The organism is Pseudomonadota bacterium (assembly GCA_039028155.1).
Classification (GTDB): Bacteria; Pseudomonadota; Alphaproteobacteria; order SP197; family SP197; genus JANQGO01.
Window position 1 is genome coordinate 1 of sequence record JBCCIS010000013.1, and the last position, 104,941, is coordinate 104,941.

Consider the following 104,941-nt stretch of genomic DNA (forward strand, 5'->3'; position numbering starts at 1 on the left):
CGATGACCGGCTATATGGGCCCCACCCTCACCGCCATCGGAGCGATCCTCCTCAGCGCTTTGGCGCTCTTGATGTTGGAGGCCGATCTGCCGCCCGGGGCAAGTCTCGGCGTTGCTTTCCTCGCGGCAATGGCGCTTGGCGCGCTGATCGCCCATATCGCCGGGCCAGGCCGGAAGGCCGGGGTCTGGCCGCCCCTCCTCTTCGGGGCAGGTCTCCTGCTTCTCTGGGAGGTGGTGACCCGGGACTACAACGTCCCCTCGGTGATCCTGCCTCCGGTTTCCGGCATCGCCGTGCGCTTCGCAGAAAGCACCGATGTCCGGTTCGAGTGGCGGTTCCAACGGCGGTTCGAACGGCGGCTCCAGCGGTCACGGTTCAAGCGGCCACGGTTCAAGCGGCCACGGTTCAAGCGGCCACGGTTCAAGCGGTCACGGTTCAAGCGGTCACGGCTCCAGCGGTCACGGCTCCAGCGGTCACGGTTCAAGTGGCTGGGGCGGCGGCGACTGCGGCTGGGACGGCGGCGACTGGGGCGGCGGCGACTGGGGTGGCAGCGACTGGGGCGGCAAGGGTGACAGGAGCGGTGACAACGGCCGCGAAGGCCGGCAGGAGTAAACCCTTGTTCTTAGTCGCGGCCTGATATCAGGTCACGCCCAACGGATTGGTGGCCCATGCGAGTATCTATCGCATGGGCCACCATCGTTTCGGAGGTGTCGAATCAGCCTCTGCCGGCCTTGCCGGTTCTCAACCACTGGCGTCTCGACCTCACAACGCGATCACGATGCCCGGCGGATCATGACAGTCGACCGGTCACATCACGCGTTTTCTGGACCAAATGCATGGTTTTCGGTCAGAAGCGGGTGGCAGCGGCGACCCGGTGGTTTGTTGATGCGGGTCACAGTTTGGGGAACACTGCACCCGTTAGACTGACGTCCGTCACCTGACGGTCTGGCGTGACCGGGCGGGTGTTTGCCATGACCGAAGCGCGACAAACTCAATGAAGACAACCGTCTCCCAGGCCGCCGTTCCGGTCTCGAAATGCCCGAAAAGCGAGATCGACTTCACCACGAACGTCTGTGGCCTGGTGGTGTTCGTCGGCGCGTTGGCGCTGATGGCCTTCAATTTGCAGTCTGTCATCGCGGTGACGTTGTGGCTGCGCCAGTTGACCGGCATGCCGATCGACAACATCACGGTGATGTGTCTGATCGCCATCGCCGGCGGCATCCTCACGGTGGTCGGCATCGATATCTTTGTGTTCCGCCGCCACCGGACCGCACGCGTCAATGGCCGCGCAAATCTGCGCCGGGTCGCGATCAAGTTCCTGGCGCTCTTGGCGATCCTGGGCTTCGGCTCGATCGGTTATTCGACGTTTCCCGAGTACGACGGCTTCTACAGCCGCTTCTTTGACGCCGCGCTCCTGTTTCTGCCGGTCATTCTCGCGCTGACCTTCATCTATTTCTGGTACGTCGATCGCGTGATGGAGGAGCCGGAGGACGGTTACTACCACATGGGCCGGCTGTTGCTGCGCTACATGACCAACGACCGGCGCTTCACCTATGATATGGCGCATGTGAAGGAGCTGGTCCGGGTCTGGCTGATCAAGCTCTTCTTCCTGCCGCTGATGTTCTGTTACCTGGCGCTTGAGGTCGAAAACGTCATCGGTTTCAACTATGCCAGTCTGCTCGATTTGTCGGGCACCTTGAACGAGTCCACGGCGTCCATCTACGACTTCCTATTCTCACTGCTTTACGGCATCGATCTGGTGTTCGCGACCTGCGGCTACATCATGACGCTGAAGCTGACCAATTCGGAGATCCGCTCGGCGGAACCGACGCTGTTCGGCTGGCTGGTATGCCTGGTTTGCTACAAGCCCTTCGTCTTCGTCGTGTTCGATCAGTACCTGCAGTACAACAACGGTTTCTACTGGGGCCATTGGCTGCAGTCCGTGCCGCTGTTCTATATGCTTTGGGCGGCGACGATCATCGGCTTCATCGTCATCTACACCTTGGCGTCGGTGTCGCTGGGCTTCCGCTTTTCCAACCTGACCTATCGCGGCCTGTCGACCTCGGGTGTCTACCGACTGACCAAGCACCCGGCCTACGTCGCAAAGAACATCACATGGTGGATGATTTCGATCCCCTTCATCCCGGCCGGCGACATCGTGTTGGCCGCCAAGCTTTGCGCCATGCTGGTCGGGGTCAACCTGATCTATTACTGGCGCGCGCGCACCGAGGAAAACCACCTTTCCAACTATCCTGAGTATGTCGCCTATGCCAATTGGATGAACGAGCACGGCGCGCTCGCCTGGCTCGGCAGGCTGGTGCCATACCTGCGCTATGACGAAGAGCGGGCGAAACGATCGGGTTCGGTCGCGTGGTGGCGCAAGGTCTAGCCGGCACTTCTTACTCCTTCTAAAGAAGTATATGTATCTCTTTGTGATAGCAGTCACATAACTCTTTCGAGGTATCGATACACTACTCCCAAAGTGTTACTAACTACTTGGTGACCGCGGAGATGAGACTGTATCGATCTGGGACACGGGGCCGGTTTCTTCGTAAGGTTTTGGGGACGGGAATTGCGCTGCTCGCACTGACGGGTAACGCCTTTGCCAGCGACAACAGCCAGCTTGTCGACGTCAGCGTCGGCGAAGCACTGAAGATTCCAGCCTGGAGCCATCTGACCACGCTGATCGACCGGGACGAGGCCACGATCGAGGCCTGTCGCCGCGACGGTTCGTGCGACCGGTCATCCGTTGCGGCGTTTGTCGCTTTTCTTGGTTCGGTTGCCGACTTGCCGCGCGACCAGCAGCTTGAGGCGGTGAACGACCACTTTAACCGTCTGCCCTATATGAACGACGATACGATCTTCGGTATCGAGGATGTCTGGCAGTCACCGCTGTCCTTTGCCGCCGGTTCCGGCGATTGCGAGGACTATGCGATCGCCAAGTACGCGGCGCTGCGCTTGTTGGGTTTCGCCGAGCAGGACATGCGCCTTGTCGTGCTGCTGGATGAAAGCCGGGGTATCCACCACGCGGTGTTGGAAGTGCAGCATGATGGTCACGCCAAGGTGCTCGACAATTTGAGCACCAAGGTCGAGGTCGATATGGATGAAGACTACCGTCCGATTTATGCGCTCAATCAGGTCGACCACTGGATCTACATGCCGGCCGCCGAGCCTGAACCCGATCTCGTCCAGACCGCGCCCGCTTCGGGCGACGACGCGACCGACAAGATCGAGGATTTCCTGATCAGCTTGTTCTAGTCCGCGCGCCAAAAGCGGCCGCGAGGCTAGACCCCTTCCCAACGACACGCGCAGCTTAGCGTCCTGGGGTCCACAAGACCGTTTCGAAATGGCTGATTTCGAAGCGGTCTTGTGCCATCTTGCGCCTCCATTCGCTGACAATGATTCTCTGATGACGAGTGAGGTAACCGTGTCGGTTCGCCAAGGTCGGGATTGCGCGCGATGAGTCATGTTGTTGAACGCCTGCCGCTGCCGGTTTCCTCGCTGGGATCGGATCAGGATCTAATCGTGCATCGTTTCGGTGATACTGGCGCGCGACCCAAGGTCTATATCCAGGCGGCGATCCACGCGGGCGAGATTCCAGCTCTGCTGGTTGCCCACCATATCCTGGCGTTGCTGGAAGACGCCGACGCCAAGGGGGCGATAAAGGGTGAGGTGATCGTGGTTCCGGTCGCCAACCCGATTGGCTTGGCCCAACGGCTTCAGCGCCGTCATCTCGGCCGCTACGACATGGATTCCGGTGTCAACTTCAACCGGAACTATCCCGATCTTGCAGCGCAGATTGATGCGGCCGTCGCAAGCCAGCTGACGGACGACCCCGTACGCAATGTCGACCTGATCCGCCGCGCGGCGCTTGACGCGATCGCGGATTGGCCGGCGATGCAACCTTCGCCGATGTTGAAGAAAACACTCTTCGCCCTGGCGGTTGACGCCGACATCGTGCTCGATCTGCACTGCGCTTATGACGCGCTGCTGCATTTATTTATTGATGCCGCGTCGTGGCCGGATGCCGCCGACTTGCACGCGGACCTGGGCAGCGAGGTCACCTTGTTAGAGGAAGCAACCGCCGGCAACGTCGCCTTCGACTTTTCGGTCGCCAATCCGTGGCGCCATGTTGCCGCGCAACACCCGGACCGGCCGGTTCCGCTCGCCTGCCTGTCCGCCACGGTCGAGTTGCGCGGTTTTCACGATGTCGACGACGACACCGCGGCCGCGGACGCGGCCAACCTGGTGCGCTTCCTTAAGCGACGATCGGTGCTGGCCGGCGATGCCGGACCGCTGCCCGAACCGCGCTGCGATCCCACACCGTTGTCCGGCGTCGGTTTCGCCATGGCGCCCGCGACGGGGGTGATCAGCTTCAAGACCGAGCTGGGCGCTCACGTTGGCAAGGGCGATGTGCTCGCGGAGATCGTCGACCCGATGGCCGAGGTGACAACGGAGGCACGCCACGTGGTGGCCAGTCCGACCGAGGGATTGGTCTATGAACTCGTCGACAGCTACTACGTCACCAAGGACGAGTGCGTCTGCCACGTCGCGGGCGCCGAACCGCTTGCCGAACAGCGCGAGAACCTGCTGCTGGACTGATCACGTCATCGGGTTGGTTCGTGTCTGTTTGTCAAAGCGGCGGACCAGCAAGGCGGCAACAAGGCAGAAAGCGGCCGCCAAGCAGATCCAGATTGCTTCGCTTCCCCGATCAAAGACAAAGACCAGCAGCAGGCTGACCGGCACCGCCAAGCCCCAATAGACGATAACCGTTACCAACATCGGGCCGCGCGTGTCTTTCAGGCCGCGCAGCGCGCCCATCGCGGTAACCTGCATGCCGTCGGCCAGTTGGAACACCGCGGCAATGGCCAGCAGCGAAATCGCCAGGGTAACGGCCTCCGCGTTCTCCGGCAGCGCGGGATCGAGGAAGATGCCGATCACCAGGTCGCCATAGAACCAGAACAGCATGGCGGGAATGACGGCGAAGCAAGCCGCCAGGCCGATGGCGGTCCAGCCGGCGCGCCGGGCGTCGACATGATCGCCGGCGCCCGTGGCGCGGCCGACCCTGACCGTCGCCGCCAGGGTCAAGCCGCCAGATACCATGAAGAAGATGGCGCACGACTGGCCGGCCACCGTGTGCGCCGCCAGGGCTGCCGTGCCCAACAAACCCATCAGCAACGTCATGACGAGGTACATGCCGTCTTCCGACAGGTTGGTCAGCGCGATCGGTGTGCCGATACGCACCATCTCGATCATCTGCTCGACATCGGCGCGCCATAAACGGCCCAGAATGCGGTAGCGGCGCAGACGCCGATCCTGCAGGACAAAGAAGAGCAAGGCGGCGAACATGAAGATATCGACCACCGCCGTCGAGATGCCGGCGCCATCAAGCCCGAATGCCGGAAAGCCGAATGCGCCGAACATCAGCGCGTAGTTGGCGAGCGCGTTCAGACCGATGGCGATCACGGTGACGACGAGGACCGGGCGGGGGCGGGCATGCGCGGCCATAAACTCGGCAAGGACATACATCCACATGGCCGGGATCAGGCCGATAATCATGTAGCGCAGGTAAGATTGGCCGGCCTTTGCCAGTACCGGGTCCTGGCCCAACAGCACCAGGATCGCCTCGGCGTTCCAACTGACGGCGAGGCAGGGCAGCGATGTGATGACGGCGAGCCAGAGACCTTGCCGTGCGGCGCGCCGGACCATGCGAAAGCGTCTTGCGCCCAGATGCTGCGAGATGATCGGCGCGACGGCGCCAAGCACACCGAACGGGATCATGACGAAGAAGAAGTTGAGGCGCAGCGCGAGCGACCCGGCGGCCAGCATATCGGATCCCAACCAGCCCATCATGATGACGTCTGTCGTCATGATCGACATGTAGGCCAGTTCGGTCAGGGCAAACGGGACCGCGAGCGGGACCGTCGCGCCAATCTCGCGTCGCCATGGCGAAAACGAATGTGATCTACGCCCGAACAAGTGCGAAAAGACGTTCATGATCTCGGCCAGCCCGTTTGGTCGTGTGCTGGGGCGATGAATGCGCGGTTGGATCTGTATTGCGCGCACGCTGCCCCGGTTGCGGGGATGCGCGTCCTCTGACGATCAACAAAGTCGGGAAGTTTGAATGCAGACGCGCATGAAGACCTGACCGTTCGGTCAGGCGATGTCGGCCGTGAGGCCGACTGTTTCTAGTGGATGCGCGTTATCATGGCGATTGTATAAGTGATGTCCGCGATGACATCAAGGTAGCGTGTAACCCGGCAGATGCTGTTCGATAATCACGTCGAGCCGGCCGTCCTCATGCAGCGTCTGTACCGCGCGCGCGATGTCTTCGCTAAGCGTGTCGCCGGGGCGCAAGGCGAAGACCAAGCCACCATCAAAGTACGCGTCGTTCTTGATGGCCGGCGGCACGAAGGTGACCGGAAGCCCGCGGCTCGGCCGGACGACATCATGGTAGAGGGCGAGCCCGTCGCCGAACACGACGTCGGCAGCGCCGGCCAAAAGGCCAAAGTACATTTCCTCCTGGTCCGCGTAACGACGAAGGCGGTTCGCGTTGCCGATCGTGTCTTCCAGGTAGCGCGCGTGCGGCGTGCCGGCCAGGACGCCGATGACGATGTCAGGCGCCATGATGTCGACGGTATCCAGACGGCCGCGTTCGGTGACAAAGCGCCCGGCCGTTGAGAAATAGGCGACGCTGGGCACCGCGCCTTCCGCGCTGACGGTCCAGCGCGACATACCGGAATAGAGGATGTCGAAATGGCCCGCCTTCAAGCCGGGATAAAGTTCAGGCCAGGGGACGACCTGAAACCTGCACGGACGTTTCAATGCATCGCAAACGGCGACGGCAATGGCGTGGTCCAGGCCGGCCGGCGCGCCGGTGTGGTCGGTCGTGCTGAAGGGAGTGTAGAGTCCGTCGGTCGCCCAGGTGATCGGTTCGTCGGCACGTGCCTGGGCCGCCAAGGTCAGCAAAAGGACAAGCGGCAGGCCGACTGCCCTGACAACGGGAATCACAGAGGCACCGGCGATTGATCGAAGTCCTCGGTCGCCAGAATGCCTTCTCGTCCGCCCAGTGCTGCGATGCGCTCTGCCTGATCGGCGAACGCCCGGCGGTTGGCGTCGTCGGGGTCGACGACGGTCCTGAGCGCCGCCTCGCACTGGGCGCGTATCGCCTGATGCTCGGGGCTTGTGCCAAGGTCGTTGGCCTCGAACGGATCGGATTCCAGATCGTAGAGCTGCGGCGCATAGCCGGGATAGGCGATGTACTTCCAGCGGCCCATGCGGATCATGAACATGCCGGTGATGGAACCGCCGTCATGATACTCGCTGAGCAGGGTGCGTCCGTGCCGCTCGCCGTTGGCGATGCCGATCAGTGAGCGGCCGGGCAGATTGTGGTCGTCGTCGGACAGGCCGAGGCCGGTGGCGTCCAACACCGTCTGATGAACGTCGACCAGCGAAACCGGATCGTCACAGACCTGACCTTCAGGAATGCCGGGGCCAGTGGCCAGCATGGGGATCGCCGCAGCCTCCTCATACATCACGCACTTCGTCCACAGTCCGTGATTGCCGGCCAGTTCACCGTGGTCGCTGGAATACAAGATGACTGTGTTGTCCGCCTGGCCCGACGCTTCGAGCGCGGCCAACACTTTGCCGATCTGATCGTCGAGAAAGGAGCACAGGCCCAGGTAGCTCGCCTTGGCGACCAGGCGCGTGTGGTCGTCGAAGAAGTCGTCGTAGTTCATGAAACGATGCATCGCCTCAAGGACCGGATGCTTCGGCCGTTCATCCGGCGCGTTAAGGCGCGGCGGATCGATGCGGTCGAGCGGATAGAGATCGTAGAACTCCTGCGGCACGATCAAGGGATAGTGCGGGGTGACGAACGAGGCATAGAGTACCCAGGGTTTGTCACCGATCTTCGGCGCTTCGTCGCGAAGCCAACGGCAGGTCTCCTCGCCGACGCGCATGTCGTAGCGGTTATAGTCGCAAAGGCCCGGGCCGATTTCCTCGGCGAAGTGGGCGGCGTTGTTCCACGCCGAGCCGTCGCGGCCCAACAGGCCGCGCACCCAGCCGATGCCGTTCTTCACATGCAGCGGCATGATTTCTTCGTCGAAGCCGTTATCGTCGTCGGCACTGCGGTAATGCAGCTTGCCGATCGAGACCACCCGGTGGCCCTCGTCGATCAGGCGGTGGCCCCAGCCCTTGACGCTGCCATCATAGGGCTGCGCGTTCGACCAGAAGCCGATGTCGTGGACGTAGCGGCCGGTAGCGATTGACGCACGGGCGGGCACGCAGATCGGCGAAGGCGTCACCGCCTGGGTGAAGCGCGTCCCCTTGGCCGCCAGCTTATCCAGATTGGGTGTGTGGACCTGGCCGCCGTAACATCCGGCGCCTTCGCGCAGATGTTCGTCGGATATCAAGATCAAGACATTACGGCCGGCCATCACGTGTTCTCCAGTAAACTCGGATCTCTTCCGTTAACACGAAAAGTCCACCGCTGGTCAATTGTCCAACTGATACCAAAGAGCAGTGTTTAGAAGACTTGTAAGTCTCAAACGCAAAACAATCCAAGGTACTTGCCATTCCCGCCTATTCGTGGTTTGACTGCGACCAACAAGAAGAACGGTCGACCACACCGGCGACCAAAAAAAGGTGAGTTTGGGAGGAACGCATGGCCGAGGCGGCGCTCGTCGTCAACGACCTTCATAAGAGTTTTGGTGCATTGGAAGTCCTCAAGGGTGTGTCGATGACGGCGCACGAAGGGGATGTCATTGCGATGATCGGCTCAAGCGGCTCGGGCAAGAGCACGTTTTTGCGCTGCATCAATCTGCTTGAGGTGCCCAATGCCGGCGAGGTCTTTGTCGCCGGTGAGCTCATTCGCATGACGACAAACCGGCACGGCGCGCCGATGCCGGAGGATTCGCGCCAGGTCGACCGCATCCGCTCGAAGCTCGGCATGGTGTTTCAGCAGTTCAATCTGTGGTCTCACATGACGGTGTTGCAAAACGTTATGGAAGCGCCGGTGCATGTCTTGAAACGGCCCAAGAAGGAGGCCGAGGAACAGGCCAAGGCAATCCTGGCCAAGGTCGGCTTGGCCGACAAGTTCGATGATTATCCAGCCCACCTTTCCGGCGGCCAGCAGCAGCGTGCGGCGATCGCCCGCGCACTCGCCGTCGATCCCGATGTTCTTCTGTTCGACGAACCGACGTCCGCTCTCGACCCCGAGCTGGTCGGCGAGGTGCTGCGCGTCATGCGGCAACTGGCGGAAGAGGGACGCACTATGGTCGTGGTGACCCATGAAATGGGTTTCGCGCGCGAGGTCTCGTCGGAGGTTATCTTCTTGCACGAAGGCCGCGTCGAAGAGCACGGCCCGCCGAAGGACATCTTCGAGGGTCAAAAATCAGAACGGTTCCGGCAGTTCTTGGCGAGCAATCTCTAAGCCGGTTCTTCTGGGGGCAGTTAAATTGGCATCATGTTTGAGAGCAAAAGGAGGATATCCATGAAATCTCTCTTCAAGGCGGCCGCATTCGCCGCCGCATTCGGGTTCGCGGCCAGTGCCGCGCAGGCGCAGGATGTCGTGCGCATCGGTACGGAAGGCGCTTACCCTCCATTCAACTATATCGATGAAAACGGCGACCTCGTCGGATTCGATATCGATATCGCCAACGCGCTGTGCGACGCCGCAGGCTATGAGTGCGTTTTTGTCGTGCAGGATTGGGACGGTATCATCCCGGGTCTTCTTGCCGAGAAGTACGACGCCATCATCGCGTCCATGTCGATCACGGCCGAGCGTGCCGAGGTCGTCGACTTCACGAACAAGTACTATTCGACGCCCGCCAAATTCATCAAGGAAAAGGGCGTGGATCTGACGATTCCCGAAGACGTCGCCGCGGCGAACGATATCCTGTCGGGCATGAAGGTCGGCGTGCAGCGCGCGACCATCCACGAGAACTTCATCCGCGACAATTTCCCGGACGTCGAAGTTGTGGTCTATGCCACTCAGGATGAAGCCAATCTTGACCTGGCCAACGGCCGCGTCGATCTGGTGATGGCTGACTCGGTTGCGCTGAAGGAAGGTTTCCTGGTGACGGACGAGGGCGCGGGTTTTGAGTTTGTCGGCCCCGACTATGACGATCCGCGCTGGCATGGCGATGGCGCCGGTATCGCCATCCGCCAGGGCGAGCAGGATCTGGTCGACGGCTTCAACGCCGCGATCGTACAGATCCGTTCCGACGGTACCTATCAGGCGATCCAGGACGAGTACTTCGACTTCAACGTCTATGGTGCGGAGTAAGGCGTAGGGTTCTCGCCGATCAGTGGCGCGTCCCTTCACACGGTCTGTGAAACACGAGACTGGTGAGGGGACGCCGCCCTTTCTGTCCTGATCGTCATCGAACCCATAGCCGGAGTTTCGCGTGGGCGGGCTGTTCGATCTGAAAGGTTATGGCTGGATGTTGTGGGAGGGTCTGCAAATGACCCTTCTGATCGGCGTCTGTGCGTTGGTCCTGGCCATTATCATGGGTCTTTTGGGTGCGTGGGGTAAACTGGCCAAGAACCGCGTCGCCAACACTGTCGCCAACATCTACACCACAGTCATCCGCGGCATTCCCGAACTGATCCTTCTGCTGGTGATCTTTTACGGTACGCCGACTTTGGTGCAGAATCTGGCCGACCGTATCGGCTATGACATCATCATCGACTTCAATCCGTTCGTCGCCGGTGTCCTGACGCTGGGCTTCATCTATGGCGCCTTCGCGACCGAGGTGTTTCGCGGCGCGTTCCTGGCCATCGACAAGGGCCAGGCGGAGGCGGCGCATGCCATGGGCATGCACAAGATGCTGACCTTCCGGCGCATCCTGCTGCCGCAGATCTGGCGCTTCGCGCTGCCTGGTCTGGGCAATGTCTGGATGGTGCTGATCAAGGCGACGGCGCTGGTCTCGGTCATCCAACTCGACGAACTCATGCGCATGACGTTCATCGCCGTCGGCGCGACCAGGCTGCCGTTCTCGTTCTATTTTGCGGCCTCGCTGATGTATCTGGGCATCACGGTCTTCTCCATGCTCGGCCAGCAGCGGATCGAGGCCTGGGCCAACCGCGGCGTCAGGCGGGCCTGAGGTCATGGATTATCAGATCATCATCGACAGCATCCCCGCGCTCTTCGGCGGGCTCGGCCTGACGGTCCAGATCACGGCGATCGCGCTCTTCCTGGGTTTCGTGCTCGCCATACCGCTCGGTATGCTGCGCGTGTCCCACAACCCACTGATGTGGACGCCGGTCTACGGCTATATCTTCTTCTTCCGTGGCACGCCGCTTTTGGTGCAGATCTTCCTGATCTATTACGGCAGCGGCCAGTTCCGCCCGTTCTTTCAGGACATGGGGCTGTGGACCCTGTTCCGCGAAGCCTATTTCTGCGCGCTGCTGACCTTGACGCTGAACACCGCGGCCTACACGGCGGAGATCTTCCGCGGCGCAATCCGCGCGGTGCCCCATGGCGAGGTCGAGGCCGCTAGGGCATGCGGCATGTCAGGCTGGCTGCTCTATCGGCGCATCATCCTGCCCAAGGCGCTGCGTCTGGCGCTGCCGGCCTATTCGAACGAGGTCGTGTTTCTGTTCCAGTCGACGTCGCTGGTCTCGATCATCACGCTGATGGATCTGACCGGTGTCGCCCGCGTGATCGTGGCACGCACCTTCGATGTCTACGAGATCTATATCACCGCCGGCATCATGTACCTGGTGGTGACCTACGGCATCCTTTGGGTCTTCAAGACCGTCGAGCACAAGCTCTCCGGCCACCTGCGCGGCCGCCAGGAAGACAAACAATCCATGACCGAGGCGCTGGATATCAGGGTCTAACGGCGTTCCTGGCGGCAGGTTACGCGGAAAACGAGTTGGCGACGGGGCCTCGGCGCTCTAGGCTCAAGGCTGCTCTCTTGAATGGGGCCAACGTGATGTTGATTGAGGAGGAGCAAGGATGGCGTTCACGCAGACGCACGATATTCAAGGCACATTGGATGAATGTCTTCGAGAGATGATCTCGGCGCTTGGGCACCGCGATTTCGAGGTCAAAGGCGACGAAATCACCGTGCGCGACGGCGACAAGACATTCGTCATCTCGCTTGCCTATGAAGGCGACCGCAAGCTCGGTTCGCTCAACCTGCCGATGACCCATGTGGAGTGCGTGTGCTCCGGTTGTTCGGAAGACGAAGCCGCCGCGTTCCAGGCCGAAATTGCCAAACACATGATGCGCGCCGGCGGCGGCTAGCCGCGGCGCAGGACGGTTGCACAAGGCGCTATGCCGACGAGGTCGGTGTAGCGCCGGCCGCTCCATAAAGCGACCCGAAGAACTCCTTTGTAAGCGCTGATCGTGTGCGGCCGACCCGGCTCAAGGGTCGGGCGCCGCAGCGCGTTACTAGCCAGGAACACTCTACCATCACCCTGGATCCGGTGAGGCGCATGACGCGCGTCCGGGCCGGGCCGGTGAAGCGCGCCACCACGAGAAGGGGCAGCCGTGACAGTCGGCCGAAGTCAAATTGTGATAAATAAATTTGACTTTTGTGCTTAAAGTTTGATCTAGTTGTTGTCCCAGATATCGTGGGGAATCGCGCACGCCGTGACGTGCTGTCAGCGAGGGAGGCTGATCATGGGAGCAACAATGGACCCGAAGACGTTTCGCGAAAGGCTGTCGGAGGGCCGCATGGACCGCCGCGACCTTCACCGCACATTGGCCGCGGTCGGGCTGAGTATGGTCGCCGTGCCAATGATGTCAGGCGCCGCCCGCGCGGAAGACAAGGACAACCTCTTGGCCATGACATGGGCCGGTTATGAGATACCGGAGTTCGTCGGCGAGTATGTCGAGGAACACGGTGCCCAGCCCGAGTACAGCATCTTCGCGACGCAGGATGAGGCGCTGGCCAAGATCCGCGCCGGCTTTGCCCCGGATACGGTGCATCTGTGCACCACCAAGACGCAGAAGTTCGCCGACGCCGAGGTCATCAAACCGATCGATCTGGAGCGGGTGCCGCGCTGGAACGACTTGTGGCCGCGCCTGCGCGAGATGAAGGGCGTCAAGCTCGATGACGGCGAGGTCTACATGGTGCCCGTGGATTGGGGCAGCTCGTCCTTCTGCTATCGCACGGACGTGTTCGAAGGCGAGGGTGAGGAGACTTGGGCATGGTTGTTCGACGATCGCTATGCCGGGCGGGTGGCCATGCAGGACGCGATCATGAGCATCGTCGCCGCCGGGCTCGTCGCTGGCTACGACAACCCCTATGTCATGCCGGTCGACGACCTGCCGGAGCTTAAAGACAAACTGGTCGATCAACGCGAGAGCGGCATCGTTCGGTTCTATTGGGAGTCGCCGACCGAGTACGTCAATGCGCTCGCCAACGGCGAAGTCGACATCGCGATGTGTTGGGCCAACGGTGCGATCGAACTGCAGAACCAGGGTATCCCCGTCAAGTACGCCAATCCGAAGGAAGGTGTCGTGACATGGGTGTGCGGCGTCAGCATCTCGGCCAACGGCGAAGCGGACGACGAACTGGTCTATGACTTCATCGACGCGATGCTGGCGCCGGAATCAGGCGTCTACATGATCGAGGGCTATGGCCAAGGCCACAGCAACACGAAGGCCTTCGACATGGTGGCGCCGGAGCGGCTCGCCGAACTCGGTTTCGCCAACCCGTCGGAAATGATGGACACATCCGTTTTCTCGACCGCCAGTCCGGCACGCGAGGCCTTTGAATCCGTATGGGAAGAGGTCAAGCTGGGTATGTAACCGGCGACGCGAAGCGCTCTAGCCGGCCGCTACATGGATTGGCGGCCGGCGGTTCGCCCATGGCATGGCCTGTTCGATGTCGCGGGCGATGCGGACCAGCGTCGCCTCATCGCCGAAGCGCCCGACAATCTGAACGCCGATCGGCAGGTCGCCGCTGCTTTGCGCGACGGGCAGGGATACCGAAGGCTGACCGGTCACGTTAAAGACACCGACGTATTGATAGAAGGCGGCGTCCGCATCCATCCATTCCTTGGCAGAGAAGGTGTCGTTGGTCGTTGAATAGACGCCACCGTTGGGTGGTGCCGTGGTCGGCATGGTCGGCGTCAGCAGAATATCGAACGGCGCAACCGCTTCGCCAACGTCGGCACGCATCTTACGCACGGCCTCGTGCACACGGGCGGATACGGCGAGCGGCAGGTCTTTGCTGTGTTCGTAGAGTTTCAAGTTGATCGGCTCCAGCGTGTCGGGGCCGATCTCACGACCCATCGCCTTGGCGGCATCGCCGAGGGTACTGGCGCCGAGCGCCGACATGTCCAGAAGGATGTTGCCATAGTCTGCAGCGTCGAAAGGCGGATCGATGTCGTCAACATGATGACCCATCGTCTCGAGAGTGTTCGCAGTCCTTTCGATGGCGGCGACCACATCGGTTTCGCATTCGACAGCACCCCACTTTGTCAGGGCGACGCCGACGCGCAGCCGGGCCGTTGGTTGATCAAGCTCGGCGCTATAGGGGCGGTCCGGCTGAACAATGATGAAGGGGTCGCCGGGGCTGGGACCGGACAGGATGTCGAGCGCCGCCGCCATGTCGCGAACGGTACGGCACAGAACGAAGTTGCGGGCCAGGCCGAACTTGGTGTCCTGGCGGTCGGGTCCGCCGGAGATCCGCCCCCTTGACGGGTTGAGTCCGACAAGACCGCACCACGATGCCGGTGTGCGGATCGAGCCGCCGCCGTCTCCGCCATGGGCCAACGGCACGATGCCCGCCGCGACAGCCGCGGCCGACCCCGCGGAGGAACCACCCGAGGTCAAGGCGGTGTTCCAGGGGTTACCGGTCACGCCATGAAGGATGGAATCGCTGAAGCCGGACGTGCCGAACTCCGGTGCCGTGGTTCGTCCGAGCGTGCGCAAGCCACCCTGACGGGCGCGCTGGAAGAAGTAGCTGTCGACGGCTGCCCGCTGGCCTTCGAACAACCGGCTTCCGCGCTCCTGAAGACGCCCGGCTTCGGCGGGGCCAAGGTCTTTGCGCAGGAACGGTACGCCTTGCAGCAGGCCCGTATCGGACCCGCCGGACCCGCCGGACGCAATGGTCTCGGCATCGTCGTAGAACTCGATGATCGCGTTGATCTGCGGGTTGACACGGTCATGGGCGTCACGCGCCAGAGTGGCCAGTTCGACCGCCGTCACGTCGCCCGCCCGCACCAAGCGCGCCAAGCCGACGGCGTCGTGGCTCGCGTATTCCTCCAGTTTCAACGGTCAGCGTCCCCTGTTGGGCATCCAACGTGGAGAGATCATGATGCGGATCAATAAGTCGCCTTGTCGAGGACGCCGACGCGCCCGGTGCTTCGAACCTGATCGACGACGATCGCCAAATCGTCGAGGTACTCACCGATAATCTCAGCGTGCACGGGGTTGAACATCAGCTGGATCGACGGTGGCTCGACGCATCGACCAACAAACCAGCCGCGTTCGGTCATGCCATCGGCGACCGCATCGATGTTGAGATCGGGATCGTTCGATCGATAGAGCAGGAAGGAGAGTTCGTTGGGCTCCAACACCTCCAAGCCTGGAATGGCGGCAAGGCCCTGGGCAAACCTGGCCTTGGTCGTCATCGTCGTGCGCGCGATGTCGAGGTAACCTTCTTCACCCAGGTAGTTCATGACCGCCCAGGCCGAGGCAACCGGGCTGGCGGGACGCGTGCCCAGGAACGTATCCGTCGCGTAGATGCCGCGCGGCCATTCGTCGAACGTGAAACGCAGATGTTCCTGCAGGCTCTTGTCGTGGAACATAAGCACGGATGCGCCTTTGGCGGTAAAGCCATACTTGTGCAGATCAGCCGACATGCTTGTCACGCCGTCAACCGCGAAGTCGAACGGCGGAATGTCGTAGCCGAGCCGCCGGACAAAGGGCGAGAGAAGGCCACCGACGCAAGCGTCCACATGCAGCCAAAGATCGTGGGCGCGCGCCAGGTCGGCGAGCGCCTCGATGGGGTCGAAGACCCCGTGCGGATAGGCAGGCGCGGAGCCGACGATCAAAACGGTGTTGTCGTCGAGCGCATTGGCCATGGCGTCGACATCGGCCCGGAAGTCGTCGCGCAGCGGCACACGGATAACATCCATGTCGAGGTAATGAGCAGCCTTGTTGAAGGCCGGATGCGCCGAGCGTGCCAGGACGATCCTGGGTTTCCCGATATCCGGTCGCCTGGCTCGCGCGAAGTCGCGGGCGGTCTTTACCGCTAGAAAGATGCTCTCCGTGCCGCCTGAGGTAAAGTTGCCGGCTGCCGCGGGACCGGCCTGCATCAAGCCGAGCACCATGGTGATGACGTCTTGTTCGAGTTTCTGAACGCTGGGAAAGGCGCGTTTGCCCATACCGTTCTCGACAAAGAACAAAGACGACGCCTCGCGCGCCACCTGACCGAGCTCTTCGTCGCGCCAATAGACATAGAGCGGCAACCGGCCGCGTTCCCACGCGTAGTCGTCGGCCTTCGCGCCGACCATTTGCTCTTTGAGTTCCGGCCAGGCGCGACCCTTTTCGGGAAGGCTCATTGTCATGATGAAGACTCCGACGTGACATCCGTGAAATTGACCCGAAACAGGCCCATGCCGTTCCAATTAGGCACCGGCAAACAAAAAAATATCACAGATTAATTATTCTTAAAGCACAAATTGATATTGTTTGGTTACAAAATTGACGGGTTATGGGAATGTCCGACGCTACTGCAAGGTCATCGCGGCGCAGAAATCGAAACGACACGGGGTCGCATGAAACAGAGCTTATCAACCGTGCCGCCGGCCTCCCGAGAAGGTCCAATCCTGCGCGATCATGTCTATGACCGGATCCGCACCGCGCTCATGCTCGGACATTTCATGGCGGGGCAGAAACTGGTCATTCGCCAACTCGCATCGGAGTACGAAACGAGTCTGACGCCTGTGCGCGAGAGCCTGCGCCGGCTTGTCGCCGAAGGCGTGCTGGAGGGTGAACCCAACCGCTCGGTCCGCGTACCGCCGATGACCGGCGCCAAGATCCGAGAGCTGCGCGACATCCGCATCGCCGTCGAAGGTCTCGCCGTGGCGCGCGCGGCGGAACGGATCACCCCGGAAGAGGTTGCCGAACTTCGGCGACGGGCCGACGCGGTGGTAGTAGCCAGAGACCAGGGAGACCTTGAGGCTGATGTGACCAAGCTCGGTGAGTTCCAGCTTGGCGTTTATCGGGCGTCGGCAATGCCGCATCTGATCAGGATCATCGAAAGCCTATGGCTCCAAACCGGGCCCTATCTCAAACTGCTTTATCCCAAGTACATCGATACGGTGATGGAACGCCGCGGCGATTGGCGGGGCCGGATACTGGACGCGCTCGAAGCCCATGACGCGGCAACGGCGCGTCATGAAATCGAGATCGATCTCGACGACGCCCTCGGTTACCTGATCACGCTCGTCGACGCAGCAGAGGCCATTCGATCGTAGGACGAGGCTTTGTGTTCGACGGTGTCGGGTGGCCGCAGGAGAAAAGTGCCGGATGATCCGCAGCGACATCAAGGTTGCATGCGAGCATGTCAGCATACTCGGTGAGTGTCCGGTCTGGGATGTCGAGGCCGGCGAGCTCTATTGGATCGATTCGCTTTCCGGAACCCTGTTTCGCCAGCAAGCCGATGGAACGCTGACACACTGGACGGCCGACCAGGAGATCGGATCGTTTGCGCTTCGCCGTTCGTCGGGCGCGGTGTGTGCCCTGAGGGATGGCATCTACACGCTCTCGTTTCAATCCGGCGCCTTTGAACGGCTGGCCCAGACACCCAACGATCCAACATGCACGCGCTTGAACGACGGCAAGTGTGACCGGCAGGGCCGTTTCTGGGTCGGCAGCCTGACCGAACGCGGAGGACATGCCGACGGTGTTCTCTACCGCATCGGGCCTGACGGATCCGTTACAACGGTGCTGCGCGACATCGTCGTGTCGAACGGCCTGGCCTTTCCCGTCAACGGGGACTTCTTCTATCACTCCGACAGCCGGATCGGACGGATTTACCGCGTCGAGGCAGGCGCCGACGCCGACGGTCCATACAAAAGATCGCTGTTCTTTCAGACGCCGGTCGATGTCGAACGCCCGGATGGCGCCGCGCTGGACGAACATGGTTGCTATTGGTCGGCCCTTTATGGCGGCGCGGCCATCGCGCGGCTCTCACCGAAAGGCGAGGAGGTGTTTCGCATCGACCTGCCGACCGCCTATCCGACAATGGTCGCTTTTGGCGGTGAGGGGCTTCGCACCTTGTTTATCACCACGGCTCGCGATGCGGGCATGTCAGCCTCGACCGAGAATGACCCTTATGCGGGCAAGCTTCTGTCTCTCGACGTTGACGTCGCGGGTCTGCCGGAACCGCGGTTCGCTGGGGCCTGAAGACGATTGTGTTCCCGCTTCACCTTGCGGTCAGTAACGCACCACCAGCACGTTGGTTTCGGCGTGCCGGACCACGCGGGCGGCGTTGGGGCCGACCAAGTAGTCTTTCATGGCCGGACGATGGCTGCCGATGACAATCAGGTCGACCTCCAACCGATCGGCGGCATCCAGGATTTCCTGATAGATGCTGCCGTTGCCAACGACGCAGGAGTCGCGCAGCTCGGCATCAATGTGTTCCTCGGCAAAGGCGTGGAGCTGCTGATGGGTCTCTTCCACGGCTTTCTTTTCGGCATCCGCCGCGAAGTACTGGCCGACCACGGACTCGCCAAAGCCCGGTACGACCGAGATCAGGTGAATGCGTCCATCGAACTTGCGCGCCATGTCCAGCGCCGCATTCAATGCCAGATGCGGGCTCGTCGTGTCGGCCAGATCGACGGCAACCAGGATAGACTTGAACATCAGGTTTCTCCCGTCTGGGTGCGCCGCATGCTCATCTTCTGCCAGGCATAGAAGGCCGCGAAGACCAGCATGACGACGATCTGGATGACTTCGTGCGGCACGCCGATCGGTTCGGAAATGATGCGCGGCAGGAAGAGCACGATGCACATGGCGAACATGAGGAGGCGGCCCAAGATGTTGAGCCTCTTGGCGAACCAGCCTTGCACGCCGGCGGCGAACGCGAACATGGCGATCAACGCGGCGACGAAGACGAAGGCGAGTTTCAAGACGTCGTTGATCCAGATGACCTCGCCTTCGGCATCCAGGCCAGCGATCATCAAGAGCTCGGTGTTGAAGATGAAGACGAAGGGCAGGATCGCCGTGCGCATATCATAGGTGAAGCCCTGGATGCCCGTTTTTATCGGGTCGGTGCGCGCGATGGCTGCCGCCGCGTAGGCGGCTAGACCCACCGGTGGCGTATCGTCTGCCAGAATGCCGAAGTAAAAGACGAAGAGATGGACCGCGATCAACGGGAAGATCAGTCCGGCGTCGCCGCCCAGAGTGACAATGACCGGCGCCGTGAGCGAGGCCATCAAGATGTAGTTCGCCGTTGTTGGCAGGCCCATGCCCAGGATCATGCAGATGATCGCAGTCAGAACGAGTACCAGATAGATATTGCCGAAGCTGATGACCTCGATCAGGCCGACAAAGCGGCCGACCAGGCCGGTCGACTGCACGACGCCGACGATGATGCCGGCCGCCGCGGTCGCGATGGCGATCGAGATCATGTTACGCGCGCCGGCAATCAGGCCTTCCCAGATATCGACGAAACCCTCGATGAAGGCTTGTTTGTAGAGCGCACCCGAATCGATTGCCTCACCGTGCTTGCGCGCGATACCGACGGCTATCGACGCGATGATCGGCCGTTGGATCACCATGATGACGGCCATCGCCTCGATCGCGTAGAGCGCGGACAGAATCGGCGAGCGGCGCAGAACGAGAAGGAAGAAGAAGAGGACGGCGATCGGGATCAGGTAATGCATGCCACGCAGGAAGGTCTTCAGAAACTTCGGCAGCTCGTCCTTCGAGAGCGCGCGGATGTCCAGTTTGAGTGCTTCCAGATGCACGACATAAAAGAGCGCGAGATAGGAAATGATGGCCGGTATGAAGGCCGCGCGCACCACGTCCAGATAGGGAATGCCGATGATCTCGGCCATGATGAAGGCGGCGGCACCCATGACCGGCGGCATCAGCTGGCCGTTGGTCGATGACGCGACCTCGACCGCGCCCGCCTTGTGCGGTGGCAGGCCGACCTTCTTCATCAGCGGTATGGTGAAGGTGCCGGTGGTCACCGTGTTGGCCACCGAGGAACCCGAATAAAGCCCGGTCATGCCCGAGGCGACGATGGCCGCCTTGGCCGCGCCGCCGCGGAAACGCCCGAAGGCGGCGAACGCCACGTCGATGAAGAACTGGCCCGCGCCCGCGCGCTCCAACAGCGCACCGAACAGCACGAACAGGAAGATGATGCTGGTCGACACGCCCAGCGGCACGCCGAAGATGCCCGACGTCGAGAGGTAGATATCGTTGACCGCGAAGTCGAGCGGCAGCCCACGATGGCGGATCACCTCTGGCATATAGGGCCCGACGAAGAGGTAAACCAGGAAGATGATGGCGAGCACAGCAAGCGCCGGACCCAGGGCGCGGCGCGCAGCCTCCAGCAACAAAATGACGCAGGTGACACCGACCCAGACATCGAACGGCAGGGGCAGGCCCTGGCGCATGATCAGGCCCTGATAGTCGAACACGATGAAGAGCGCGGACAGCGCCGCCAGCACCGCCAGGATGATGTCGTAGACGGGGATGACATTGCGGTTGGAAACGGTCTCGTCGTGGCCGCAGATGATGCGGTCCGCCATGCCTTTGGGCACCACGGGCACGAAGCGATTGAGGATGGCGATGACACGGCGCGCGCCTTCGATCAGCACAACGATGGCGCCCACGAGCGGAATGAAGGCATAGGCCGAGCCGCCCATCATCTCGAGGTCGCCATCCAAGACTTCCAACCAGTCCAGCGTCCAGATACCGAAGGCGATCAGGATGGCACCGAACAAGAGGTCATAGAGCAGCACGAAGCCGCGGCGTTCCTTCGCGCGTGATGGGATGGCCGAGCCCAGCGCCCGGAACAGACGCGACGGCGCGTTCTGTTTGAACGCAGGATAGGCCAGGAAGGCGAGCGCTAGCGCGAACGCCAGATGGATCGAGCGCGCCTGCCAGGAATCAAACGGATTGTCGGCGATATAGAGTTGGAAGCCAGACCAGGCAAGGCACAGAACGACGATGACGATGCGCCAGAAGAGGCTGTCTGGATGACGCGGACCGCTCTCTACTTCGGTGACGATGTCCTCGGCGACTTGGTGTCCAGACACCGCGCTTTCCGCGGCGTCACCCTTGTTCTCCGCCATCCACGTTCCCCCAACTAACGTCTTCGCGTTGCCGCGTTATTCTTGACGAGAAATGCGTGCGGGGACGGCACAAGTGCCGCCCCCAACACGGATCACCAACAGAGGGCCGGACTTACATCCAGCCTTGTTCCGTATAGTACTTCACCGCACCGGGATGCATGGGCGCGGAAAGCCCCTGCAGCATTTCTTCCGGTGTCAGGTTGGCGAAGGCGGCGTGCGATGCCTTCAGCTCGTCCAGGTTCTCGAAGACGATTCTGACGACTTCATAGACGACGTCTTCACCCAGCATGTCGCTGGCAACGACCGTGGCCTTGACCGCATAGGTCTCGGCCGGTTCGTCCATGCCCTTGTAGGTGCCGGCCGGCAGTGTGGCCATGACGTAATAGGGCTTGTCGGAGATGAACTCGCGAATGGCATCGGAGTTGATCGACACGACCTCGATGTCGACGGAGTTCGCCGGCTCTTCAATCGCCGCGGCGGGATTGCCGACAGTGTAGAAGAACGCGTCGATCTTCTTGTCGATCAGCGCACGCGAGGCTTCGCTCTGCTGCAGGCCCTGCGCGTCGATGTCGTTGTTCATGTCGATACCGTAGATGCGCAGCACATCTTCGGCATTACCGCGCTGACCGGAACCGGGGTTGCCGATGTTGACTGGATGGCCGACCAGGTCGTCGACCGACGAGATGCCGGCGTCGTCACGCGTCACCAGAAGCACGGTCTCGGGGTGCACCGAGAAGACGCTCCTTAGCGCCTCAACCGGCGCGCCATCCCAGTCGGCGGAGCCATTGGCGGCTTGCCAGTTGCGGTCGGACTGCGCGACACCAAAGTCGAGCAGGCCGCGGTTGACGGCATTAATGTTGAAGACCGAACCCAGCGCTGGACGGCCAACGCAGTTGTAATTGCCGTCGCTGTGCTTGTTGACCAGGTTACAGACCTGCAGCGCTACCTGATAATAGACACCGGTTACCGAACCGCCGCCGATCAGAAGATCCTGCTGCGCCTTGGCCGGTGTCGCCAGGGTGCCCACCGCAAGCACGGCAGCTGCACCCAACGTCGTCAGGCATTTGAACCTCATAACACTTCTCCTCCCAGTTTTCTCGGACGACAACGATCCGGCAAACCCGCAGGATCGTTGTCGGGTGGTGATTCGACCAGCCTGTCGCAAGACCCGTCCGTGACAGGCTGTCACACGCTCGACGTTTACCCTGCCAAAACTATGCAGTTCCGATCAGGTGCGGTCAAATTTGATTGCCGTAAGAACAAATGGCATGACACCGGCTCAACAACCGGCATGGCAATGCGCCGCGGTTTGTTTATGCTGCGCTGCAAACAAGGATGACCAGGCGAGCTGGCATCATAGGAGAAGGGGACGACACACATGTTGAAGGCGGAAGCGCCCTATCTACTCTTTTTGGGCGACGCACAGGATCTGCTCTCGATCAAGGGGTGCACCGGGGTCAAGATCTGGCGTCCGGAAAAAGCGGTCGCGCAGTTGCGCCTGGAAGGCTGCAACCAGGACCTGGATATCCCCGACATGACGCCGGCCCAAGCGGTTGAAGCCGGCTGCAAGACCATGGTGATTGGTGTCGCCAATGCCGGCGGTTTCATTCCCGATGGCTGGACCGGCACCATCGTCGAGGCGCTGGAAGCAGGTCTTGATGTCATGGCCGGCATGCACAGCCGTATGTCCGATATCCCGACAATCGCGGAGGCGGCGCGCGCCAACGGGCGCCACCTGTTCGACGTGCGCCAGCCGTCCCAGGACTTCAAGGTCGGCAAGGGCTACAAACGCGAGGGCAAGCGGGTCCTGACAGTCGGCACCGACTGCTCGCTGGGTAAGATGTTCACGTCACTGGCGCTGGAAAAAGAGATGCTGGCGCGCGGCATGAACGCGACGTTCCGGGCGACCGGCCAGTCCGGCATCTTCATTGTCGGCGAAGGCGTGGCGGTTGACGCGGTGGTCGCCGATTTTATCGCCGGCGCCACCGAATGGCTGACGCCGGAGAACGAGCCGGACCACTGGGACGTGGTCGAAGGCCAGGGCTCGCTGTTTCATCCGTCTTTCGCGGGCGTCAGCCTGGGGCTGCTGCATGGTGCGCAGCCGGATGCGCTTGTGATGTGTCACGAACCCGTCCGCGAGCACATGCGCGGCATCCCCGGGCGTGCGCTGCCATCGCTTGAGGAGTGCATCGAGGCCAACGAACGCGCGGCGCATCTGACCAACCCGGCGGCCAAGGTCATCGGTATCGCCATCAACAGCTTCGACATGAAGCAGGACGAGGCGATGGCGTACATGGAAGAAACCGGCAAACGTTTGGGCATGCCGTGCGCCGATCCCATGCGCACCGGCGTCGGCGCGATCGTCGACGAACTGCAGAAGATGTGACCATGCGCAAGGTCGAGGTGCGGTCGGAATCCTGGCCGCTTGCCCAGGTCTTTCGCATCTCTCGCGGTGCAAAGACCGAAGCCCAGGTTATCGTCGTCGCGGTCGAGGAAGATGGCGCGCGCGGCTGGGGCGAGGCGGTGCCTTACGCGCGCTACGACCAGACCATCGAATCGAGCCTGGCCGACCTGGAACGGGTGCGCGGCGAGGTTGAGGCAGGCGCGTCACGGACCACGGTTCAGACCATGCTGCCGCCGGGCGCTGCCCGCAACGCGCTGGACTGCGCGCTGTGGGACCTGGAAGCCAAGATGACCGGCGAACCGGTGTGGCAACGTGCCGGTCTTGAGCGGCCGAGCGACTTGACCACCGCCTATACGCTGAGCATCGACACGCCAGAGGCCATGGGCGCGGCGGCCGCCGAGGCTGCCCACCGGCCGCTGTTGAAGGTGAAACTGGACGGCGAGGATGTGCTCGCCAGGCTTCAGGCCGTGCGCCAGGGCGCGCCGCAAAGCCGTCTGGTGGTCGATGCTAACGAGGCGTGGTCGGTCGACCTGCTGAAGGCGATCGGTGATGACCTGAAGGCGCTGGGTGTCGAGATGATCGAGCAGCCGCTGCCCGCGGGTGATGACGCCGGTTTGGCCGGGCTGGATTGTCCGATCGTTCTATGCGCCGACGAGTCCTGCCATGGTGCCGACACCGTGGGCGAGCTGACGGACCGATACGGCATGGTCAACATCAAGCTCGACAAGACCGGCGGCTTGACGGGCGCGCTCGCGCTGCGCCGCGCCGCCCAGGACGCCGGCATGGCCATCATGGTCGGCTGCATGGTCGCGACATCGCTGGCCATGGCGCCCGCCATGCTGGTCGCCCAAGGTGCCGCCGTGGTCGACCTGGACGGGCCATTGTTGATGAAGAAGGACCGCGAACCGGGCATCCACTTCGACGGCAACACCATGCACCCGGCGCCATCGGCGCTGTGGGGCTAAGAGGCGACGTCGGACACACCGGCCTCACGCATGCCGGATTTGACCCGGGACGCATGAACGCGGGCGATGCCTGCATGGGCCTTGGCGTGCGCGGGCATTGGTGTTTCCGTTTGTTGGCCCGCGTCAACAGCCATAGGCTTGCGCGCCCTCATCGGACGGGAGTTCTCCATGGTGACGTTTCAAAGCTCGACGCCGGTTCTGCGCTCGGCCGACTATGACCGAAGCCGTACTTTCTATAGGGATACACTGGGCTTCCGCGTGATCGAGGAGGGCGGCGATCCCCCGCGTTTCGGCATCTTTGCCCGTGATCGCGCGACCGTCTTTGTGAACGCCTGGGATGGCGGGCCGCCGCCGTCGCCGGGCGGCTGGGACGCCTACATCCATGTCGACGACGTCGATGCCCTGCATGAGGCGGTGAGCGCGGCCGGCGCGAACGTTACCCGAACGCCAGAAGTAACGGTCTACGGCATGCGCGAGTTCGAAATTCAGGATCCCGACGGCAACGTGCTTTGCTTCGGCGTTGACGCCGAAGGCGCGTGAACAACCCGGGCTTGCCAAGGCGGTAGAACCGATCCATAATTGCGAATGCATGTCATTCGCATAAACGAATCCTCGGATCCCATACGCTTCGATCGTGACGCGAAGGCCGGGCCCGTTGCGTCGCACGCCGCCTGTCCGGCGAACAAGCGATCCGGACCGACCGGCGAGCGCGAGAGCACGGTTCGCCCCGACGGCAGGCGCAGAAACGGTGGACCGCCGCGCGACCGCCGAGCGCCGCTTAGGCCAAGCGATTTCGCCACGCTCGCGGTCCTGGGTGTGGTGCAGGAGGGTTTCGCCGCCTTTGACGACATCATGGCCGCTGCCAAGGCGCTGGCCGAACCGGACTGGCAGCCGACCGTCGATGTGCTGGCCGCCACCCTGACCCGTGCCCTTGACGACGCGCTGGTGCAGGAGACCAATGCCGGCTTCGCCCTTACACCGGGCGGCGCCGACCGATTGCAGGATCTGTTGGAGGCGCCGCCGGCCTCCTCGCGAGGTGCCGCGGCGCGCACGGCCGCCGCGCTCAAGGTCTGCTTCCTGGGCGTGCTCGACGAATCGACCCGCCAGGACGTGCTGGACGAACTTATCGGCCTTCACCGCCGCGATCTCGACGCGCTCATCGAAGGATGCGCGGGATGCCCGGCCGCAGGTGTCTGCCCGAGACTATGGATCGCCCGCGAAATCGCGCGTATTAAGAGTGAGATTGCGTGGCTGTGCGATCTAAAGGAGACGTTTCCCGCGCTCTGACCGTGGCCACGCCACCGGAAACAAACAGTATGCCGGCCGGCCTCGCGCTGGCGGAGGAGTGCTCCAATGAACGATATGTCGAACGGCCGCTTCAGCGACGTGGTCACCGATGCCGAGGAGTTGCGGGGCATCGTCGGCGAGATCTATCCCGCCGCGGTGACCAAGGTGATCGATCACTTGGATGAGTTCTGCGTCGATTTCATTCAGCACGCGCCGTTCTTTGTCATCGGCTCAGGCGGCGGCGAGCGCGATGTCGACGTGTCGCCAAAGGGTGACCCCGCCGGTTTCGTGAAGGTCTTGGACGACAAGACGCTGGCCATTCCCGACCGGCCTGGTAACGCCCGCATGGATACGTTCCTGAACGTGCTGGACAACCCCCGGGTCTCGATGATCTTTCTGGTGCCAGGCCGCAAGGACACGCTGCGCGTGATCGGCAAGGCGCAGATCGTGCGTGACGAAGCGCTGCGCCGGAGCATGATCGAGCAAGGCAAGGTGCCGGAGCTCGCCATGGTCGTCCATGTCGAGCGCGCGTTTTTCCACTGCGCCAAGTGCATGGTGCGTTCGAGCCTGTGGGATCCCAAGGGCTGGCCGGACAAATCCGGTATGCAAAGCCTGGGTGCGGCCCTGGTCGCGCACTCCAAGCTGAAGGAAACGGCCCAGAAGGTCGACGAGGTGTTGGAGGAAGACGAGCGCGAGGGTCTCTACTAGCCGCGCCACGTTTCCGCAAAGATCAGGTCGTCCAAGGGCGTGCGCTTCGCCCAGCCTTTAACCTCCAGCTCAGGCTGGGTATAGAGTGCATCGACATAACCCAGACATAGATACGCGACGATCTCGATGTCGTCGGGGATTTCCAGAATCGCCTTCAGGTCCGCGTCGTTGAAAATGCTGACCCAACCCATGCCGATGTTCTCCGCCCGGGCCGCCAGCCACAGGTTCTGGACCGCGCAGACCGTACTGTAGAGATCCATGCTGGCGTTGTGGGTTCGCCCCAGGACAACATCGCCGCCCCTCGATCGGTCGCACGTCACGCAGATGTTGACGGGCGCCTGGCGAATGCCCTCAAGCTTCAACGACCGGTAGTGTGACTGACGGTCGCCGGCGAACATGGTGGCGGCTTCTTCGTTTGCTTTCGAAAAGGCGCGCCACAGACGTTCGCGTTGGGCGCGGTCACGAATGACGATGAAGTTCCACGGCTGCATGAAACCAACCGACGGCGCGTGGTGCGCCGCGTCCAGCAGCCTCAGAAGAACCTCGTCGGAAATCGGGTCGGCCAGGAACTCGTTGCGCACGTCGCGGCGCGCATAGATGGCCTTGTAGACGGCGTCTCGTTCGCGATCACTGAACGGTTCCACGGGAGCAAGCACGGGCGTTTTCTGCATTGTCTGGTCCCCAACAACACATGAATGCGCCTGCTCTGCCGTCCACGCGGAACGAGGCTATGATGTCTGGCCGGTCTTCTGACTGAGGTTCATCTGATCAGCGCGCCTTCCCGGAAATCTCCAGTGGCATCTCGCGCGGACCATCACCTTCACAGCGGTGGGCACGTGCCGGAGTTTCACCGGCTTCCCGATTCTCCCGCCCGGTCACAAGATGATCAGGGCAGGCACCAGACGCGGAAATGTGCACACGGAACCGCGCCGAGAGCAAGACCCAATGGTGCCGTTTAGACCCCAGCCGGCGCCACCGGACGCTCCGGTGCCAAGGGTTCGTGCCCGCGGATCAGATCGGCGGCGCGTTCGGCGATCATGACGACGGCGGCGTTGATGTTGCCGCTGGTCAGCCGCGGCATGACCGAGGCATCGACCACGCGCAGGCCCTCGGTGCCGAAGACCCTGAGGTCCTGGCCGACGACGGCGCCGGGATCGCCGTCGACACCCATGCGGCAGGTGCCGAGCGGGTGATGCACGGTGATCGCGGTGTTGCGGATGTGGTCGTCAATCTCCTCGGCCGAGGTCTTGCCGGCGCCCGGCAACACCTCGGCTTCAACGAAAGGCCGCATGGCGGCTGTCGCGGCGAGGCTACGCGCGATGTCCATGCTGGTGCGCGCGACGTGCCAGTCCTTGTCGGTGCCCAGGAAATTGGAGTGGATCAGCGCCAGCGCCGTCGGGTCGTCGCTTGCGAGTGCGACGCGGCCACGGCTTTCCGGTTGCAGCGAGACCGCGCGGAACACGAAACCGTCGTTGAACGGCTGCTTGAAGGGTTTCAGATAGGGCCAGGCCGGCAGCGGCGCGGCGGTGAACAGCATCTGGATATCGGGCACCGGCACGCCCGGGTCCGACTTCAAGAACGCGGTGATGCCGCCCGGCACGTCTGCGGCAAAGCCGGTGCCGCTTAGATAGGCACGCGCCATGTTGAGGGCGGCGCGGTCGTATCGCATGGCTTGAAAGAATGGGCTGGGCGGTGCCTTGCGCCGATACATCACCATGACCGATACGTGGTCCTGCAGGTTCTGCCCGACGCCCTTGAGATCGGCCCGCGTGGCGATACCGTGTTGGGCCAGATGGTCGGCGTCGCCAATGCCTGACAGCATCAGAAGCTGGGGCGCATTGATGACGCCGGCGGTGATGATCACCTCGCGCTCGGCGAGAATCTCATAGGGCCAGCCGTTGCGCCGGACCTCGATGCCGGTGGCGCGCGGACCGTCGAACAGGATCTTGGTCGTCAGCGTCTGGACCTCGACGGTCAGGTTGGGGCGCTTGAGCGCGGGTCTCAGGTAACCCGTCGCGCCGCTGCAGCGCCGCCCGTCCTTGATCGTCATCTGCAGACGGCCGAAGCCTTCCGGCTGGGCGCCGTTGTAGTCCTCGGTCCAGGCATAACCGGCATCCGCGCCGGCGCCGGCGAACGCGTCGACCAGCGGATCCTGGTACTTGCAGGTCTGAACGCCGAGCGGGCCGTCGCCGCCGCGCCAGGCGTTTTCGCCACCTTCCCAAGTCTCCTGCTTCTTGAAATAGGGCAGCGCGTGGGCAAAGGACCATTGGTCCAGGCCGGCGGCTGACCAGCCGTCGTAGTTGCCGGGGTGGCCACGCACATAGGCCATCGCGTTGGTCGAGGACGAGCCGCCGACGACCTTGCCACGGGCGCATTCGACGCGGCGCCCGGCGACGTTGTCTTCCGGCTCGGAGAAGTACATCCAGTCGTGCAGGCGCTTCTGCAGGATCTGGCCCCAGCCGAGCGGGACATGGATCAACGGATCGCGGTCCCAATCGCCGGCTTCGATCAACAGCACGCGCGCCGCGGGGTCTTCCGACAGCCGGTTGGCAAGCGTGCAGCCCGCCGATCCGGCGCCGACAATGATGTAATCGTAAGCTTCCTTTTTGGCCATGGCGCGCAGACTAGTTCAGCCGCCCGGCAATGAGAAATACCATGGCACCGGTCACGGCAACTTCGGCTGTGATGTCGAGTCCTGATAGAGCGCCGTCTCCTGTTCCAACGCGTGTGCGACACGAAAGACGCGGGCGTCGTCAAAGGTACGCGCGACGAGCTGAACGCCGGTCGGCACGCCATCTGTGGCAAAGCCGGACGGGACGGCGAGCGTCGGGCAGCGCCCGAACGCGTCGAAGTAGAAGGTCATGACGACATCGTGGGGCTCCAGCTGCTGGCCGTTGACCGTCACGCAAGGCTCCAGGTCGGACCCGTCGGCCGGGATCGCCGTTGTGGCGACCGTCGGGCAGATGAAGACGTCATAGGCGTCGAGCATCGGTCCGACATCGAGCCAGGCGTGGCCGATCGCTTTCATGCATTCGTGGAACATGCGCGGCGTGACGCTGGCATTCATTTCGGCGAAGGCACGGGTGTAGTCGCAGACCAGGTCGGGATGGCGCTCGACCGCGTCCAGAAAATCATCGGCGTAGATCAGCCCGCCCCAACTGCCGGCCTTGGCGAAGACCTCCGGCGCCCAGTCGGTCTCGACCTCCTCGACGTCCGCGCCCAGGCCGCGTAGCCGGTCGACCAGGGTCAGCGTGTTCGCGATGACGTCGTCGGCAACCTCGTGAACACCCAGGGTCAGGGAGTACGCGATCTTGGTACCGGCTATCGATTCCGGTTCCAGCGGCAGGGTGACACGTCCTCGGACACTCGCGTGGTCGAGCGGGTGGTGGCCGGACATGACGTTCTGCATCAGGGCGGCGTCGGCGACCGCGCGTGTCATCGGGCCCAGGTGCATGAACATGTCGAGGTTGAGGTCAGGGCTCTGCGGGTTGCGTCCGTAAGGCGGCTTGTAGCCGATGACGCCACACATCGACGCGGGCATGCGTATCGAACCGGCGCTGTCGGTGCCGGTCGCGATGGTCGTCGTGCCCGCCGCCAGCGCGGCCGCCGAACCGCCGGACGATGCGCCCGATGTGATCGCCGGGTTCCAGGGATTGCGCGTGGTGCCGTGCAGCCGCGATGTGCAGATCCACGGCCAGACAAACTCCGGACATGTCGTTTGGGCATGAACGATCGCGCCCGCGCCGAGCAGGCGTTCGATCGAGGGCGCGGTGTGGTCGGCGATCCGGTCCTTGAAGATCAGCGAGCCCAGGGTCTGCGGCTTGCCCTTGATGGCGGTGTCTTCCTTGACCGCGAGCGGCAGACCCTCGAGCCGGCGAAAGCCGCCGCTGCGCGTCATGTAACGGGCCTCGGCCTTCTTCGCCTTCGCCATGGCCTCGTCGAAATGGCGATGGGATAGCGCGTTGACTGTCGGCTCCGTCGCGTCGGCCCGGTCGATCAAGGCCCGCAGCAGTTCGACCGGCGACAGGCTGCGATCTTTGAATCGCGCTAGCGCTTCGGTCGCGGAGAGATAGCAGAGCTCTTGATCGGACATAAACGGACATCCCTTGAGAAGAGGCCGAACGGCGCGCGAGAAGATGAGTGCGCCGTTCTAATACGCCTGCGGCCGAAGGCCAAATGGCCGGTGCCCCGTTCGCTCAGCGCTCCAGAATGGTGTCGATCTCCGCCATCTGTGCCGGCGTCAGCGGGCCTAGCGCCATGGCGCCCGCATTCTCCGTGACTTGCGCCTCGGTGCGCGCGCCGGGGATCGGCACGATCGTCTGGTCGCGTCCCCAGATCCAGGCGAGCGCCCCTTGCGCGGCCGTCCGTCCACCACTGGTCAGGATCTCCTTGATGGCGTCGAGCTTCGCGATCCAGGCCGCCGACGCGTGTCCGCCGTCATCGAAGTAGCGAAGCCATGTCGGCGGGTTGCTGCGAATATCGTTGGCGGGCAGCTTGCTGCCGACGGTGAACTTGCCGCTTAAGAAACCCATGGCGAGCGGGACACGCGCCAAGGCGACAAAGCCGCTGCCGCGGCAGGTCTCGACCATGGCCTGTGCATCCTCAAAGACATTCATGTCGAACTGCGCGGCGGCGGCATGGGGTCGGCCGGCGAAGCTTCGCGCGCGTTCGGGATCGTCGGTGCTCCAGCCATAAGCGCGGATCAGCCCGTCCTGGCTCAAGCGCTCCAGCGTGTCGGCGACACCGACGGCATCATCGGGCGCGAGGTCGCCGAGATGAAGCTGGTAGAGATCGATCCGGTCGGTGCCGAGTCGCTGAAGCGACGCCTCGCACGCATGCCGGATGTAGGTTGGACTGATATCGGTGCCGGTCAGTTCCTTCGTTGCGTCGTCATAGGTGTTGCCGAACTTGGTCGCGATCAAGACGTCATCGCGTTTGCCGGCAAGTGCCGCGCCGAGCACCCGTTCGCTATGGCCGGTGCCGTAGACGTCGGACGTGTCGAACAGGCTAATGCCCAGATCGACGGCGGCATGAATGGCGCGGGTCGATTGGCGATCGTCGACATCGCCGTAACCGAGCGGCGCGCCGGTCGGGTAGTGACAGCCTTCGCCGCTGAAGAATGGCCCGCCGATCGCCCAGGTGCCGAGCCCCATCATGCTGAGCGGTGGACCTTCTCCCCCGAAACGTCGTGGTTCCCGATGCGCCGTCATCTGCAGCCTTTCCCAAGGTGTGGCGTAAGCCGTGAAGGATATGTTTGCATTTCAAGTGTGGAATGTTCCTATTGCCAAGGAGGCCGATTATTGTGGGGTTTCGGTGAAGAGGGAAGAGTCAGAAACGAAGGCTGACTTTCATGAATGAAACCATGAATTGGAATGATCTGCGCCTGTTCGTGGCGGTCGCCCGGTCCGGCGGACTGGCCGGTGCGACGGCGGCTTCCGGCGTCAGCGCACCAACGCTCGGCCGGCGCATGACGGCGTTGGAACAGGCCCTGGGGGTTACCCTGTTTGCGCGGCATCGCGACGGCTACGACCTGACCGCCGACGGCCAGACGCTTTTGGAACTGACCGCGACAGTCGAGCAGGGCGCCCATGCGGTCGAACGATGGCGCGCGGGCTTTCACGACGCGCCGACGGTCCGGATCGCCGCGGGACCGTGGACCAGTCTGTTCATCGCCCGGTCGCTCGCCGCCTTGACGTCGCGGGCCGATGCGCCGCCCGTGGCCGTGATGGCCGCCGGCGGTACGGTCGATCTGCACCGGCGAGAAGCACAGATCGGCATTCGCAACCGGCGGCCGGATAGTGACGGCCTGGCGGCGCGACGTCTGGGGCCCGTTGCTTTTGCCGTCTATCAGACGCCGGAACCGGTCGATAACAGTCATGTTGGATGGATCGCGTTGACGCCACCCGGACCGCCACTGCCATCCGCCAGCTGGTTGGAACAACGATTGGAGGGACCGGCGACCGTGCAGTGCTCAAGTGCCGATTGTCTGCTTGCGGCGGCGAAGGCGGGTGCGGGACGTTGCGTGTTGCCGTGTTTCATTGGAGATGTGGAACCGGATCTCGAACGCGCCACGCCAGTGATCGCAGAATTGACCCATGACCAATGGCTGGTCGTGCACGACGACGATCGGCACACCAAGCCGGTAAGGCGCGTGGTCGACTGGCTGGCGTCGCTGATCCGCGAACACCGGCCGCTCTTCGCCGGCAACCAACCCCAAGACACCTAGAGGCTGGGCGCGCGCTGCTTGTCGCGGTGTTCCGCCAGGAAGTCGATAAACAGGCGTAGCAACTCCAGACGCCGGTTCTGCTCGGGGTAATAGAGATAGAACGGCGGTAGGGTGGTGACGTAGTCATCGAGCACCGTCTCCAGCGCTCCCGCCTCAAGATCGTCTTCGATGACCGAACGCAGCGACCAGCCGATGCCGTTGCCGTCGCGCACCGCCTGCATGACCGACTGCATGCTGTCGAAGACGAGCCGCGTCGGCGGGTCGACGGTCTTGACCTGGCCGTCTTCGACGAACTGCCAGTCCCAGATACGGTTGGCGGTGACGAAGCGGTAGCGCACACATTTGTGGTTCAAGAGGTCGCGCGGATGGGCCGGCCGTCCGTGAGTGTCGAGATAGGGCGGCGCCGCCGAATAGCTGGGGGTGAGGGGACCGGTCTGGCGCACGGCGACCATGCCGGTGGTCAGCCGGTCGCCCAGGCGAAAGCCCGCGTGGAAGCCATCCTTGACGACATCGACCAGGCCTTCGTTGATGGAGAGGTCCAGACACACGTCGGGATAGCGCGCCTGGAAGTCCGCGAGGACCGGCGCAATGATCATCTTGTAGGCGCTGCGCGGCAGGGTCAGACGCAAGGTGCCGGTGTTCGATTTGCCGATCACCCGCGTGCCCTCGACCGCGTCGATGATCTCCTGGAACGCGGGTGCCGCCCCGGTCAGCAACGTGCGGCCGGCTTCCGTCAGCTCGATCGAGCGGGTCGTGCGCACCAGAAGATCGACGCCGATCTTGCGTTCCAGCGCCTTTAGTTGGTGGCTGACCGCAGGCGCGCCGACACCCAGGGAACGCGCGGCCGCGCGCAGAGAGCCCTCGCGCACGATGGCCAGGAAGACTTCGATGCCGCTGATGGGTGTGCGTGACATTGTTCAAATTTTTTCAGTAGTCTGATGCTGGATCAATAGCTGTTTCAACAATGTGGATTTGCCTATGGTGGCCGCATGGTGAAGCCGCAATCCGTCATGACGGGCGCGAGAGAGCACGGCCAGCGCGATCGCATCGCGCTGGGTATCGTGCTGGTGCTGTTGTCGACGCTCTTCACATCGTCAACGGATGTCGTCTTCAAGTTCGCCAGCGACAGCGGTTCGATCTGGCAGTACTTCGTACTGCGTTCCGCGCTTGCCATTCCCGTCCTGCTCGCGATTGCCTTCGTGTGGGGTGAGGGAGCGCCGACCTGTTCACGCGCGCTCAGGCCGTGGCCGATGACGCGTTCGTTGCTGTTCGTGTTGATGTTTGTCGCGACGTATACCGCCCTGCCGTTCATCCCGTTGGCGACGCTCGCGGCCGGCCTTTACACAGCGCCACTGTTCGTCGCGGCGCTGTCGGCATTGCTGATTGGCGAACCCGTGCGGTTGCGCGGCTGGTTCGCCATCGCCATCGGTTTCGCCGGTGTGTTGCTGATCTTGAAACCGGGTACCGACTCGTTCAGCTGGTTTACCGTGCTGCCGGTTCTGGGTGGCCTCTTCTATGCGCTTCAGGCTCTCGTCACACGCACCAAGTGCCGCGCGGTGCCGCCGGCGACACTCGCGGTCTCGGTTAACGTCGCGCTGGTCGCGATGGGCGCCGTGGTGAGCGTCCTTCTGATTCTGGCGCCACCCGCGCCGGAGAGCGCGGCGGCGTTGCCGTTCGTACTGGGACCCTGGCAGGTCCTTGGCCCGCTTGAATGGGGGTTCGTCGTCATTGTGGCGGGCCTGATGGTCGCCAACAGTCTGGTCGTGTCAGCGGCCTATCAATCCGCGCCGCCCTTCATCATCGCGACGTTCGACTACAACTACCTGGTCTTCATGACCGTCTTCGGCCTGCTTTTCTTTGCCGAGCTCCCCGATCCGCCGACCGTGGCCGGCATGCTGATGATTGTCGGCGCCGGCATGCTGGTCGTCCGCCGCTCCTGACGCGCCACTAGAGACAATCACACGACGGCGGATCATGGTTAGGTTGATCCGCTTAAGGGTTCCTCCTCGCCATGTGAACCCGCTGTTGATCTACAGGTCGAGCAGATGCACCTGGCTTGACGGAATCGCGAATCGATTCCACCAAATCGGGATCTACTCTAAGCATTTGGGGTGATTGGCGTGCGGCCCATTTGCCCCCATATCTGTTGCCGGACAAACACGCTTCGATCCCATGGCCGGCATAACGACATGAAACGACCGAATTTGAGACATCGAGCGCTAGCCGGCCTGACAGCCGTTCTTCTGACCGCGATGGCGTCCGCGCCGGCCTCGGCGCTTTTCCTGACGACCTATGGCGATTTCGCCCGCATGTCGCAGGCTGAGCAAGCGCAGATTGTGGAAAGCGCGATCTATGAGATGATCCAGTACCTCCACAACACCAAGCGCGAGGACAGCAATTCCATCTGCGTCGCCCGCTATTTTTCCGGCTCTTATGGCAGCGACGAAGGCGGTTATGGCGACCTGAACGACGTCCTCGACGACATGCGCGAACGCTACGACGCCGGCACGCTGGGCGACGGCGAGGACTCCCATGTCGAGCGCGCCGTGCTGAAACTGATCAAGGACAAGTGCGGCGTCTAGAGCAGACGCTTGAACAAGAACACCCCGACCTCATCGATGTAGCCGAGGTCTTCGGCTGCGATCGTTCCGATCGTTTCGCATCCGATCTTTTCTAACGATGCCTGGCGCCATGGCGCGGCGAGCATGAGCGCCATCTTGGCGCCCAGCTCCTTGGCGAGCTCACTGCGGCGCGCGTCCAGTCGGTGGGCGAAGCCGTGGTGCCGGTCATGCGGCTCAACGACGAGGCGGCCAAAGAAGGCATAGGGCAGGTCAGGCTGCCAATCTGGAAAATTCTTCGGGATAGACGGTTCGGGAATGTCCTCGAGAGAGTCGTGAAGACTAAGGCGGGCCGCTCCCGCAATCTTGGTCGGGTCGTCCAGATCCATGATGGTCAGGTGATAGGCCTTGTGGTCAACGGCATCGATCCAGTCCTCTAAGGTGCGCCTGTGCGCGTTGCTCGACTTATCGACATAGGGTTGCCATACGCGCAACCGCAATGCCGCGATCTCATGCAGCATGTCCTCCGTTACGTCGCCGGGGCGGTAGACATGAACGTCAGTTGACTCAGCGCCGTCGTGCGGTTTGATGTCGTGTATGTGCATGCGCGCGTGGCAATCCTTTAGGATGGAAAGCTTGAGATGCCGCGACCGGGGCGCGGTTCGTTCAGCCTTATCCATTGGGCCGTCATCATGCCTGACGGTACATGCAATGCAACGTTGGGGGCGACACAAGATTGCTGAGAAGATCCAAGACATGATCGGCGTGGATTGATCGGGTGCCAGACCGGCTATGAAGAGGGGTGAGCGCCATAACATGACGCCGGCGCGCGACGACGCGCCGGTTGCGGGCGCCTTATGGGTCCTGGCCGGCACGACGATCATGGCATGTCTGTCCCTTTTGGTTCATGTCGTCGGCCGCGACGTCAACAACGCCATGATTCTGTTCGCGACCTACATCGTCGGCAGCGTGTTGCTCTTGCCGTTCGCTTTGTGGAAACGGGTGTTGTTCGTCCAGCAAGCGCCGATCGGCCTGCAGCTTGCGCGCGCGATTGCCAGCATTGCGCAGATCGCCCTTTTCTTCATCGCGCTCAGAACGGTGCCTCTCGTCGATGCCGTGTTGTTGCGTGCGTCCGCGCCCATCTGGGTGCCGATCCTGATGCTGGTGTTCTGGCGCCAGGCGATGCCGCCGCGCATGTGGCTGTTTATCGCCGCCGGTTTCATCGGTGTCGCATTGGTCCTGCAGCCTTTCCTGGTCCCCATGACGGTCGGCTATGCGTTGGCGCTTGGCGCCGGCATCGTCTACGGGCTGCAAAGCGTGTTGAACCGCAAGCTCGACGAGGCCGGTGAGCCGTTGCTGCGCACGATGACGTTGATCTTCGTCGTCGGTGCGTGCCTGACCGTCGTGCCCGCCGCGGTCGATTGGCAGACGCCGTCGCCGACATCGCTGGTCATGCTGGCCGTGATCGGGCTCAGCGCGATCGCATCGACGACCGCGATCGTCATGGGGTTCAACTACGCGCCGGCGTACGTCCTGGCGCCTTTCCTCTACTTTTCCGTCGTCGTCTCGGCGCTACTGGATTGGCTCGTTGTCGACCGCGCGCCCAACCTCATGACGATCGCGGGCTGCGTCGTCGTTGTCGCGGCCTGTGTCGCGATGACGCGCACGGCCAGACATGTGACCGAGAAGGCGTCGGAGTCCTAGAACACCAGCGCCGCCGCGCGGACCGGACAGCCGGTGCCGTCGCGCATGTTGAGTGGCAGGCAGACGAACAGGAAGTCCTTGCCGGCGAGCTGGTCGAGATTGCACAGCTGCTGGACCATGCATACGCCCTTGGTCAGCCACGCCGCATGGGTTGGCCACCACCATTCGCCGGGATCGTCCATGCCGATCAGATCCGTGCAGAAGATGGTGATGCCGCGGCCGACCAGCCATTCGGCGACCTCGGTCGGCACATAGGGACGGTTCATGGCGAAGCCCGGCTTGCCCCAGTCCTTGTCGGCGCCGGTCCAGCACACCGTTGCCTTGCCGGGACCGAGTTCCTGGCCGGATGCTTTCTCGGCTGCCTCGAAATCGGCGACGGTGATGGCCTCGCCGTTTTTCTTGTGCGTGAGGTCAAGCAGGTGGCCGGGCAGGATGAGTTGCTCCAGCGGCACCTTGTCGACACCGGCGCCATCGGGATCGGAGTGCAGCGGGACATCCAGATGGGTACCGCAGTGTTCGGGCATCAGGATCATGCGCGCTTCCATCGACATCTTGCCGCCGGTAATCTCCGAGAGATAGGCGTGGTCCTCGGTAGTGAAGAAACTCACCTGGCCGCCGATGTTCGGCATGTTGGAATACATCTCGTGGCTGAGATCGACGATCTCGCGAATGGCCGGCACCATGGTCTTGCCCCCTCTTTCATGCGTGCTGAACAGGCAGTCAGCTTACACCGCGTCACGCCGGGACCGAAGCCGCAGGCGCTCAATTCGCAGGGATGATCGGCTTGTGGTACCGTCCAATGGTTGCCGGATGTCTCACCGAGAGCCGGCAAGATTGTATGATCTGTCGAGCCCATGAGCGAAAGCGCCGCCCAACCGTCAACGTCGTCTCCCGTCAACTACCGCGTCATCGTCACCGTCATCTTCGGCAACACGATCGCGTGGGCCGATTTCGCGCTTTATGCCTATTTCTCACCGGTTCTCTCGCGCGTCTTCTTTCCGTTCAGCAGTTACGAGACGTCGCTGCTGCTCTACTTCGCGATCTTTGCCGTCAGTTTCGTCTTCCGGCCGCTGGGCGCGATCATCTCAGGTGCCTTCGCCGACCGGCACGGCCGCAAGAATACGCTGCTCGCCACAGTCATTCTCTCGACACTCTTCACGACGGCGATCGGTTGCATGCCCGGTTACGACACGCTCGGCGTCGTCTCCATCATCCTGCTGTTTCTGATCCGCATCGGGCAGACCATGGCGATCTCGGCGGAGCCGACCAACTCGACGGCGCTGCTGCTGGAGTTTCATCCCAACCTGAAGAGCCGCGGATTGATTTCCAGCAGCGTCATGAGCGGGGTTTTCTTGGGCTTTCTTCTGGGCATCATGTCGTTCTTCATCATCACGACACAGCTGAGCGACGCGCAGATCGCGAGCTGGGGCTGGCGCATACCGTTTGTCTCGTTCCTGCTGATCGGCGGCGCGGTGTCGTGGTTGTTATCGTCGGTCGAGGAATCGCCGGTGTTCCTGGAGCACAAGAAGAACGACACGCTGAACACCAACCCGATCAGGTCGTCCTTGTTCTCCCAGGTCAATCTGCTGTTCATCTCCTTCGGCTACGGCATCTTGATGGCGATGGGTAACTATTTCGCCCTCGGTTTCCTGCCGTCGTTCCTGACCCACAACATCGGGTTGAGTCTGGAGAAGGCCAACCTGGCGATCGTCTTTTGCCTGGCGGTCGCGACGGTGTTGATACCGATCTGCGGGTTCATATCCGACCAAACAGGACGCCGCCCGGTCATGGCTGTCGGCGCCGTGCTCTTCATTGTCCTGAGCTATCCGATTTTCGCGCTGATCAGCACCGGCAACCTGACCTACATCATCATTGCCTGCGTGATCTACGGCATCGCGCTGGCGCCGACCGCATCGATCCTGACGACGGCGATCGCGGAGATGTTCCCGTTTGCGACGCGGTGCACAGGCGGCGCGATCGGCTACAACGCGGCGCTGACGATCGCTGGCGGATTGACACCAATCATCTGCCAGTATCTCTACGCCTGGACCGACGACATCTTCTCCTTGGCCTACTACATCACCTTGCTGGCGGTGGTGCATCTGATGTTCATCATCTTCTCGAAGGAAACGAAGGACAATGCGGTCAGCTAACGCGCGCCCCGTGGCTCCCGCCCTCAGCACGATGCGTTTGACGTCATGCCGTTAAGCGGACCGCGTCTTGAGCGCCCGGTCGATCTGCCGCGTATCCTGGAACGCGGGCTGGCGGAAAGACCGGACGAACTGGCGCTCGTGTCGCTGCGCATGCGTTGGACATGGCGTGAACTTGACGAGGCAAGCACGCGTCTGGCGCTCAACTATATGGCGCGTGGTTTGGAGCCGGGCGACCGCGTGGCATCGCTGCTGCCGAACCGGACCGTTCTGATGGTCCACTATATCGCCTGCTTCAAGGCGGGCTTCGTGGCGATGCCGCTGAACTATCGCTATACGCCGCCGGAGATGGACCACGCCATGTCCGTCGGCGGCGCGTCGATGCTGGTCGTCCATAGCGAGCGCGAGGACGATGTCGCCGCGAGCAGCGAGGCGGCGAAGCTGCGCTGTGGCACTATCGTGGCGGCTGGTACTGTTGGTGACAGTCTCGCCGTCGAGGCGCTGCTCGCGGAAGCGCCGCCGGAGAGAGATCTACCATACCCGGATCCCGATACGCCGGCTTTCGTGCTTTTCACGTCCGGCAGCACGGGCAAACCGAAAGGCGCAACGCACACTTTAAAATCATTCGGTTACCTCGTTGCCAGCATAGCGCGGGGCATGGAGTTGAGTGCGGACGACGTCTTCATGGCAGGTTCATCCATATCCCACATGGGTTCGCTGAAGATGGCGCTTGGCATTCTGTCGGTTGGCGGCCAGCTGGCCATCGCACGCAACTTCGATCCCGATGAATTTCTGCCGGTCCTGCGTGAGTTCAGGCCAACAGCAGCGTTTGTCCTGCCGGCCGCGCTATCGGCGCTTATTCGCGATCACGGCGCACGGCCTGATGACTTTGCGTCTCTGCGTCTATTGTTGTCCGGCGGCGATACGATTCCCTCGGACCTGGAAGATGAGGTCGCCCAAGTGGCGGGTTTGCCGATCGACGAGCTGTTCGGCATGACCGAGGCAGGGACGGCCTTTTTGAACCCGCCGTCTGGCCTCATTAAAAGAGGGTCGGTCGGCCTCCTCAATCCCGGTTACGTGGCGTCGCTGCGTGACGAAGAAGGGCACGAGGTGCCGAACGGATCCGACGGTCGCTTGTTCCGGAAGGGCCCAGCCGTCATGACGGGTTACTGGAACAACCCCGACGCCACTGCGGAAGCACTGCAGGACGGGTGGTACGATACCGGCGACATCCTGGCGGTCGACGAAGACGTCTACTTTTGGTTCCGCGGCCGCAAGAAACAGATCATCGTCCACGACAGCTCCAACATTTCGCCCCTGGAGGTCGAGATGGCGGTGCTGACCCATCCGGCTGTCGATCTGGCCGGTGTCGTCGGCGTTCGCGATGCCATCCATGGCGAGAATGTCTGGGTCTACGTCACCATACGCGATGGCTTTGACCGGCCGTTAAGCCAGGAGATCATCGAGGCCGCGCGCCAGCAGGTCGGGTATAAGGCGCCGGAAGTTGTCGTCGTCATCGACGAGATGCCGCTTAACCCAACCGGCAAGGTCGATCGCGAGGCGCTGAAGAGAATGGCGGCTGAACGCGTGTCGGCGGCGCATGTCCACGGTGACGCGGAGAATGCGCCGGGGTAACGGTGTCGCGTCAGTCCTGTCCTTGCGTCAGATCGCTGCCGTAGCTGAACAGGGCTGGTGTCCCGCCGGTGTGCCAGAACAGCAGCGACTGGCCGGACGCGGCCCGTGACGCGTGGTCCAGGAAAGCCGCCATGACCTTGCCGGTGTAAACGGGATCCAGGATCAGGGCTTCCTCACGCGCGGCCCGTTCGATGGCATCCTTTGTCGCGTCGTTCAGCAGGCCGTAACCCGGTGCCAGGAAACGGTCGTCGAGTTGGATGTCGGTTTCCGCCACCGGCGATGATACGCCCAAGAGGCCGGCGATCTCGCCGCACCGCGCGGCGATCCGGCCGTGTTGCGCATGGGCGTCACGGCGCACGCAGACACCATGAACCCCAATTGTTGAGCCTATCGCGCGCAGGCCGAACAAGAGGCCCGCATGGGTACTGCCGCTGCCTGATCCGACGACAAGTGTGTCGACGGACTGCTTGGCATCGCGAAGCTGTTGGAGCAGTTCGCGCGCGGCGACTACATAACCCAACGCGCCGAGCGGTTTGTGACCGGGCGCCAGATGGATGACATAGGGCCGTCGTCCTTTGTTTGCGAGATCCGTCGCGAGAACCTCGAGTTGCCGGTCGGCACCTGATTCGTCTTCGCCCTTGGGGTAGGCGTGGAGCGTCGCGCCGAGCAAACGATCGAGCAGCACGTTGCCGGACTCACGATAGAGCGGATCATCGCGCACCACCCGTTCTTCCAGTTGGATGTGGCACTCCATGCCCAGACTGCGCGCCGCCGCGGCGGCGAGGCGCACGAAGTTCGACTGGCGCGCGCCGGTGATCAGAATCGTGTCGGCGCGCCGTGCCTGCGCCTCGCCCATGTAGAACTCGAGCTGGCGGACCTTGTTGCCGCCGAAGGCAAGGCCGGTGCAGTCGTCGCGCTTGACCTGGAGCGTCAAGCCGTCAAGCCCGCGCGCCAGGTTCGCCATCTGATCGATGGGCGTTGGTGCGTGGCCAAGGTGCACGCGGGGCAGGGCATCCAGGCAACCGAGTTCGGTAGACATGCAGGTGAGTTTAGGGGTGGCCGACCCCGTCGTCGAATGGACAGCGCCATGCAAGCCACCCAACCTCAATGCAGTTCGACGAGGATCTCCGTCGGGCCGTCGGGTGAATTGATGTTCCATCCCGGGCCGGTGAGGTCATAGGGACAGGACGAGATGGCGCACAGAAGATCCATCCGCGCCTCCAGCACGACATAGGCGCCGGGCTTCGCGACCGGCGTCGCCGGTGTCTCGAAGATGAATCCGTCGGTGACCGTGGTTGTCGTGAAGAAGTTGACGGCGGGCGGCGGGATCGGGACCTGGTGACCAAGCTCCTGCATCGCCTCCATGAGATTCCCGATGCAGCTTCGGTGGTCCTTATCGCCGAACTGCGCATAGCGGATGGGATCGCACGGCGCGATCAGCAGGTCGTGGATCCCCTCGGCGCCATCCTCGATGAAGTCGAGCATGGGCTCGCGCATACGGCTCAAGAAGGTGTCGCCGACTCTGGGGTGCAGCGCGCGTGTTGGCATCCACGTGTGCAGCGGCGACAGCCAGTCGGTCATGTCGCCGTCGCGGAAGGCGAAGAAGTCAGCGGACTGCTGGCCCTTCGGTGTTGTAACGCGAAGGCGCTGGCCCTCGGAAAGCTTGAACGCGCGGCCATGCCCGGCCGGCACCGTGATCGACTCCATCACCATCTCCCTAGATCGGTTCGGGGCGGTTAGACGAGACACCGGCTAGACCGCCCAGGCTAGCGATACTGCACGGGGCAGCCCCGCGCCGCCAGGGGCAGTTTATCGGCGACCCTCGCTCGTTTGCCGGCGCGTGTTGGCATGATGTCCGAAGCTGACCATAATGCGAGTTCGCGAGGAACCTCAGATGGCCAGAATGGGCGGCATCACGGCATCGCGATGCAACGCCCGTGGTCGCTGGCTTCGTGTGACCTGACGCAAATCGGTGGCGAAAGCCGATCGCTTTGCTGCCGGTCACACAATGGATGCAATGTTGTCATAGGTTCTGCTTTCGGGAGCACGGCGACGCTTCTCGGATTCATCGCGTACCGAACGGAGCAGGGGAAGAACGAGAGTATGAACAAGCCGAGGGAACAGAGTTGGGTCGAGGCGGAGCTGCAAGATAGCTTTGATGAAGAGCTCGAGATGGAGATTGATGACGAGCGTATCGCCCGAGAGCTCAAACAGATCACCGATCTCAAGCACAAGTCGACACTTGACCGGCGCACCTATTTCCACGAGCTGCTGCGTCTGCAGGCCGAACTGGTGAAGATGCAGGATTGGATCGTCGAGACCGGCTACAAGATGGTCGTGATCTTCGAGGGCCGTGATGCCGCCGGCAAGGGTGGCGTTATCAAACGCATCACCCAGCGCCTGAACCCGCGCGTCTGCCGCACGGTCGCGCTGCCGGCGCCAAGCGAACGCGAAAAGTCGCAATGGTACTTCCAGCGATATGTGCCGCACCTGCCCGGGGCGGGCGAGATCGTGCTGTTCGACCGTTCCTGGTACAACCGCGCCGGCGTCGAGAGGGTCATGGACTTCGCATCGTCGGACGAGGTCGACCAGTTCTTCCACGACGTGCCGGAGTTTGAGCGCATGCTGGCGCGCTCCGGCATCAAGCTTATCAAATACTGGTTCTCGATTACCGACCAGGAACAGCAACTGCGCTTCTTGATGCGCATCCACGACCCCTTGAAACAGTGGAAGCTGAGCCCGATGGACCTGCAGTCGCGGGTGCGCTGGGAGCAGTACACCAAGGTCAAGGAGGAGATGTTCGAAAGAACCAACATACCGGAGGCGCCGTGGTTCATCGTCGAGGGCGACGACAAGAAGCGGGCGCGGTTGAACTGCATCAACCACCTGTTGCGCCAGATACCCTATGCCGACGTTCCGCACGATCCCGTCGTCTTGCCCGACCGGGTCTCCAATCCCGACTACGAGCGTAAGGTCCTGCCGGATAATCTCTACGTCGAACAGACCTACTGAGGGAGCACGCCCGGCGCGCGAATCGCGTCCGGGCGTCATCGTCCTATCACCGGATGGACAGTCGGACGGGCGGTCGATTTACACGCGGTGAACGGGAAATCACGGGCGTGCAACTTCCGTTCACGCCTGCGCATTTTTTTGGCGTAAAACGTCGGTGTTCACGGCCTTGTTATGACTGGCTGTGATCCGCGGTGATGTTTCCGACCTACGCTCGTTCTGGGGAAGGTCATTTCCACTCAGGGAGTGCCTTGATGAGCAACACGATTGGGGACATTGTCCTCGCCAATTCCGGTGGCAACGGTCTGCAGGCTTTCGACATCCTTCTGGCCGCTCTGCAAACCGCCGATCCGGATAGTACGGGCTTGGTGAACGCGGCGTTCGATCCAACCCAAAACCTGACCGTTTTCGCGCCGACCGATGAGGCTTTCATCGGCCTGGCCCGGGTCTTCGACCCATCGGTCAACACCGAGGCCGAGGCGACATCGGCCCTGGTCGCGGCATCCGCCGCACTGTCGCCGGCGGATGATCCCGCCGCTTTCTTGCGTGGCGTTCTGGAGTTTCACATCTCCGTCGGCCAAAAGTCGGTCAGCGAGATCCAGGCGCTTGATTCGGTCCAGACACTGGCCGGCACCGATCTGGTTCCAGACGGCAATACCCTTGGCGATCAGGAGCCCGGTCTTGCCGATCCCGCCTACGTGCCGGGCCTGACCGATCTGCCGGCCGATAACGGTACGGTGCAGGTCATCGACGGGGTGTTGAGCCCGGTCGACTTCACCTTTGCCGACGGCGGTTTCGTGTGGACCGGCCGAGGTTCCGACGCGGTCATCGGCAGCGATGCCAGGGAGAAGATCTTCCTGGGCAGCGGTGACGACTTCGCCTTTGCCGGCGGCGGCAACGACAAGGTCTTCGGCGGCCGTGGCGAGGATCTGATCAATGGCGGCGACGGCCGCGACTGGCTCTCAGGCGGTCGCGACAATGACTATGTCAACGGCGGCGATGACCGTGACTACGTTTTCGGTGGCCGCGGCGACGACACCGTGCTTGGCGGTGACGGCAACGATTACGTCAGCGGCGGGCGCGGCGAGGACATTGTCATTGGCGGGTCCGGCAACGACTATCTGAAGGGCGGACGCGATGCCGACATGTTTGTCTTTAACCCGTTCAACCCGGATGAGGGCCATGATGTCGTCAAGGATTTCAGCCTGAAGCAGGGTGACAAGCTGGTGCTGGATCTTCGCGGCGGCGATCCCGACGTCCTGGCCGATATCCAGGCGCTCAACGATCCCGGCAAGGTCGAGGTCAAGGATCTGGTCGACGCCGGAGTTGTGACCTTGGGCGAGACCCGGTTCCACAGCCTGGAGATCGAGCATCCCGGCGGCACCATCGAGCTGCGCGGCGTCTCCGCCGACATCGACGTTGCGACGCTGGAGACCGCGGTCGAGTTCTGGCTGGCCTGATCCGGCGAGCGAGCCAACCAAGGGGCCCGGGACGGCGTTGTCGTCCCGGGCCTTTTTTCGTTCGTTGATAACGTTTGATCCCGCAGTGTCGGCAGTCGGCTCGCTGAGGTCGCGGTCAACGGTGGGGCACGACGCCCGGTGCTGCCGAGTATTGTGGAACATCTGTTGTCTTGCGTTTTGTTGCGGTGGCGGTTGCGCGGCGACAACAAGACGGAAACAGGGTCACAAGCTGAACGTGGTGGCTTAGGTGGCTGCGGCAATCAACCAGTCCTGAAACACCTGGGCATGGGTTGACGGGATGCGCTCCTTTCTGACCAGCAGGTAATAGCCATCCCGTGTCGTTAGCGTGTCAGCAAGGGGGCGGACCAGATCGCCGCTGTCGACCGCGGCGTCAATCAGGTGTCTCCAGCCAAGCGCCACACCCAGCCCATCGCGCGCCGCCTGGATGGCCAGGGGATAGGTATTGACCTGGAGATGGCGCTGCTCCGGTAGGGGACCGATGCCTGCTTCGGTCAGCCAGATGCGCCAGTTGACCCATTCATCGTGACCGGCGGCGACGTCGATCAAACGGTGGTTCAGCAGATCAGCGGGCGAGGTCAGCGCCGGCGCCGTGGCCAAATAGCCTGGGCTGCAGACCGGGAAGATCTCCTCGTCCAACAGCCGGTGCGCATGGTAGCCGCTCCAATTGCCGTCGCCGCGCAGGATGATCATGTCGACATCCTCCGACAGACAATCGTCGTCGATATCGGATGAGAACAAGACGACGTCGCAGGTCGCATCGACGTCGGCATAGGACTTGATGCGCGGCAACAGCCACAGGGTCGAGATGGAGTGGGTCGCCGCGACCGACACCCTTTCCTTGTGTGGGGTTTCGCGGATGTTGCGAGCGGCGTTGGCGATATGGTTGAGCGCGATCGTGACCTCTTCGAGGAACATCCGCCCTTCCGCGCTCAGCTGGACGGAGCGGTGGCCGCGCATGAAAAGTTGCTGCCCGAGGCTTTCCTCCAACAGGCGGATCTGGCGGCTGACGGCGGCCTGCGTCAGGCTGATCTCGTCGGCAGCGGCTGTGAAGCTGCCGTGACGTGCCGCCGCCTCGAAGGCGACCAGAAGATCCAGCGGCGGCAGGTCTTTGCGCAGGCCTCGCATAACGTCCGTTAACCCCTTGCCCCAGCATTCATCGTTTCACCGCGCCGCCTGTCCGGTGCCAGGCTGGCCGGGTCACGTGAACTCTAGTGACAGGCCCGGCCGGGGGCAATTCGACGGGGTGTCGCGCCGCCGCCGGGCCGCTTCTGATCAAAGAAGGAGGACGGACCCGTGGCACCGCGCTTCGTTTTCACCGATACCGCATCGACACCGTGGCAACCAAGCCCGAATGCCGACGGTGTCGAGGTTATGGCCCTGGGCACGGTCAATGGCCAGACCATGGAGCTCTACCGGTTCGCACCTTTCACCCCCTATCCCGACCACGTGCATGAAGCCCCGGAGTTCGTCTACATGATCGAGGGCGAGGCGACCCAGAACGGCAAGCTGCTGCGGCCGGGCTGGGCGAGCGCTGCCGAAACCGGCACGATGGACAAGGATTTTTGCAGCGGTCAGGACGGCTGCACGTTTCTGACGGTGTACGGCGCATCGAACTTCGTGAAGGCGTAAGCGTCTGGTCAAGGCGCTGCGCGGTGTTCCTGCAACCTCGCTGTCAGCACTCCTGGCATAACGCTGTCAGGAGAGGGAGCCTAGACTGCCTGCCACGATCGAGAGGGAGTGGCGGCAATGGGTCAGACTGTTGATACGTTCCGCGCGCTGCACGAAGCGCCGGGAGCCTTCATCATACCCAACCCCTGGGATGCTGGCTCGGCACGGCTGCTGGCCGCCATCGGCTTCAAGGCGCTGGCGACGACCAGCGCCGGCATGGCGCATGCCCATGGGCTGCGCGACGGCGCGATGACCCGCGATCTCGTGCTGGACCACTGCCGCACCATCGTCGCGGCGACGCCGCTGCCGGTGTCGGCCGATCTGGAAAAGGGGTTCGGCGACAGTCCCGAAGCCGTTCACGAGACCATTCTGGCCGCTGCCGAGATTGGTTTGGCCGGCTGTTCCATCGAAGACCACACCGGCGATCCCGCTGAACCTATCTTCGATCACGATCTCGCGGTCGAGCGGATCGCCGCGGCGTCGCAGGCCTGCCGCTCGCTTGCCGACGACTTCGTGCTTACCGCGCGCTGCGACAGTTTCCTTTGGGGCGGCGATGATCTGGATGCCGTCATCGCACGTTTGCAGGACTTTCAGGCTCCCGGGGCGGACGTGCTCTATGCGCCCGGCATCAACGATATCGCGATGATCCGCACCGTGTGCGATGCGCTCGACAAACCGGTCAACGTCACCGTTGAAGCGATGGACGCGGCAGTCGACATGGAACGGCTGGCCGAAGCCGGCGTACGGCGCATCAGCATGGGTTCGGCCCTGGCGCTGCTGTCCTATGGCGCTCTGCTAGCGGCCGCGCGGGAGATGGCCGAGCACGAAACGTTCGGATTTCTGCGCGACATCCCCGATTTCGCGGAGGTCGACGCGTACTTCCGCTGATCGTCCGCCGCGTCAGGCGAAGCCGTAGAGCCGCGCCGGATTATCGACCAGGATCGCCTGTTTCAGTTCCGGCTCCGGCGCGTAGTCGTCGAGTGCGTCGAGCAGATCGCCGTCATTGGGCATGTAGTCGGCCTGTGTGACATGGGGCCAGTCGGTGCCCCAGACCATGTGTTGTGGTGCCGCCTCGATCAGCGCGCGCGCGAACGGAATGGCATCGCGATAGTACGGACGTTCTGAGGATATGCGGTAGTTGCCGGAGAGCTTGGCCCAGCAGATGCCGTCGCGCACGAGGTCGAGGAAACGTTGGAAGCCCGGGTTGTCGATGCCTTCCGTCGTCTGCATGAAACCCATGTGGTCAACGACGACCGGCATGCCGCAAGTGCGGACGACCGGTTCGATCTCCTCGAGGTTCTTGTGGACGTCAAGAAACAACTGGATATGCCAGCCCAGCTCGCGCAGGCGCGGCGCCAGCAATTCGACGGCATGGAGGCCGACACCGCCGCCCATTACGATATTGAACCGCGCACCGCGGAAGCCGCCGGCGTCGAGCTTGGCGAGTTCATCGTCGCTGACGTTTTCGTCGACCACCGCGATGCCGCGCGCGCGATCCCTGCCGTAACCGGCGATGGCGTCCAGCGCGACCGTGTTGTTGGTGCCGTAGACCGAGAGCGTCACCAGCACCGCGCGTTCGATGCCGAGCACCTTGTGCAGTGCCTGGTAAGCCTCAAGCGGGGCAGGCGGCGGATCGAAGAAACGTTCGTCCACATAGGGCAGGCGCGACGGCGGGTCGATGACGTGGGCGTGGCTGTCGGTGGCGCCCGCCGGCATGGCAAAGCGCGGCGGCCGCGGATTGGGATCGGGTGGGATGCAGGGCATCATCATGGCGCACGTCCCCAGATGGTTTCGCCGTATCTCAGGAAATCCCAGTCTACACCGATCCGGGTCGCTTAGAGGAAGCGCGAGAAATTGGCGAGCAGCCATGCGCTTGCCGGTAATCTAGCCATGCATCTTGAGAGCGAGGTTGCTGCCGCGACGGCGTAACACTAGCCGACAAACACAAAATGGTTTGGGTGAGGGTAGGTTCCTGACATGCTGGGTCGGCCAAGACTGGCCAGCCTCGCAGCGGATTTGATGTCATGTTCACCCCACACCATCCCAGCGGTCTTAACAGCCGCGTTGTCGCCAAGGTCGTCGAACGGCGCGGCCGCCTGCATGCGTTCGAGAGCCTTAATCCGGCAACAACGGCGCTGGTGGTTCTTGATCTCATGGCCGCCTCCATGGAGCGCGATAATGCGACAGTGAGGATCGTGCCCACCGTCAACAAGCTGGCCGGCCGCGTGCGCGCCGCCGGCGGTGTCGTCGCCTGGGTTACGGTCCAGCCGGGTGACAAGATCGACCCGATCATGGTGGCGATCGTTGGTCACGAGCGTGCCAGAGCGTTTCACGAGCAGGCACAACCCGATAACCCGTTGTCGAAGTTATGGCCGGAGCTGGACGTTGCCGAAGGCGACATTCATGCTGTCAAGCTAGGCGCCAGCGCCTTCTTTCCGGGCAAGAGCGATCTGCACGAGCAGCTGTACCCGCGGTCGATCGACACAATCTTGATCGCGGGAACCGTGACGAACGTGTGTTGTGAATCGTCGGCGCGGGACGCCGTCGAGCTAGGCTATCGCGTTGTCATGGTATCCGATGCCATGGCTGGTCACGCCTTTGGTCTTCATGAGGCCACCTTGACGACTTTCTATCGGATCTTTGGGGATGTTCGTCCATCCGACGAGATCATGCGCTTGATCGGCGGGTCGCAGTGATCGCCGCGTTACTTACGGTGGTCGAAGCGTTTTTCTGACCCCGTTCTGCCAGAAAGACTGACAAATTTGGCCAATTCCCGGGTTGGAAGCGGCGATAACGCAGCCTATGGTGCGGCCTTCAGATACGCAGATCGGGGGATATGCGATGTCGATGGCACAACGGCTTGGTGCCGAGTTTCTGGGAACATTCTGGCTGGTTTTCGGGGGATGCGGTTCGGCAGTCTTGGCCGCGGCCTTTCCGGAAGTCGGCATTGGCCTTCTGGGCGTTTCGCTCGCCTTTGGTCTTACCGTGCTGACCATGGCTTACGCGGTCGGTCACATTTCAGGCGGCCACTTCAATCCGGCGGTGACGCTGGGCCTTTGGGCCGGCGGCCGTTTTGGCGCGGGCCAGGTGATCCCATACTGGGTCGCCCAGGTCGTCGGCGCGATCGCCGCAGCGGCGGTGCTTTACGTCATCGCCAGCGGTAACGCGGAATTTGGTCTGGAGACCGGTTTCGCCGCCAACGGCTTCGGCGAAAACTCGCCGGGCGGTTACACGATCGTCGCGGCCCTGGCGGCCGAGATCGTGCTGACGTTCTTCTTCATCTTGATCATCATGGGCGTCACCGATAAACGCGCGCCGGCCGGCTTCGCGCCGCTCGCGATCGGCCTGGCGCTGACGTTGATCCACCTGATCTCGATCCCTGTCACCAACACGTCGGTTAATCCGGCGCGTTCGACCGGTCAGGCGATCTTTGTCGGTGACTGGGCGCTGGCGCAGCTCTGGCTGTTCTGGGTTGCCCCGCTGATCGGCGGCGCACTCGGCGGTATCGTCTATCGCTGGCTCGGCAAGTCGGACGACAGCTAGAGCGGATCGCGACTAATCAGAGCCACTTAGTGGCACTGATTAATCGCGTGAATCCGCTCTCGATCAGATGGTTAGAGCAGATTCACGTCTTCTATCTGGATCGCAGGCGATTCAGATAGAAGACGATCTGCTTTAAGGCGCGATCGGCCCGCCATCCCAGGCGAACACCTTGCCGGTGTCGGCAGGGTTCAGCCGGTCGAGCACGGTGAGCAGGTTGCCTGCGGCGGTGGCGGGCGTGACAAGTGTGCCCGCCGGTACACCGCCTTGAAAGGGCTCCGACAACGCCGTGTCGACCGTGCCCGGATGCAAGCCGACACACAGTGCTGAGGGGTTACGACGCGTCAGTTCGATCGAGAGCGTCCTGATGATCATGTTGAGCGCGGCCTTGGACGCGCGGTAACTGTGCCAGCCGCCGAGCTGGTTGTCGCCGATGCTGCCGACGCGCGCCGACAGAACGGCGAAGGCCGCCTTTCGGTCCTCGGCCAGTAGCGGCAGCATGTGTTTGGCGATCAGCGCCGGCCCGATCGTGTTGATTTGAAAGGCTTGCGCCATGGTCGCGCCATCCAGCGCGCGCCATGACTTCTCCGGCTTCAGCGTGTCGCCGTCGTGCAGGATGCCGGTCGCGACAATGATCAGGTCAAGCGGAGCGGCTTCGGCCGCTAGCCGTGCGGCGGCCGCCGCGATCGACGCTTCGTCCGTCAGATCCAGTCTCAGCTCAGTCCCGTGCTTGCACTGGCTGTCCGGTAAGCTGCGCGCCAGGCCGTGAACAGTGCCGAAGCGGGGGCATGAGCGCAGCGCATCGGTTAACGCGCCGCCGATACCGCCACTGGCGCCGATCACCACAGCGCTTGCATCCGTGCCGAACGATGTCAGGAGAGGGGCCTTTTGTGCTTGGTCATGCATAACGTGCGACGTTCATCCGGTTCGCTCGCTGATACGTAACAAGATCCGACACAGATTGACCGGTGACACCACCATGTTTGTCCGATGCCTGATGGTCTTTGCTGCTCTCTTGGGCGGTGCGTCGACTGCGGCTGCTGACGGATCGCAGTCGGCCCACGATTTTTTCTTTACCGCCATTGAGGGCGGGCCGCTGCCGCTCTCCCAGTACGAGGGGAGTGTCGTCCTGGTCGTGAACACGGCCTCGCGCTGCGGTTTCACACGCCAATACGACGACCTGCAGGCAGTCTGGGACCGCTACCGCGACCAGGGCCTGGTCGTGCTGGGCGTGCCGTCCAATGATTTCGGCGGCCAGGAGCCGGGCACGGAAGCGGAGATCAAGGAGTTTTGCGAGGTGAACTTCAGCATCGACTTTCCGATGACCACCAAGGAACACGTCAAGGGTCAGGCCGCGCATCCATTCTATGCCTGGGCGGTAAGTGAGATGGGGTCGATGGCCAAGCCGATGTGGAACTTCCACAAGTACCTGATCGACGGCGATGGCCGCCTGGTCGACTGGTTCTCAAGCCCAACTGCGCCGACATCCGATCGTATGACACGGGCTATCGAGGAGCAGCTGGCGCGCCTCGATACGGCCGGCGGATGATGAGGCGGCTTACGCCGTGACGGCTCGTGCGACGGAAACGGTCATGGAGAGCGCATCCTCGACAGTGCCGATACCGGCGCCGGCGCTTTGGCTTGGCGCGTCGGGCGCGGTCCCCTTCGTCACGCTGGCGGTGGCGAGCCTGACGGTTGATAGCGCGTCGCAGGCGCCCGTCATCGTCGCGCTCGGGTTCTACGGCGCGGTGATCCTTTCCTTTCTGGGCGGTGTGCAGTGGGGGTTGGCCATAAAGGATCACGAAGCGGCGGGCGCGAGCTTCAACCGTCTTGGGCTGAGTGTCGTACCGTCGCTGATTGCTTGGCTCGCTCTCCTCCTGCCTGCGCTGGCCGGATTGCCGCTACTGGCCGTTGCCTTCATCGCGGCATACGTCGGCGACCGGCGAGCCGGGCAACGTGGCCTTGCACCGGCGTGGTATCCCAGGCTGCGCCTGCCGCTCACTGTGGTGGTCGTCGCGTCGCTGCTGGCCGCCAGCGTGTCGCTCGCGTGGGCTATCTGAGACCACGTGGTTGCGAACCGGGAAAGGATAACCGCTCGCCATGATCCGCCCCACACCCATCGCACCCGGCCCGGGCCAGGAATCGGTCTGGGACTATCCGCGCCCGCCGCGCCTGGAGCGGGTCGAGGCGGACCTGCGTGTCGTCTTCGCCGATGAGACGGTCGCCGACAGCCGGGACGGTTATCGTGTCTTGGAGACGAGCCATCCGCCGGTCTATTACATCCCGCCCCAGGACGTGCGGCTTGACCTGTTGCGCGAAAGCAAGATGCGTTCGTTCTGTGAGTTCAAAGGTGTTGCCGCCTATTGGACGCTTGCTGTCGGCGACCGCCGTTCAGAACACGCCGCCTGGGGATATCCCGAGCCCACCGCGCGCTTTGCGGCGATCGCTGGTTATGTTGCCTTCTATGCCTCGCGCGTAGACGCCTGCTGGGTCGGCGATGAGCGGGTCGATGCGCAAGTGGGTGACTTCTACGGTGGTTGGATTACTTCCGCCATCGTCGGACCGTTCAAGGGCGGCGAGGGCACGTTCGGCTGGTAGTCGACGCCGTCGATCTGAACATCCCGCCCCGGCGATTCTCTTGCGGGGCAATTGGCTGCATGATAGAGAACATTTGATGAACAAGGGGATCGGGATGAAGATCGATTACGTGGAATTGCCGGCGATCGATTTCGCGGCGACCAAGGCGTTTTATGGCGCGGCATTCGGCTGGACGTTCGAGGAATGGGGCGATGCCTATATGGCCTTTTCCAAAGCCGGCCTTGAAGGCGGTTTCCGCAAAGTGAGCGAGCGTCCGCCCCGTGGCGGCGCGTTGGTAATTCTCTATGCCGACGACTTGGCCACCGCCGAGAAAGCGGTGATGAGCGTCGGCGGCGAAATCGCCGAACGGCACGACTTCCCCGGCGGCCGGCGGATACACTTTCACGACCCCTCCGGCAACGAACTGGCGATCTGGACGAAGGCCTAAGGTCTGGCCTAGTTGTCTGCTTGTGAAGCCTCATCGAACGCGGACGCCAGTCCTTCGTCCTCGTCGCCGCGCAGAAGCGGGATCGCCTTGTCGAACTGCGGCCAGGCGAGTTTGCTTTCGACACAGAAGTGATAGGCCGGTTCGAACGCCGTGGGATCGTCGAGGCTGCCCAACCCCACTTCCATGCCCGGTTCGTACTCTGGCCAGGGTGCCTTGATGTATCGCAGGCCGATCGAGCTGCCGCAATCCGTGCAGAAGTAGCGTTCCAGAAGCGGGGTCGCCCTATGGCTGGACGGTGCACCTGCGATAAAGCGCAAGGCGCCTTCGGGAAACTTCGCACCGGCCCAAAACGCGCTGCCGGTATAGCGTTGGCAGTAGCGGCAATGACAGGCGTAGACCTCATTGGGCGGTTGATCGGCTTCGTAGCGCACAGCGCCGCACAGACAGCCGCCGGTAATCGGTTTGGGCATGCGTCTCTCCCAGTGTGTCGACGGTGCCGCTCGCACCGTTGCCATGCCATCAGCTTGCAGCAAGATCGGGTGTTGGGCAAAGCGACCAGTCGGGCGTTTCGCCATTGGTCCGGCCCGTCGGTTCTTGTAACGTCAAGACGTTGTCGGCGATCGCGCCGCAAGAGCTGAGAGGCCCCATGTCGCAACCGTCGCCGGAACTCCTTGGCGAAGTCTTCTCCGATGCCAGGCCGGCGGAGGATCCGGTCCTGTTCGGCTATGCCGACCTGGAGCCGAAGGGCGCGTTCGAGGCGCGTAGCTTCCAGACCTTCCGGCTGACCTATGTGACCGGCCGCTATGGCCTGGACGACACCGGTTCGATCCGCATCGTCTTCCGCTTTACCGCCGACGGCGGCGCGCTACAGATGACCGATCCCGCCGGCCTGAACTATGTCACCGCGACCAGCTCCAACGGCGTTCCGCTCAACCTTTCGTTCAACGCGAACGGTCATCAACGGCCCTGGTATCAGGCGCTGACCGTGACGGTTTCCAAGGGCTTTCTGCGCGAGGGCGACCGTATCGAGGTCGTCATCGGCGATCAGACGGGCGGCTCACCCGGCTTCCGCCTGCAGTCGTTCTGCGAATCGGAGTTTGCCTTCAAGGTGCTGGCGGATGTCTGCGCCACCGGCCACTTCATTCCGGTACCGCAAAGCCCCACCATCGCGATCGTGCCGGGGCCGCCGGCGGTGTGGAAAGCGGTGCTGCCGACCCTGCGCCGTCCCGGCGAAACGTTCCGGTTGAGCCTTAAGGCTGAAGACAGTTTTGGCAATCCCTCCGACCAGGTGGATACCGCACTCGTGCTTGCCAGCGACCATCCGATCGACGGTCTGCCCAAGACGGTGCGGTTCGAGCCGGGCCAGCGCGCACTGGTCATCGACGGTTTGTCGTGCGCCGACAATACGACGCTCGACATCGCGGTCCGCACGCCCGACGGCGAGTTGCTGGCGGTCACCAACCCGCTTGTGATCCGGGACGGGTATGACGCCGGCTACTGGGGCGATATGCACGGGCAGAGCGGTGAATCCGTCGGCATCAACACGGCGCGTGAGTACTTCACCTTCGCGCGCGATCTCGCGTTTCTGGATGCGACAAGCCACCAGGCAAACGACTTCCAGGTCAACGGCGCGTTCTGGGATCACATCAACGAATTGACGGCGGAGTTTCACCAGGACGGTCGCTTCCTGACGCTGCCCGGATACGAGTGGTCGGGCAACACGGGTGTCGGCGGCGACCGCAATGTTTACTTCCGCAACGAGGGCCGCGCCATCCGTCGTTCCTCCCACGCATTGATCAGCGACCGCCGCGACATTGCGAGCGACGCGCCGACGGCGCGCGATCTGTTCGCCGCGCTGCAGGCTGAGGACTGCTTGGTATATGCCCACATCGGCGGCCGACCGGCGGACATCGCCTACGCTCACGACACGCGGCTGGAAACGGCGATGGAGATTCATTCGGCCTGGGGCACGTTCGAGTGGCTGATGGAAGACTGCTTCAAGCTCGGCCACCGGGTCGGTGTCGTCGCCAACAGCGACGGACATAAGGGCCGTCCGGGTGCCAGTTATCCCGGCGCCTCGGAGTTTGGCGCCTATGGCGGCTTGACCTGTTTTCTGATGTCGGATCTGACGCGCGACAACTGGTTCGATTGTCTGAAGCGCCGCCGCCACTACGCAACGACAGGCGATCGCCTGCATATCGATCTGACCGTGGCGGCTTCGCGGCCATTCGCCTTCTTTGACTTGGACCCGAAGGTCGTCCCCGGTGAAGGCGAACCGACCATGTTTTTATCGATGGGCGATATCGCTGCGACGACCGGTGATTCGGTAACGCTCGAGTTCAGTGTCCAGGCCCGCGCGCCGATCGAACGTATCGATGTCCTGAACGGCATGGAGACGGTAACGACCATCCGCAATCCAGCCGACGCTTCGGGGAGCAACCGTCTGCGCGTGCTTTGGCGCGGTGCCCAGGTGAAGGGCCGCGGCGCCAAGGCGCGATGGACCGGGCGCGCGTCGTTTGAGAACGCCGCCATCAAGGCGACTCGCGAGATCAACGCCTGGAACCCCGACCGGCCACTGCGCCAGGACGACAATCAAACGCTCAGTTGGGATTCGGTCACCGCCGGCAACTTCGGCGCGTTCGATGTTTGGCTTGACGAAGGCGAGGGCGCGCGCGTGGCGCTGGAAACCAACTTCGTCTCGGCGGTCGTCGACCTATCGTCAGTCGGCCGTGATGACACGATCATCGATGCCGGCGGTCTGGACCTGGCGGTTCATCTGTTCCGCTTGGCGCCCGAACTCGACCCAGATCCGATCACGGCGTCGGTTGAGGTGCCGCTGCATGACGATGGCGACAATCCGTTATGGATCCGCGTCACCACCGAAGACGGATTTCAGGCCTGGACAAGCCCTGTCTACCTGTTCCGCGACAAGATCAACATTTGAGCGGGTAGGCTGCAGACATGCTCCCGATTCCCAACACGCCCGACGATGTCAGTGCCGCCTGGCTGTCTGCGGTGATGCAGGACAGCGGTGCGATTGCGTGTACGATCACCGAGATCGATGTTTCACCTCTGGGCGTTGGTTTGGGCACATTGAGCTCGATGCTGCGGTGCCGGCCAACCTACGACAAACCGCGCGGTGACGAACCGGAGACGGTGGTCGTCAAGCTGGAACCGGCGACCGATGCGTATCGTGAGAGCGTCAACACCTCCCACGGCTTCGAGCGCGAGATCAACTTCTACCGGGAGATCGCGCCGGACGCGCCGATCCGGATCCCGACCTTCTATTTCGGCGCCTTCGACGGCAGGGCAGGCGCCATCGTCCTGGAGGATCTGGGGCATCTTGAGACGCGCAACCAGGTTCATGGTCTGGGCAATGACGAAGTCATCGGCGCGGCCGGTCATATCGCGCGGCTGCACGCCAAGTACTTAGGCCGGGATCTGAGCAGCGCGCATCGCTGGATGCCGACCCATGACGACCGTTACCTCGGCAGTTTCACAAAAGGATGGGACCTGTTCGAAGAGGTCTATGGCCTGCGCATCGGCGCCGACGCGGTGGCGCTGGGCCGGCGCCTGAACGACAACATCGATTGGCTGGCAGCAGAAATGGCCAGCCGCCCGCAGACCATTTGTCACGGCGACTTCCGGGCCGACAATCTTCTCTTTGGCGAAGGCCCGCATGACGTCACCGTCATCGACTGGCAGTTGACGCAACAATCGCTCGCGACGTTGGACCTCACGCGTTTGTTGGGCGGCAGCGAACCCTCGCCCGAGCGTCGCTCGCACCCCATGGAAGCGTTCGACGCCTGGCATGCGGCGTTGCTGCAGGAAGGTGTCGCCGGTTATCCGCGCGACGACGCGTTGGGCGATTTCCGGCTTGGCATGCTGGCCGCCGTTTGCGTGCCCGTCCGCCTCATCAAGGCCTGGGGCGTCGATCCCGGCGGTCGCCAGGGTCAGCTCTTGGATGCGATCGCCACGCGCATGTTCGCCGCCGCCGTTGACATCGACGCTGGCGCGCGATTACCGCGATAGTCAGGCTTGGCGCAAGCTACCTGCACCGGCCATCCGCGTCCTCGACGGCAATTCGCCGAACTGATCACGATAGTAAGCAGAGAAGCGGCTGGTATGCCAAAACCCAGCTTCCGCTGCCAAATCACCAATCGATCGGTCTGCGTTTTCCGGTGTCATAAGGGCGCGCCGCACCCGATGGAGCTTGAGCGATCGCATGTACGCCACAGGCGAAAGACCAACTTCGTCGCGAAAGCAGTATTCGACGGTGCGCCTGCTGACGCCAAGATCCCGGCACAGACTACCGATCGAGACGTCGGTATCGCGGGCGTCCTCCATGAGTTCACGGGCCCGAGCGACCAAGCGATAGGGTCGCGACCAAGAGAGCAGGTGTGCATCAGGTGTGGGCGGCACCATGGATCGGAGGTGATGTGCTAGAAACTCCGTCGTTCTGGCACGAATACTGGGTGCGGCACGTTCATCGACGCGTCGCGCCCTGCGAACGTCGCCAAGCAAACGCGACACGCCGCGTCGAAGCGTGCGAACCCGGTTCCCGCCCGTCAGCCAAAGTCCGGCCCCGTTGAGCATGTGTGCTGGATCGCAAGTTGGATCAGCTGCCATAATTTCGGCCTCGAAGTATGAACGCTGAACACTAATGGCGACGAAATGCGGTCCTGATAGACCCTCGTCCAGCCCCCACTGGTCGTGATGGCCGACCGTATCAAACGTCGATTGCGGCCCGCAGATGTATAGGTCTTCATGAGAGAACGTCCTGCCGTTCAGCCGGGACGGAACGCCCTCGTTCAGGAGGAAGATGATCGTGTATTGGTCATTGGGCGTTACGCCGTTTTGTTCGAGCACGCGGTTGTTCTGTTCAAAATGAAACGTCAGCTCGGGACCCATATGGATCGCTTGGTAGACGCCTCGAAACCTACCCTTGGAGAGTTGCCGGTACTCCTGATCATAGGCGGCCATGCACTTCGATTCCTGATCGAAGTCGTCAAACGACCGGATCACATAATCAATCTGCATGAATGCGCGGCTCCATGGCGTTTGCGCAAACTGGATAACACCCTACCGTCGTTTCGTTCCAGGGTGCGCCTCGGAAGCTGCCAGCATAGGTCTGTACCTGTTGGCAGTGCAATCGAGGATGGAGGGTCACGTCATGTTCAAGTTTCGAAAAACGTTTGTCCTGATGGCGGCCGCCTTGAGCTTTGCGTGGGCAATGTCGAATGTCGCTCGGGCAGACTATGTGGAGCTTAGCAGCGATCTCACGGTTCACTATGAGACGGCGGGCACCGGCGACATCACCATCATCTTCATACCCGGCTGGCTCATGTCGACAGATGTGTTCGAACACCAGCTTGACCATTTCAAGGACTCAACGGCGTTCACCGCCTTGGCTTATGACCCACGTGGGCAGGGTCGATCGTCGAAAACGTTGGAGGGGCATACCTATCAACAGCATGGGCGCGATCTTGCCGCGCTTATCGACGCGCTTGATCTCGACAAGGTCATTCTTGCCGGCTGGTCCTATGGTGTGACCGAACAACTCGCCTATCTCGATCAGTTCGGGTCCGACAAGCTGGTGGGCATGGTTCTGATCGATACGGGTCCGGATGTCGCCGGAGAAAGCTATGACGAGTGGGTTTGGTACCTGAGGGACGATTCCGACGAGTATTCGCGCTGGTTTACCGAGGGGATTGTCGAGGACCGGCAAGCGGTTATCGCCAGTTTCGCCGAGTGGATGCTTGAAGACCCGTCGCCCGAGAACATCGCGTGGGTTTCGGATATCGCCAACATGACGCCAGGCACGGTTGCCTCATCCCTTAACGCTACAGGCTTCTATCTCGATTACACGGAGGATCTCGTTGCGTTGGAGGGGCAGATACCGTTGCTCTACGTGACGCGCGAAGAGTGGCAGCCAGTCGCCGATCCTTGGATCAAGGCGAATACGCCGAGCGCCCAGGCAGAGTATCTTGGCAAACACATGATGTTCTGGGAACGGCCTGATGAGTTCAACCAGATCCTTGACGCCTATCTCGCCCAGTTCTAGGGCGGATCACGGTTAGGTGGAACCGTTAGACGGTTCCGTCAAAGCACGATCTGCTCTAGCCGCTTGACCGTATGGTCGGCCCTAAGCCGTCAGAGCGTGCCGGCTTCCTTGGCGTCGGCGGGGTTGGGGAAGGGAAAGTGGCAACTGGTCCATCGGCCGGGCTCGATCTCGCTATAGGGCGGCGCTTCCGTGCGGCACTTTGCCTGGACGAAGGGGCAGCGCGTGTTGAACTCGCAACCTGACGGGCGCCGCCGCAAGGACGGGACCTCGCCCTTCAGCTCGACCTCCGCGCGCTTCTGGTCCGGATCGGGTTCGGGAACAGCAGACAACAAACCCAGCGTATAGGGATGCGCCGGGCGTTCGAAGATGGCGTCGGTCGGTCCGGTCTCGACAAAGCGGCCGAGATACATGATGGCCAGCCGGTCGGAGATATGGCGCACGACCGGCAGATTGTGGGTGATGACCAGATAGCTCAGACCCAATTCGTCCTGCAGCCGGTTCATCAGATTCAGAATCTCGCCCTGCACGGAGACGTCAAGGCCGGCTGTCGGTTCATCGGCGATGATCATTTTCGGGTTCAGCGCCAGCGCGCGGGCGACGCCGACACGGCGCGCCTGGCCGCCGGAAAGCTGATGCGGGTAAGCGCCCAGGAAGCCCTCGTGCAGGCCGACGAGCTTCAGGAGGCGCCGCGCTTCCTGATCCAGATTGTTTTCCGACACACCATGGATCTTGAAGGGTTCCTTCAATTGGCTGCGCACCTTTTTGCGCGGGCTGAGCGAGGCGATGGGGTCCTGAAACATCATCGCGATGTTGCGCCGGACGCCTTTGTAGGCGCCACCTGAGAGGCCGACGAGTTCCTTGTCCTCAAACCGGATGCTGCCCTCTTGGGCCTCGACCAGGCCGATGATGGCGCGGCCCAGCGTCGTCTTGCCGGAACCGGATTCGCCAACCAGGCCAAACGTTTCGCCGCGCTTCAGATGGAAGCTGACTTGCATAACCGCGTCGATATAGGGGTCGCTGACTTGACCGATAAGGCTCTTCACGAAGCCGACGACACGGAACCTGACGCGCAGGTCATCGATCTCCAACAATTCAGGCATCGCGCACCAGGAAGCAGCGAGCGGCATGGTCCGTGCGCACGTCAAAGGTCGCCGGCGGTTCTTTCAAGCAGGGGTCATATGCCTTTGGACAGCGGGGCGCGAAAATGCAGCCTGGCGGCAGGTCGATCATGTCGGGCACGCTGCCGGAAATGGTCGGCAGGTTGCGCATGCGCTCTTCGATGCGGGCGGGGTCGCACTCCAACAGCATCTGGGTATAGGGATGCTGGGCATTGTGGAAGAGGTCGCGCACCTCGCCCTGTTCAACGACCTCGCCGGCATACATGACGACGACTTCGTCACACAATTCGGCGATCAGGCCCAGATTGTGACTGACGAACATCATGGAGCATTCAAAGTCGTGCTGCAGTTCGCGCATCAGATGGATGATCTGGGCTTCCAGCGTCACGTCGAGAGCGGTGGTCGGCTCGTCGGCGATCAGCAGCGGCGGATTCATCATTAGCGCCATGGCGATGCAGATGCGTTGACGCATGCCGCCGGAAAACTGATGGGGATACTCGTTCAGCCGCTCCTTCGGATCGGGAATGCCGACGCTGGCCAGCATATCGGCGGCGCGCTTGCGCTTTTCCGACATCGACGACTTCGAACGGTACTGGATGTCCGTCATCTGCGTGCCGATCGAGATGACGGGGTTCAACGCTGTCATCGGGTCCTGGAAGATGGTCGAGATGCGCTGGCCGCGAATGTTGGTGAGCTCGGATTCAGGCTTCGTGAGCAGATCCTCGCCTTCGAACAGGACCTGGCCCGAATCGACCATGGCGTTGGGCGCCAGCAGTTGCAGCACGGTCCAGATCAGCGTCGACTTGCCGCAGCCGGACTCGCCGACAATGCCGACGACCTTGTTCCGGGGCACCTGCAGGTTGATGTGGCGCAGCGCGCGCACGGTGCCGCGCGCAGTGCGGAAGCTGATCGAAAGGTCCTTGATATCAAGGACGTTGTCGCCGCGGCCGTTGGCCGATGTGCCCCCTTGGTCGCTCATCGATCTTTCTTGAGCTTGGGATCGAAGACGTCGCGCAACGCTTCGCCCAGGAAGGTGAAGCCCAGTGTCGTCAGGATCAGCGGAATACCGCCGGCGATAACCAGCCAGGGCGTATTGCGGATGAACCCGAAGCCGTCGTTCAGGATTGAACCCCAGCTTGGCGTCGGCGGCTTAACGCCAAGGCCAAGGAAAGAGAGGCCAGCCTCGAACGTGATGACGACGGGGATATCCATGCTTCCCAGGATCAAAAGCGGCGCGACGACATTGGGCAATACGTGCTGGCCGAGCACGCGCGCGGTACCGGCGCCGAGCGAGCGTTCGGCCAGGATGAACTCCGTGTTGCGAATCGAAAGCGTTGCCGAGCGCACGATGCGCCCATAGCCCGGCACGGACGTCACGACGACAACGAAGATGATCGTATAGAGGCTGGGCCCGACCACGGTGATAACCGCCAGCGCGAACATGATGTAGGGGAACGAACGGACGGCATCGAAGACCAGCAGGACGAGGTTATCGAGCCAGCGCGGACCGTAGCCGGCGAGCATGCCGAGGATAAGGCCTAGGATAAGCGAGCCGCCGACGGCGACGAAGGCGACGACCAGCGCGATGCGGCCGCCGTAAAGAATGCGACTGAAGGTATCGCGGCCCAGGTTGTCGGTGCCCATCAGGTGCGTCCAACTGGGCGCCTCGAGCCGGGCCTGTACGTTGAGCGCCTTGTAGTCGTAAGGCGCCAGGATGTCAGCGCCGATGGCGCTTAGCACGATCAGCAAGACCAGGATGAGGCCGAAGCAACCGAGCGGTTCGCGCAAAAGCTGCCACAGCCAAGCGAAACGCGGGTCGCGCCGGATGGGCGCATCCGCGTCGGCCGATGGCTCGGCGGTGGTTATGCTAGAGGCTTTGACGGACACGGGGATCCAGGGTTGCTGTGATGAGGTCGGCGATCAGTGTCGCCATGGCGAACAGAACAGTCGTGACCAAGACACCGCCCATGACGATCGGATAATTGCGGGTCTGCACGGCGTCATAGACCATCTTGCCGATGCCGGGCCGGGCGAAGATGATCTCGGCGAAGACGGCGCCGGACAAGAGCGCGCCGATGCCGACGCCCAGAAGCGCTACCGTCGGCAAGATGCCGAGCTTCAATGCGTAGACATAGGTGATGCGGGCTTTCGGCAGGCCGTAGGCGCGCGCCATGCGGATGAAGTTCTCGCCCAAGATCTCCAGCATCGATGCGCGCACGATACGCGCCAAATAGCCGACCCAACCCAGCCCGACTGCAATCGACGGTAGTATCAAGTGGCGGAACTGATCCCAGAGATCACCGGGTTCGCCGGCGCCGATCGCCGGCAGCCATCTGAGTTCGACGGCAAACAGCAGCAGCGCATAAAGCGCGACGACGAATGAGGGTATCGCAATGACCGCGACCGACAAGACGCCGGTCAGTTTGTCGAGCCAGCTGTTGCGGTTGACGGCAGAGAAGCAACCCATCGGGATGCCGATCAGCACCGCCCAGCCCAGGCCCATGAACGTCAGCGCCAGGGTATGCGGCAGCTGTTCGCCGATGATCCGGCTGACCGGCCGGTTCGACCAGACGTCCGAACCCAGGTCGCCGGTGACGACGTTGCCCAGGAAGGTCACGTATTGAATCACGAAGGGCTTGTCCAAGCCCATCTTGGCCTTGAACGCCTCGCGCATTTCTGGCGTCGCGCGGGGCCCCAAGGCTATGCCGGCCGGATCGCCAGGCACCATGTGGATGGCGCTCAACAGGATCAGCAAGGCCAAGCATACGATGAGTACAGCGAGCCCCAGACGCTGTAACGTGTAAAGCCACATAACCGCCCCATCGGGCGATGGATCGCCGCCTATGTCAACCCTTTTGACCGGTTGTCCAGGTTGTGGTGACCGGCGATGCCGGTGATGGCAACGTCCTTTACGTCACCGATCGCTCAGTCCGTCGCCAGCGCGGCCTCGACGGCAAGTCCAATGGACAACAGGTCGGCGTCGCCATCGGGAACGCCATCCAGTTCCAATCCGACGGGCAGGGCGTTGCCGTTTGTCGCCAAGGGAAGGGACAGTCCGGGAGCGCCATAGATGACGGTCGGCGCGAGGTTGCGGATATAGGCCGGCGTGGTCGGGATCGCCTGGCCGTTCAGCATGACGGTCTCCGCCAACCCTTCGATCGGTTGTGCTTCGAGGGGTGCTGCCGGGAAGACAAGGGCCTCGATGCCGTGACCATCGAGATGTCTCAGGTAGTCCGCTTTGACGTCGCCGATCCGGGCGATGGCTTGCCGGTAAGCGGCTTCGTCCGGTGCGTCATCGCCAAGCACCGCATTAACGTAGACCGCCTTCACATCATCGCTCGCGATCTCATCGACGATCGCCTGCAGGTCCGTCATGGCCTGGTGCGGCGCCAGAAAGGCGCTGAGCGCGCGTTTCATTTCGAAGAAGCCGACCGGATAGCCGATCTCGAAGCTGGCGGTCGAGACCGATGTAAGGTCGATGTCGACAAGCGTCGCGCCGGCTTTGCGCAGTGTGGCCAAGGCATCGTCGAACGCGGTCGCGACAGCGGGTGAAAGATTGTCGATGTAAGGTCTGGCGACACCCAGACGGAGCGTGTCGATGGCGCGGCGATCGGGCATCGGCGCACCGGTCGTGACGGCGTTCATGAGCGCGGCGTCTTGCACGTTGCGTGCGAGCGGACCAACGACGTCGAAGGTCGGCACCGACGGCACCACGCCAGCCTGGTCGACCCGCCATGTCGTCGGCCTGAGACCGACGACGCCGCACAGGGCGGCGGGTAGACGAACGGACCCCGCGGTGTCGCTGCCCAGACCGGCGGGAACGATGCCAGCGGCGACGGCGGCGGCGGTGCCGCCGGACGATCCACCGGGGATACGCGATGGATCGACCGGGTTGTGAACGGTGCCATAGGTCGCGTTGTCTGATGTCACGCCGAAGGCAAGCTCATGCATGTTGGTCTTGCCGATAATGACCGCACCGGCGGCCTCCAGCCTCGCCGCGACCGGCGCCGAGACGTCGGCCACGTAGTCGATCGCCGGCGTCCCTGCCGTTGTCCGCATGCCGGCGACGTTGATGTTGTCCTTGATCACGATCGGAACGCCGGCCAGATCGCCCGGGTTGTCGCCGTTGGCGATCATGGTGTCGACATGGCGAGCGGCCGCGAGCGCCCTGTCGTCATCGAGCGTGATGAAGGCATTGAGCGCGGCCTTGGTATGCGCCGCTTCAAGCGCCGCTTTGGCCAACGACACCGCGGTAACGTCTTTGGCGCGCACCGCGCGTGCCATGTCAGACGCTGTTTGCTCCATCCAGCGACATTAGCAGACTAGTTGAGGTCGCGCTTGACCTCCGTGTTCCATGTCTTCGCCTGGACGCGCTTGTCGCCTTCGAACGCTTCCTGGTCGGCGGAGAAAATGAAGCTGTCCTTGGTGCAGGTAATCGTGGAGTTCGTCTTGGCGCTGACATCGAAACCGGTATCGGGCCGGCGGAAGCGCACGGTCCAGGCGATGTCGATGCGCGCCGATGTCGGATCGCCGTCGCGTACCGAGAAACGGTGATCGACGGACGAGCCGAACTCCCAGCCGAGTTTGTTGAGTCGCGCCATGCCGCCGCCCATGGAAACGCTCTGCACGAGTTCGCCGGTAACGTCGTCGCGTTCGACCCGCCGGGAATATGGCCGATCCGGTTCGACCTCGGTGAGATCCCAGGGCTCGGCCGCTTCGGGCGGACCGAAGGGTGCGAGGCTCGCGTCCTCGTCACGCGGTGGACGAACCGGCAGGTCGAGCGTGCTGGCACCGGCCGTCAGCGTGACGGTGACCGGCTCCGGTGACGGCCAGAACAGCGGCCACATCGTGTTCGACAGTGCGACGCGGATGCGATGGCCTTTCTCGAAGCGCTGCGCGGTGTCGTTGAGCTGCAGACGGACCTGGTAGGTCTTGCCGGGCTCCAGCGCTTCAGGGTGTTCGTGGCTGTCGCGGTGGGTCAGGTTCAAGACACCGTAGGTGACACGTGTCGCCGCGCCGTCGGGCGCGACGTCGGAGAGGCGCGCGGCGATGAACGCGTTCGGTTTATCGGCGCTGACGGTCAGGTTCAGCACCGGCGCGCCCATGATCTCGATCGCTTCGTCCAGGGGTTCGGTCTGGAACACGACGGCGCAGCCATCGTCGAATCGCTGATCGACCGGCGCATCGGGCACCAGGCCGTAGCCGCACCACTCGCCCTGGCCGGCACCCATGGTGAGCGGCGTGTTGATGGCAACAGGTGTGCTGTCGCCGGCGCTCTCAGCAAGGCCACCGGTGTTCAAGTGGAAGGTGTGGTTCTTGATGTTGTCGGAGGGCCAGTTGGGTTCGGCGACCCAGCGGCCAGGCCGCTCGTCATAATAGGTCTGCGGCGGGACGGGATCGGACATCCAGACGCGGTAGGCCGGCTCGTCCATGATGCCGGTCTCCTGATCCTTCAGCCAATAGTCCCACCAGCGCAGCGTATCCTGCAGAAAGCCGATGCGCGGGCCGGGTGCCGCGAAGTGGGGGTACTTGTGCGCCCACGGACCGACGATGCCCTTGGCCGGTGCCTTCAGGTTCGCCAGCAAGCGCGGCACCGCGTTCGAATAGCCGTCTGCCCAGCCGCCGACCGCATAGACGGCGCATTCGATGTCGTCATAGTTCTGGCACACCGAGCCGTGCTGCCACTGTTCGTCGCGGCGCTGGTGGTCGAGCCATTTGATCAGCCAGGGGTCGTTCGCCTCCAGGCGCTGCATCCAGAGGTCACGCCATTTGTCGCCGACCAGTTCGGGATCGGGCGGCCGCGAGTTGAACGCGAACATGGTGGCGCCCCACGACATGTTGTCGTTCAGCATGACGCCGCCCATGTAGTGGATGTCGTCGGCATAGCGGTCGTCGGTCGAGGCGATGGTGACGATGGCTTTCAGAGACGGCGGCCGGCGCGCGGCGATCTGCAACCCGTTGAATCCACCCCAGGAGATACCGATCATGCCGGTCTTGCCGGTGCACCAGGGCTGCGCGGCGATCCATTCCAGGATCTCCAGGCCGTCGTCCTGCTCCTGCTTCAGGTACTCGTCTTCCAGGATGCCGTCGGATTCGCCGGAGCCGCGCATATCGACACGCACGCAGGCATAGCCGTTGCCGGCGTAGTATGGGTGGGTCAGCTCGTCGCGCTCGGCGGTGCCGTCGCGCTTGCAATAGGGCAGAAACTCCAGGATTGCCGGGACGGGATCCTGTTCGGCATCTTTCGGCATCCAGATGCGTGCAGCCAGGCGCGTACCGTCCGCGAGGGTGATCCACTCGTTGGGCAGCTCCACGACCTCACGTGGAAACTGTGTCACGATCTCGATGTCATCGGCGGCCATGGCGTTCGCGTCCTCTTGTTGGTTGTGCGGTGCGACGCTAGCCGGGGGAGTGTTAGGCGGTCAACGCGATTGACGGATGGTTTGGGGGTGCCGGACACTCGGGCCTGAGGACGTATGGGACACAGGGGAAGATCCATGAGGCTTGAGAACAAGATCGCCGTGGTGACCGGCGGTACCACCGGCATTGGCTGTCGGGTCGTCGAACGGTTCATCGATGAAGGCGCCCAGGTCGTCTTCACCGGACGGCGGGCCGAACGCGGCAGGGCGGTCGCCGCGGCGACCGGCGCGACCTATATCGAGGCCGACGCAGGCAACGTGGCGGATGCCGAGAAGACGATCAAACAGACGCTCGATGCCCATGGCCGCCTGGACATCCTGATGAACAACGCGGGCGCCCCGGCGCCGGCGGCGCCACTGGAAGACATCCCGCTTGACGCGTTCGACAAGGCGATCCAGGTCCATGTGCGCGGCGCCATCGCACATACCAAGTTCGCCGCGCCCGCCATGAGCGCGCAAGGGTCGGGCAGCGTCATCAATGTGGGTTCGGTCGCCGGCCACCGGGCGGGCTATAGTGGTTCGATGATCTATGGCATTGCCAAAGCTGCGGTCATCCACTTCACGCGCTGTGCGGCCATGGAGTTGGGGGAAGCCGGCGTGCGTGTCAACTCGATCTCGCCCGGCGGCATCGCCACCGGCATCTTCGGCAAGTCCATGGGTATGGAGGTTGAGGACGCCGAACAGACGGTCGAGAAGGTCAAGACGGTGTTGGCCAACATCCAGGCGATCCCGCGCGCCGGCGTCACCGACGACATCGCCTCGGCGGCGCTGTTCCTGGCCAGCGACGAAGCTGGCTTCATCAACGGCGAGGATATCGTTGTCGATGGCGGTCTGATCTGGGGCAGGCGTTACTCGGAAACGCAAAAGGGCGGCGGCACGTGGAGCCAGCTTTTCGACTAAACTGGTCTGGCAGGTGCTGGACCTTAGGGAGACTCATTGACGAAAGACCGAAAGGCGCCGCCGGGACATGTCCCGACGTCGTCGCATCTCACATCGCTGCTTGATGAAGCGGATGACACGACGGTATCGGTCGGTTGGTTGATTGAGCACCTGGGACCACGTTCGTTCGGCTTGATCCTCTTCATCATGGCCGTGATCGCCTTCGTGCCCGGCGCGTCGATCTTCGTCGGCGTACTGATTGCCTGGCCTGCGGTCCAGATGATTCTGGGTCACGATGTCGCCGTCCTGCCGCGCGTCATCGCACGGCGCCAGATCGCCGTCGACCGATTGGCGCGCGCCATCGCCTTCGTCGCGCCCAAGCTGCGCTGGGTCGAGCGCTTCGTCAGACCGCGCTGGCCGACACCGTTTCAGACAACCAAGCGCGTGACCGGCTTGATCATGCTGCTGCTGGGCCTAACGCTCATCTCGCCGGTGCCGTTTAGCCAGTACCTGCCCGCGATTGCCGTCATGCTGCTGGCACTGGCGTATCTGGAAGAAGATGGCGTCGCGTTGCTGGTCGCGTTACTCACCGCGCTTGTTTCGCTGGCCGTCACGGCGGCCACGGTCTGGGGTGTCGTGGAAACCGCCGACTGGCTCGACCCCGTGCGCGAGCACATCAAATTGCAGAACTGACGGAAGGGTACGACCAAGACAACGGGCCCGCCTGGCGCCAGCAGCGTGGATTATTCCGTATGTGATGGTTACTCTGGCGCTTAAGGAGGCGCCGCGTGGAGCGAGGATTTGCCGCAATTCTTGCTGCTGATGCCGTTGGCTACAGCAAGCAGATGGGCATTGATGAGGACGCCGCGCTGTCCGCTCTGGCGGCGCGCCGGGAGATCATCGATGCGGTGATCGAACGTCACGGCGGGCGTATCTTCAGCACCGCAGGCGATAGCGTTGTTGCCGAGTACCAGAGTTCCGTCGAGGCCGTCCGTTCCGCGGTAGAGATCCAGGAAGAGCTCGGGAAACTCAACGCTGGTCTCGGTGAGGCCGCGGCGATGCGCTTTCGCATCGGCGTCAACTTCGGCGATGTCATGCACCAGGATGGTGACGTTCTGGGCGATGGCGTGAACGTCGCCGCGCGGTTGGAGACCTTGTGTCCGCCGGGCGCCGTCTGCGTGTCGCGCCAGGTGATGGACCAGGTCACCGGCAAGGTGGAATCCAGGTTCGCGCAGGCCGGACGCCATCGCCTGAAGAACATCGCGCAACCGGTCGAGGTCTGGTGCTGGCCGGAAAGCCAGGCCGGTAAGCTGCGGCGCGCGGCGCGCGGCTGGCGTCCCGTTGCGGCGCTGTGCGCGCTGTTGGCAGTCGTGGTGTTGATTGGCGCCTATGTGATGTTCGAGGCTTCAGGCGAGCGGGCGTTGCCTACGGGGCCGCGCATCGCCGTCATTCCGTTCACGAACCTGGGCGACGATCCCGACAATGCCTACTTCAGCGATGGCTTGACGCGCAATATCAACACCTATCTCTCGCAGTTCTCGAATCTCTTCGTGATCGCGCCGGATGCGGGCTTCCGCTATCGCGACAACGCCGACTGCGAGACGATCCGAAACGATTTGGAGCCCGACTACATATTGACCGGGACCGTACGCTTGTCGCCTGAACGCATTCGCGTCACGACCGACTTCATCGATGCCGAGACATGCCGGCAATTGGATGCGCCGGGACCGTTCGACATGGATCTCAGCATCGGCAATGTCCTGGATATTGAACTGGACATTGCAAAACGGGTGGCGGCCGAGATCGGCTCGGCCGACGCGCCCCTGTTCAATGCCGAGATCCAACGCGCCATCTCTCACAAGGCGCCCGACAGTCTCCTGGCCTATGAATGTGTCCTCTTGTCATTCTGGTTCTACGAGACCTTCGCGCCGGATCGCCACCGCCGCGCGCGGGCCTGTCTGGAAGACGCGGTCAGAGACGATCCCGATTATTCGCTCGGCTGGTCGCGGCTTGCGTTCAGCTATATCGAGTCGAAAAAGTACGCCATCGACACGCCGCCCGACTGGGCGGCGCTGAGCGAGGACGCGGCCTATCGCGCGATCGACCTGGATCCCGACAACCCCGACGCCTATTACGCCCTGGCGATCTTAAGCCAGATGCGCGGTGAGGACGCGGCGGTTTTCCGCAACTTCGCAGAGCGCGCCATCGAGTTTAATCCTAACGACGCTTTTGTTCTGGCCGACCTCGGCACCTGGATCGCTTATGCCGGCGATTGGGAGCGGGGCAAGGAACTGGTATCGCGCGCCAAGCTTCTCAACCCCAACCACCAGAGCTGGTGGGATTGGATCTGGCTGCTGCACCAATACCGCGAAGGCGAATACGACGACGCACGCGATGTCGCGCTGAAGATCAACCTGCCAAACAACTACATCATTCAGGCCGCGCTGACGGCGACCTACGGCATGCTCGGCGAGACGGAGAAGGCCGATGAAGCGCTGAAGAAGGTCTTGGCAAATCGTCCCGACTTCGCCGACGACCCGCGCGGGCCCTACCGGGTGCGCGGCATCGAACCGGCATTGATCGAGGGCCTGATGGAAGGTCTGCGCCGCGCCGGCCTCGACGTGCCGGAACCGGCAGCGGACGGGTAGGGCACCAGAACCTAGTACGTCCACGTCTCCGTGTAGGGCCTGAGTTCGACCTCGTTGGTCCAGGCGGACTTCGGCTGCTGGTGGACCCACCAGTAGGTCTCTGCGACATCGTCGGTGTTGGCGAGGTTCTCGGGGTCGTACTTGTCGCCATAGGCTTCGCGCATTAGCGGCATGTCGAGATCGCAGTCGAGGCGGACGTGGACGATGTGGACGCCGTCCTTGGCGTAGGCCTTGGCCAGGCTCTGGGCGAGGCCGCGTAGCCCAAACTTGCCGATGGCGTAAAGCGGGTGGGTCGCCGAGCCGCGATAGGCCGCGGTCGCGCTGGAGAAGAAGACGCTGCCGCGCCCGCGCTCGCGCATCGCGGGCATGACCGCCTTGGCAGCGGCGAAGGCGCCGATGACCTCGGTGCGGAAGGTCGCTTCGAGGTCGCCATAGGTCATGGCGAGCGGCTCGCATCGCGTGAACGTGTCGCGGACGTTATAGATCAGCACGTCGATTTCGCCCATGTCGGCGGCGATTGCGGTCAGCGCGTTGTCGATGCTCTCCGGCTGCGTTGCGTCAGCCGCCTGAAACTCGACGCGGGCGTCGGGCCGCGCCATCGCGGCGGCTTCGGCGGCGGCGTTGCTGCCGGTCTCGGTACGCGAGACAAGGGCGATATCGTGCCCCTCGCGCGCGAACTTCGCGGCAAGCGCGCGGCCCAGACCCTCACCGGCGCCAACGAGTGCACAGATGGGTGGGGGCATGGCGGTCTCCTGGGGATGTGGACGGGCCGGCCGGACCGGCCCGGAGACCTTAACCCTTATAGTCCTCTGCCGTCAGCACGACATAGAGCTTGCGCACCGGCGCTTTGACGTCCCAGGTGCATTTGCAGCCACGTGGCATCATGAAGCTGTCGCCGGCCTTATAGGTCTCGATCCCGCCGGCCTCGTCGATGACGTCGATATGGCCTTCCAGCAGATAGACGAACTCGTCATAGGGTGCGGCCTCGATGACGTGTTTGTTCGGCTCGCACTCCCACACGCCGGCGTCGAGCTGGCCGGTCTGATCGGCATAGAAGCTCAGGCCGCGCTCGTTGGGCTCGCCCGACTTGAGGCCTTCGGCGGGGATGTAGTCGGTCGGCTCCAGGCCCGGCACGGCGCCGGTGGGAATACGCAGGCATTTTGCGGTGCTCATCATCTGTCTCCTTCAGGGGTTGCGGTTCAATGCCATTGGTCGGGTTCGGCGGCCTTCTTGCGCGCCATGAAATCCTGCAGCGCCTCGTCGACCGCGGGGTCGATGGGCGGCGCCTGGTAATCCGCCAACATCTGCTTCCAGCGATCGTGGGCGCGTTGTTCCAGATCGCGCCGGCCGTCGTCGTCCCACTGCTCATAGGACGTCGTGTCGGCGAGGTCGGAGAGATAGTTCGCGGTCTCGAAATGGGCGAGCGTGTGGGCGGTGCCCAGGAAGTTGGTACCCGGCCCGGCCTCTCGGAAGGCATCGGCGGCGAGCTCGTCCGGGCCGATGGTGAGGCCCCTCAGCATCCGCCACATCATGCCGCAGTGATCGAGGTCCATGGCGAACTTCTCGTAACCGAATGTAAGACCGCTTTCGAGCCAGCCGGCGGCGTGGAAGACAAAGTTCGACCCGGCCATGATGCCCGCCATCATGCTGGCGGCCGATTCCTGCATCGCCTGACCGTCCGCCACCTTGGACGCGGTCAGGTGGCCGCCGCAGCGCAGCGGCAGACCGAGCCGGCGGCATAGCTGTCCGATGGCGAAGGTCGAGAGGTTGGCCTCCGGCGTCCCGAAGGTCGGCGCGCCGGATTTGAGATCCATGGTGGTCAGGAAGTTGCCATAGACGACCGGCGCGCCCGGTCGCACCAACTGGCTGAGCGCGATGCCGGCCATGGCCTCCGCATGGGCCTGGGCGAGCAGGGCGGGCTGGGTGACTGGCCCCATGGCGCCGCCCAGGATGAAGGGTGAGACAACGACGCTCTGGTTGGCGCGGGCGTATGCCTTCAGTGCGCCGGACATGATGTGGTCGTAGACGAGTGGCGAATTGACGTTGATGTTGCCCTGGATGACACAGTGGTCCTCCAGATATCGATCGCCGAAGACCAGCCGTGCCATGGCGACAGAGTCCTCCGCGCGCTCCGGCGCCGTGACCGCGCCCATGAACGGTTTTGTCGACCAGCGCAGGTGCGCATAGACCATGTCCAGGTGGCGCTTGTTGACCGGCAGATCGACCGGCTCGCACACAGTGCCGCCGGAATGGTTCAGCCACGGCGTGGCGTAGGTCAGCTTCACGATGTTGCGGAAGTCCTCGATCGTCGCGTAGCGGCGACCGTTGTCGAGATCGCTGACGAATGGCGGACCATAGGCGGGCATGAAGACCGTGTCATCGCCACCGAGCGTGATCGACGAGGCGCGATCGCGGCCTTCCATGCGAAACGTCGCCGGCGCCGTCGCGCAGAGAGCGCGGGCGTGGCCGGCATCGAAGCTGACGCGCTCGCCGGTGACGGTGGCGCCGGCGTCGCGGAAGAGTGTCAGGGCTTCCTCATCGCCGCGGAACTCGATGCCGATCTCCTTAAGGATCCAATCGGCGTGGAGTTCGAGCGTCTGGAGCGCCTCTTCGTCGAGCAGGTTGTACGTCGGTACCGCCCGCGTAACGGTCGCCGGCTTGGCCGCCGCGTCGTTCTGCCGACGCGCGACGCGCGCTGAACGCCCGCCGGCGCGTCGCCGGCCAACGGCGTTCGATAGAGCTTGGCGTGTGTCGTCGGAGCCCAGCATATGGTCCAACCGCGATCAAACAGACTGCGCGCCGCCTCACATCACGGCGGCCGAAGATGTCCAGGAAACGACAGTCGTACCGCGCTCACAATCGAAAAGATTTGCACAGAGTGTTCAAGAATATTAAACGCTAGTCATGGCCTTTCGAAGCTATGACAGCCTTCATGTCTTCGACGTCGTTGCGCGCCGACTGAACTTCACGGCGGCGGCCGATGAGCTTCATCTGACCAAAGGTGCGATCAGCTATCAGATTAAACGGTTGGAAACCGAACTGGGGTTTCTGGTTTTCACGCGCCGTCATCGCGGTGTCGCGTTGACCGAGAAGGGGCGGGTGCTGGCGCAGACCTGCCAGAGACTTTTCAGCGATCTCGACCGCACCATCGACGGGCTGCGTGACAACGCGGCCGAGCGTATCACCATCGGCATGTCGACCTATTTCGCGTCGCGCTGGTTGTCGCCGCGGCTGATGACGTTTATGGCCGATCATCCGAGGTTTGCGTTACGCCTGCAGCCGCTGATCGATCTGACCGATCTCGGCGCCCACGATATTGACATGGCGATACGTTGGGGCCGTGGCGACTGGACGGATCTGGAAATTGAACCGTTGCTGCCTTGCCCCGCCTTTGTCACCGCAGGCGCGGCCATCGCCAAGCAGGTCGACAAAGACGGTCTTGAGGCGGTGCTGGCGGGGACCCCCTTGTTGCACGACCGCGATGGCAGCGATGCCTGGCGTGACTGGTTCAAAGCCGCGGGGCTCGCCTATCCGGCGACGCGCAACGATCTTGTGATCCCCGATCCCAACGTTCGGGTACAGGCGGTCATCGATGGCCAGGGGCTGGCGCTGAATGACGCTCTGGTTGGCGACGATCTTGCCGCCGGACGTCTGGCACGCATTTCGCCGGTCGCGCTGGACGACTACGGCTACTTCCTCGCCTATCCAAAGGGCGCCTTGAACGCCGCTGGCTGCGGCGCATTTCGCGACTGGGTCTTGGCGGAAGCGGCATCCCGCTAGGGCATTTTCCGTTCAGCCATGACCTGCACCAGCCCGCTCCCCCTCCCGGCCACCCATGGCAGTATCCTCGGGGTGGCCGGGAGGGGGAGCGGGCTGGTGTTGCCGCTTGAACGGAAAAAGCGCTAGGGCACCGCCTCCGACAGTTCAGCCAAAGCCGCGTGTCTACTCGATAAGGTCGTAGGTGAACGAGGAGGCATTGCGGACATCGAGCTCGACGAAGCCGTAGGAATAGTAACCGCGCGCCTTGCAGTTCTCCCATCCATAAATCTCGAAGGCGTCGTAGTCGATGCACATGCTGTATTCGCCCGACCATTCGCCGTCGCCCAGCTGGCTTTCGGCGTAAACATAGACGTATTCCTCGGGGCCAAACTCGTGCAGGACAAAGAGCGTGTCGCACTTGCCGGCTCTGACCTCATACCAGCCGGCGGACACCCACTCGTCGAAATCGTGATCGTAATAGCCGATGGCAACGTCGACCGGGCCGCGCGAATAGTTGCAAATCGTCATATCGGCCCGCGCCGCCTCTGTGCCCCAGACGCTCGCGGCAAGGACGACGGTCAGGGCAAGTCCGAACCGACGGATCTGGTGCCAAGTAGTCATCGTTAGGTACCCCCGGAATCATGTCGCATGCCGCGACGGTCATGAACAAACATCGGCGCCCGTTTGCCGTGGCAAACGAAGACACTGGCATGAATTGTTACGCAATTTCTTGAAATCGGCAAATCATCAACCGTTAACCTTTAGAGTCATTTCAAAAAAGGAAGGAGGGGCCGTTTTCACGGCCCCTCCAAGCGTGCAGGCGGGGTTCTAAATCGCCGGGAGGCGATCATGACGGCGCCGGCTCTGGGTGTAGGTCCGGAATTGCGCCGTCAGGGGTTTTCTAGCTGGTGAGTGTGACGGGTTGGGCTCTGCGCCGTGACGGTTTTGTTACGCGACCCAGCGTTTGTGGACGAAATCGGGCGTCGACCGAACGTTCGTGGCCCTTGGTTTCTCAGGTGCCGCGTTCGCCAAACAGCAGAGTCACGTTCATGCGCCGCTGGTCGAAACCTTCCTTGAACGTCAGGCGGTCGGACTTGTGCAAGAGGTTGGAGTGGAACAGGATCGCCCGGTTCTCGCCGTATGGCAGGCGCACTTCCGGCGCTTCCGCCAGAAACGCCGTGTACTTGGCTTTCACGTCCGGATCGTTCTTGCGCAGGTTCATGTCGACCCAATCCCAGTCGAGCGGCTGTTCGCGCTGATAGAGGATCAGGCCGCCGTGCTCGGGTTCCAGGTTGGCGTCGGCCTCGGTGATCCAAAAGTTGAAGGTGACGGAAGCGTCATCGGTATGGGCATCGACGCCGCCGCTGTGGTTGGCGTGCCGGTAGACCCACATGTTGTGAAGCGGTCGGCTGCCCAAGACGCGCGGCATGGCCGCCTGCAATTCCTCGGCGACGGTATAGAGCAGCGAACAGCCGAAGCCATCGGCCATGTAGGAGGTCACGTAGCCCGTCGCGTTGTGACCAAAGAAGATGGTCGACTGGCGGCAGTAGTTGCGCAGCGCGTTCAGGGCTTCAGGGCTCAGGAAACCGTCGATGGTGGTGATCGACGTGGCGGCGGCAAGGTAAGCATCCTCGATCGCCGCGTAGTCGTTCTTCTGACCGATGGCGGGACCGGCCAGCGGCGCGGTGTCGGCGACACGGATGGCGTGGTCGTGAAGATCCGCCAGCGCGTTGGCCTCCGGGCCCTCCAGCACGACCGGCTTGTCGGCGGGATGCTCGCGGTCGATGGCCGCGATGGCATCGCGATAGCGTTGTGCCGCCGCCGCCCAGCTGGGGTCGAGCAGATCCTTCGCCAGCAGATAGTCGATCTGGTCGGCGCCGTCGCTCAGTCTGTAGCGGCAGGTACGAAGCCGCGTGTTGGCGCGCGCCGGGAAACGTTGGTCGGAAAACACGCCGGCATCGGCGCCGGCATCGCCGCGCTTGGCGACGAAGATGGCGTTGAAGATCTGACGCGCCTCGCCGTAGCGCTGCGCGCCAAGCAAGGCGGTGCCCAGATTGTTGCGCGCCTTCTCGAAGTCCGGCGCGATCTTGAGTGCGCGTCGGTAGGCCGCGATAGCGTCGTCATAGCGCTCTGCGTCCTCGGCCAGTGTGCCGGTCAAAAACCAGGCCTCGGCCGGCGCATTGGCCGAGGACGTCAGGTGTTTGAGATGGGGCGCCGCATCATCGGAGCGCTTCAGGGCGATCAGCATGCGGGCCAGGTTGACGCGCGCTTTCATATGCCCGGGATCAGCGGCCAGCGCGGCCTCGAACGCGGCGAGCGCGGCGTCCGGATTGCCGTCGCTTTCCTCCAGAAGACCGAGATTGCTGTGGGCGTCTGCGTCGCCTGGTTTCAAATCGATGGCCGCGCGATAGGCGTCGCGCGCGCGGTCCACCAGTCCGGCTTCGCTCAGGACACGGGCCAGGTTGAAGCGAAAAAGTCCGCTTGCGGGTTTGAGAGCAACCGCCTGCTCGATGGCGTCGATCGCGGCGTCGTGCTCACCTTTTTGGTCGAGTGCCAGGCCGATCAGATGGTGCGCATCCGCCGAATCGGGTTTGTCGTCGAGTACCGCGCGGTAACCGGCCAGGGCCTGATCCAATTGCCCAGCGCGGTGGTGTGCCAGGGCATCGGCCAGGCGCCGGCCGGGGTCAGCCATCGGGCTCTTCTACTCGGCCGCGTTGGCCGGCGGTGCCAGCAGCAGGGCCTGATTGGCGATGACACCGAACAGGTGCTCTAAATCCGCCTTCAGCGCCGCCATGCCGCTGCCGCGGGTCATACGCGCCTCATTCATGTAGAGGCTGCGGTTCATTTCGATCTGCAGCGCGTGAACGTCCATGTCCGGACGGCCGTAGTGTTCGGTGATGAAACCGCCGGGATAGGGGTCGTTGCGGCGCACCTGATAGCCGCGCGCGCGCAAGGTTTCGGCGGCGAGCCGCATGATCTCGGCATCACAGGCGTGACCGAAACGGTCGCCCAAGACAATGTCGGCGCGCGACTTGGCGGCCGGACCGCCGCGCTCGCCCGATGGCATCGAGTGGCAGTCCAACAAGACGGCAATACCGAAATTGGCCCGGGTTTCGTCCAACAGCGCGACGATCGCGTCGTGATAGGGCATGTAGTAGCGCTTGATCCGCTCCTCGGCGACGCCGGGCTCCAGTTTGCCCGCATAGATCTCAGCACCTCCGGCGACGACCCTGGGCACGGTGCCGAGGCCCGCCCGTACCCGCGGACTGCGGCTGTTGACCCAGCCCGGCAAGGGCGAATCGAACATGCGGGGATCAAGCTCATAGGGTTCGCGGTTGGGGTCCAGGAAGGCGCGCGGGAAGGTCGCCGCCACCAACGGCGCGCCCATCGCCACGGCGCCGGCCGCCAACTCGTCCACAAAGGCGTCTTCGGACCGGCGGATCGCCAACCGGTCGAGCCTGGAAAGCGCCAGAAACTCTGAGGGATAGTCGCGTCCGCTGTGTGGCGACGAGATGACCAGCGGCAGCGTTTGTCGGCGCGGTCGGCGGATTCGGACCGGTTCCGGCACGTTGGCCTCGTCCTTGTCGTTTACAGCGGTCACGGCAGCGATTTAGACTATGGTCATGGTTATGTCACCAGTTCCATCAACAGGGGTCACAAAGTTGACCCCGGCACGACCAGCGGCGCCGGCAAGGGGTCGGCGGGCTCCGGGCGTTTAAGGCAAGTCATGGCGCGTATCCTGCTAGCAGCGCATGACGATGTCATGCGCTGTTATCTTGTGCGCGCCTTGTCACGCCAGGGCCACGCCGTCATGGCGGTGGCCGATGCGCACGAAGCACTGGGCGACCTTCTGCCCGGGGCCTTTGATATCCTTATTGCCGATACGGATTTGCCGGGTATCGGTGGGCCGGAACTGGCGCGCCGCGCGGGCGCGGCGATTCCCGGTCTCAGAATCCTGTTCCGGCATGGATTCTCCGCAGCGCCCTTGAAAGAAGGCGCGTTGCCACGGCTTGAGGACGACGCGCTGGAGCCGCCGTTCCATCTGAGCCGCCTGGCTGTTGAAATCGACAACCTGCTTGCCGCCTGAGTATCGCGATCGTTAGGGGGCGCGATCGTTAGGGGCGCGCGATCGTTAGGGGGCAATCGTTGGGGCCGTTCACGGTCTGGCCGGGCAAGCCGGGTTACCGCGCACGAAGACCAGCAGGATCAGAAGCGCCGTTGCACCCAGACAGGCGTCGAATACGAAGGCGGTGGTGATGCCGCCGTCCAGTGTCGATCCCGCCAGCACGATCGCGGTATTGATACCCAGCCCTAGCGAGCCAGCCGCGACCTGGCACATGTAGACAATGCCGCCGGCCAGACTGGCGTGTGCCACGCCCGCCGCCGTGGTCGCGGCCGTCACGACGGCGGGATAGAAAAGCCCCATGCCAATGCCGGTCACGATCATGCCCGGCAACACGCTCATGTAGCCTTCGGTCGTGCTCAGGAATGACATCATGACCATGCCGGCGATCATGAAGAGTGCGCCGGCGGTCAAGACGAGCCGGCCACCCAGCCGGTCGTAGAGCGGACCAGCGACCAGCGAGATGCAGGCCTGTGTCGCCAACAGCGGAAGCAGTCCCAACCCCGCCGCGAAGGCGGACCAGCCTAGTCCCTTCTGCGTGAACTGCGGGACATAGACCAACGCGGCGAAGAACACCGAAGACATCAAGACAACGCAGACAATTGTCGCGGCGAACGTCGGCATGCGCATGACGTCGCGCGGTATCAATGCCGCGTCGCCCTGCCCGCGCTCGACCATTAGAAAGACGATCAGAACCAGCAGGCCGGCGCCGATCAGGGCGAACGTGACCGCGCGCGGAATACCGACGTCCGAACCGATGTCGAGCCCGACCAGGATCAGCACGATACCGGCTGACAGCAGCGCGATGCCGCGATAGTCGATCCGCTGGCGACCCGTGCCGGGCATGGCGGGGATGCGTCCCTGCGCCAGCCACATCGCACCTAGCGCCAGCGGGATGTTGAGGTAGAGCACCCAGCGCCAATCGATCGCGTCGGTCAAGAAGCCGCCCAGCAGGGCGCCGGTGGCGTTGCCGAAGGCGATCACGCCCAGGATGAGTCCGCCGGCGAGACCGGCCCGCTCCTTGGGCAGCACCGCATAGGTCATGCCCATGACCGCGGGCCAAACCAGCGCGCCGCCGATGCCGGTCAGCGCGCGCGCTGCGATCAGCGTGTTGATGTCAGGCGCCAAGCCGCCGACCAGCGAGAACACGGTGAACAGGCCGCAGCCGATCATGAAGATCCTTTTGCGCCCAAACATGTCGGCGAGCCGCCCGCCGGTAACGATGGTGACGCCGAAGGCGACGGTGTAGGCGTTGATCACCCACTGCGCGCGGTTGAGCGTGGTGCCGAGGTCCTGCTCAATCGCAACGATCACGACGCTGAGCGACGAGAAGTCGATCGCCACCAGAAACAAGCCCAGCGACATCGCTATCAGTGCGAGCGTGCGGTCACGCCCCTGGGGTTGCTCTGCGTCGATGGTCGTCACGGTTCATTCCGGTTGCAGGCCGGCAAGACAACCACTTACCGATCACAGCCGCAAGACCCCGGCGGCCGCCGGACCTGTGCGTCATGCAGGCGACACAGGGTTGATCCGCGGCGCGCCGTCCGGGATAGTGGCCGGCGCAACGGACCGATCAGCCGGGGGCGCGCTGACGTATGGACGACGACTATTACGATCTCGGCACCTATTCACGGCCGATCACGACGAACTCGGCCGAGGCCCAACTCTGGTTCGATCGCGGCCTGATCTGGACCTACGGCTACAACCACGAAGAAGCCATCGTCTGTTTCGAGACGGCGCTGGAACATGACCCCGAATGCGCGATGGCGCACTGGGGCATCGCCTATGCGGTCGGCCCGAACTACAACAAGGAATGGGACAAGTTCGATCCGGACGACCTTCAGAACTCGCTGAACCGTGCCGCCGACGCCACCGCCGCGGCGCAGGCGTTGGCGCCGAAGGTGTCGCTGGTCGAACAGGCGCTGATCGAGGCGCTGCCGGCGCGTTATCCCTCGCGCGAGCCGGTCGATGACTATCAGCCGTGGAACGATGCCTTCGCCGACGCCATGCGTTCGGTGTTCCGCGCGTTCCCCGACGACCTGGATGTCTGCACGGTGTTTGTTGAGGCGATCTTGAACCGCACGCCATGGCGGCTATGGGATCTGCCGACCGGCGCCATCGCGGAGAACGCCGGCACCGAAGAGGCGATGGAGGTGATGGAAAAGGCGTTCAAGGAGCTCGATTATCTCGGCGCCAACCGGCATCCCGGCCTTTTGCATCTTTATGTGCATTTGATGGAGATGTCGCCGTTCCCCGAGCGCGCCCTGAAGGCCGGCGACAACCTGCGCGACCTGGTGCCCGACTCCGGTCACTTGAGACACATGCCGACCCATATCGACGTGCTGTGCGGCCACTATCACGCGGTGGTCGACGGCAATCACAAGGCGATCGTGGCCGATCGCAAGTATCTCGAGCAGCGCGGATTCATGAACTTCTATTCCGGCTACCGGATCCACGACTATCACTTCAAGATCTACGGCGCGATGTTCCTGGGCCAGTACCAGCCGGCGATCGAGGCGGCCGACGAACTGATCGCGACGACGCCGGAGGAATTGCTGCGCATGGAATCGCCGCCCATGGGCGACTTCCTGGAAGGCTACATTCCCATGAAGCAGCACGCGCTCGTGCGCTTCGGCAAGTGGCAGGAGATCATCGATCAGGAGCTGCCGGCCGATCAGGAGCTCTACTGTTCGACGACCGCGATGATCCACTACGCCAAATCCGTGGCGCATGCGGCCTCGGAAGATATCCCGGGCGCGGAAGCCGAACGTGAACTTTTTCAGGCCGCCTACGCCCGTGTTCCGGAGAACCGTTGGGTGCACAACAACACGTGCCGCGACATTCTGAGCGTGGCCGAGGCGATGCTGGAAGGTGAGCTTGAGTACCGTCGCGAGAACTATGACATCGCGTTCGAGCATTTGCGCGAGGCGGTCAGGCGCGACGACGCGCTGCCCTATGACGAACCATGGGGCTGGATGCAGCCACCACGCCATGCCTTGGGTGCGTTGATGCTGGAACAGGGCCGGGTCGAGGAGGCCGAGGCGGTCTATCGCGCGGACCTGGGCCTGGACAACTCCTTGAGCCGCGCCAGCCAGCATCCCGACAACGTCTGGAGCCTGCACGGCTTTCATGAGTGCCTGGTGCGCCGTGGCCAAGCGGCGGAGGCGGTAATGATCAAACAGCGCCTGGATCTGGCCAGCGCCCGCGCCGACGTGCCGATCAAGGCGTCATGCTATTGCCGCCTGCAGCACGCCGCCTAGTGTACATTCCGCGCACCGCGAACTATTCGAAACATGATCCGGTGATGCGGTGGGGTTTGCCCGATCGGGTCTTCTTCGCCTGCGGCGCCTGCCACATCCTGGCCTATGCGTTTCTGGAGCGTTATGGCGCGGTCGGCCGGCAGGTACTTTGGTTGAAACCCGCGGAGGATTTCATCGGCAACCAGGTCTTCATCGCAACCGATGACTGGGTCTTCGACTATCACGGCTTTGCGGATAGGGAACGTTTTCTCACGCATACTTTCAAACGTGCGCGACACTTCTGGCCTGGATGGGATGCATCGTTGATCGCGTTGCCGCAGGACGTGTTGGTTTCGGAGGCCAAGTCGAAGACCTATGACGGTTTATGGCTGCGCGAACCCAGGCAGTTCCTGCATGACGCCCTGCCGCGCGCGCGGGCGTTTCTTGATCGCTTCCCACCGCCGCGAGCCGAGCGTCGCGCTGACGTGGCGATCAAGGTGCATGCGTGAAGGTCTGGGCCCGTGCGGCAGGAATGCACCAGGCGTTCGATCGACAGCAGTCTTCACAGGAGCGGATGCCATGAGGATCTATGTGACGAGTGTCTTTGTTGATGACCAGGAAAAGGCGCGTTCGTTCTATACGGACGTCCTTGGTTTCGTCGTCAAGGATGACATCCCGATTGGTGAATACAGTTGGTTGACCGTCGTCGCAAAGGACGAACCCGACGGCACCGCATTGCTACTCGAGCCCAGCGTGCACCCTGCCGTCAAACCCTACAGGGATGCGTTGGTGACGGACGGGATCCCAGCGGCGTCGTTCCAGGTCGATGACATCGACGCCGAGTTCGTCAGGCTTCGCGACCGCGGGGTATCGTTTAGCGTAGAGCCCATTGATCAGGGTCCCGTCCGGATGGCTGTTCTCGACGACACCTGCGGTAACCTGATCCAGATCATTGAGATGCATGACAACGCGTAAGAGCGCGGCTTGTGATCAAGGCAGGCGGTATCAGCCTGCAGAGTCGAGAGTCTCGGACGGTCTTCTAGCGGTGCAGCAAGGCATCCCATGCCGTCTTTTGTCGGCTCGAAACCCGCGGAGCGCTCGGGTTGATCGCCCGGGCGGTGTTTAACGCGCCTTCGCTGTCGGCAGCCGCCGTCTGAAGAGCAGATTGATACCTGAACCGCGTACGCGAAAGCCTGTCGCCTCTCCGTCAGCGCGCCTTTCGAACGTCACGATGCCCGGCCACATGCCGTCTTGTGCGAAGGCGCCGTCGAATGTGTCGCCAGCGGCTGGTTTGATCGGCTGGAGAAGCCAATCGTGGCAGCGTTTGTGGCGCGCGGTCAGACCACCACGTTCCGCGACGATCTCATAGACGGATTCGACCGCGTCGTTTTCATAGCGGCCTTCGAAACCGGTCAACGTCGCATCGTCGACGATGGCCGTCTCGTACTTTGTGGCGGTGCTGATCGGGCTGTGCATATGCACACAAGCGCCGTCAGATGTCGCCATTGAAAAGTGCGTCACGGCGTTATCGCTGTTGCGATGGAACGTCGCGGTGTCGCCAGAGTGCGGTTCGCGATAAACGTCATCGCCGCAAGCTTCAAAGCGCCGGCCCCAGAGCCAGATGTCGACATAGAGGTCAGGACCAGAGCATGCGACAAAAGCCGACAAGCCGGTGACCGTGACGTAGCGACCGGCCAGGTCCTGATGGTCGTGGTCTTCTGTCGGATGCGGGACGGCTCTCTCACCGACGGGCTGACGGGTCGACGTGTCGCCGAGCAAAGCATCGATCGCCCGGGTCGCCAGGCGCCAAGGCTGATAGGGCCGGACATTGCCCAGCACGACGACGCCGACTTTCTCGTCGGGCAGCCAGATGACAAAGGACTGAAATCCTTCGGCCAAACCACCGTGCTGGAACGCACGAAGGCCGCGATAGCGTTGGATCATCCAGCCGCCGGCATAACGCAGTTCCTGGCCGTCATCGAGGTGGCCGGCGCTGAAGAACTGGTCATGGAGCGCGGCAATCCCGACGTCCCTGGTGGCGAGATTGCACAGCCAACCGGTCATATCGTCGACGTTGGCCAGCATACCGCCGTCGCCCCAGACATCGCTGACGCATGTTGCCCGATAGAGCCGGCCATCATCGCCGTCGAGATAACCCTGTGCCTGGTTTGGAAAGAACGCGAAGGGATCCATGGGGAATGACGCCCCCTTCATGCCAAGCGGATCGAAGACCCGTTCCGCCAAGAACGCAGGCAATGATGTGCCGGTCACCTTTTGGATGATCCAGGCGAGCAGCACGTAGCCGGTGTTGCTGTAGCTGTGCATGGTCCCGGCCGGGAACATCGTTTCGTCGAGTGCGGCGAGCGTGCGAAACACGCGTTTGTCGGGCGTGTAGTCGCATGTCGGCCCGGCAAGCCCCAACACGGCCATGCGATCCGAAAGGCCAGTCGTGTGATAGAGGCAATGACGGATACGAACAGGCGTATCGTAGGCGGGTAAGCCGGTGATGTACGAACGCACATCGTCGTTCAGATCCAGCCGCCCTTCCTGAACCAGCATCAGCGTTGCAAACGCCGTGAACTGTTTGGTGATCGAGCCGATCTCGAACCGCGTCGATGGCGTTATTGGAAGATTGTGTTCGACATTGGCGAGGCCGAACGTGCGCGCATAAACGGTTTGGCTTCCGCACACCAGACCGGCGGCGATACCGGGCCTGCACGGCGTATCCCAGTCGGCAAAGACGTCATCAAGGGCGGCGATGGTTTGTGGTCGCAAGGGCATCGCAAATGCTCCGAAGTCCGGGCGGTTGGCCGGCAAGCCAACCACGTCCAAGGGAACTCAGTCGCCAGGCGATTGACGGATTGGGGTCTGAACGACCCCGGCATTCAGCGATTCTTGATCATTGGCCTCACTGCCATTTTTGGGCGCGCGCATCCGGGTCGCGAGCCGCGGCATCTTACGCCTGCGCGATCGAAGGTAAAGACCTGGCCGACGCCTAAGGCGATGCTGGAGCGAGCTCGCGAGTGTTGACCGCCAGGCCCATACCAGGAGCGTCAATTGGGAGCACCTGATCGATGTAGAGTATGCCACCGGTGCCAAACATCAGGCTTGGCGTGGTGAGGTCACGCTTTAAGAGATACGTGCCGAAGGCGCCTTCGCTGGCGACGAGATTGGCGCGGTGAGCGTTCATCACGGTGAGCGCGGCGCGGGTCAGGATGCTGGTTTCGCCGACCTGGGCGCCGACGATGATGCCAATGCCTTTCGCGTCGGCCATCCGCGCCACATCGAGCGAGCGGATGATGCCGCCCATCTTCGAAACACGAAGGTTGATGAGCCAAGGGCTGCCGTCGAGCGAGGCGATCTGGTCGGGCCGGGAGAGACTCTCGTCGAGGATGATCTTGGCGCCACAGGCGTGACCGACGCGTTCGAACCCCTCGAGGTCACCCTGTTGCAACGGTTCTTCGATGGCGAAGACACTGTGGTCGAGCGCCTCGAGATGGCGGATGCAGGCGTCAGCGGATGTCCAGAGATTGTTGGCGTCGAGGCGAAGACGCAACGAGGGGTCGGATTTGTGATGGAACGCGCGGAGCTTCCGTTTGTCGCGGTGGAGATCGCCGGAGACCTTGATCTTGAAGTCGCGGAGACCTTTCAACCAATAACGATAGAGTTGCCAGCGATAGGCGAGGTAGGGCGCGTCGCCTAGAATGGCCGAATACTGGAAGGTTCCGTTCAAGCGTGGTGCATCGACGAGGACTTCAACCGGCTGTTGTTTGACCTTGCCGATCAAATCCAGGATCGCGGTTTCTGCGGCGCAGAACGCGGCGGGGTTGTCGTCGATCATGTCGCAGTGGGTGCCGATCCAGGTCTTGAGGTTCTGTTCGTCGTGTACGCCCTCCTTAATCGCTGGCGCGATCGTGTCCAGAAAAGAGGTGGCGCCGGCGACGGTTTCGCCGGTGACATAGTCGCGCGGACAACCCTCGCCAAAGCCCGTATGACCACAATCGGACGTCGCCTTGACGATAATGTTCTCTGCCCGGGCGCGGCTTGCCGAGGCATGGCGGAAGACGACCTTGAACGGGACGGGGAAGCTGAAGACGTCGAGACGTTCGATGCGCATCGGCGTCAGGTGGCGACTGCATAGGCGCTGAAATCGAACGTACAGTCGTGGGCGAATTGCAAGTGCAGATACTTGAACTGCGCGTCGCGCTGGCCGCCGGCGACGCGGTCCGCCCGATAGGCGGCACCGGTGCCGTCGCGCAGCCAGCTGAGCTTGAGGGGCGCGAGCCGTTCGCTGGCCCGCTTGGCGTCGTACTCAATGTTGATAGCGCGAAGGCGCGTTTCGATGTCGGCCGCCAACGCTGGATCGGCGTCGGTGGAAGCGCCTTCAATATAGAGCGTGTAGCCGGCCGTTTCCTGATCGGCGAGCATGATGAAGAAGTCCGCCTGGATACCGCGATCAGCGAGCGCCGTCGTGACCGCGTCCAGCACCTGCGCCTCATAGAGCTTTTCGCCGGTGATGCTGGTGACCCCCTTGCCCTTCTGCAGGAACTCCAGGATCGGCGTCTGGTTGAGCCGATCGGTCACGCGCACGATGTCGTGCATGGCGTATCGGTAGAGACCGTCCGTCGTCGTGACGAAGACGTGGTAGTCCGCGCCATCTTCCAGTTCGTGCAGCGATAGGAAGTCCGCCGCGCCATCTTCCCATGCCTCGCGCTCGGCAAACTCGAAGAACGTATCGACCAAGGTCGGCAGGCAGGTGTTCCGTGTCGCGTCGATGTTAATGGTGCCCTGGACCTCGCTGGCGACATAACCGAGCTCGACCGTTCTGACGCCTGCCGGCATCGCCGGCGCGAGACTGCGAAGCGAGACGCCGCAACTGCCGCCCGTCCACGTCATGACCGCTTCGAGATCAGGCCAGATGTCGGCATAGGTCAGCTTGCCCGCCACACTCAGCTTTTGCGTCAGCGCGTCAGCGCGTGAGCGGTTGGGCCTGATCGTCGTCTGCGGCGGCATGTGATCGGTCACCACGTCCGGCAAGCGGCCGTCGGCTATGGCGCGCAGGATCGTTTCCGGCTGCTCGTTGATAACGCCGAGCAGCCTGACCAGAGTCGATGGGTTGGCCGTCGCGGCGCCGGTGACTGAGGCTTCGGCCACACCGAAGGCCGCCATCGCGAGGTAGCGTGCGTTGTAGTCGGGGATATCGGAGCAGGCCGGCGGCAGAACGTAGCGCGAGCGCACCAGCCCGGACTGGCTTTGGTAGAGCAGGCCGGATGCGGAACCATAAGGCGTGCCGCCGGGAAGCGTGCCTTCAACTGCCTGGCCGCTGACCGTGAACATCTTGCCGCGCAGCGCGTTCGATCCGCGCGAGACCGCGTAGGCGAAGATCTTTTGGTGCTGTTTGATCTGGTCCAGCCCGGGTTGGGTGATGGGGATGTCCTTCGGCACGCCTGTGGTGCCGCTGGTGCGGTGAAAGAAAACGGGCTGGGCCTGGGTCAGGCATCGCTCGCCGGTCAGTTCCTGGCGCGCGATAAGGGGCCTCAAGTCCTCGTAACTTTGCACCGGTACCGCGCTGCGAAAGGCGTCGACGTCGCCGATCGTGGCGAAGTCATGCTGGCGGCCAAATGTCGTTTCGGCGTTGGCGGTCAGGATGCGGCTGAGCGCGGACCACTGGGCCTCGCGCGGCGACGTCGACGCATCGAGCAGGGCGCGGTGGTTGCGCGCCTGCGTCGCCGCCAGCATCGCCTTCAGCGCGGCATGCGTCAGGGTTTGGGAGAACGGAAGCACGGCCAAACCTAGAGCGGATCTTCGTTGGATGAAACCGCTTGGCGGTTCCGACGAACCATGTGAGATCGCTCTCTGTCCATAGGTAGAGCAGATTCACCAGATTTGATGCTATCGCGCAGCGATTCCATAAAATCAGGATCTGCTCTAGCCGTTTTCGAGGTCCCGTTGAAATGGCGTCGTCATCTGGGCGACGAAACCGGTTGGGTAGTTCCGGTTGGTCAGACCGAGTGGGCCGACCTCGCGTTCGCGCGGCAGGAAGCGCGTGCCGAAAAGGAGATCCCAGACGATCAGGTTGTTGCCGAAGTTGTTGTCGGACTCCTTCTGCCGCACCGAGTGGTGCCACCGGTGCAGTTCGGGACCGGCGACGATGTAGTTGAGCGGACCCAGGTTCACGCGACAGTTGGAGTGCTGGAAGATGCCGTTGATTGCGAAGAACACGAAATAGGCGGCCAACACCTCCGGCGACACACCGAGCAGCGCGAAGGGCAGCGCGTCGACGGCGTACTGGATGGCCTTCTCGATCGGGTGAAAGCGCCCGACATTGAGCCAGTAGAGTCGCTTCGGCGAATGGTGGACCGCGTGGAAGCGCCACATCGGGACGAATCTGTGGAACGCCCGGTGCAGCCAGTAGCGGAAGAAGTCGGCAACCAACAGCATCACGATCACCTGCACGATGACCGGCCAATCGTGGGGCCAGATGTCGTGTACGTAGAAGCCACTCGCGTCGAGGTAGTCGGCGATGACGACGACGGCGGTGATCGCCAGCAGCAAGGGCAGGGCGATCTGCACCAGCACCATGAAGACGGCGTCGGTGCCCAGCTCGCCGCGCGCGGGCTTCCACTCCTGGCGATAGGGGAGGACGATTTCATGCACGGTAATCAGCGCCGCGCACACGAGAACCGCGCCATACGAGGCAAGCGTCACGGATACACCGAAGCCCGCCGCGACGCCGTAGAGCACGAATCCCAGCACCATAATGGCAGGATAGGACGCGGCCGCGACGATCCGTGCGCCCAAACCGCCGATCCTCTCCTCGCCCATGGGCTGGGGCATGTTGAGTTGCCCTGTGCTCACCTCGATACCCTCGTAACGCCAAGCTGATGACCTGGGTTCAGAACGGGGACATATCAAGGGAGAAGAGGTTAACGGTTACCGTCTTGAAACAGAGCGGACGCGGATCATGTCGTGGCCGGTCAAGGCTAGAGCCGTCGGAGAGCTCGCCTAAGACAAAGAAACGGCGGCACCGTCTTTTGAAGGTGCCGCCGCTTTATTGTGAGCCTTTTGAGAGCGCTCAGCCCTTCCAGATGCCTTCCTTGGTCAGGTCGTCCTGGGTCGCTTCGATCGAGGCGCGCAGTGTCGAGACCAGGAAGTCGATCTCGTCGGTAGTCATGATGAGCGGCGGCGAGAGGACGTTCAGGTGGCCGATCGGGCGGACCAGGGCGCCGCGTTCCTGGGCGTGCTTGGCGATACGGTCGCCGACACGCGCTTCGGGCGGCAAGACCTCCTTGGTCTCCTTGTTGCCGACGTTCTCGACGCACATCATAAAACACTTGCCGCGAACGTCGCCGACCAGCGGCAGATCCATGAGCGTCTTGAGCTGTTCCTCGAAATAGGGCCCGACCTTCAGCACGTGACCGCAGATATCCTCGTCCTCGATGATCTCCAGGTTCTTGAGGCCGGCGGCGCAGCACACGGGGTGGCCGGCATAGGTGAAGCCGGTCGAATAGATGCCGCCGTCGTCGCGCGGGGCGGAGATGGTGTCATAGATCTCGTCGGTGACGATGGTCGCGGCCAGCGGCAGGTAACCGGACGAGATACCCTTGGCCGAGGTGATGATGTCGGGCGTCAGACCAAACACTGGCTCCGACGCGAAGATGTGACCCAGACGGCCGAAGCCGGTGACCACTTCGTCGGAGATCGTGAGCACGCCATACTTGCGGCACACGTCCTGGGTGCGCTTGTGATAGCCGTCGGGCGGCACCAGCACGCCGCCGGCGCCCATGATCGGCTCGGCGATGAAGGCCGCGACGTTCTCCGGCCCCAGTTCCTGGATCTTGTCGTCGAGTTCCTGAACCAGGAAGTCGCAGAGTTCATCCGGGCTCATGCCGTCGCGCGGACGGTAGACATTGGGCACGGAGACGTGATGGATGATCTCGTCTTCCTGGTCGAAGCCGATGCGGTCGAACTCGATACCCGTCAGGCCCGCGGCCAGATAGGTCATGCCGTGATAGGCATCGACCCGGCTGATGATCTTCTTGCGGTTGGGCTGGCCCTTGGCGTTCCAATAGTAATGGACCATGCGGATGGCGGTGTCGTTCGCCATCGATCCGCCGGTGCTGTACATGATGTGATTGAGCGAACCCGGCGCGTACTCGGCGAGCTTGGCGGCGAACTTCGCGGTCGGCGGCGTCGTCAGCTGGCCGAAGGTCGAATAATAGGCGAGGTCGACGACCTGTTCGGCGATCGCCGCGGCCATCTCCTTGCGGCCGTAGCCGATGTTGACGCACCAAAGGCCCGCGCAGCCGTCCAGGAGCTTGTTGCCGTAAGCATCGAAGATGTGGGAGCCCTCGCTCTTCGACATGATGTCGGAGCCGGTTTCCTTGAAGCTCTCGAAGTCCTGGAAGGGATGGATCACGTGATCCAGGTCCATCTGCCAGATTTCCTGGATGTCCTGGGGTACGTTGGTTGCCATGGATGCCTCCTGGTTGGCGCGGCGGCGCGCGTTGGTCGGCGATCATAGCACTATCCCGGCAAAACCCCAGACCCGGTCTGGCGTCTGGCAGACCGCCCGGGATCAGGGTTTCTTGGGTTTGTGGACGAGCATCATGCGGTCGGCGCGGCCGGCGCCATCGGTCGTGACGACGCGGTCGATGCGGTCGCTGCGAAACGCGGCATCCATGATCTCGGACTCCGTCATGCCGAGATTGGCCGCCAGGTGCATCAGTGTACGCTGGCCCTGGTCGCGGCGGGCGTCGTATTCGCCCTCCAGGTACTCCTCCAGGCGGCGGCGTTTCGCGCGCCGTTGCCGGATATAAAAAGCAGACGCCAGGACCGCGACGACCGCCGTCAAAATCGCCGCCAGATGCGACAGGAACTCCAGAATGCCGTGAAAGGTCATGGATCGTGATCCACGAAGCTTAAGCCCGAGCAACTATAGAGCAGATTGACGCGTTTGGGTGTCTTCGGCCGGGAATCCACGAATCCCATGGGAGTCTTGCCGCGATCAGCCTTCCGGACCATATTGGCCGTCATGACCGAGAAACCGATATTTGCCTCCATTGACGAGGCGATCCGCGCGATTGCCGACGGCAAGATGGTCGTCGTGGTCGACGACGAGACGCGGGAAAACGAGGGTGACCTGATCATGGCGGCCGACCGGGCGTCGCCCGAGGCGATCGCCTTCATGGTGCGTCATACCTCCGGCGTCATCTGCGTGCCGATGAACGCCCAGCGCGTCGGCGAGCTGGAGCTGCCGCAGATGGTGCAGCACAACACCGAAAGCCACGGCACTGCGTTCACCGTGTCGGTCGACTACAAGTACGGCACGACCACCGGCATCTCCGCCGCCGACCGGGCGAAGACGATCCGCGCATTGGCCGACCAGGGCGACAACCGCGAGGTCAACGCGGCCGACTTCGCCAAGCCCGGCCACATCTTTCCGCTACTGGCGCGCGACGGCGGCGTCCTGACCCGCGCCGGTCATACCGAAGCGGCGGTCGACTTGGCGCGGCTGGCCGGTTGTTATCCGGCGGGCGCGATCTGCGAGATCGTCAACGACGACGGCACCATGCAGCGCCTGCCCGAGCTGATCGAATTCGCCAAGCAGCATGATCTGCTGTTGATCTCGATCGAGGACCTGATCGCCTATCGTCGGCGCAACGAAAAGCTGGTCGAGCTGGTCGAGACCAAGCCCTTCGATACCCGCCACGGTCCGTTCGAGACACGCATCTATCGTTCCCTGGTCGACGACACCGAGCATCTGGCGATTGTACACGGCGACTTGAAACGCCACGACGACGTTTTGGTGCGCGTGCATTCGGCCTCGGTCATCGACGACGTGTTCGGTTCGGTGCGCGGCAACGGGCGCAGCCTGGTCGACTTAGCGCTGGAGCGCCTGGCGGGCGAACCGGCGGGTGTCTTGATCTATCTGCGCGGTTCCGAAGGCTGGGGCCTCGGCCTTAACCGCAAGCGCATCTATGCCCAGGGCGACGAGAGCGCGGCCGACAAGCTGGACGCCGGCGACTGGCGCCAATACGGCACGGGTGCGCAGATCCTCTATGATCTCGGCCTGCGCAGTATCCGCATCCTGACCAACAACCCGGCGAAGTACCGCCACATCGACGGCTACGGCCTCACCATCTCCGACAAGGTGCCGTTCACCTTCGCCGGCGAACCGGTCGAGGTGGTCGCCGGCGGCGTCGACTGAGCGGGTCCGCGCGGGTCCCAGCGAACCTGTTGCAAATTCACGCCAGCGGCGGTAAGACCGTCGCCCCTTGGTGTGGGCGCATAGCTCAGCGGGAGAGCACTACGTTGACATCGTAGGGGTCCCTGGTTCAATCCCAGGTGCGCCCACCACCAACTCCTTGAATTTTTTAGTCAATTTCGATCGCGGTGTACGCCCGCGTGCGATCTCTACCAGTTCTCAACTGGCAATATCTGGCAACGCATCCGACTTCGTTGCGCTAAGGCGGGTTTGTTTCAGGCAGTTAGCGGAAAGCGCCCTACGATTACACCGTAGGGCGCGTGGACTTAGTCAGCGTTTGGTGCGTGTCGTCCTAATCGACAGATTTTGGACCGCAGTTTACTAGATCGAACGGGAGAGCATCCTGTCCATCAGTCTCAGTCTGAGGCTGCCTTACTTCTACAAGTAGACATGTTGCGTGTATCTCGACCATGTCCGCTAGTGACCAAAAGCGGAACGAGGAACGATCTCAAGTGTGGAGCGTGGTTTGTCAGTCACATTTATCAATATCTGAACGCGCAAACGGTCGCGAGATCTCGTTTAACGCACGCCGCACCGGAAGCCCCATTCTGCAAAGCCCGTTGTCGGAAGACGTGTCCGCGCCGGCCGCGGTTTACGACCATGACGATCGTCCAACCGTCACGCACAGGCGACGTCGCAAGTCGCTTCCCAGCTGAACATTTGCGATTGCACGCCGCGCGTGTGCGACTTATCGTTTCGGCGATGTCGGTCCCCTCTTCGGAGGGGCGTGAAAGGGAACAGAGGCCGGGTTGGACGACCCGGAAGCTCTGGCTGCCCCCGCAACTGTAAGCGGAGAGTCATCGCTCCTCGTGTGCCACTGGGAAACCGGGAAGGCCGGGCGACGACGAAGACCCGCGAGCCAGGAGACCTGCCGACGTTAGCATCGCCCATCCGCACGTTCGGGGTGTGACGGCGGGACGGTCCTCCGTTGCGGTGATGCGCGCAGGTCGCATTGCAACGGGGGGCTCCGCCATGGGCCTTTTGTCAACTTCGTCAAATAGGACCGGCCAACTTGCCGGCGGTGACGGTTCGTCGTGCTTCGCGATCCGCGTTCCCACCGGCGTGGTCGGCCGCTTCGGCCATCGACCCCGCCATGTCAGCGAACGTTTCAGACACGGGGTACCGTCATCATGCGCATCACCAACACCACGTTTCCGACTTCCCTCATTGCCTCACTCGCCATGGCGGTCGTGACGCAAACCGCCGCCAATGCCCAGGAGGTCGTCGACGACACGGTCGTCGTCTTGCCCGACATCGTCGTATCGGCAAGCCGGGTGCCGCTGCTGGCCGAGCAGGTCGGCAGCGCCGTCACCGTCATTACCGAAGAGGAACTTGAGGACCGCCAGATCCGCATCGTTTCCGATGTCCTGCGCGACGTGCCCGGGCTGGCCGTCAGCCGTACCGGACCGCAGGGCGCCTTCACACAAGTCAGGATACGCGGCGCGGAGGGCAATCAGACACTTGTTCTGATCGACGGCATCGAAGCCAACAACCCCGCCGGCGGCTCGGAGTTCGACTTCGCCAACCTGCTGAACCTTGAGATCGAGCGCATCGAGGTCCTGCGCGGTCCCCAAAGCGCCCTTTACGGCAGCGATGCGATCGGCGGCGTCATCAACATCATCACCAAGAAACCCGATGATGGGCTGAGCGTCGTGACGCGCGGCGAACTCGGCTCGTTCGACACGCGCAACGGCATGGTGTCGTTCAACTATGGCGCCGAGCAATTCTATGTCGGCGGCGCCTTCGAGCGCCTGATGGTTGACGAGCAGCACGTCGCCGACGAACGCAACGGCAATCCGGAGCAGGACCCGTATCGCAACAACACCGGACGCTTCACGTTCGGCGTGCAGCCGACCCAAGAATTCTCAATCGACGCCACCGGTTGGATCATCGACAGTCACCGCCACGGCGACGCCTCGGCGGTCGTCGTCGGCGCGGTCGATGACTTTTCGACCAGCAAGTCGATCCAGCGTTACGGCCGGGCCAGCGCGTCGCTCGACCTGTTTGATGGTCTATGGGCTAACGAGGTCGGCATCGCGCGGACCGACGTCGACACGGATTTCCTTAACGCTGCTGGCATTGAGACATTCACCTCCGAAGGCACGATCAACAAGATCGACTACCAGAGCGATGTAACCTTCGGCGAAGAAGGTGTAGCCGAGCACGGCCTGTCGTTCCTGGCTGAGCGGACCACCGAGAGCCAGTTCACCAGCAGCGCTTTCTCCGGTCCCAACGACAAATCAATCACAAACTACAGTTATGCGGGCGAGTACCGCGGCGCCTACCAGGACCAGTTCTTCGTGTCCGCCGGTCTGCGCTATGACGACAACGATCCATTGTTCGACAACGAGGTGACATGGCGACTGACGGGCGCCTGGCTCAGCCCCGAATGGGGCACGCGGCCCCACGCCAGCGTCGGCACCGGCGTCAAGAACCCCACTCTGTTCGAACTGTTCGGATCGACGCCGACGTTCACCGGCAATCCCAACCTGCAGCCCGAAAGCAGCATCGGCTGGGACGTCGGCATCGAGCAGCCGTTCTGGGATGACCGTCTCGTCGTCGACGTGACTTACTTCAACAACCGGATCGAGGATCTGATCCAGGGCGGCGGCAATACCGCGGTCAATTTGCCGGGCACCAGCAAGATCCAAGGCGTCGAGGTGTCGGCGACGGCTGTCGTCATGGAGGGCCTGTCGGTGACCGGCGCCTACACCTATACCGACGGTAAGGATGCCAACGGCGCCGAGCTGGTGCGCCGGCCCATGCACATCGCCAGTGTGGTGACGAACTACAACTTCGACGTCGCGGACATGCCGGCCAATCTGAACCTGGCGGTCCGCTATACCGGGGCGCAGGACGATATCGTCTTTCTGTCCTTCTTTCCCAGTCAGACGCGGATTGAACGCCTGGGTTCCTTTACCCTGGTCAACCTGGGCGGCTCGCTTGAGGTCGCGGACGGCGTTGAGATCTATGCCCGCGGCGAAAACCTATTGGATGAGCAGTATCAGGAGGTCTTCGGCTTTGGCACACCAGGCATCGCAGGCTATGCCGGCCTGCGTCTGGCCTTCTGACCATGCGCCGACGGCCGCGGCATCGATCGGATCAAGGCAGCGGGATGACCATCATCCCGCTGCTGCTGTTCGCCGTCTGCGTGTTTCTCAAAACCGGTGCGTATGCGAACGAGGCGCCTCAGCGCATCGTCTCGATGAACGTCTGTACCGATCAGCTGGTGATGATGCTGGCCGAGCGCGATCGGATCGCCTCGGTGAGTTATCTGGCGACCAATCCCTCGGTCTCGTCCATGGTTCACGAAGCGGCCGGCCTGCACCAGAACCATGGACTGGCCGAGGAAATCTTCCTGCTCGATCCCGACCTTGTCATCGCCGGCACCTTCACGACACGGCCGACGGTTGCCCTGCTGCAACGGCTGGGGCGGCCGGTTCTCGACGTACCGCCGGCCAACAGTGTCGAGGACATCATCGCCAACATCCGCCTTATCGCGGGCGCGATTGGCGCGGAGGAAAAGGGCGAGGCGCTGATCGCCGATTTCGAGGACGGTTTGGCGGCGCTCGACGGCGGCCCGGGCGACGGCATGCCGGCGGTCGCCTATTGGTCGAACGGCTTCACCAGCGGCGGCGGCACGCTGGCCGCCGATATCATGACGCGGGCCGGCCTGACCAACCTGGCCGCCGAACGCGGCCTGACCGGCACTGGCCAGATGCCGCTTGAGGCCCTGGTCTCCAGCGACCCGCGACTGCTTGTGCTGGGTCCACGCTATGAGGGCGACGCGCTGGCCCACCAGATACTGGACCACCCGGCGCTTCAGGCCTGGGCGACCTCCAGGCACGTCGTCACCATCGAAGATGCCGCGTGGGTGTGCGGCACGCCGCTGGTGCTGAAGGCCGTCGCGGGCCTCGTCCAGGCGCGCCGGTCGCTTGCCCCATGACCGCGCGCGCCGGTCTCACCGAACTCGCTCTGCTGATCCTGGTCGCGGCGCTTTTTGTTGTCTCGCTTTTGGTCGGGCCGGCGGCTATCGGTCTGGGCGCGACCCTTGACGCGCTGATCGGCGGCGACGTTGAAACGACCGGCCTCATCGTCCGCGAGATCCGTCTACCGCGCGCGATCCTGGCGACCATGCTGGGGGCGACACTGGGCCTTTCCGGCGCGGTACTGCAGGGTTATCTGCGCAACCCGCTGGCCGAGCCCGGCGTGGTCGGCGTGACCGCGTCGGCGGCGCTCGGCGCCGTCGTAGCCTTCTACTTCGGGCTCTCCGCGATGTTCGCCCTGGCCCTGCCGTTGGGCGGCATTGCCGGCGCGCTGATCGGCGTCATCATCATTCAGGGACTGACCGGGCGCCATGCCGGCACGCTGACCGTGATCCTGGCCGGCGTCGCCATTACCAGCCTGGCCGGCGCGCTGACCGCGCTGGCGCTTAACCTGGCGCCCAATCCCTTCGCGGCCATGGAGATCATGTTCTGGCTGATGGGCTCGCTGGCCGACCGCAGCATGGATCACGTCTGGCTTATCCTGCCGTTCCTGGTTCTCGGCTGGATCATGCTGCTGATCCTCGCCAAGCCGCTCGACGCGCTTACCCTGGGCGAAGAGACGGCGGCGAGCCTGGGCGTCAACCTGATCAACCTGCGCCGCCTGGCTATCGTCGGGACCGCGCGTTCGGTTGGCGCGGTCACGGCGGTCGCCGGCGCCGTCGGTTTTGTCGGCCTGGTCGTGCCGCATCTTCTGCGCCCGCTCGTCGGTCACCGGCCCGGCCGTCTGCTTTTAGCCAGCATGCTCGGCGGCGCGGCGCTGGTGAACGCCGCCGACATTGCGGTCCGCGTCATCGTGCCCGAACGGGATCTGAAGCTTGGCGTCGTCACGGCCCTGATCGGCGCGCCGTTCTTCTTCTGGCTGCTGCTGAAAAGCCGGCGGGCCGGCACATGACGCGCCTCACTGCCGACAAGGTCTCCATCACGCTGGGCGGACAGCTCATCGTCGACCGGGCGGATGCGGTCGTTGGGCCATCCTGTGTCACCGGCATCATCGGTCCCAACGGCGCCGGCAAGACGACCCTGTTGCGCGCCCTGTGCGGCCTTCAAACGGTCGACAGCGGCGCGATCGCCGTCGACGGCGCGCCATTGGGCGGCATCAGCGCGGGCGAACGGGCGCGCCGCATCGCCTATCTGGCGCAGGACCGTGTGGTCGTCTGGGCCATGCCCGTCGCCGCCGTGGTCGCGTTGGGCCGCCTGCCCCACGGCGAGACAGGCCTGCTGACACCACAAGGCCGCGACGTCGTCGACGACGTCATGGAACGCTGCGACCTCGCGGACCTCGCCGACCGGCGGGTCACGACGCTATCCGGCGGCGAACGCGCCCGTGTCGTCATCGCCCGGGCGCTCGCGGTTCAGGCACCGGTGCTGCTGACCGATGAGCCGATCGCCGGTCTTGATCCCGCCCACGCCCTGGACGTCATGGCGTTGCTGCGCCGCGAGGCGGCGCGCGGTGTCGCGGTGGCGGTGGTACTGCATGACCTTACGCTCGCGGCGCGCTTCTGCGATCGCCTGGTGTTGATGGCCGGCGGCAGCGTGGTCGGCGACGGCCCGCCGGCGGCGACGCTGACCGATGCCGCGCTGCGCGAGCACTACGGGATCGTGGCGCATCGCGACCATGTCGGCGACGCGCCCGTCATCGTCCCGATGGCGCGGGTGCCTCAGGACCCATGACCACGCTTGACATGACCTTCGCACCGTTACGGCCCGCGCATCTGCGCGCGCCGTGGCCTGGCACCGGCATGGTGCTGGCGGCTGCCTTGCACTTGGCCGTGCTCGGTGCCGTACTGGCCGAACTTCGCGCGCCACCGATACCGGAGTTTCCGATCACCGTCGACATTGTGGCCGACGGCGCGTTACCGGCGACCGGCGGTCCGGACACACAGGCGAACGATGAGACGCCATCGTTGACCCCGACCCATCGTCTTGCCGGGATGGCGACAGACGGGGCGCAAGCCAACGATCTCCCGCTAACGGCTGTCGACGCGCCGTCAGCCGACACCGCCGAACCGGAGATACACGAAAGCCTGGTCACGACACGCGATCCCGTCCCAGAAGATACGTTGGTCCCGACGGATGCGGCTTCATTGCCGGTGACGGCCTTTCTGCCGGATCTCGTCCCACAGACCAAGGCTGCTGCCATCAGCGACGCCGCGCCGGTCCCGCCCCTTCCGGTGTCCAAGCCTTATACGGCTGAAAGCGCGTTTGACGACGTGGTGCCGGCGCCGACGCAGATCTCGGCGCCCGCCGCCATCGGCCGTACAGCCACAGCCGCCACGAACGCGACCGTGCCGGCGTCGGCGGTCACGGGAAGCATTGAGGATGGCCCAGGCGGATCAGGCGCCGCCACCGCACCGGACTTTTCGGACGGCACGCTCGGCAACAAGGCGCCCGACTATCCCTATCAGGCGAGACGCCTGGGTCAGGAGGGGCGCGTTGTCCTTCTCGTTGCGGTCAGCGCCTACGGAGAGGTACAAGCCATCGAGATCAGCTCTTCGAGCGGCCACCGTCTGCTGGACGAGGCCGCGCACGATGCGGTCGCCGAGTGGCGCTTTCATCCGGCGCATATCGACGGCCATCCAATGACCGGATCCGTGATGGTGCCGATCCACTTCGACCTCGACGACTAGGAGACGTATCGATGACGCAGTTGGACGTGTTCGATGTTGTGCAGCGTCGTTTGCAAGACCCGATGACTGGCTTCAGCGTCGGGTCCTTTGGCGCCATCGCCGAGTTTCATCGCCGCCCCGACGAACCGGCCGAGATCGACGGGCTGACCGCCGTGACCGAACGCGGCGCGATCCGCGTGGAACCCGATCAACCGGCGCGCGCGCTCGCCTATGAAACACTGTCCGGTCGCCCCGGCCGGTGGAGCCACGGTGTCGTCGTCTGTTTGCCGACGGATAAGGCACGCTGCCACAAACGCGCTGTCATCACCGAACTCGGCCCCGACCGCGGCGCCATCCGTCCGCGCGACCGCGACGCCGTGCTGTTCGACATGGGCCTTGCCGGCGACAACGTCGACTTCTGCGTGCGCACCGACGATCCGTCGCTTATCCAAGTCCTGCGCGACGAAACCGGCCGGTCCGTTCTGGATCAGAGTTCGCCCGCGATGGCCGCGATCCTCGACGCCAATCCCCACCGCGTTGCCATCGGCCGGCTTGGCCGTGCCGAGGTCTATCAGCCGATCGGCCGCGATGTGACGCCTGAAGGCCCGCATACCCACGTTCTGCCGCGCTTGCTCGCCAGCGGTCGCACCCATTCGGCCAACGTCCCGGTACCGGAAGGGTGGATGCCCTGCGTTGCCATGTATCCGCCGAGTCCGATCGCTACGCCACTGGGTGAGCCAAAGCCGTGGGACGGCGCGGCGGCGGAGGACTTCAACGCACTGCTGGATGCGTGGGGCGACCCCGATGTTGTCGCCGAAAAGGCTCGGTTGATGGCCGCCGTCTCCGGTAGCGCCAGCCCCGCGTGCTACGAACCCGCGCCTTCACGGTCGACGCGCGCGGCAACGCGCGTTGCGTTGCGCCAGATGCAGCATCGCAGCCCCTTGCCGGCCGGCCTCGACGCGTGGCTCGCCCGGTTCGACCACGCGCCTGTCGACGACGCGGACGAGGGTTAGCCCGCCGAACTCAATCCACGCGCAATCCGGGGATAGAGCAGCGTCACTTGCTTTAGTGCTTGCCCGTCAGCAGGATGTCGGTAGCGTCACGCGTGGCGACGTTTGAGCGCGCATGTCTTCGGGCTCAAGGTTGTGCAGTTTGGTCTGGCCGGTACAGAGCGCCATCGACGAGACCTCGCCGCAACTCGCTTTGACGATGTCGGCCACAGCGTCCTCTCGTTCCTCGACGCTACGGTCTGGCGGTAGACGCAGGTCCTGGCTGTTGAACAATGTACCGCCAATGGCGGGTACAGTCGGCAAGCCTAGCACGCGGCCTTTCGGCCCGGCGCGACGATCTTGGACGTGTCAAAGCTCGAACGGACGTTGCCGAAGTAGACGATATCGACTTTCTCTTCCCGGTTCAGGCGGCGCCGAGCGCCGATAGCGCGGTCCAGAACCGCCATTTTCGGTGCACCAGCCAGCTCGGCTCAGTACTGGCCGAGACGGCTGGTGCGATCCGACAAGAGTATCCAAACATCGTTATCAAGGACGCTGGGTATGGCCGCTTGTATTCTCCATGTTGCAGATTGGGCAGCGATCCTAGATTTCGCAAAGCCATGGAGAACAGACATTGTGTTCCACGATGTCTTATGTCCGCTTTTGGTATTTGGTGGACATATCGATCGACATTGCCGATTTCCGTACTCTAGCGTTGAGTGGATTTTAAACCATCACGGATGGCCCTTCAGTTGGGCATGGAACGAGAAAGAGGTGCCAGTGTCGCGAGACTTTTACAGCGCTCGACAGCTCGTCCTCACTGTTGCCAGATATTGCCAGATTGAACCCCAAACCACCCACAAACCAACCACATACGAAGAAAGATCCGGTTGATGCACGGAAGCCAAGTAGTTGAATTGTAGAAGGTTTTGGGAGAGGGGGCGGAACGCCCCTTTACGTTGACATCGTAGGGGTCCCTGGTTCAATCCCAGGTGCGCCCACCACCCAAGGCCTTTCCAAACATTGATGGTGACAAAGGGGTCCCTGGCTCGGCCCACCCTTTCATGCGCACTGCCATCCCACGAGGCGCTAGACAGCACTTAGAAAACCGATCGCAAAGAGGTTGACCCATCATCTTGTTGAATCAGGCGTTTTTTCAGCGAGTGCCTCAACCGCCTGAAGTTTCTGAACGATGAAATCCGTGAACGCGCGTACTCGCGCTGGTGGCGTGCGTGAGGGTGAGCGGACTGCGTAGATTCCCCATTCTGGTAGAACAGTGTAGTTGGGGAGAATGGCAATTAGCTCGCCAGATTCGAGATGCTCCGCGATCTCCCATCTGCACTTACGACCAATCCCAACACCTGACAGCGCGGCCTCTGTCACGGCTTCGGCAAGATTTGTAGCAAAGTTCCCGGTCACCTTGACGTCTTCGACCACGCCACTAGGGCCGCGCATTGTCCAAGTGCGTACATCAGAGCGAATCAGGCAGTTATGTGTCTTCAAGTCGGCAATCGTTCTTGGAGTGCCGAATTGCTCGATGTAGGAGGGTGCCGCAACGACGATACGGGCGCTATCTCCGATACGCCGGGCCTTTAGCGTCGATGGTGATAAATCGCCAAGCCGTATGGCTAGATCGAAGCCATTCTGGACGATGTCAAAGGCTGTATCGCTTAGATGCAGCTGAATCGACAGTCTTGGATACAGCTCTAAAAACTCGGCGACGTATGGGGCTAGGAACTTGCGTCCGAACGACGCTGAGCTAGCAACGCGCAGGTCGCCGCTAACGGCGGCCGGATCGCTTTGCAAATCCGAGAACACCTCGTCGATATCTTCCAAGATGCGTTTTGCGTGGGCGAGGAACACCTCGCCATCGACCGAAAGAGATACTGACCTAGTTGTTCTGTGAAGGAGTTGGGAGCCGACCGCGGTCTCAAGCTCCTGGATCCGCTGGGTTGCAGCGGTCCGCGACAGACCCAGCTCAGCGCCTGCCTTGCCGATCGCTCCGAGCGTAGCGACACGAACAAACAACTCCAAGGATTTCGGGTCCAGACTCATTGTCCTCTGATAGCGGATAGTGTTTCCGGAATGAAGCCGATTGTATCGAAACTCTGGTGCCTAAATGTGGTTAACAGCACAAGCATCAATCGACGCACTCAGATGGGCACAGTCGACACTATGATAACTCGAATACTGTCAGCAGCTCTCGTCTTTGGAATGTTGATTGGGGAGAGTCTGGCTAACGACGACCCTATGGTTGAGGTGGTCAAGCGCTCGGATGTCGAGTTCATTCCGCTGAACCCGGCCCGTGGCGATGAGAGCCCGCAGGCCGGCGTGCTCTGGGGCGATATCCGTGAAGATGTCCCGAGCGGAGCATTAATTACGTTCGCCGATGGATTCATGTCGCCCCCGCATATTCACAACATTACCTACCGGGCGGTCGTCATCGAGGGCACGGTCCACAACGATGATCCCGACGCCGAGAACATGTGGATGGGCCCAGGATCGTTCTGGACGCAACCCGCAGGTGAAGTTCACATTACGGCCGTTGGTCCAGGTGGCGGAACGGCGTTTCTAGAAATTCTATCTGGCCCATACCTGGTGCAAAATCCGCTACTCGCCTTTGATAATGGTGAACGGCCAGTCAACATCGACGAAACTAATGTGGTTTGGCTCGACGCAGCTGACATCAAATGGGTCAGCCACGGCCCTGGCACAGCGGGCCCCGAGATGGCCTTTCTTTGGGAGGCATCCAAAGAGGGCCAACTGAGCGGAACCTTCGTGAAACTACCGGCGGAGTACACTGGAGAACTCAGAGCTGGTGGTGTTGAGCTGAAGGCCGTGGTGGTGCAAGGGCAGCTAACCCATTCGGCGGGTAACCTGTCGAAGCCCAACATCTTGGACGCAGGCAGCTACTTCGGATCTAAGGGCAACGTCTCTCACAATCTGTCTTGCTTGGTCGACTCTGACTGCATTTTGTACGTCCGTGCAGCGGGCCCCTACGAGGTTGTTGACACCGAGTGATTGGGCGAGTTCGTCGGGTTGGACAAGATCTTGGCTAAAGCCGGGTTTTGAGAGCTGATGTCCGATCAACAGAGGACCGACTTCGCCCAGGAGGAGCGCGCCAGCCTTAGCTACATGTTCCGGGGCCGCGCAATCGTTCTCGCGCTGCTTGCGATTTGGGTCATGGTGACGCTTCCGTTGGAGCGCTCGGCAGTCTATCTGTGCGTCGTTCTGTTGTTTCTGATGTTCGGAGCGATTCCGTACTATCTGGTAAGGGGCGGCTACGGCGGCACGCTGGTCATAGCCTTTTTCCTCCTCCTGGATGCGGCGGTCCTGTGTTACCTGCTCATCGTTCCCAATCCCTATGGACTTGAGGGATGGTCGCCGCAAATGAATCTGCGTGCGCCCGGATTTCTGTATCTGGGGATGTTCCTCGTCTACATGGTCCTGAGCTACAAACCTGCGCTCGTTGTGTGGGCGGGCATTGCCGCCATCGTATGCTGGGTAACGGGCTACCTTTGGGTCATCAGTCTGCCTGAGACGCGTCTTTTCTTGTCCCGGGACGTGCTTGACGCAGGTCTCAGCCTGGAAGCTGTCTTGGACCTTGTATTAGATCCATATGCAGTCGGCTTGACCCGCCTCGTGAATCAAGTGGTCTTTTTGCTAGCAGTTACTCTCATACTAACGCTGACAGTTTGGCGCTCTCGCCAATTGGTTCAGCGGCAGGTGGCGGCAGAAAGCCAACGTTTGGCACTTTCGCGCTACTTCTCGCCGAACATTGTGCGCGAGTTAACAACGAGCGACAGGTCACTTGGCCGGCCGAAGGTACAGCGTGTCGCGGTGCTCTTCGCCGACATGGTTGGATTCACCGCGATTTCGGAACGACTGGAGCCAGACGAGCTAGTCGAGTTGCTTCGCGAGTTTCATGGCAGGCTGGCCCGAACGGCGATCGACCATGGCGGCACAATCGACAAGTTTATCGGAGATGCAATTATGGTCGATTTCGGTACCCCCGAACCTCGCAAGGACGATGCAGTTCGTGCCCTGCGTTGCGCTGCCGCGATGATCGCCGAGATCGAAGATTGGAACGCGTCTCGGCTGGCGGAAGGCCGCGAGTCGATAAGAGTTGGAATAGGACTGCACTACGGCGACGTGATTGTCGGCAACATAGGCGACGAACGTCGGATGGAGTACACTGTTCTAGGAGACGCGGTTAATGTTGCGAGTAGACTGGAAGCAACTACCCGCAAACTGCACGCCGTGCTGGTTACAAGTGACGCTCTCATTAAGGCCGTGCGCGAAAACCAAGTGGATCCGTTGAGTATTTTGACGGGCCTACGGGAAGGCGAAGCTCAGATGATTCGCGGTCGCGCGACTCCTATCGGCATTTGGTACAAGAGTGCAGAGACGCGAGAGCTAGAAGACCGCTAGAGCAACGCAAGGGCACTGCTAGTGTAATCCGCCTGGCCTGATTGCCTGACATGCCAGGTACCCGCGGCAGTATGGTTTCGCCTTGAGACTAGATTTCGACAACCACCTTTCCAATGGCTTGACCGCTTGTCAGGCGATCGTAAGCGGACCCAACGTCGCTGAACCCAAACGTCTGCTCATCGAGGAGCGGCGTTAGTCCACCTTCATCCACGATCTCGGCGAGTTTAGCCAAGATCGCACCGTGGTCGTCGCGTTTGTAGTCATAGAGCATCGGGATCAGCATAAAGACGACGTGCAACGATAAGCCTTTGAAGTGGGCGGGCGTCAGATCGAGTTCCAGCAACGCAACGGTTGTTGTGACGTGGCCGTTCAGGGCGGCCGCTTCGAACGAGTTGGTCATGTTCGCACCGCCGACCGTATCGAAGACGACGTCAAAACCTGCACCGTCAGTGTACCTAGACACGTACTCCGCGACTGGCTCGGTCTTAAAGTCGATGGCCGTAGCGCCGTATCCAGAGACAATATCCATCTGGCTCCTACCGGTGCCGGTCGCAAAAACTTGAGCACCGAGATGTCTGGCCAACTGCACGGCGACGTGTCCGACGCCACCGGCGCCGCCATGGACCAGGACCTTCTGGTCCTTCTTGACACCTGCCCGATGGAGTCCTTCGTAGGCAGTGATGCCAACCAGCGGCAGAGCCGCCGCCTCGCGCATCG

The 104,941-nt window shown here is 62.8% G+C and carries 98 protein-coding genes, 1 tRNA gene and 2 riboswitches; of the genes, 54 read left to right on the forward strand and 45 right to left on the reverse strand.

The genetic code is table 11. The features are described from left to right. The first annotated feature begins 312 nt into the window (after positions 1–312). The 4 genes from AAF563_09025 (at position 313) to AAF563_09040 (ending at position 4,599) form a co-directional block, all read left to right on the forward strand. The gene (locus AAF563_09025; GenBank protein ID MEM7121404.1) at positions 313–609 is read left to right on the forward strand and encodes a hypothetical protein; all 297 of its coding nucleotides are present in this window, start codon (positions 313–315) and stop codon (positions 607–609) included. A 382-nt stretch (positions 610–991) separates the two neighbouring features. Continuing rightward, entirely contained in the window at positions 992–2,386 is a 1,395-nt protein-coding gene (locus AAF563_09030) for a DUF1295 domain-containing protein (GenBank protein MEM7121405.1), read from the forward strand. Between the two features lie 122 nt (positions 2,387–2,508). Then, positions 2,509–3,255, forward strand: a complete 747-nt coding sequence (locus AAF563_09035) for a transglutaminase-like cysteine peptidase (protein MEM7121406.1) — start codon at positions 2,509–2,511, stop codon at positions 3,253–3,255. 201 nt (positions 3,256–3,456) lie between these two features. Then, positions 3,457–4,599 carry a succinylglutamate desuccinylase/aspartoacylase family protein gene (locus tag AAF563_09040; GenBank protein ID MEM7121407.1) on the forward strand — a complete coding sequence of 381 codons (1,143 nt, stop codon included), beginning with the start codon at positions 3,457–3,459 and terminating at the stop codon, positions 4,597–4,599. Here the strand turns inward: AAF563_09040 and AAF563_09045 are convergent, their stop codons facing one another. The 3 genes from AAF563_09045 to AAF563_09055 all read right to left on the reverse strand — a co-directional run bounded on the left by AAF563_09045 (position 4,600) and on the right by AAF563_09055 (position 8,435). Further along, positions 4,600–5,994: an MATE family efflux transporter gene (locus AAF563_09045; protein MEM7121408.1), complete on the reverse strand. Its 1,395-nt coding sequence runs from the start codon at positions 5,992–5,994 to the stop codon at positions 4,600–4,602. Between the two features lie 243 nt (positions 5,995–6,237). Then, complete coding sequence (locus tag AAF563_09050; GenBank protein ID MEM7121409.1) at positions 6,238–7,008, reverse strand: transporter substrate-binding domain-containing protein; 771 nt, start codon at positions 7,006–7,008, stop codon at positions 6,238–6,240. Next, positions 7,005–8,435 (reverse strand): sulfatase-like hydrolase/transferase, encoded by a 1,431-nt coding sequence (locus AAF563_09055; GenBank protein MEM7121410.1) that lies wholly within the window; start codon positions 8,433–8,435, stop codon positions 7,005–7,007. Before AAF563_09055 ends, AAF563_09050 begins: the two co-directional genes overlap by 4 nt. A 227-nt stretch (positions 8,436–8,662) precedes the next feature. On the opposite strand from AAF563_09055, the gene AAF563_09060 reads away from it, so the two are divergent. The 6 genes from AAF563_09060 (at position 8,663) to AAF563_09085 (ending at position 13,765) form a co-directional block, all read left to right on the forward strand. Next, on the forward strand, positions 8,663–9,430 hold the full coding sequence (locus tag AAF563_09060; GenBank protein MEM7121411.1) for an ATP-binding cassette domain-containing protein: 768 nt from the start codon (positions 8,663–8,665) through the stop codon (positions 9,428–9,430). 60 nt (positions 9,431–9,490) lie between these two features. After that, complete coding sequence (locus AAF563_09065; GenBank protein ID MEM7121412.1) at positions 9,491–10,285, forward strand: transporter substrate-binding domain-containing protein; 795 nt, start codon at positions 9,491–9,493, stop codon at positions 10,283–10,285. 121 nt (positions 10,286–10,406) lie between these two features. Then, positions 10,407–11,105, forward strand: coding sequence for an ABC transporter permease (locus tag AAF563_09070; protein ID MEM7121413.1), 699 nt, complete (start codon positions 10,407–10,409; stop codon positions 11,103–11,105). A 4-nt stretch (positions 11,106–11,109) separates the two neighbouring features. Continuing rightward, positions 11,110–11,844 carry an ABC transporter permease gene (locus tag AAF563_09075; GenBank protein ID MEM7121414.1) on the forward strand — a complete coding sequence of 245 codons (735 nt, stop codon included), beginning with the start codon at positions 11,110–11,112 and terminating at the stop codon, positions 11,842–11,844. A gap of 118 nt (positions 11,845–11,962) precedes the next feature. Continuing rightward, the gene (locus tag AAF563_09080) at positions 11,963–12,253 is read left to right on the forward strand and encodes a hypothetical protein (protein ID MEM7121415.1); all 291 of its coding nucleotides are present in this window, start codon (positions 11,963–11,965) and stop codon (positions 12,251–12,253) included. Between the two features lie 378 nt (positions 12,254–12,631). Further along, a complete protein-coding gene (locus AAF563_09085; GenBank protein ID MEM7121416.1) occupies positions 12,632–13,765 on the forward strand; it encodes an extracellular solute-binding protein in 1,134 nt (377 codons plus the stop codon). Positions 13,766–13,783: 18 nt separating this feature from the next. On the opposite strand, the gene AAF563_09090 is transcribed toward AAF563_09085, so the two are convergent. Next, complete coding sequence (locus tag AAF563_09090) at positions 13,784–15,235, reverse strand: amidase (GenBank protein MEM7121417.1); 1,452 nt, start codon at positions 15,233–15,235, stop codon at positions 13,784–13,786. Positions 15,236–15,285: 50 nt separating this feature from the next. Continuing rightward, entirely contained in the window at positions 15,286–16,533 is a 1,248-nt protein-coding gene (locus AAF563_09095) for an aspartate aminotransferase family protein (GenBank protein ID MEM7121418.1), read from the reverse strand. A 210-nt stretch (positions 16,534–16,743) separates the two neighbouring features. Here AAF563_09095 and AAF563_09100 point away from each other — a divergent pair, with 210 nt between their 5' ends. Beyond that, a complete protein-coding gene (locus AAF563_09100) occupies positions 16,744–17,445 on the forward strand; it encodes a GntR family transcriptional regulator (GenBank protein MEM7121419.1) in 702 nt (233 codons plus the stop codon). A gap of 52 nt (positions 17,446–17,497) precedes the next feature. Then, the gene (locus AAF563_09105; GenBank protein MEM7121420.1) at positions 17,498–18,376 is read left to right on the forward strand and encodes an SMP-30/gluconolactonase/LRE family protein; all 879 of its coding nucleotides are present in this window, start codon (positions 17,498–17,500) and stop codon (positions 18,374–18,376) included. A gap of 30 nt (positions 18,377–18,406) precedes the next feature. On the opposite strand, the gene AAF563_09110 is transcribed toward AAF563_09105, so the two are convergent. From AAF563_09110 to AAF563_09120, 3 genes are all read right to left on the reverse strand, one after another. Next, a complete protein-coding gene (locus tag AAF563_09110; protein MEM7121421.1) occupies positions 18,407–18,835 on the reverse strand; it encodes a universal stress protein in 429 nt (142 codons plus the stop codon). Continuing rightward, positions 18,835–21,276 (reverse strand): TRAP transporter permease, encoded by a 2,442-nt coding sequence (locus AAF563_09115; protein MEM7121422.1) that lies wholly within the window; start codon positions 21,274–21,276, stop codon positions 18,835–18,837. Before AAF563_09115 ends, AAF563_09110 begins: the two co-directional genes overlap by 1 nt. Positions 21,277–21,388: 112 nt before the next feature. Beyond that, positions 21,389–22,351: a TAXI family TRAP transporter solute-binding subunit gene (locus tag AAF563_09120; protein MEM7121423.1), complete on the reverse strand. Its 963-nt coding sequence runs from the start codon at positions 22,349–22,351 to the stop codon at positions 21,389–21,391. 306 nt (positions 22,352–22,657) lie between these two features. Between AAF563_09120 and dgcN the strand changes: the two genes are divergently transcribed. From dgcN to AAF563_09145, 5 genes are all read left to right on the forward strand, one after another. Further along, positions 22,658–23,662, forward strand: a complete 1,005-nt coding sequence (gene dgcN / locus AAF563_09125) for an N-acetyltransferase DgcN (protein ID MEM7121424.1) — start codon at positions 22,658–22,660, stop codon at positions 23,660–23,662. Between the two features lie 2 nt (positions 23,663–23,664). After that, the gene (gene dgcA / locus AAF563_09130) at positions 23,665–24,645 is read left to right on the forward strand and encodes an N-acetyl-D-Glu racemase DgcA (GenBank protein ID MEM7121425.1); all 981 of its coding nucleotides are present in this window, start codon (positions 23,665–23,667) and stop codon (positions 24,643–24,645) included. A 168-nt stretch (positions 24,646–24,813) separates the two neighbouring features. Beyond that, positions 24,814–25,185 (forward strand): glyoxalase superfamily protein, encoded by a 372-nt coding sequence (locus AAF563_09135; GenBank protein MEM7121426.1) that lies wholly within the window; start codon positions 24,814–24,816, stop codon positions 25,183–25,185. Positions 25,186–25,230: 45 nt separating this feature from the next. Then, positions 25,231–25,932, forward strand: coding sequence for a hypothetical protein (locus AAF563_09140; protein MEM7121427.1), 702 nt, complete (start codon positions 25,231–25,233; stop codon positions 25,930–25,932). 66 nt (positions 25,933–25,998) lie between these two features. Beyond that, a complete protein-coding gene (locus AAF563_09145; GenBank protein ID MEM7121428.1) occupies positions 25,999–26,640 on the forward strand; it encodes an MSMEG_1061 family FMN-dependent PPOX-type flavoprotein in 642 nt (213 codons plus the stop codon). Here AAF563_09145 and bluB read toward each other — a convergent pair. The 4 genes from bluB to AAF563_09165 form a co-directional block, all read right to left on the reverse strand. Beyond that, entirely contained in the window at positions 26,637–27,311 is a 675-nt protein-coding gene (gene bluB / locus AAF563_09150) for a 5,6-dimethylbenzimidazole synthase (protein MEM7121429.1), read from the reverse strand. The genes AAF563_09145 and bluB overlap by 4 nt on opposite strands. A gap of 50 nt (positions 27,312–27,361) precedes the next feature. Continuing rightward, positions 27,362–27,558: riboswitch (cobalamin riboswitch) on the reverse strand. Between the two features lie 37 nt (positions 27,559–27,595). Then, positions 27,596–29,254, reverse strand: coding sequence for a choline dehydrogenase (locus AAF563_09155; protein ID MEM7121430.1), 1,659 nt, complete (start codon positions 29,252–29,254; stop codon positions 27,596–27,598). 51 nt (positions 29,255–29,305) lie between these two features. After that, entirely contained in the window at positions 29,306–30,733 is a 1,428-nt protein-coding gene (locus AAF563_09160; protein MEM7121431.1) for an amidase, read from the reverse strand. A gap of 103 nt (positions 30,734–30,836) precedes the next feature. Beyond that, positions 30,837–31,850, reverse strand: coding sequence for an aldo/keto reductase (locus AAF563_09165; GenBank protein ID MEM7121432.1), 1,014 nt, complete (start codon positions 31,848–31,850; stop codon positions 30,837–30,839). Between the two features lie 152 nt (positions 31,851–32,002). On the opposite strand from AAF563_09165, the gene AAF563_09170 reads away from it, so the two are divergent. Then, complete coding sequence (locus AAF563_09170; protein MEM7121433.1) at positions 32,003–32,866, forward strand: LysR family transcriptional regulator; 864 nt, start codon at positions 32,003–32,005, stop codon at positions 32,864–32,866. On the opposite strand, the gene AAF563_09175 is transcribed toward AAF563_09170, so the two are convergent. Then, complete coding sequence (locus AAF563_09175) at positions 32,863–33,780, reverse strand: LysR family transcriptional regulator (protein ID MEM7121434.1); 918 nt, start codon at positions 33,778–33,780, stop codon at positions 32,863–32,865. The two genes, AAF563_09170 and AAF563_09175, sit on opposite strands and share 4 nt — an antisense overlap. A 75-nt stretch (positions 33,781–33,855) precedes the next feature. Between AAF563_09175 and AAF563_09180 the strand changes: the two genes are divergently transcribed. Together AAF563_09180 and AAF563_09185 are read left to right on the forward strand one after the other, a co-directional pair. Further along, the gene (locus tag AAF563_09180) at positions 33,856–34,806 is read left to right on the forward strand and encodes a DMT family transporter (protein MEM7121435.1); all 951 of its coding nucleotides are present in this window, start codon (positions 33,856–33,858) and stop codon (positions 34,804–34,806) included. 249 nt (positions 34,807–35,055) lie between these two features. After that, positions 35,056–35,448 (forward strand): hypothetical protein, encoded by a 393-nt coding sequence (locus tag AAF563_09185; protein MEM7121436.1) that lies wholly within the window; start codon positions 35,056–35,058, stop codon positions 35,446–35,448. Here the strand turns inward: AAF563_09185 and AAF563_09190 are convergent. Further along, positions 35,445–36,029: a hypothetical protein gene (locus AAF563_09190; GenBank protein ID MEM7121437.1), complete on the reverse strand. Its 585-nt coding sequence runs from the start codon at positions 36,027–36,029 to the stop codon at positions 35,445–35,447. The genes AAF563_09185 and AAF563_09190 overlap by 4 nt on opposite strands. 211 nt (positions 36,030–36,240) lie before the next feature. On the opposite strand from AAF563_09190, the gene AAF563_09195 reads away from it, so the two are divergent. Continuing rightward, on the forward strand, positions 36,241–37,128 hold the full coding sequence (locus AAF563_09195) for a DMT family transporter (GenBank protein MEM7121438.1): 888 nt from the start codon (positions 36,241–36,243) through the stop codon (positions 37,126–37,128). Here AAF563_09195 and AAF563_09200 read toward each other — a convergent pair. Further along, positions 37,125–37,811 carry a cyclase family protein gene (locus tag AAF563_09200; protein MEM7121439.1) on the reverse strand — a complete coding sequence of 229 codons (687 nt, stop codon included), beginning with the start codon at positions 37,809–37,811 and terminating at the stop codon, positions 37,125–37,127. The two genes, AAF563_09195 and AAF563_09200, sit on opposite strands and share 4 nt — an antisense overlap. A gap of 171 nt (positions 37,812–37,982) precedes the next feature. Here AAF563_09200 and AAF563_09205 point away from each other — a divergent pair, with 171 nt between their 5' ends. Further along, a complete protein-coding gene (locus AAF563_09205) occupies positions 37,983–39,281 on the forward strand; it encodes an MFS transporter (GenBank protein MEM7121440.1) in 1,299 nt (432 codons plus the stop codon). A gap of 45 nt (positions 39,282–39,326) precedes the next feature. After that, complete coding sequence (locus tag AAF563_09210) at positions 39,327–40,913, forward strand: class I adenylate-forming enzyme family protein (GenBank protein MEM7121441.1); 1,587 nt, start codon at positions 39,327–39,329, stop codon at positions 40,911–40,913. A 10-nt stretch (positions 40,914–40,923) separates the two neighbouring features. Here AAF563_09210 and AAF563_09215 read toward each other — a convergent pair whose 3' ends face one another. Together AAF563_09215 and AAF563_09220 are read right to left on the reverse strand one after the other, a co-directional pair. Further along, positions 40,924–41,952: a D-cysteine desulfhydrase family protein gene (locus tag AAF563_09215; protein MEM7121442.1), complete on the reverse strand. Its 1,029-nt coding sequence runs from the start codon at positions 41,950–41,952 to the stop codon at positions 40,924–40,926. 65 nt (positions 41,953–42,017) lie between these two features. Further along, positions 42,018–42,620 (reverse strand): urea carboxylase-associated family protein, encoded by a 603-nt coding sequence (locus AAF563_09220; protein ID MEM7121443.1) that lies wholly within the window; start codon positions 42,618–42,620, stop codon positions 42,018–42,020. A 396-nt stretch (positions 42,621–43,016) separates the two neighbouring features. Here AAF563_09220 and ppk2 point away from each other — a divergent pair, with 396 nt between their 5' ends. Then, positions 43,017–43,925 carry a polyphosphate kinase 2 gene (gene ppk2, locus AAF563_09225; GenBank protein MEM7121444.1) on the forward strand — a complete coding sequence of 303 codons (909 nt, stop codon included), beginning with the start codon at positions 43,017–43,019 and terminating at the stop codon, positions 43,923–43,925. 251 nt (positions 43,926–44,176) lie between these two features. Beyond that, entirely contained in the window at positions 44,177–45,382 is a 1,206-nt protein-coding gene (locus tag AAF563_09230) for a fasciclin domain-containing protein (GenBank protein MEM7121445.1), read from the forward strand. Positions 45,383–45,625: 243 nt separating this feature from the next. Here the strand turns inward: AAF563_09230 and AAF563_09235 are convergent, their stop codons facing one another. Beyond that, positions 45,626–46,528 carry a LysR substrate-binding domain-containing protein gene (locus tag AAF563_09235; GenBank protein MEM7121446.1) on the reverse strand — a complete coding sequence of 301 codons (903 nt, stop codon included), beginning with the start codon at positions 46,526–46,528 and terminating at the stop codon, positions 45,626–45,628. 168 nt (positions 46,529–46,696) lie between these two features. Between AAF563_09235 and AAF563_09240 the strand changes: the two genes are divergently transcribed. Together AAF563_09240 and AAF563_09245 are read left to right on the forward strand one after the other, a co-directional pair. Next, the gene (locus AAF563_09240; protein MEM7121447.1) at positions 46,697–47,032 is read left to right on the forward strand and encodes a hypothetical protein; all 336 of its coding nucleotides are present in this window, start codon (positions 46,697–46,699) and stop codon (positions 47,030–47,032) included. A 117-nt stretch (positions 47,033–47,149) separates the two neighbouring features. Continuing rightward, the gene (locus tag AAF563_09245; GenBank protein MEM7121448.1) at positions 47,150–47,959 is read left to right on the forward strand and encodes an isocitrate lyase/phosphoenolpyruvate mutase family protein; all 810 of its coding nucleotides are present in this window, start codon (positions 47,150–47,152) and stop codon (positions 47,957–47,959) included. Positions 47,960–47,971: 12 nt separating this feature from the next. Here AAF563_09245 and AAF563_09250 read toward each other — a convergent pair whose 3' ends face one another. Beyond that, positions 47,972–48,841: an amidohydrolase family protein gene (locus AAF563_09250; GenBank protein ID MEM7121449.1), complete on the reverse strand. Its 870-nt coding sequence runs from the start codon at positions 48,839–48,841 to the stop codon at positions 47,972–47,974. A 254-nt stretch (positions 48,842–49,095) separates the two neighbouring features. Between AAF563_09250 and AAF563_09255 the strand changes: the two genes are divergently transcribed. Together AAF563_09255 and aqpZ are read left to right on the forward strand one after the other, a co-directional pair. After that, positions 49,096–49,767: a cysteine hydrolase gene (locus AAF563_09255; GenBank protein ID MEM7121450.1), complete on the forward strand. Its 672-nt coding sequence runs from the start codon at positions 49,096–49,098 to the stop codon at positions 49,765–49,767. A 151-nt stretch (positions 49,768–49,918) separates the two neighbouring features. Beyond that, entirely contained in the window at positions 49,919–50,614 is a 696-nt protein-coding gene (gene aqpZ / locus AAF563_09260) for an aquaporin Z (GenBank protein MEM7121451.1), read from the forward strand. Positions 50,615–50,746: 132 nt separating this feature from the next. Here aqpZ and AAF563_09265 read toward each other — a convergent pair whose 3' ends face one another. Next, on the reverse strand, positions 50,747–51,517 hold the full coding sequence (locus AAF563_09265) for an SDR family NAD(P)-dependent oxidoreductase (GenBank protein ID MEM7121452.1): 771 nt from the start codon (positions 51,515–51,517) through the stop codon (positions 50,747–50,749). Positions 51,518–51,590: 73 nt separating this feature from the next. Between AAF563_09265 and AAF563_09270 the strand changes: the two genes are divergently transcribed. From AAF563_09270 to AAF563_09285, 4 genes are all read left to right on the forward strand, one after another. Continuing rightward, on the forward strand, positions 51,591–52,160 hold the full coding sequence (locus tag AAF563_09270) for a glutathione peroxidase (protein MEM7121453.1): 570 nt from the start codon (positions 51,591–51,593) through the stop codon (positions 52,158–52,160). A 43-nt stretch (positions 52,161–52,203) separates the two neighbouring features. After that, complete coding sequence (locus AAF563_09275; GenBank protein MEM7121454.1) at positions 52,204–52,671, forward strand: DUF3429 domain-containing protein; 468 nt, start codon at positions 52,204–52,206, stop codon at positions 52,669–52,671. 40 nt (positions 52,672–52,711) lie between these two features. Further along, the gene (locus AAF563_09280) at positions 52,712–53,209 is read left to right on the forward strand and encodes a DUF427 domain-containing protein (protein ID MEM7121455.1); all 498 of its coding nucleotides are present in this window, start codon (positions 52,712–52,714) and stop codon (positions 53,207–53,209) included. Between the two features lie 94 nt (positions 53,210–53,303). Continuing rightward, a complete protein-coding gene (locus AAF563_09285) occupies positions 53,304–53,636 on the forward strand; it encodes a VOC family protein (GenBank protein ID MEM7121456.1) in 333 nt (110 codons plus the stop codon). 8 nt (positions 53,637–53,644) lie between these two features. Here AAF563_09285 and AAF563_09290 read toward each other — a convergent pair whose 3' ends face one another. Then, entirely contained in the window at positions 53,645–54,106 is a 462-nt protein-coding gene (locus AAF563_09290; GenBank protein MEM7121457.1) for a GFA family protein, read from the reverse strand. Positions 54,107–54,282: 176 nt separating this feature from the next. Here AAF563_09290 and AAF563_09295 point away from each other — a divergent pair, with 176 nt between their 5' ends. Both AAF563_09295 and AAF563_09300 read left to right on the forward strand, forming a co-directional pair. After that, positions 54,283–56,580 (forward strand): DUF3604 domain-containing protein, encoded by a 2,298-nt coding sequence (locus AAF563_09295; GenBank protein MEM7121458.1) that lies wholly within the window; start codon positions 54,283–54,285, stop codon positions 56,578–56,580. A 17-nt stretch (positions 56,581–56,597) separates the two neighbouring features. After that, the gene (locus AAF563_09300; protein ID MEM7121459.1) at positions 56,598–57,668 is read left to right on the forward strand and encodes a phosphotransferase; all 1,071 of its coding nucleotides are present in this window, start codon (positions 56,598–56,600) and stop codon (positions 57,666–57,668) included. Here AAF563_09300 and AAF563_09305 read toward each other — a convergent pair whose 3' ends face one another. Continuing rightward, positions 57,669–58,676, reverse strand: a complete 1,008-nt coding sequence (locus tag AAF563_09305) for a helix-turn-helix domain-containing protein (GenBank protein ID MEM7121460.1) — start codon at positions 58,674–58,676, stop codon at positions 57,669–57,671. Between the two features lie 133 nt (positions 58,677–58,809). Between AAF563_09305 and AAF563_09310 the strand changes: the two genes are divergently transcribed. Beyond that, positions 58,810–59,700 (forward strand): alpha/beta hydrolase, encoded by an 891-nt coding sequence (locus AAF563_09310; protein MEM7121461.1) that lies wholly within the window; start codon positions 58,810–58,812, stop codon positions 59,698–59,700. An 89-nt stretch (positions 59,701–59,789) separates the two neighbouring features. On the opposite strand, the gene AAF563_09315 is transcribed toward AAF563_09310, so the two are convergent. The 6 genes from AAF563_09315 to AAF563_09340 form a co-directional block, all read right to left on the reverse strand. After that, positions 59,790–60,800: an ABC transporter ATP-binding protein gene (locus tag AAF563_09315; protein ID MEM7121462.1), complete on the reverse strand. Its 1,011-nt coding sequence runs from the start codon at positions 60,798–60,800 to the stop codon at positions 59,790–59,792. Next, on the reverse strand, positions 60,793–61,797 hold the full coding sequence (locus AAF563_09320) for an ABC transporter ATP-binding protein (GenBank protein ID MEM7121463.1): 1,005 nt from the start codon (positions 61,795–61,797) through the stop codon (positions 60,793–60,795). The genes AAF563_09315 and AAF563_09320 overlap by 8 nt, the downstream gene beginning before the upstream one ends. After that, positions 61,794–62,618 (reverse strand): ABC transporter permease, encoded by an 825-nt coding sequence (locus AAF563_09325; GenBank protein ID MEM7121464.1) that lies wholly within the window; start codon positions 62,616–62,618, stop codon positions 61,794–61,796. Before AAF563_09325 ends, AAF563_09320 begins: the two co-directional genes overlap by 4 nt. A gap of 67 nt (positions 62,619–62,685) precedes the next feature. Continuing rightward, positions 62,686–63,630: an ABC transporter permease gene (locus AAF563_09330; GenBank protein MEM7121465.1), complete on the reverse strand. Its 945-nt coding sequence runs from the start codon at positions 63,628–63,630 to the stop codon at positions 62,686–62,688. A 113-nt stretch (positions 63,631–63,743) separates the two neighbouring features. Beyond that, positions 63,744–65,102 (reverse strand): amidase family protein, encoded by a 1,359-nt coding sequence (locus AAF563_09335; GenBank protein MEM7121466.1) that lies wholly within the window; start codon positions 65,100–65,102, stop codon positions 63,744–63,746. Positions 65,103–65,140: 38 nt separating this feature from the next. Next, complete coding sequence (locus AAF563_09340) at positions 65,141–67,180, reverse strand: CocE/NonD family hydrolase (protein ID MEM7121467.1); 2,040 nt, start codon at positions 67,178–67,180, stop codon at positions 65,141–65,143. A 135-nt stretch (positions 67,181–67,315) separates the two neighbouring features. Between AAF563_09340 and AAF563_09345 the strand changes: the two genes are divergently transcribed. The 3 genes from AAF563_09345 (at position 67,316) to AAF563_09355 (ending at position 70,764) form a co-directional block, all read left to right on the forward strand. Next, a complete protein-coding gene (locus AAF563_09345) occupies positions 67,316–68,137 on the forward strand; it encodes an SDR family oxidoreductase (protein MEM7121468.1) in 822 nt (273 codons plus the stop codon). A gap of 36 nt (positions 68,138–68,173) precedes the next feature. After that, entirely contained in the window at positions 68,174–68,809 is a 636-nt protein-coding gene (locus tag AAF563_09350) for an exopolysaccharide biosynthesis protein (GenBank protein ID MEM7121469.1), read from the forward strand. 95 nt (positions 68,810–68,904) lie between these two features. Further along, a complete protein-coding gene (locus tag AAF563_09355) occupies positions 68,905–70,764 on the forward strand; it encodes an adenylate/guanylate cyclase domain-containing protein (GenBank protein ID MEM7121470.1) in 1,860 nt (619 codons plus the stop codon). Between the two features lie 11 nt (positions 70,765–70,775). On the opposite strand, the gene AAF563_09360 is transcribed toward AAF563_09355, so the two are convergent. Genes AAF563_09360 through AAF563_09370 form a run of 3 tightly spaced genes read right to left on the reverse strand, consistent with a single transcriptional unit; the run spans position 70,776 to position 73,532 of the window. Beyond that, positions 70,776–71,507: an SDR family NAD(P)-dependent oxidoreductase gene (locus tag AAF563_09360; protein MEM7121471.1), complete on the reverse strand. Its 732-nt coding sequence runs from the start codon at positions 71,505–71,507 to the stop codon at positions 70,776–70,778. Between the two features lie 49 nt (positions 71,508–71,556). Next, positions 71,557–71,937, reverse strand: a complete 381-nt coding sequence (locus AAF563_09365; GenBank protein MEM7121472.1) for a cupin domain-containing protein — start codon at positions 71,935–71,937, stop codon at positions 71,557–71,559. Positions 71,938–71,963: 26 nt separating this feature from the next. Then, positions 71,964–73,532 carry a trimethylamine methyltransferase family protein gene (locus AAF563_09370; GenBank protein MEM7121473.1) on the reverse strand — a complete coding sequence of 523 codons (1,569 nt, stop codon included), beginning with the start codon at positions 73,530–73,532 and terminating at the stop codon, positions 71,964–71,966. Positions 73,533–73,668: 136 nt separating this feature from the next. On the opposite strand from AAF563_09370, the gene AAF563_09375 reads away from it, so the two are divergent. Further along, entirely contained in the window at positions 73,669–74,544 is an 876-nt protein-coding gene (locus AAF563_09375; protein MEM7121474.1) for a LysR substrate-binding domain-containing protein, read from the forward strand. A 162-nt stretch (positions 74,545–74,706) separates the two neighbouring features. Here AAF563_09375 and AAF563_09380 read toward each other — a convergent pair whose 3' ends face one another. The 3 genes from AAF563_09380 to AAF563_09390 all read right to left on the reverse strand — a co-directional run bounded on the left by AAF563_09380 (position 74,707) and on the right by AAF563_09390 (position 78,124). Beyond that, positions 74,707–75,144 carry a DUF1036 domain-containing protein gene (locus tag AAF563_09380; GenBank protein MEM7121475.1) on the reverse strand — a complete coding sequence of 146 codons (438 nt, stop codon included), beginning with the start codon at positions 75,142–75,144 and terminating at the stop codon, positions 74,707–74,709. 391 nt (positions 75,145–75,535) lie between these two features. Further along, positions 75,536–77,215 (reverse strand): tetratricopeptide repeat protein, encoded by a 1,680-nt coding sequence (locus tag AAF563_09385; protein ID MEM7121476.1) that lies wholly within the window; start codon positions 77,213–77,215, stop codon positions 75,536–75,538. 9 nt (positions 77,216–77,224) lie between these two features. Then, on the reverse strand, positions 77,225–78,124 hold the full coding sequence (locus tag AAF563_09390; protein MEM7121477.1) for an N-formylglutamate amidohydrolase: 900 nt from the start codon (positions 78,122–78,124) through the stop codon (positions 77,225–77,227). A gap of 126 nt (positions 78,125–78,250) precedes the next feature. Between AAF563_09390 and AAF563_09395 the strand changes: the two genes are divergently transcribed. Further along, on the forward strand, positions 78,251–78,610 hold the full coding sequence (locus tag AAF563_09395; GenBank protein MEM7121478.1) for a response regulator: 360 nt from the start codon (positions 78,251–78,253) through the stop codon (positions 78,608–78,610). Between the two features lie 69 nt (positions 78,611–78,679). Here the strand turns inward: AAF563_09395 and AAF563_09400 are convergent, their stop codons facing one another. Further along, positions 78,680–80,071: an MFS transporter gene (locus AAF563_09400; GenBank protein ID MEM7121479.1), complete on the reverse strand. Its 1,392-nt coding sequence runs from the start codon at positions 80,069–80,071 to the stop codon at positions 78,680–78,682. 170 nt (positions 80,072–80,241) lie between these two features. Here AAF563_09400 and AAF563_09405 point away from each other — a divergent pair, with 170 nt between their 5' ends. The 3 genes from AAF563_09405 (at position 80,242) to AAF563_09415 (ending at position 82,860) form a co-directional block, all read left to right on the forward strand. Next, positions 80,242–81,906, forward strand: a complete 1,665-nt coding sequence (locus AAF563_09405) for a tetratricopeptide repeat protein (GenBank protein MEM7121480.1) — start codon at positions 80,242–80,244, stop codon at positions 81,904–81,906. A 44-nt stretch (positions 81,907–81,950) separates the two neighbouring features. Continuing rightward, positions 81,951–82,394: a hypothetical protein gene (locus tag AAF563_09410; protein ID MEM7121481.1), complete on the forward strand. Its 444-nt coding sequence runs from the start codon at positions 81,951–81,953 to the stop codon at positions 82,392–82,394. Between the two features lie 70 nt (positions 82,395–82,464). Next, the gene (locus AAF563_09415; protein ID MEM7121482.1) at positions 82,465–82,860 is read left to right on the forward strand and encodes a VOC family protein; all 396 of its coding nucleotides are present in this window, start codon (positions 82,465–82,467) and stop codon (positions 82,858–82,860) included. A 147-nt stretch (positions 82,861–83,007) separates the two neighbouring features. Here the strand turns inward: AAF563_09415 and AAF563_09420 are convergent, their stop codons facing one another. The 6 genes from AAF563_09420 to AAF563_09445 all read right to left on the reverse strand — a co-directional run bounded on the left by AAF563_09420 (position 83,008) and on the right by AAF563_09445 (position 90,787). Beyond that, positions 83,008–84,666 (reverse strand): serine hydrolase domain-containing protein, encoded by a 1,659-nt coding sequence (locus AAF563_09420; GenBank protein MEM7121483.1) that lies wholly within the window; start codon positions 84,664–84,666, stop codon positions 83,008–83,010. Positions 84,667–84,880: 214 nt separating this feature from the next. Beyond that, the gene (locus AAF563_09425; GenBank protein MEM7121484.1) at positions 84,881–86,002 is read right to left on the reverse strand and encodes an enolase C-terminal domain-like protein; all 1,122 of its coding nucleotides are present in this window, start codon (positions 86,000–86,002) and stop codon (positions 84,881–84,883) included. 5 nt (positions 86,003–86,007) lie between these two features. Further along, a complete protein-coding gene (locus AAF563_09430) occupies positions 86,008–87,669 on the reverse strand; it encodes a GH3 auxin-responsive promoter family protein (GenBank protein MEM7121485.1) in 1,662 nt (553 codons plus the stop codon). A gap of 144 nt (positions 87,670–87,813) precedes the next feature. Beyond that, positions 87,814–88,743, reverse strand: a complete 930-nt coding sequence (locus tag AAF563_09435) for a sterol desaturase family protein (protein MEM7121486.1) — start codon at positions 88,741–88,743, stop codon at positions 87,814–87,816. 217 nt (positions 88,744–88,960) lie between these two features. Then, positions 88,961–90,361 (reverse strand): aminotransferase, encoded by a 1,401-nt coding sequence (locus AAF563_09440; GenBank protein ID MEM7121487.1) that lies wholly within the window; start codon positions 90,359–90,361, stop codon positions 88,961–88,963. 102 nt (positions 90,362–90,463) lie between these two features. Further along, the gene (locus AAF563_09445) at positions 90,464–90,787 is read right to left on the reverse strand and encodes a hypothetical protein (GenBank protein ID MEM7121488.1); all 324 of its coding nucleotides are present in this window, start codon (positions 90,785–90,787) and stop codon (positions 90,464–90,466) included. 132 nt (positions 90,788–90,919) lie between these two features. Between AAF563_09445 and ribB the strand changes: the two genes are divergently transcribed. From ribB to AAF563_09485, 8 genes are all read left to right on the forward strand, one after another. Next, on the forward strand, positions 90,920–92,095 hold the full coding sequence (gene ribB / locus AAF563_09450; protein MEM7121489.1) for a 3,4-dihydroxy-2-butanone-4-phosphate synthase: 1,176 nt from the start codon (positions 90,920–90,922) through the stop codon (positions 92,093–92,095). Positions 92,096–92,169: 74 nt separating this feature from the next. Then, positions 92,170–92,244, forward strand: a tRNA-Val gene (locus tag AAF563_09455). Positions 92,245–92,841: 597 nt separating this feature from the next. Beyond that, positions 92,842–93,043, forward strand: a riboswitch (cobalamin riboswitch). A 239-nt stretch (positions 93,044–93,282) separates the two neighbouring features. Beyond that, positions 93,283–95,223 carry a TonB-dependent receptor gene (locus tag AAF563_09460; GenBank protein MEM7121490.1) on the forward strand — a complete coding sequence of 647 codons (1,941 nt, stop codon included), beginning with the start codon at positions 93,283–93,285 and terminating at the stop codon, positions 95,221–95,223. A 44-nt stretch (positions 95,224–95,267) separates the two neighbouring features. Beyond that, a complete protein-coding gene (locus tag AAF563_09465) occupies positions 95,268–96,098 on the forward strand; it encodes an ABC transporter substrate-binding protein (GenBank protein MEM7121491.1) in 831 nt (276 codons plus the stop codon). Next, positions 96,095–97,090 (forward strand): iron ABC transporter permease, encoded by a 996-nt coding sequence (locus AAF563_09470; protein ID MEM7121492.1) that lies wholly within the window; start codon positions 96,095–96,097, stop codon positions 97,088–97,090. Before AAF563_09465 ends, AAF563_09470 begins: the two co-directional genes overlap by 4 nt. Then, positions 97,087–97,869: an ABC transporter ATP-binding protein gene (locus AAF563_09475; GenBank protein ID MEM7121493.1), complete on the forward strand. Its 783-nt coding sequence runs from the start codon at positions 97,087–97,089 to the stop codon at positions 97,867–97,869. The genes AAF563_09470 and AAF563_09475 overlap by 4 nt, the downstream gene beginning before the upstream one ends. After that, positions 97,866–98,825: an energy transducer TonB gene (locus AAF563_09480; GenBank protein ID MEM7121494.1), complete on the forward strand. Its 960-nt coding sequence runs from the start codon at positions 97,866–97,868 to the stop codon at positions 98,823–98,825. Before AAF563_09475 ends, AAF563_09480 begins: the two co-directional genes overlap by 4 nt. Positions 98,826–98,836: 11 nt before the next feature. Beyond that, the gene (locus AAF563_09485; GenBank protein ID MEM7121495.1) at positions 98,837–99,817 is read left to right on the forward strand and encodes a hypothetical protein; all 981 of its coding nucleotides are present in this window, start codon (positions 98,837–98,839) and stop codon (positions 99,815–99,817) included. A 66-nt stretch (positions 99,818–99,883) separates the two neighbouring features. On the opposite strand, the gene AAF563_09490 is transcribed toward AAF563_09485, so the two are convergent. The 3 genes from AAF563_09490 to AAF563_09500 form a co-directional block, all read right to left on the reverse strand. After that, on the reverse strand, positions 99,884–100,117 hold the full coding sequence (locus AAF563_09490; protein ID MEM7121496.1) for a hypothetical protein: 234 nt from the start codon (positions 100,115–100,117) through the stop codon (positions 99,884–99,886). A gap of 2 nt (positions 100,118–100,119) precedes the next feature. After that, positions 100,120–100,260 carry a hypothetical protein gene (locus AAF563_09495; protein MEM7121497.1) on the reverse strand — a complete coding sequence of 47 codons (141 nt, stop codon included), beginning with the start codon at positions 100,258–100,260 and terminating at the stop codon, positions 100,120–100,122. A gap of 664 nt (positions 100,261–100,924) precedes the next feature. Further along, complete coding sequence (locus AAF563_09500; protein MEM7121498.1) at positions 100,925–101,848, reverse strand: LysR family transcriptional regulator; 924 nt, start codon at positions 101,846–101,848, stop codon at positions 100,925–100,927. Between the two features lie 195 nt (positions 101,849–102,043). On the opposite strand from AAF563_09500, the gene AAF563_09505 reads away from it, so the two are divergent. Both AAF563_09505 and AAF563_09510 read left to right on the forward strand, forming a co-directional pair. Continuing rightward, positions 102,044–102,814: a DUF4437 domain-containing protein gene (locus tag AAF563_09505; GenBank protein ID MEM7121499.1), complete on the forward strand. Its 771-nt coding sequence runs from the start codon at positions 102,044–102,046 to the stop codon at positions 102,812–102,814. Positions 102,815–102,871: 57 nt separating this feature from the next. Continuing rightward, positions 102,872–104,224 (forward strand): adenylate/guanylate cyclase domain-containing protein, encoded by a 1,353-nt coding sequence (locus AAF563_09510; GenBank protein ID MEM7121500.1) that lies wholly within the window; start codon positions 102,872–102,874, stop codon positions 104,222–104,224. A gap of 88 nt (positions 104,225–104,312) precedes the next feature. Here AAF563_09510 and AAF563_09515 read toward each other — a convergent pair. Continuing rightward, on the reverse strand, positions 104,313–104,941 hold a 629-nt coding region (locus tag AAF563_09515), incomplete at its 5' end, for a zinc-binding dehydrogenase (protein ID MEM7121501.1).

Excerpts from the sequence above, each read along its gene's own strand:
- AAF563_09025 (MEM7121404.1), top strand. The coding sequence starts at position 313 with ATGTCCGGTTCGAGTGGCGGTTCCAACGGCGGTTCGAACGGCGGCTCC.
- AAF563_09030 (MEM7121405.1), top strand. The coding sequence starts at position 992 with ATGAAGACAACCGTCTCCCAGGCCGCCGTTCCGGTCTCGAAATGCCCG.
- AAF563_09035 (MEM7121406.1), top strand. The coding sequence starts at position 2,509 with ATGAGACTGTATCGATCTGGGACACGGGGCCGGTTTCTTCGTAAGGTT.
- AAF563_09040 (MEM7121407.1), top strand. The coding sequence starts at position 3,457 with ATGAGTCATGTTGTTGAACGCCTGCCGCTGCCGGTTTCCTCGCTGGGA.
- AAF563_09045 (MEM7121408.1), bottom strand. The coding sequence starts at position 5,994 with ATGAACGTCTTTTCGCACTTGTTCGGGCGTAGATCACATTCGTTTTCG.
- AAF563_09055 (MEM7121410.1), bottom strand. The coding sequence starts at position 8,435 with ATGGCCGGCCGTAATGTCTTGATCTTGATATCCGACGAACATCTGCGC.
- AAF563_09060 (MEM7121411.1), top strand. The coding sequence starts at position 8,663 with ATGGCCGAGGCGGCGCTCGTCGTCAACGACCTTCATAAGAGTTTTGGT.
- AAF563_09065 (MEM7121412.1), top strand. The coding sequence starts at position 9,491 with ATGAAATCTCTCTTCAAGGCGGCCGCATTCGCCGCCGCATTCGGGTTC.
- AAF563_09075 (MEM7121414.1), top strand. The coding sequence starts at position 11,110 with ATGGATTATCAGATCATCATCGACAGCATCCCCGCGCTCTTCGGCGGG.
- AAF563_09080 (MEM7121415.1), top strand. The coding sequence starts at position 11,963 with ATGGCGTTCACGCAGACGCACGATATTCAAGGCACATTGGATGAATGT.
- AAF563_09085 (MEM7121416.1), top strand. The coding sequence starts at position 12,632 with ATGGGAGCAACAATGGACCCGAAGACGTTTCGCGAAAGGCTGTCGGAG.
- AAF563_09095 (MEM7121418.1), bottom strand. The coding sequence starts at position 16,533 with ATGACAATGAGCCTTCCCGAAAAGGGTCGCGCCTGGCCGGAACTCAAA.
- AAF563_09100 (MEM7121419.1), top strand. The coding sequence starts at position 16,744 with ATGAAACAGAGCTTATCAACCGTGCCGCCGGCCTCCCGAGAAGGTCCA.
- AAF563_09105 (MEM7121420.1), top strand. The coding sequence starts at position 17,498 with ATGATCCGCAGCGACATCAAGGTTGCATGCGAGCATGTCAGCATACTC.
- AAF563_09110 (MEM7121421.1), bottom strand. The coding sequence starts at position 18,835 with ATGTTCAAGTCTATCCTGGTTGCCGTCGATCTGGCCGACACGACGAGC.
- AAF563_09115 (MEM7121422.1), bottom strand. The coding sequence starts at position 21,276 with ATGGCGGAGAACAAGGGTGACGCCGCGGAAAGCGCGGTGTCTGGACAC.
- AAF563_09120 (MEM7121423.1), bottom strand. The coding sequence starts at position 22,351 with ATGAGGTTCAAATGCCTGACGACGTTGGGTGCAGCTGCCGTGCTTGCG.
- dgcA (MEM7121425.1), top strand. The coding sequence starts at position 23,665 with ATGCGCAAGGTCGAGGTGCGGTCGGAATCCTGGCCGCTTGCCCAGGTC.
- AAF563_09135 (MEM7121426.1), top strand. The coding sequence starts at position 24,814 with ATGGTGACGTTTCAAAGCTCGACGCCGGTTCTGCGCTCGGCCGACTAT.
- AAF563_09140 (MEM7121427.1), top strand. The coding sequence starts at position 25,231 with ATGCATGTCATTCGCATAAACGAATCCTCGGATCCCATACGCTTCGAT.
- AAF563_09145 (MEM7121428.1), top strand. The coding sequence starts at position 25,999 with ATGAACGATATGTCGAACGGCCGCTTCAGCGACGTGGTCACCGATGCC.
- bluB (MEM7121429.1), bottom strand. The coding sequence starts at position 27,311 with ATGCAGAAAACGCCCGTGCTTGCTCCCGTGGAACCGTTCAGTGATCGC.
- AAF563_09155 (MEM7121430.1), bottom strand. The coding sequence starts at position 29,254 with ATGGCCAAAAAGGAAGCTTACGATTACATCATTGTCGGCGCCGGATCG.
- AAF563_09160 (MEM7121431.1), bottom strand. The coding sequence starts at position 30,733 with ATGTCCGATCAAGAGCTCTGCTATCTCTCCGCGACCGAAGCGCTAGCG.
- AAF563_09165 (MEM7121432.1), bottom strand. The coding sequence starts at position 31,850 with ATGACGGCGCATCGGGAACCACGACGTTTCGGGGGAGAAGGTCCACCG.
- AAF563_09170 (MEM7121433.1), top strand. The coding sequence starts at position 32,003 with ATGAATTGGAATGATCTGCGCCTGTTCGTGGCGGTCGCCCGGTCCGGC.
- AAF563_09175 (MEM7121434.1), bottom strand. The coding sequence starts at position 33,780 with ATGTCACGCACACCCATCAGCGGCATCGAAGTCTTCCTGGCCATCGTG.
- AAF563_09180 (MEM7121435.1), top strand. The coding sequence starts at position 33,856 with ATGGTGAAGCCGCAATCCGTCATGACGGGCGCGAGAGAGCACGGCCAG.
- AAF563_09185 (MEM7121436.1), top strand. The coding sequence starts at position 35,056 with ATGAAACGACCGAATTTGAGACATCGAGCGCTAGCCGGCCTGACAGCC.
- AAF563_09190 (MEM7121437.1), bottom strand. The coding sequence starts at position 36,029 with ATGCACATACACGACATCAAACCGCACGACGGCGCTGAGTCAACTGAC.
- AAF563_09195 (MEM7121438.1), top strand. The coding sequence starts at position 36,241 with ATGACGCCGGCGCGCGACGACGCGCCGGTTGCGGGCGCCTTATGGGTC.
- AAF563_09200 (MEM7121439.1), bottom strand. The coding sequence starts at position 37,811 with ATGGTGCCGGCCATTCGCGAGATCGTCGATCTCAGCCACGAGATGTAT.
- AAF563_09205 (MEM7121440.1), top strand. The coding sequence starts at position 37,983 with ATGAGCGAAAGCGCCGCCCAACCGTCAACGTCGTCTCCCGTCAACTAC.
- AAF563_09210 (MEM7121441.1), top strand. The coding sequence starts at position 39,327 with ATGCCGTTAAGCGGACCGCGTCTTGAGCGCCCGGTCGATCTGCCGCGT.
- AAF563_09215 (MEM7121442.1), bottom strand. The coding sequence starts at position 41,952 with ATGTCTACCGAACTCGGTTGCCTGGATGCCCTGCCCCGCGTGCACCTT.
- AAF563_09220 (MEM7121443.1), bottom strand. The coding sequence starts at position 42,620 with ATGGAGTCGATCACGGTGCCGGCCGGGCATGGCCGCGCGTTCAAGCTT.
- ppk2 (MEM7121444.1), top strand. The coding sequence starts at position 43,017 with ATGAACAAGCCGAGGGAACAGAGTTGGGTCGAGGCGGAGCTGCAAGAT.
- AAF563_09230 (MEM7121445.1), top strand. The coding sequence starts at position 44,177 with ATGAGCAACACGATTGGGGACATTGTCCTCGCCAATTCCGGTGGCAAC.
- AAF563_09235 (MEM7121446.1), bottom strand. The coding sequence starts at position 46,528 with ATGCGAGGCCTGCGCAAAGACCTGCCGCCGCTGGATCTTCTGGTCGCC.
- AAF563_09245 (MEM7121448.1), top strand. The coding sequence starts at position 47,150 with ATGGGTCAGACTGTTGATACGTTCCGCGCGCTGCACGAAGCGCCGGGA.
- AAF563_09250 (MEM7121449.1), bottom strand. The coding sequence starts at position 48,841 with ATGATGATGCCCTGCATCCCACCCGATCCCAATCCGCGGCCGCCGCGC.
- AAF563_09255 (MEM7121450.1), top strand. The coding sequence starts at position 49,096 with ATGTTCACCCCACACCATCCCAGCGGTCTTAACAGCCGCGTTGTCGCC.
- aqpZ (MEM7121451.1), top strand. The coding sequence starts at position 49,919 with ATGGCACAACGGCTTGGTGCCGAGTTTCTGGGAACATTCTGGCTGGTT.
- AAF563_09265 (MEM7121452.1), bottom strand. The coding sequence starts at position 51,517 with ATGCATGACCAAGCACAAAAGGCCCCTCTCCTGACATCGTTCGGCACG.
- AAF563_09270 (MEM7121453.1), top strand. The coding sequence starts at position 51,591 with ATGTTTGTCCGATGCCTGATGGTCTTTGCTGCTCTCTTGGGCGGTGCG.
- AAF563_09275 (MEM7121454.1), top strand. The coding sequence starts at position 52,204 with ATGGAGAGCGCATCCTCGACAGTGCCGATACCGGCGCCGGCGCTTTGG.
- AAF563_09280 (MEM7121455.1), top strand. The coding sequence starts at position 52,712 with ATGATCCGCCCCACACCCATCGCACCCGGCCCGGGCCAGGAATCGGTC.
- AAF563_09285 (MEM7121456.1), top strand. The coding sequence starts at position 53,304 with ATGAAGATCGATTACGTGGAATTGCCGGCGATCGATTTCGCGGCGACC.
- AAF563_09290 (MEM7121457.1), bottom strand. The coding sequence starts at position 54,106 with ATGCCCAAACCGATTACCGGCGGCTGTCTGTGCGGCGCTGTGCGCTAC.
- AAF563_09295 (MEM7121458.1), top strand. The coding sequence starts at position 54,283 with ATGTCGCAACCGTCGCCGGAACTCCTTGGCGAAGTCTTCTCCGATGCC.
- AAF563_09300 (MEM7121459.1), top strand. The coding sequence starts at position 56,598 with ATGCTCCCGATTCCCAACACGCCCGACGATGTCAGTGCCGCCTGGCTG.
- AAF563_09305 (MEM7121460.1), bottom strand. The coding sequence starts at position 58,676 with ATGCAGATTGATTATGTGATCCGGTCGTTTGACGACTTCGATCAGGAA.
- AAF563_09310 (MEM7121461.1), top strand. The coding sequence starts at position 58,810 with ATGTTCAAGTTTCGAAAAACGTTTGTCCTGATGGCGGCCGCCTTGAGC.
- AAF563_09315 (MEM7121462.1), bottom strand. The coding sequence starts at position 60,800 with ATGCCTGAATTGTTGGAGATCGATGACCTGCGCGTCAGGTTCCGTGTC.
- AAF563_09320 (MEM7121463.1), bottom strand. The coding sequence starts at position 61,797 with ATGAGCGACCAAGGGGGCACATCGGCCAACGGCCGCGGCGACAACGTC.
- AAF563_09330 (MEM7121465.1), bottom strand. The coding sequence starts at position 63,630 with ATGTGGCTTTACACGTTACAGCGTCTGGGGCTCGCTGTACTCATCGTA.
- AAF563_09335 (MEM7121466.1), bottom strand. The coding sequence starts at position 65,102 with ATGGCACGCGCGGTGCGCGCCAAAGACGTTACCGCGGTGTCGTTGGCC.
- AAF563_09340 (MEM7121467.1), bottom strand. The coding sequence starts at position 67,180 with ATGGCCGCCGATGACATCGAGATCGTGACACAGTTTCCACGTGAGGTC.
- AAF563_09345 (MEM7121468.1), top strand. The coding sequence starts at position 67,316 with ATGAGGCTTGAGAACAAGATCGCCGTGGTGACCGGCGGTACCACCGGC.
- AAF563_09360 (MEM7121471.1), bottom strand. The coding sequence starts at position 71,507 with ATGCCCCCACCCATCTGTGCACTCGTTGGCGCCGGTGAGGGTCTGGGC.
- AAF563_09365 (MEM7121472.1), bottom strand. The coding sequence starts at position 71,937 with ATGAGCACCGCAAAATGCCTGCGTATTCCCACCGGCGCCGTGCCGGGC.
- AAF563_09370 (MEM7121473.1), bottom strand. The coding sequence starts at position 73,532 with ATGCTGGGCTCCGACGACACACGCCAAGCTCTATCGAACGCCGTTGGC.
- AAF563_09375 (MEM7121474.1), top strand. The coding sequence starts at position 73,669 with ATGGCCTTTCGAAGCTATGACAGCCTTCATGTCTTCGACGTCGTTGCG.
- AAF563_09380 (MEM7121475.1), bottom strand. The coding sequence starts at position 75,144 with ATGACTACTTGGCACCAGATCCGTCGGTTCGGACTTGCCCTGACCGTC.
- AAF563_09385 (MEM7121476.1), bottom strand. The coding sequence starts at position 77,215 with ATGGCTGACCCCGGCCGGCGCCTGGCCGATGCCCTGGCACACCACCGC.
- AAF563_09395 (MEM7121478.1), top strand. The coding sequence starts at position 78,251 with ATGGCGCGTATCCTGCTAGCAGCGCATGACGATGTCATGCGCTGTTAT.
- AAF563_09405 (MEM7121480.1), top strand. The coding sequence starts at position 80,242 with ATGGACGACGACTATTACGATCTCGGCACCTATTCACGGCCGATCACG.
- AAF563_09410 (MEM7121481.1), top strand. The coding sequence starts at position 81,951 with ATGCGGTGGGGTTTGCCCGATCGGGTCTTCTTCGCCTGCGGCGCCTGC.
- AAF563_09415 (MEM7121482.1), top strand. The coding sequence starts at position 82,465 with ATGAGGATCTATGTGACGAGTGTCTTTGTTGATGACCAGGAAAAGGCG.
- AAF563_09420 (MEM7121483.1), bottom strand. The coding sequence starts at position 84,666 with ATGCCCTTGCGACCACAAACCATCGCCGCCCTTGATGACGTCTTTGCC.
- AAF563_09425 (MEM7121484.1), bottom strand. The coding sequence starts at position 86,002 with ATGCGCATCGAACGTCTCGACGTCTTCAGCTTCCCCGTCCCGTTCAAG.
- AAF563_09440 (MEM7121487.1), bottom strand. The coding sequence starts at position 90,361 with ATGGCAACCAACGTACCCCAGGACATCCAGGAAATCTGGCAGATGGAC.
- AAF563_09445 (MEM7121488.1), bottom strand. The coding sequence starts at position 90,787 with ATGACCTTTCACGGCATTCTGGAGTTCCTGTCGCATCTGGCGGCGATT.
- ribB (MEM7121489.1), top strand. The coding sequence starts at position 90,920 with ATGACCGAGAAACCGATATTTGCCTCCATTGACGAGGCGATCCGCGCG.
- AAF563_09460 (MEM7121490.1), top strand. The coding sequence starts at position 93,283 with ATGCGCATCACCAACACCACGTTTCCGACTTCCCTCATTGCCTCACTC.
- AAF563_09465 (MEM7121491.1), top strand. The coding sequence starts at position 95,268 with ATGACCATCATCCCGCTGCTGCTGTTCGCCGTCTGCGTGTTTCTCAAA.
- AAF563_09470 (MEM7121492.1), top strand. The coding sequence starts at position 96,095 with ATGACCGCGCGCGCCGGTCTCACCGAACTCGCTCTGCTGATCCTGGTC.
- AAF563_09475 (MEM7121493.1), top strand. The coding sequence starts at position 97,087 with ATGACGCGCCTCACTGCCGACAAGGTCTCCATCACGCTGGGCGGACAG.
- AAF563_09480 (MEM7121494.1), top strand. The coding sequence starts at position 97,866 with ATGACCACGCTTGACATGACCTTCGCACCGTTACGGCCCGCGCATCTG.
- AAF563_09485 (MEM7121495.1), top strand. The coding sequence starts at position 98,837 with ATGACGCAGTTGGACGTGTTCGATGTTGTGCAGCGTCGTTTGCAAGAC.
- AAF563_09495 (MEM7121497.1), bottom strand. The coding sequence starts at position 100,260 with ATGGCGGTTCTGGACCGCGCTATCGGCGCTCGGCGCCGCCTGAACCGG.
- AAF563_09500 (MEM7121498.1), bottom strand. The coding sequence starts at position 101,848 with ATGAGTCTGGACCCGAAATCCTTGGAGTTGTTTGTTCGTGTCGCTACG.
- AAF563_09505 (MEM7121499.1), top strand. The coding sequence starts at position 102,044 with ATGGTTGAGGTGGTCAAGCGCTCGGATGTCGAGTTCATTCCGCTGAAC.
- AAF563_09510 (MEM7121500.1), top strand. The coding sequence starts at position 102,872 with ATGTCCGATCAACAGAGGACCGACTTCGCCCAGGAGGAGCGCGCCAGC.